The following is a 114,482-nucleotide window of genomic DNA, read 5'->3' on the forward strand; positions in this document are numbered from 1 at the left end:
TCGACCTGCTCCCCTCCCTGACAAGGGAGGGGTTGGGGGTGGGTCGGCCGGTTGTGAAGCGCGTACGTTCACTCTCGGGCCAACCCACCCCCGGCCCCTCCCTTGTCAGGGAGGGGAGATGCCAAGGCTCACTGTCCGACCGAATCTCGATTGGTCCCAGGCGTACTTCGTCCGGTACGACCTGACGCCTGATTTCTTTGCACCGAACCGTCGCCCCGGCGAAGGCCGGGGCCTCAAGCGGCTCCTGCCGCGCATCCGCCGCGGGAATACGTCCGTCCCCCGCTTCGCCACGCCTCGCCCGGCGCGCCGTTCGGCCAAACCAAAGGCCACGCCACGGGCAAAGCCCGTGTCGTCGGACGGCGCTGCCAGCGCCGCCGGCCGCGCGCGCCTCGTACGGCGCGGTGCTGCTGCGCTGCACCTTGCCCGGCGCGCGCTACGCCTTGCTCAGCGCCTCGACCCCTCGCTCCAGCCCGCGCAGCTCCGCCAGCCCGCGCAACCGCCCGATCGCGGTATAGCCCGGATTGCTCCCCGACTTGCCGAGATCGTCGAGCATTTGGTGCCCATGGTCCGGCCGCATCGGGATCGACCGGCCTTCCGCCACCGACAGCCGGTGAACCGCCTGCACCACCGCGACCATGTCGACCTGTCCGTCGAGATGCTCCGCCTCGTGGAACGCGCCCGGCGCGTCCGCCGCGACGTTGCGCAGATGGAGGAAGCCGATCCGCGACCCGAACCGCTCGACCATCGCCGGCAAGTCGTTGTCGGGGCGCACGCCGAGCGATCCGGTACACAGACAGAGGCCATTCGACACATTGGGCACGGCGGCGAAGAGGCGATCGAGATCGGCGGCGGTGCTCACCACCCGCGGCAGGCCGAACAGCGGCATCGGCGGATCGTCGGGATGCACCACCAGTTGCACGCCAAGCGCATCGGCATGCGGACACACGTCGCGCAGGAACGCCAGATGATGCTCGGCCAGCCGCTCGGCATCGATCCCGGCATAGGCCGACAGCGCCTGCGCGAAATCGGCGGTGGTGAACCCTTCCTCGCTGCCCGGCAGCCCGGCGATGATCGTGCGCTCCAGCGCCGTCCGCTCGCCCTCGTCCATGCCCGCGAACCGCGCCGCCGCGCGCTCCAGCGTCGCCGCGTCATACGCCGCCTCCGCGCCGGCGCGCCGGAGCATATGCACGTCATAGGCCGCGACCGCATCCAGCTCGAAGCGCAGCGCCTTCGCCCCCGTCGGCAGTTCCCAGCCGAGGTCGGTCCGCGTCCAGTCGAGCACCGGCATGAAATTATAGGTGATGACGCGGATGCCGCATTCGGCAAGATTGGTCAGGCTCTCGCGATACGCCGCGACATGCGCGTCGCGTTCGGGGCCGGCGGTCTTGATCGCCTCCGACACCGGCAGGCTCTCGACGACGTCCCACGTCATCCCCGCCGCCTCGATCAGCGCCTGACGTTCGCGGATCGCCTCGACCGGCCAGACCTCGCCGTTGGGGATCGCGTGCAGCGCGCTCACCACGCCGCTGCACCCCGCCTGTCGAATGTCCCGAAGCGACACGGGATCGGACGGACCGAACCACCGCATCGTCTGTCGCATGCGCATCACCCACTCCTGTCATACCAATCTGGTTATTGGCCTGACCTAAGCGATGTGGCCGGGGTCGTCGAGCCGGAATTGACATCGTCGATCGTTCGGTTAGCCCCGTGGCATGAACGACGCGGGCAACTACCGACTCTATGTGAAAGTCTCGGCCGACATCGCACGGCAGATCACCGAGGGCGACTATGCCATCGGCGCGCGCCTGCCGCCCGAACGGGTGCTGGCGCAGACCTATGGCGTGTCGCGCCCGACGGTGCGCGAGGCGATCATCGCGCTGGAAGTCGACGGGATGGTCGAGGTACGGATGGGATCGGGCGTCTATGTCGTCGCCTCGGTGCCGCGCGGCGGCATCGCCGCCTATCCCGACATGGGCCCGTTCGAGGTGCTGGAGGCGCGGCGCGCGGTGGAGGGCGAGGTGGCGACGATCGCCGCCGGCCGCATCACCCCCGACGCGCTCGCCGAACTGGATGGGTTGCTGGCCGAAATGGCGGCGGCCGAGGATTATCAGGTGAGCGAACGCGCCGACCGCGATTTTCACCTCGCGATCGCACGGGCGACCGGCAACAGCGGCTTCGTCGCGGTGATCGACATGCTGTGGCAGGCGCGCAACCGCTCGCCGCAATATCTGCTGATGAGCGAAAAGGCGCATGCCGCCGGCGTCTTTCCGCGCCACGACGAGCATGTCGCCATTCTCGACGCGCTGCGTTCGGGAGACGGCGCACGCGCCGGCCAGGCGATGCGCGGCCACATCACCCGCGTCCTCGAATCGTTCATGCACGCGACCGAAATCAACGAGGTCGAACGCATGCGCCAACGCTTCGCCCGCGAACGCGAACGCTTCCTCTCGACGCGCTAGGCTTTTTCGTCCCCCGCCAACGCCCGGCGCAGCGCCTGCACCTCGGCGGTCAGCGCGGCGATGCCGCCTTCGTCCAGCCCGGTCCGCGCGAACACCGTCTGCGCCAGACAATGGCTGTCGCCCCGCATCGCCCGGCCGGCATCCGTCAGCCGGACCAGCACCTGCCGCTCGTCCTGCGCCGCGCGTTCGCGCGTCACCAGCCCGGCGGCAGCCAGCCGCTTGACCAGCGGCGTGACCGTGCTCGACTCGAGCGCCAGCCGCTCGGCGATCGCGCCGATCGTCCGCCCGTCCACTTCCCACAGCGCATGGAGCACGAGATATTGTGGATAGGTGATGCCCAGCCGGTCGAGCAGCGGCTTGTACACCCGGGTCATCGCCATCGACGCGCCATAAAGCGCGAAGCAAAGCTGCCGGTCGAGCGGGATCGAAGCGTCCATTACCGTACCCTACACCCTTGACGAAGCGTCCCCAAGCTTCGCACTGGACATTATGCCGCACCGATATATATCGCGATATAGATTATAGCGAAAGGAACCAGCATGAGCGTCGATGTCAAATACCGCACCACCGCCACCGCCACCGGCGGCCGCGAAGGCACCGCCGCCAGCGAGGACGGCCGGTTCACCGCCAAGCTGTCGACGCCGCGCGAACTGGGCGGCGCGGGTGGCGACGGCACCAACCCCGAACAATTGTTCGCGGCGGGCTATTCGGCCTGTTTCATCGGCGCGCTGAAGGTCGCCGGACAGCAGTTGAAGCTGAAGGTGCCCGACGATACGCAGGTGACGGCGACGGTCGGCATCGGTCCGCAGGCGGCGGGTGGCTTCGGCATCACCGCCGATCTTCGGGTGGCGCTCCCCGGCCTCGACCCCGCCGATGCGCAGCGGCTGGTCGATACCGCGCACACCATCTGCCCCTATTCGAACGCGACGCGCGGCAATGTCGATGTCGGACTGACCCTCGCCTGATACGGAAGCGGACGGAGCGGTTGCGCGTGGTTGGACGCGCGCGACCGCTCCCCATATCGGTCCCATCGTTCTCCCACGGAGTCCCCATGACCGACTATCGCAAGACCGACGCGGCGATCGCCCGCCTGACCCCCGAACAATTCTACGTGACGCAGCAGAGCGGCACCGAACGCCCCGGCACCGGCGAATATCTGAACGAGAAGCGCGCCGGCATCTATGTCGACATCGTCTCGGGCGAGCCGCTGTTCGCGTCGGCCGACAAGTTCGATTCGCATTGCGGTTGGCCGAGCTTCACCAAGCCGATCGAGCCGGCCAACGTCGCCGAACTGCGCGACGTGACCCACGGCATGGTCCGCACCGAAGTCCGCTCGGCGGGCGGCGATAGCCATCTCGGCCATGTCTTCCCCGACGGTCCGCGCGACCGGGGGGGCCTGCGCTACTGCATCAACTCGGCGGCACTGCGCTTCGTGCCGCGCGACGCGATGGAGGCCGAGGGCTATGGCGCCTATCTCGATCAGGTCGAATAGCGCCGATCACCGCCGCCGGGCGAACTGCGCCCCGGCGGCGGTCAGCAATCCGAAGATCAGGTGATTGGCACCGTGCAGGCCGATCGTGCTCCTGCCCGCGCGCCATTCGGGTTGCTTGACGCCGAGCAGCGGCCCGACGATCCAGTGCATCGCGCCATAGAATGCCAGCCCGAACCCGACGCCCGACGGGATGACCGCCACATCGTCGCGCGTGATCGCGACATAGGTCGCGGCGGTAGCGGCCGACAGCAACAAATGCCCGCCCTGCACCACCGCCTGCTCGCCGGCCGAGGGCAGCCGGTCGGCCGGCGGTGTCTCCAGTCCCAGCTTCTCCGCCGCCTTGCGCTCCAACACCGCCAGTTCGGACGGCTTGCCGCTCCTGCGCTCGCCCGCGATCAGCAACGCGGTGATGCCGAGGCCCGCCAGCACGCCGCCTGCGACCGCGCCCGCCATCCGACTGCTATCCATCGCCCATATCCTCGCCTCTGTCCTGCCGGTACAACCGGCACCGCCGGTGATGGTTGCCGCCGGCCCCATGCGAACATATATTGAACAGATGGCGCAACTCGACACTCGCGAGAAACTGGCGATCCTGGCGGATGCCGCCAAATATGATGCGTCGTGCGCATCGTCCGGCACCGCCAAACGCAACTCGCGCGACGGCAAGGGGCTGGGCTCGACCGAAGGCATGGGCATCTGCCACGCCTATGCCCCCGACGGCCGCTGCATCTCGCTGCTCAAGATCCTGCTGACCAATAGCTGCATCTTCGACTGCCATTACTGCATCAACCGCAAATCCTCGAACGTCCGCCGCGCGCGCTTCACCGCGCAGGAGGTCGTCGCGCTGACGCTCAGCTTCTATCGCCGTAATTATATCGAGGGGCTGTTCCTCTCCTCGGGGATCATCGGGTCGTCGAACTACACGATGGAACAGATGGTCGAGGTCGCGCGGTCGCTGCGCGAGGATCACGACTTTCGCGGCTATATCCACCTCAAGACGATCCCCGACGCTGATCCCGAACTGGTGCGCCTCGCCGGGGTCCATGCCGATCGCGTGTCGATCAACGTCGAACTGCCGACCGTCGGCGGCCTCAAGCGCCTCGCGCCCGAGAAATCTAGCGAACGGATCGAAGGCGCGATGAAGGACGTCGCCCATGCTATCACCGACGGTCAGGATGCGCGCAAACGCTACAAGTCGGCCCCCAAATTCGCTCCCGCCGGGCAATCGACGCAGATGATCGTCGGCGCCGATGCCGCGACCGACCGCGACATCGTGACCAAGGCATCGACGCTGTACGACCGTTATGCCCTGCGCCGCGTCTATTATTCGGCGTTCAGCCCGATCCCGCAGGCGTCCGCCGTGCTGCCGTTGCAACGCCCGCCGCTGATGCGCGAACACCGGCTGTACCAGTCCGACTGGCTGATGCGCTTCTACGACTATTCGCCGCAGGACGTCCGCGCCGCCGCCGACGACGCGACCGGCATGCTGCCGCTCGACATCGATCCCAAGCTCGCCTGGGCGCTGAAATTCCGCGACCGCTTCCCGGTCGACGTCAACCGCGCGCCACGCGAGATGCTGCTGCGCGTGCCGGGGCTGGGGATGAAGGCGGTGGGCTCGATCCTGTCGGCGCGGCGCTGGCGGCAACTGACGCTGGCCGATGTCGGCCGGCTGACCGTCTCAGTCACGAAGCTGCGCCCGTTCATCATCGCCAGCGACTGGCGCCCGGTGGTCCTGTCCGACCGCGCCGAACTGCGCCCGGTCGTGGCACCGAAACGCGAGCAACTGGAGCTGTTCGCGGCCTGACCACCTCGTCATTCCGGCGCAGGCCGGAATCCATGGATACAAGCCTTGTCGATGGAGGTGCACCGCTCCGTATCCATGGACCCCGGCCTGCGCCGGGGTGACGAACGGCAAGAACCAGACCACCCCTTCCCCTGCAAATCCCTCGCAAGAGAAACCTCCGCCCGCCCCCGCCGTTGCCCTGTCTTCCCTCCCCGACAAGGACCCCGCCATGGCCGACGCCCGCATCTACGCCGATCTGAAGGCCGATCACGATCGCCACCGCGACCTGCTCCGGCGGATCGATTCCGCTTCCGCCACCGACCGCGCCGACCTGTTCGAATCGTTCCGCATCGAAGTGACCGCCCATGCCGCCGCCGAGGAGGAAGCGCTCTACGCGACGATGCTCGCCAACCCCGACCTGCGCGACGAAGCGCGCCATTCGGTGTCCGAGCACAAGGAGATCGACGATTATCTGGGCGAGATCGCGAAACTCGATCCGGCGAGCAACGAATGGAACGAGCGCTTCGCCGAGATGCGCCATCGCTACGAACACCATATCGACGAGGAGGAGGAAGAGATGTTCCCCGCCGCGGCGCAAGAATTGAGCGATGCCGAGGAAGCCCGCATCGCCCGGGTGTTCGAGGATCGCAAGCCGATCGAGGCGGAACTGGCCAAGGCGGGCGAAGCGGGCGACGACCGCGACTGATGCGAGTCGCGGCGCTCGCCAGCGCGGATGATTTCGACGGGTGGCGCGACGCCGCCCGTCGCCTGATCGCCGAACGGGTGCCGCCGCACGACGTCGTCTGGCAGGTCGGCGACCTCCCCACCGACCTGTTCGGTGACGAGGCGATCACCGCCGACCCCGCCCCGTTCCGCGTGCCACGCGCCTTCGTCGATCTGGCAAGGACCGCGATCCTCCACGCCGCGCCCGAACGTTTCGCGCTGCTCTATGCGATGCTGGTTCGCCTCGTCGCCGAACCCCGGCTGATCGACGACCGCGCCGACCCCGCGATGCGCCGTCTGGAGGAGATGGCCAAGGCGGTCCGCCGCGACATCCACAAGATGCGCGCCTTCCTGCGCTTCCGCGAAATCGCCGACGATACCGGCCCGCGCTTCGTCGCATGGTTCGAACCCGAGCATCATATCGTCCGCCGCAATGCGCGCTTCTTCGTCGACCGTTTCGCGGTGATGCACTGGTCGATCCTGACGCCCGAACTGTCGCTGCACTGGGACGGCAAGGCGCTCGCCGAAGGGCCGGGCGCGACCAGGGCCGACGCGCCCGACGGCGATCCGGTCGAGGAGGTGTGGAAGACCTATTACGCATCGATCTTCAATCCCGCCCGGCTGAAGAAGGGCGCGATGCTCAAGGAGATGCCGCGCAAATACTGGAAGAACATGCCCGAAACCGCGCTCGTCCCGGCGCTGATCGCGGGCGCACAGGCACGGGAGGCCGCGATGATCGAGACTGCCCGCACCGCGCCGCAGGGCAACGTGCTGCCCGCATGGGAAGCCTTGCGCGACGAAGCCACCGCCTGCACCCGCTGCCCGTTATGGAAACCCGCAACGCAGACGGTGTTCGGCGAAGGCCCGGTCGATGCGGAGCTGATGATCGTCGGCGAACAGCCGGGCGATCAGGAGGACCTTGCCGGCCACCCCTTCGTCGGCCCTGCCGGGCAGTTGTTCGACCGGGCGATGGCGGCGGCGGGGCTCGACCGCTCGCGCGTCTACCTCACCAATGCGGTCAAGCATTTCAAGTTCGAGCAACGCGGCAAACGCCGCATCCACGCCAAGCCCGGCGTGGGCGAGATCGACGCCTGCCGCTGGTGGATCGAACAGGAGCGCGCGATCGTCCGCCCGAAGATGACGATCGCGATGGGCGCGACCGCCGCCCGCTCGCTCACCGGCAAGGCGGTGACGATCGGCCGCGAACGCAGCCGGCCGCTCACGCTCCCCGACGGCGGCACCGGCTGGATCACCGTCCACCCGAGCTACCTGCTGCGCCTGCCCGATCCGGCCGCCGCCGACATCGAATTCGGCAAATTCGTCGAGGATCTGCGGAACGCGGCGGCGTTCGGGGCCTGATCGAGCGACGCAGGACCGGATCGAACCCACGCGACAAACTGCGACAGTTTCCCGCTGGACGAACCGTCGCGATCGACATATCGTTTATCGATGCTCCGTCGATCCGTCCTGCTTGGTCCGGCATTGCTGGCAACCGCCTGTACCACCGGCCCCGCCTATCGCGCGCCGGTCGATGCCACGCTGGGCGTGCCCCCCGCCTTTTCGGTGCCGACCGCCGCTGCCCCGCGCACCGACCTGACGCGCTGGTGGCAGCGGTTCGACGATCCGCTGCTGGTGCGACTGGTCGACTCGGCCGCCGCCACCAACCTCGAGGTGGCGCAGGCCGTCGCCCGGCTGGCGCAGGCGCGCGAGCAACTGGCGGTCAGCCGGTCGTCGCTGTTCCCGCAACTCTCCGCCTCGGGCAGCTATTCGCGGCTGGAGGTGCTGCGCGGCGGCGGCGGCACTACCACCCTGCCCGACGGTACCATCGTCCAGCGCAACATCGGCGCGTCGAACAGTTTTTCGGTCGGCGCCGACGCCAGCTACCAGACCGATCTGTTCGGCGGCATCCGCAGCGGCATCGCCGCCTCGCGCGCCCAACTCGAAGCAACGCGCTACGACTATGCGACCGTCCTGCTGTCGGTGCAGTCGGAGATCGCGCGCAATTACCTGACCGCGCGGCTGGCGCAGGCGCAGCTCGCCAACGCCCGCGCCTCGATCGCACTGCAGGACGACAATCTGGAGATCGCCGGCTTCCGGGTGCAGGCCGGACTCGTCTCCTCGCTCGACGTCGAACAGGCGCGCACCGCCCGCGCGCAGACCGCCGCACAGTTGCCGACGATCGAGGCGAGCTATGCCGCCGCCGTTGCAAGGCTCGGCGTGCTGACTGGACAGGCCCCCGGCGCGCTGCGGGCGCAACTGGGTCAGCCCGCCGCGATTCCCGTGGGCGACGCGCGGATCGGCACCGGCATCCCCGCCGACACGCTGCGGCTGCGCCCCGACGTGCTGGCCGCCGAGCGCAACCTCGCCGCCGCCGTCGCGCAGATCGGCGTGGCGACCGCGCAACTCTATCCCGCACTCAACCTCGGCGGATCGATCGACACCAACGCCACCTCGTTCGGCGCGCTGACCGACATCATCAACGGCCGCCTGTTCAGCTCGATCGCGCAGACGATCTTCGACGGCGGGCGGCTGCGCGCGCAAGTCCGCGGGCAACGCGCCGCCGCCGATGCCGCCTTCGCCGCGTATAAACAGACGGTGCTGACCGCGCTGGAGGATGTCGAGAACGCGATCGTGTCGCTCGACACCGCCACGCGCCGTGAGCGCGAGTTCACCGTCGCCGCCGACGCCGCGCGCAACTTCGCGCTGTTGTCACGGCTGCAATATCGCTCCGGCCTCACCGATTTCACCACGCTCAACCAAGCGGAAGCCTCGCTGCTGTCGGCGCAGAACGGCGTGGTGCAGGCGCGCGCCGACCGGGCGAGCGCGCTCGTCCAGTTGATGACGGCGCTCGGTGGCGGATGGAGCGACGCCGCCATCCCCGATCCCGCAGCACTTCCCACCCCCGACCGCGCCCAATATACCGAGGACCGCTGATGGCCGAGCCGACGCAACCCGATCTCGACCAGTTCCTGCGCGTGAAGCCGCAGCCCCGCTGGCGCAAATGGCTGAAATGGGCGTTGATCGCGCTGGGCGTCGTGCTGCTCGGCCTCGCGGTACGTAGCTGCGTCAAGGGCGGCGATGCCCCGCAATATGTGTCGCAGGCGGTCGAACAGGCCCCGCTCACCGTCACCGTCTCCGCGACCGGCAAGCTCGCCCCGACCAACCAGGTCGAGGTCGGATCGCAATTGTCGGGCCTCGTCACGCAGGTGGTGGCCGACGTCAACGACCGGGTCATCAAGGGCCAGCCGCTGGCGCTGATCGATCCCGAACAGTTGGACGATGCGATCCGCCAGGGGCAGGCACAGGTCAACGCCAACCGCGCGCAGGTCGCGACCGCCGAAGCGACGCTCAACGAGGCGCGCGCCCAGTTGCAACGGCTGGAGGACGTCCGCCGCCTGTCGGGCGGGCGCGTCCCCTCGGCCACCGAACTCCAGACGCAGCAGGCCGCCGTCCAGCGCGCGGTCGCCGGCGTGCGGCAGGCGCAGGCGAACGTCGAGGCCTCGCGCGCCCAGCTCAACTCCAGCCAGACGCAGCGCTACCGTGCGATCATCCGCTCGCCGGTCAACGGCGTGGTGCTGGCGCGGCAGGTCGAACCGGGGCAGACCGTCGCCGCGTCATTCAACACGCCGACGCTGTTCGTCATTGCCGAGGATCTTCGCGGCATGAAGCTGGAGGTCGCGATCGACGAGGCCGATGTCGGGCAGGTCCAGAGCGGCCAGCGTGCCGACTTCACCGTCGACGCCTTTCCCGGCGAAACCTTCCCGGCGCGGATCACCCGGGTCGATCTCGGCTCCAACCTCTCGGCGCAGACCGCGTCGTCGACCACCAGCACGGCGACCACCACCGGACAGGTCGTGTCCTATGCCGCCACCCTCTCGGTCGCGAACCCGGACCTGAAACTGCGCCCCGGCATGACCGCCACCGCCGAGATCGTGACGCTGGAGCGCCCGCGCGCCCTCCTAATCCCCAACGCCGCGCTGCGCTTCCGCCCGAGTGACGCCGACGCTTCGGCGAGCGGTGGCGGCCTCGCGAGCGCGTTCGGTCCGCCGCGCCGTCGTCGCGGCGGTGGCGCGGGCAAGGCGGCGACGATCGGTCGCGGCTCGCAACAGACCGTCTATATCGTCGGGCAGGACGGCAAGCCGCAACCGGTCCAGATCACCACCGGCAACAGCAACGGCGCGATGACCGAAGTCACCGGCGGCGGCCTCAAGCCCGGCATGAAGGTTATCACCGCGCAACTCGCCGACGAGAACAGCAAGGCCGGCAGCGCCAAGGGTGGCGCGTCGAAGGGCGGCGGGGCTCCGCGTGGCTGACGTGCCCCTCATCCAGCTTCGCGGCGTCACCAAAAGCTACGGCGCGGGCGCGACACAGTTTCAGGCGCTCAAAGGAGTCGACCTCGACATCGCGGCGGGGGATTTCGTCGCGGTGATGGGGCCATCGGGGTCGGGCAAGTCGACCACGATGAACATCCTCGGCTGTCTCGACGTGCCGACCGGCGGCACTTTCCTGTTCCGCGGCCACCATGTCGAACGGCTCGACCGCGACCAGCGCGCGCTGCTCAGGCGCAACTATCTCGGCTTCGTGTTTCAGGGGTTCAACCTGCTCAGCCGCACCACCGCGCTGGAGAATGTCGAACTGCCTTTGCTCTATCGCGGCGATGCCAAGGCGGAGCGGCGGCGCGCGTCGATGGCCGCGCTCGAAAAGGTCGGGCTGGATCGCTGGTGGGACCATACCCCCGCCGAACTGTCGGGCGGCCAGCAGCAGCGGGTCGCGATCGCCCGCGCGATCGTCACCAACCCCGACGTGCTGCTCGCCGACGAGCCGACCGGCAACCTCGATTCCGAACGCTCGGTCGAAATCATGCACCTGCTGACCGACCTCAACCGCACCAGCGGCATCACCGTCCTGATGGTGACGCACGAAAGCGAGATGGCCGCGTTCGCGCGCACCGTGGTCCATTTCAAGGACGGACTGGTCGAGCGGATCGAGGCGCAGCATGCCCAGGGCGAGGCAGTGGAGGCGTAGGGTCTGTCCTGCGGAGATTGAAGCGTCGTGACGGAGCCGATTTTGATCCGGGGCAAGAAGCGAGGAGCGGAGCGATGCCATGGCATCGTGACCGACGAGCGACGCCGCTCCGGATCAAAATCGGCCCGCCGCAAGGCGGTTGCCCTGTCGTGCCCGCCGGCTGCGTCGCAGGACTTGCAGGTAGCGCCGCTACCTGCTGCGGCCCGCTCCTTGCCGGACGAACACGACAGGGCAATCACGACACTTCAATCTCCGCAGGACAGACCCTAGATGCTCGGCACCACCTTCCTCCTCGCGATCCGCTCGATCCTGCGCCACAAGCTGCGCTCGTTCCTGACCACGCTCGGCATCATCATCGGCGTGGCGGCGGTCGTCACCATCTCGACGCTGGGACAGGCGACGACCAGCGCGGTGCAGTCGAATATCGCCAGCCTGGGCAGCAACATCCTGCAGGTCCGCCCGGGGCAGGGCTTCGGGCGCGGCGGCGGCGGCCCGCGCCCGTCCGACTTCAAGCCCGAGGACGTCGACGCGATCCGCGACCAGATCGCCGGCGTCACCGCCGTCGCCCCGCAGGCGCAATCGACTGCCACCGCGATCTATAACGGCGCCAACTGGTCGACGACGATCAACGGCACCACCAACGCCTATTTCACCGTCCAGCCGTGGCCGTTGGTATCGGGCCGCACCTTCACGCCGGCCGAGGAAGCGGCGGGCAAATCGGTCTGCATCATCGGCAACACCGTCAAGACCAACCTGTTCGCCGGCGGCGAGGCGGTGGGATCGCGCTTCCGCATCGGCTCGATCAGTTGCGATGTCGTCGGCACGCTGTCGACGCGCGGCCAGAGCGGGTTCGGCGGAGATCAGGACGATGTCGTCATCATGCCGATCAAGACGGTGCAGCGCCGCTTCACCGGCAACCGCGACATCCGCCTGATGCTGGTCGGCGTCAACCCGACCTACGACGGCGCGGCGGTGCAGGCGTCGCTGACGCAATTGCTGCGCGAACGCCGCAACATCGCCGGCGGCAAGGAAGACGATTTCAACATCTTCGACACCGCGCAGATCACCGCGACGATCACCAGCACGACGACCTTGCTCACCACCATCGTCTCGGCGGTGGCCGCGATCAGCCTGCTCGTCGGCGGCATCGGCATCATGAACATCATGCTGGTATCGGTGACGGAACGCACGCGCGAGATCGGCATCCGCCTCGCGATCGGCGCGGTCGCCTCCGAAGTGCTGCTCCAGTTTCTGGTCGAGGCGGTGGCGCTGTCGTGTCTGGGCGGCCTGATCGGCCTGCTGATCGCGCAGGGTGCGGTGGCGGCGCTGTCGCTGGCCAGCGACCTGCCGTTCCTGTTCCTGCCGCAAGTGAACCTGATGGCGTTCGGCGTCTCGGCGCTGATCGGCGTCGTGTTCGGCTATTTCCCCGCCCGCCGCGCCGCCAGCCTCAACCCGATCGATGCGCTCCGGCACGAATAGCCGCGTTTGACCTCCTCTGCCCCAAACCGTCGCCCCAGCGAAGGCTGGGGCCTCAAGCGGCTCTTGCCCCGCACGACAACCACGAGATCCCAGCCTACGCTGGGATGACGTCAGCCGATCACCGAAACGGCCACACCCCGTCATCGGGCAACCGCAGCAACGCCACCGCCACCGGCAACGACACGATCCCCAGCGCGGCGAAGCTGGCGGGAACCCCCATCCCCGCCCCCAGCATCGTCGTGACGAGCGCGACCAGTGCCACCGTCACCACCGCGTTGACGATGTTATTGGCGGCGATCACCTGCGACCGTTTGTCCGGCGGGCTGCGCGTCTGGAGGATCGCATAGAGCGGCACGACGAAGATGCCGCCGAACAGCGCGATCCCCGCCAGATCGGCCATCAACCGCCAGCTATCGGGCGTCGCCACGAACTCCCGCACCCCGGCCCCCGGCGTCACCACCGAGAAATGCGTGCAACTCCACCACAAATCGATCTGGAGCAGCGCCAGCGCGAGCCCGGCGGCGGGCACGTAGCGCGCCGAAACCTTGCCCTTGAGCAACCGGTTGACCAGCAATGATCCGATCGCGACGAACAGGCTGAAGATCGCGAGGAACAGCGTCACCACCCCGGCGGTCGCCCCCAGCGTCCCCGACACCAACGGCGGAAACTGCGACAGGATTACCGCGCCGATCGCGAAGAACCAGCTTATCCCGGTGATTGCCAGCCAGATACCGCGCGGCCCATGCGCCGCCTTCAGTACGCCCCACAGGCTGCGCAGCGGATTGCGATCGATCTTGACCGTGCCCATCGGCGGCGCATCGGGTATCCGCCGCGCCATCACGAACCCCGCGATCGCGAGCACCGTCGCGACGATCCCGGCATGCAACGGCGCGATCAGGCTGCCGAGCAACTGCCCGCTCAGGATCGCGACGAACGTCCCCGCCTCGACCAGTCCCGTGCCGCCCATCAGTTCGTGGGGGCGCAGATGCTGCGGCAGGATCGAATATTTGACCGGCCCGAACACCGTCGAATGCAGCCCCATGCCGAACAGGCAGACGAGCAGCACCGGCAGCGACGGCAGCAGGAACCCGGCCAGCGCCAGCACCATGATGCCGACCTCGATCCCCTTGACCCACCGGATCAGCCGCGCCTTGTCCCACGCATCGGCCATCTGCCCGGCAAGCCCGGAAAACAGGAAATAGGGCAGGATGAACACGCCGGTCGCGATCGTCGCCAGCGCCGCCGCCTTGTCGGGCTGGTCGCGGTACAGCGTGAAATTGGCGAGGAACAGCAACGCGAACTTCAGCAGATTGTCGTTCATCGCGTTCAGGAACTGGACGGCGAACAACGGGCCATAGCGACGCTTGGCGAGCAGCGAGAAATCGGGCGCGGACATCGGGTTCCCCTTCGCCTGCCCCCATCGGCCAAAGTCGTGGCCGCGCCTAGCATGGATCGTTGCCCCCGCCCGCCTTTTCGCTCCCTCCCCTCCCTGACAAGGGAGGGGCCGGGGGTGGGTAGGCTTGAGGCAGGTGCCGGCGTTCCCTCGCAGGCCAACCCACCCCCAACCCCTCCCTGTCAGGGAGGGGAGTTATGCACCCCCTAATTTGACCGCGTCGGATCGGTCAGCGCGTCGGCCATCTCGCGCGATCCCTCCAGCCTTGCCATCGGCAGCGACCCCGTCTGGCGCTCGATCATCCGGTGGACCCTTGGCGGCGCCTCGCCCTGATGGAGCGCCCGCAACGCCTCGCTGTTGGCGTCGTCGGCCTGTGTGCGCCGCTGGTTGTGGCGGATGTAGTCGAGCCAGGTCGACACATGATAGCGCTCGATCCACAATTCGGGATCGTTGAGGTCGCGCAGCAGCGCCCAGTGATGCGCACCGTCGCGCCGGCGGATGCGCCGCCGCTCGGCCATCACTCCCAGGAACGCGACGATGTCGCCCGCCCGGATGCGATAGTCGATCGTCACCACCACCGGCCCGGATCGCGGCTCGACCGGCACCTGCGTATCGGGCGTCTCCCACCCGCGCGGATCAAGGTTCGCCGTCTCGATGTCGGGCAGCGGCAGGCGCAGGCCCAGAACCACGCTCAGCATCTGCACGCCCCCCGCCGCCGCCAGCGCGAGCGTGACGCCGTGCGTGTCGGCGACCGATCCGAACAGCCAGCTTCCCGCCGCCATCCCGCCGAATGCCGCCATCTGATACAGTGACAGCGCGCGTGCCACGACCCAGCGCGGGGCGGCCATCTGCACCGTCACGTTGAACGTGCTGAGCGCCGCGACCCAGCCCGCGCCCGCCACCACCAGTGCCGCGAGCGTCAGCGGCAGGATGGTGCTGAACCCCGCCACCACCGCGCCCGTCGCCAGCGCGCTCGCCGCCGCGCGCACGATCCGCTCGGTCGACCAGCGCCGCCGCAGCCGCACGCTGCCCAGCGCCCCGCCGACCGCCCCCACCCCGAACGCGCCCAATAGCGCGCCATAGGTCAGCGGCCCGCCGGTCACGAGGTCGCGCGCGATCAGCGGCATCATCGCCGGCACCGCGCTCGCCGCCAGCCCGAACAGCGCGGCGCGGATCAGCACGGTACGGATGCTCGGCGACATGCGGACATAGCGCACCCCCGCCGCCATCGCGAGGCCAAGCCGCTCGCGCGGCAACAGGCGCGGAGCGCGTGTCGGCCGCCACCGCGCCAGCACCACGATCAGCCCGATATAGCTCAACGCATTGGTCAGGAACGCCGCCGCCGCCCCCGCCGCCGCGACGATCGCGCCGCCGATCGCTGGCCCCAAGCTGCGGGCGATGTTGAACCCCATCGAATTGAGCGCGACCGCGCTCGGCAGGACGCTGCGCGGCACCATGTCGCCGACCGACGCCTGCCACGCCGGGCCGTTGATCGCGGTGCCGCAGCCGATCAGGAAGGTGAACGCGAGCAACAACCACGGGGTCAGCACCCCCTGCCACGCACAGACCGCCAGCAGTACCGAAACAGCGAGCATGAACCCCTGCGCCGCCAGCATCACCCGCCGCCGGTCGAGATTGTCGGCCACCGCCCCCGCCCACAGCGAAAAGAACATGATCGGCAGCGTCGTCGACGCCTGCACCAGCGCGATCATCTGCGGCGACGACGCCAGCGAGGTCATCATCCACGACGCGCCGACCGACTGGATCAGCCCGCCGAAGTTCGACGCCATCGACGCGATCCAGATCGCGCGGAAGATCGGGATCGACAACGGTCGGGTCGGCGTCGCGGTCGCGATCGTTACGGGAGCGGCGGTCATGCCGGGTGAATGCCGCAGCACGCGAAATAGTGCCATCGCGGACACATGAAAACCACGCCCCTTGCGCAGCGTGCCGATCCGGCGTCAGGCAGCGACGATGCCCCCGCCCTTCACCCTTGATGCCGACGGCGCGACGCTGAGCGTGCGCGTCACGCCAAAGGCATCGCGCAGCGTACTGGCGGGCGTGGTGCCGCTGGGCAACGGCAGCACCGCGCTGACGCTGCGCATCGCCGCCCCGCCGGTCGACGGCGCGGCCAACGCCGAAGTGGTGCGCTTGCTCGCCAAAGAACTGGGGATCGCGAAGGGCAAGGTAACGATCGTCAAAGGCGACACCGCGCGGGTGAAGCAGGTGCGGATCACCGGCGACCCGGCCGTTCTGGCAGCCGCGCTACAGGCGCTGGCGGCAGGCTGACGACTTCTCCCCTCCCTGACAAGGGAGGGGTCGGGGGTGGGTTGGCCGCTTGTTGAGCGCACAGCTATCCTCGCGGTCCGTCCCACCCCCAACCCCTCCCTTGTCAGGGAGGGGAGCAAAGGTAACGCCCCCCTACGCCCGAATATCGCGCCGGAACGTCTCGGGCAGGAACAGCACGCCCAGCACCAGCGTCACCGCCGCCAGCACCACCGGATACCACAGGCCGTAGTAAATATCCCCGGTCGCCGCGACCATCGCGAACGCCGTCGTCGGCAGGAAGCCGCCGAACCAGCCGTTGCCGATATGATAGGGCAGCGACATCGACGAATAGCGGATGCGGCTGGGGAACAGCTCGACCAGCAGTGCGGCGATCGGGCCATAGACCATGGTGACGAGGATCACCATGAACCACAGGATCGCGACGACCTTGACCGTGTCGATCCGCGCCGGATCGGCCTTCGCCGGATAACCGGCGGCGACCAGCGCGGCGGCGATCTCGCCCTGATAGGCGGTGATCGCGGCGGCCCGCGCCGCGCCGTCCACCGTCGCCGGATCGGGCGCGGTCAGCGCGGCATTGCCCACCTGCACGCTGGCGATCGTGCCCGCCGGCGCCTCGACATTGGTATAGCTGATGCCGTTCTTCGCCAGATAGGATTTGGCGATGTCGCAGCTTTTGGCATCGAACTTGTTGCTGCCCACGGGATCGAACTGGAACGAGCAGTCGGCGTCATGCGCGATCACCCGCACCGGCGCGCTCGCCTGCGCGGCGGCGAGCGCCGGATTGGCCGCCTGCGTCAGCGCGCCGAACAGCGGGAAATAGGTCAGCGCCGCCAGCCCGCAGCCGGCCATGATGATCCACTTGCGCCCGATCTTGTCCGACAGCCAGCCGAAGAACACGAAGAACGGCGTGCCCAGCGCCAGCGATACCGCCAGCAGCACGTTCACCGTCGCCCCGTCGACCTTCATCATCTTTTCGAGGAAGAACAGGACATAGAATTGCCCGGTGTACCACACCACCGCCTGGCCCATCGCCGCCCCGAACAGCGCGATCAGCACGACCTTCAGGTTCGGCCAGCGCAGGAACGCTTCCGTGAGCGGCGCCTTCGACGTCTTGCCCTCTTCCTTCATCTTCAGGAACACCGGGCTTTCCGACAATTGCAGCCGGATCCACATCGACACGCCCAGCAGCAGGATCGACACGAGGAACGGCAACCGCCAGCCGAAGCCGGCGAAGCTCTCCTCGCCCAGCGCGTTGCGAAAGCCGATCACGACGAGCAGCGCGGCGAACAGCCCCATCGTCGCCGTCGTCTGGATGAAGCTGGTGTAGAGCCCCCGCTTCCCGTCGGGCGCATGTTCCGCGACATAGGTGGCCGCCCCACCATATTCGCCGCCCAGCGCCAGCCCCTGAAGGATGCGCAGCAATACGAGGATGATCGGCGCGGCGACGCCGATCGTCTGGTACGACGGCAACAGCCCGACCGCGAAGGTCGACAGGCCCATGATCCCCATGGTGACGAGGAAGGTGTTCTTGCGCCCGACCAGATCGCCGATCCGCCCGAACACCAGCGCGCCGAACGGCCGCACCGCGAAGCCGGCGGCGAACGCGCCCAGCGCAAGGATGAACCCGGTCGTCTCGTTGACGCCCGAAAAGAACTGTTTCGAGATATAGGTCGCGAGCAGCCCGTAGAGATAGAAATCATACCACTCGAACACCGTGCCGAGCGACGAGGCCGCGATCACCAGCTTCTCGTTCTGACCCTTGGGGTGCGCCCCGGCCGTCGTCGTGTCCGCCATGACGGCATCCTCTCCTATGTCCCGGTCGCTGTCGGCCGGGGTGTTTACCTCCCCTCCCTGACAAGGGAGGGGCTGGGGTGGGTAGGCCCGTTATCGCGCGCTTACCTGACCTCGCGGGCCGACCCACCCCCGCCCCCTTTCTTGTCAGGGAGGGGAGAAGCGGAAAACCGGCCCGATGCAGGGGCGCGATCGTTCGCCGCACCTCCTTGCCGCGCCAGTGTCACGCCTGCGCCGCACATCGCCTAGTAAGACCTTGGTCGTACGCCCGCACGGCTTGACGCACGCCCGCACGAGCGCAGATCAGGGAATACAGGAGAGAGATATGACCCAGACGATCCATGCCGCCCCAAAGGACGACGCGGCCAAGCTGGACAAGGCCGAGTATGACGCGCGCACCGCCGCCTCGGTCGCCGATCCCGAAGCCTATTGGCAGGACGGCGGCACCTGCATCGACTGGTCGCGGCCCTATACGCAGGTCAAGGACACCTCGTTCGACGAGGCCGATTTCCGCATCCGCTGGTTCGCCGACGGGCAGACCAACGTGTCGGCCAACTGCCTCGACCGCCATCTCGCCGAGCGTGGCGATCAGGTCGCCATCCTCTGGGAAGGCGACGCGCCGGGCGAGACGCAGCGCATCACCTACCGCGAACTCCACCAACAGGTGTGCTGCTTCGCCAACGTCCTGAAGGACAAGGGCGTGAAGAAGGGCGACCGCGTCACCCTGTACCTGCCGATGGTCCCCGAAGCGGCGGCGGCGATGCTCGCCTGCACCCGCATCGGCGCGATCCATTCGATCGTGTTCGGCGGCTTCTCCCCCGACAGCCTCGCCAACCGCATCGTCGATTGTGACAGCAAGCTGGTCATCACCGCCGACGAAGGCTGTCGCGGCGGCAAGCGTATCCCGCTGAAGGCCAATGTCGACAAGGCGCTGGCCCATGCGCCCGCCGTCGAAACCGTGATCGTCATCCGCCGCAGCGGCGGCACCGTCGCGATGCAGGACGGCCGCGACTTCTGGCTCCACGACCTGCTCCCGCAAGCCTCGCCCGACTGCCCGCCCGAACCGATGGATGCCGAGGACCCGCTGTTCATCCTCTACACCTCCGGCTCGACCGGCAAGCCCAAGGGCGTGCTGCACACCACCGGCGGCTATCTGGTATGGGCGCACACCACCTTCCGCGACGTGTTCGATTACCGCGAGGGCGAGGTGTTCTGGTGTACCGCCGACATCGGCTGGGTCACGGGGCACAGCTATGTCGTCTATGGTCCGCTCAGCAATGGCGCGACGACCGTGATGTTCGACGGCGTGCCCAATTATCCCGACCATGGCCGCTTCTGGGAAACGATCGACCGGCTCGGCGTCAACATCTTCTACACTGCCCCCACCGCGATCCGCGCGCTGATGCGCGAGGGCGACAAATGGGTGACGAAGGCGAGCCGCCAGTCGCTGCGCATCCTCGGATCGGTCGGCGAACCGATCAACCCGGAGGCGTGGGACTGGTATCACCGCGTCGTCGGCGACCGCCGCTGTCCGATCGTCGATACCTGGTGGCAGACCGAAACCGGCGGCATCCTCATCTCGCCGCTGCCCTATGCCACCGACCTCAAACCCGGCAGCGCGACCAAGCCGCTGCCCGGCGTGCAGCCGGTCATCGTCGATGCCGAAGGCAAGGTGCTCGACGGCGCGACCGAGGGCAATCTGTGCATCGCCGATAGCTGGCCGGGGCAGATGCGGACGGTGTGGGGCGATCACGATCGCTTCTTCCAGACCTATTTCACGACCTATCCCGGAAAATATTTCACCGGCGACGGGGTGCGGCGCGACGCGGACGGCTATTACTGGATCACCGGCCGGGTCGACGACGTCATCAACGTCAGCGGCCACCGCATGGGCACCGCCGAGGTCGAAAGCGCGCTGGTATCCCACGCCAAGGTCGCCGAGGCCGCCGTCGTCGGCATGCCGCACGACATCAAGGGGCAGGGCATCTACGCCTATGTGACGCTGAATGCGGGCGAGGAACCGTCCGACGCGCTGCGTACCGAACTCCGCAACTGGGTCCGGCAGGAGATCGGCCCCGTCGCCACCCCCGATGCCCTCCAATTCGCGCCCGGTCTGCCCAAGACCCGCTCGGGCAAGATCATGCGCCGCATCCTGCGCAAGATCGCCGAGAACGACACCGCGAACCTCGGCGACACCTCGACCCTCGCCGACCCGTCGGTCGTCGACACGCTGGTCGCCGAGCGTATCCGCCCGGCGTGAGGAGGACGGCGTCACCCTCCGGCGCAACCGTACCGCCGCACGGACGAGAGGCAAGGACAGGCCGACCCTTCACTACGCCCCTCCCTGAAAGGGAGGGGTCGGGGGTGGGTTGGCCGGTTGTCGAACGCCGGTGTTTCCTCGCTGGCCGACCCACCCCCAGCCCCTCCCTTTCAGGGAGGGGCGTAGTCGAGCCATCGTTCTGCATGACCCCGGCCCTCCGCTCGCACGGGTGCAAGGCCATCCGGCGTCCACGGACTACCCGATGACCACCATCCTCGTCGCCGACGACCATCCGCTGTTCCGCCAGGCGTTGGGCGTCGCGATCATGGCGGTGGCTCCGGCGGCACATATCGTCGAGGCCGGCTCGCTCGACCGCGCGGTACAGGCGGTGGAACAGGCGCAGGACCTCGCGCTGATCCTGCTCGACCTGAACATGCCCGGCGCCATCGGCTACAGCGGCGTGGCGCTGCTCCATGCCGAGGCGCCCGCCGTCCCGATCCTCGTCATATCGGGCGCCGACCGCGCGGCGGCCTTTGCGCAGGTCGCCCGCTTCGGCGCGATCGGCTTCGTCGGCAAGGATGCGGGCTTGAGCGAGATCGAGGCGGCGATCGCCGCCGCGTTGGCGGGCGACCGCATGGCCACCGACGCGCCCGACGACAACGACATCGCCACCCGCGTCGCCTCGCTCACCCCCACGCAACTGCGCGTCCTGCTCGGCGTGCTGGCCGGGCGGCTGAACAAACAGATCGCCCACGACCTCGGCATGGCCGAAGCCACGGTCAAGGCGCACATGACCGCCGTACTGCGCAAGCTCGACGTCGGCAACCGGACACAGGCGGCGCTGGCCGCCCGCGCGCTGGGGGTCGAGGTAACGGGATAGCCTTCGATTACCGCGCCGGCAGCGCGGCGCGCAACCGCTGCGCCATCGCCTCCATCTCCGCACGGCTGGCCCGCACCCGTGGCACGCGCGGCGTATCGGGGATCACATGGACATGCAGGTGGCAGACATGCTGGTTGCTCGCATTGTTCTGCTGCAACGAAAAGCCGCTGTTGCCCAGCGCGCGGCGTTGCGCGGTCGCCACCCGGCGGACCATGGCCATCACCGCCACCAGATCACGGTCCCGCAGATCGTACAGGTTGCGCACCGGCCGTTTCGGGATGACCAGCGTGTGGCCGGGGCGCTCCCACTCCAGCGGGATGATCGCCATCACCCGCGCATCCTGCGCGACGATCGACGCCGGCAACTCGCCCCGCACGATCCGGGCAAAGACATTGCCGCCGTCATACGGCGCATCGAGCGGACAGGGCAGCGCGTCGCCGGCGGGCACGCCGCGCGTCCCGCCCGACGACACGCTCGCCATGCCCAGCGCCGGCACCAGCAGCCACGCCCCGATCGATCGCCTTGCGAACCGCCTCATCGCGCCGACGCCGGCGGCAGGCGCGCCTCCTGCGACGCGATGATCTGCCAGCGCCCCTGCCGCCGCAGCCATGTATCGGTCCCGAACGACTGCGCCTCGCGGTTCGTCGCCGGGTCGTGCCATTGTTCTGCCCACACCACGATCGCGACCGTGCCATGCTGATGGACGTCGGCGCGCAGCAACCGGCTCCGCGTCATCCGTGGCGCGTTGCGCAGCGCGGCGATCGCCTCCCGCTTGGTCCATCGCTCGCCGTTGGCCAGCGACCAGACCGCATCCCCGGCGAACAGCCGCTCGACGATGCGCACGTCGCCGGACACCAGCATCGATGCCAGTTCGGCCTCCCCCCGCCACAACGTCCGGCAGACCGCCGCTTCGCCGTGGCAGGCTCCCGGCGGAGCCTCCGCCCGCGCCGTTGCGGAAAGCGCGGCGATCCCCGCGACGATCGTGGCGCCGAATATCCGTCCTGCCCTCGCCCGTCGCATCCTCGCCCCCTTGGCTCCCACACAGGGGTGTGATGCTACCATCGGCGCGGCGGGAACGGGAAGCAAAACCGCTGTCCTACTGCCCCGGCGGCGGCCATAGTCACACCGGCTCTTTCCCACCGTCGACCACCCGCGAACCTCGCCAGATACAGGAACGAGCCAGTCGCGAACCGATCGCAACAAACCCGTCGTTAGTGTAAACTTTGTAAACTTTGGCCGGGTCGTGACGGCCCCGCCATGGGCAGCCCGGCGCGCTTCGTCATTCCGGCGAAGGCTGGAATCCATACACACTGACGACGCGCCTCCTGACCGGAAGTCGTTCCGATCACCCCCAGGCCCGCCACGGGCAAAGCCCGTGTCGTCGGACGGCGCTGGCAGCGCCGCCGGCCGGCCGCGCCTTGGACGGCTCGGCGTAGCTGCGCTACGCCTTGCCCGGCGCGGCTACCCACGCATCGAACACCTCCCCCGACAATGGCTTGAGCAACACCGCCACCCCCATGTCCCGCGCCGCCTCCGCCAGCGTCCGGCTGGCATCCGCCGTCACCAGCGCCGCGCGCAGCCCCGGCACCCGCTCCCGAAGCTGCCCGATCAGCGTCAGCCCGTCGATCGTCCCGCCCAGATCATGGTCGACGAACGCCACCGCCACGCCCTCCACCTGGGCCAGCGCCTCGTCCGCCCCCGCCGCGATCCGCACCCCATGCCCCCGGCTGGCCGCCAGCGCCGCCATCCCGCGCCGCACCCCGGCGTCGTCGTCGACGATCAGGCAGCGCAGCGGCCGCACCGCCTGCGGCACCGCGCGCACCGGTGCCGTCACCACCGGCCCCTGCCCGATCGCCAGCGACACCGCGAACCGGCTGCCCCGCCCGACCCGGCTGTCGAGGTCCACCGCCGCCCCCAGCAGCGTCGCGGTCCGCGCGACGATGGCGAGGCCCAGCCCCAGCCCGGCATCCTCGGCCGTCGCCAGCCGCTCGAACTCGCGGAACACCCGGCCCCGCGCGTCCTCGGGGATACCCGGCCCGCTGTCGACCACCTCGATCCGCGCCAGCCCCCCGCGCCGCCGCACCCCGATCACCACACCCCCCCGGGCCGTATAGCGCACCGCATTGCCCAGCAGGTTCTGCACGATCGATCGCAGCAGCACCCGGTCGGTCCCGACCACCGCATCGCCCGCCCCCAGCCGCAACCGCAGTCCCTTGGCCCGCGCCTGATCGGCAAAACTGTCGACCAGTTCGGCGAGCAGGTCACGCACCGCAAACCGCGTCGCCACCGGCACGATCCCCCCGGCGTCCAGCCTGGAAATATCGAGCAACGCGCGCAAAAGCTGGTCCGCCGCCGCGATCGACTGGTCGATCCGCGTCACCAATGGTTGCTGGCGATCGTCCGCCCCGCGCGCCAGCGCGGCGGTGAACAGCCGTGCGGCATGTAGCGGCTGCAACAGGTCGTGGCTCGCAGCGGCCAGAAACCGGGTCTTGTCGGCGGTCGCCCGCGCCAGCGCGGCATTGGCGTGCGTCAGCGCGACGGTCCGTTCGGCGACCCTCCGTTCCAGCTCGGCACGCGCCGTCTCCACCGCGCGCAACGCCTGCGCCTCGGCGGTGATGTCGGAAAAACACATCACATAGCCGCCGCCCGGCATCGGTCCGCCGACCGTTTTCAGCACCCGCCCGTCGCTGCGCACCCGCTCGAAACTGTGCCGCCGCCCGCGCCGCATATGCGCCAACCGCCGCGCGACATGATCGTCGACCTCGCCGGGACCGCAATCGCCGCGCAGCGCATTGAACGCGATCGCATCGGCCACCGGCGCGCCCACCCGGATCATGCCCGCCGGAAAGCCGAACAGGTCGATATAGCGTTGATTCCACGCGACAAGGTTCAGCGCGGCATCGACCACGCTGACCCCCGGATCGATATGCTCCAGCGTCGCCGCCAGCAGCCCTTGCGAGAATTGCAGGCTCTGCCCGCTGGCATCCAGCATCCGCGCGACCTCGGCCACGTCCAGCCCCTCGCCCGACAGCGCTGAGGCCACCAGCCGCCGGGCCGACGATACGCCGACCACCTGCGCCACCAGCCGTTCGGCCCGCCGTGCGGCGCGGGCGTCGACATGGGTGCCCTCGCCCAGTTCGCTCGCCGCCCGCTCTTCGCCCACGAAGCGCGCGACCAGCCGGACCAGTTCGGGCAGGTCGCGCACCGGCGCCACCCGCGCGTCGCGCACGATCGCCAGCCGCGGTGCACGGCTGCGCGCCACGGCCCAATGCACCAGCGCGTTGATCGCCAGCGCGGCCAGCGCGCCCATCGTCAGCGGCCCCGCCCCGCCCACCGATGGCAGCACGACGATCGGGTGGCCGATCAGCACCGGCACGAACAGCAACAGCCCCCACGCCGCCAGTCCGCTCGCCAGCCCGGCCATCGCCGCCTTGGGATCTCGCCCGCCATGCGCCACCGCCAGCAGCAGCGCCGGAGCGAACTGCGCCATCGCGGCAAAGGCGACGATACCGCTCGCCGCCAGCCCCTGCCCGGCGGGCGTCAGCAGCGCATAGCCCAGCGCCACCGCCATCATGCCGAGGATCACGCCGCGCCGCACCCACAGCAGCACCCGACCGACCTGCGCCGATCGCCCGAGGCGCGGATGGCGCAACAGCAGCGGCGCGATCAGGTCGTTCGACACCATCGTCGCCAGCGCCACCGTCTCGACGACGACCATGCCCGTCGCCGCCGAAAACCCGCCGACGAACCCCAGCAGCGCCAGCCCCGGCGCGCCGCCCGACAGCGGTAGCCCGATGACCAGCAGGTCGGGCCGCACCCCCGCCGGATCGGTCAGTCCGGCGAGCGTCACTGGCACCACCAGCACCGCGAACAACGCCAGATAGCCGACGAACGGCCAGCGCGCCCGCACCGGATCGGCGGGACTCGCGGCGGCGATCACGCTCACATGAAACTGGCGCGGCAGGCACAGCACGGCGGCGGCGGCCAGCATCGTCACCACCGCGAAGTCGAGCGCGGCAGGCGGCTGTGCAAAGCCCTGTCGCAACCGCGCGATGCCCGCCGCGCGCATGCCGGAATCGGCATTTGTCACCAGCAGCACCGCGAACAGCGCGACGGCGGCGAACGCGGCCAGCTTCACCAGCGATTCGACCGACACCGCCGCCAGCAATGCGCCGTCCGCCCGCCCGCGCCCGTCGACCCGCGTACCGAACCCGATCGCGAATCCGGCCAAGACAAGCGAAGTCGCGATCATCGGCCGCGTCGCATCGGCCATCCCCGCCAGCGCGGCATAGGTCGTGCCGACCGAGCGCAACTGGAGCGCGACATAGGGAATCGTGCCGAGCAGCGCGATCAGCGTCACCAGCGCCGCCACCCCCCGGCTGCGCGAGAAGCGCGCGCCGATGAAGTCGGCGATCGAGGTCGCGCCATCGGCCTGCACCGCCGCAACCAGCCGGGCGAGCAGCCGGGGCGCGAACGCAAAGACGAGGATCGGCCCCAGATAGATCGGCAGATAGGCCCAGCCATCGGCCACCGCGCTGCCGACCGCGCCATAAAAGGTCCAGCTACTGCAATAGACCGCAAGGCCCAGCGTATAGACGATCCGCCGTTCGCGCGGACCCGGTCGCCGCGCCCGCGCGGCCCACGCCACCGCGAACAACACGGCGGCATAACCGATCGCGACCACGAACAGCACGATCCCGTTCAAGCGCTATGTCCCCTGCCGCATCGCGCCCTCTTACGCCGGAACGCGCGAGCGCTCTACCCCGGCGATACCGCCGATCCGGCGAGCAGCCCGCCGTCGAGATGCACTTCGCTGCCGGTCATGTACGCCGCCTCGTCCGACGCCAGCATCGCCACGACGGCGGCGACCTCCTCGACGCTGCCGAAGCGCTTGAGCGGCGTGTCGGCGACCAGCGCCGCCATCCGAGCCGCGCGGTCCGGCCCGTCGCCCAGCATCGCTTCCCACATCGGCGTCAGGATCGCGGCGGGGTGGACCGAATTGCAGCGGATACGCCACCCCTGCTGCGCGCAATACAGCGCCACGCTCTTGCTATGGTTGCGCACCGCCGCCTTCGACGCGGCATAGGCCGCCGCGCCGGGAATACCGACCAGTCCCGATCGTGACGAGATATTGACGATCGACCCCGCGCCCGCCGCCTTCATCGCCCCGATCGCATAGCGGCAGCCGAGGAACGTCCCGTCGAGGTTGACCGCATGAACCGCGCGCCAGTCGGTAAGGCTGGCATGTTCGGGATCGTGCGGCACCATGCCCTGCTCGAACCCCGTCACCCCGGCATTGTTGACCACGACATCGGCCACCGGCACCGCTTCGGCCAGCCGCGCCCAATCGCCTTCCTCGCGCACGTCGAGCGCCACGAAGCGCACGCCAATCGCCTCGGCCACCGCCTGTCCGGCTGCGGCATCGATGTCGGTCAGCACGACCCGCGCGCCTTCGCCATGGAAGCGTTCGACGATCGCCCGGCCGATACCGCGCGCACCGCCGGTCACGACACAAATCCTGTCGGTCAGTCGCCGCATCGCCGTGCTCCGGGTTCGGACGGTCCTTGCGTGGTGGGCGCTGACGGGCTCGAACCGCCGACCCTCTCGGTGTAAACGAGATGCTCTACCAACTGAGCTAAGCGCCCCTTAGCGGGGAACCGGCGGAATACCGTGGTTTCCGCCAGTTGCAAGCCCCCTTGTTGGAGTCCGCTCCACTGACGTGGAGGCGGTGCCGGCCCACTCCCCCGCCCGGCCACCCACAGCGTATCCTGAGTGAGTGGCCGGGCGGGGGAGCGGGCCGGCACCGCAAAACGCGCGTCAGCGCGTTTCAGACAGATGCCTACGCCCAGCCCAGTCCAGCGCTCGCCACCGCCCCGGCATAGCCGTTCATCCCCGCCACCGCCCGCGCGGTCAGGACGATGAACGCGCGCCTGCGGTCGGCCGGATCGTCGCGCCGCTCGACAAGGCCGGCATCGACCAGCATCCCGATCCAGCGCAGCGCGGTCGTCGGCGGCACCGCGGCGGCGATGCACAGGCTCGACACCGATACCTGCGTGCGCTCCAGCCATGCGGCGAACAGGTCGAGCAGCATATCCCACGCCGGATCGGCGAACAGCTCGGCCGGCAGATACTGCCCGCGCAGCCGCCGCGCGCGGATCGCGCCGCGCACCTCGGCGGCGGTCACGGTTCCCATCACCCCGGCGGGCGGCGGCGCGGCATAGTCCTTCGACCGGTCGCGCACGCTCCCGCCGGCATCGCCCTCGCCACGCGCCAGCCGCGCCAGCACCTCGGCGATCCGCGCGACCTCCTCGTTCAGCCGCCGCAGCCGCTCGCTGTCGGGGTCGCGCTCGCGCACCCCCGCCGCCGCCGCCCGGCCCAGCGCGATCGCCGCCACCCGGTCGGACAAGCCGGCATCGCACAGCAGATCGGCCGGACCGCCGAGCAGATGCAGCGTCACCGTGTCGATCTGCTCCGCGCCGAACGCCACGATCATCCGCGCCCGGTCGCGCACCGCCCGCTCGCGCAGGACCGGCAGGACGGTATCGAGCAGGTCGGCGCCAGCCCCGGCGGTTTCGATCAGGTGGAGGTCGGCATGGGCGATTCCGTCCAGCGCCGCCGCGACGACGTCGTCGCCGGTGATAGTCGCCACCACCTGCACCCCGCCATGCGCCGCAGCGCGCACCGCCATGTCGCCACCCGCGCGATCAAAGGCGATAACGATCGCCCGTCGCACGTCCGTCGCCCCGCTCGAAAACCCGTCGAACCCCAGCCCCACCCGTCATTCCCCTTGGTTGAATCGCGCCGCTATGGCGGTGGATCGGGGCAAAGGCCAGCCGGCAGCGGACGGTCTATTCGATCGACTTGACGATCTCCTCGACCATCTTCTTGGCGTCGGCGAGCAGCATCATGGTATTGTCACGGTAGAACAGTTCGTTATCCACCCCGGCATAGCCGACGCCGCCCATCGACCGCTTGATGAACAGCACCGTCTTCGCCTTTTCGACGTCGAGCACCGGCATGCCGTAGATCGGCGAGGTCTTGTCGGTCTTGGCCGCCGGATTGGTCACGTCGTTGGCGCCGATGACGAAGGCGACGTCGGTTTGCGCGAATTCGGCGTTGATGTCCTCCAGCTCGAAAACATCGTCATACGGCACGTTCGCTTCGGCGAGCAGCACGTTCATATGCCCCGGCATCCGACCCGCGACCGGATGGATCGCATATTTCACGCGGACACCATGTTCCTTCAGCTTGTCGCCCATTTCCCTGAGGGCATGCTGCGCCTGCGCGACCGCCATGCCGTATCCGGGCACGATGATGACCTGTTCGGCCTGGCTCATCAGGAACGCGGCATCCTCGGCCGATCCCCGCTTCCACGGCCGGTCGATCGCCGCACCACTCCCTGCGCCGCCACTGTCGGTCGCGCCGAAGCCGCCGGCAATCACGCTCAGGAAGCTGCGGTTCATCGCACGGCACATGATGTAGCTCAGGATCGCGCCCGACGATCCGACCAGCGCGCCGGTAACGATCATCGCGGTATTGCCAAGGGTAAAGCCCATCGCCGCCGCCGCCCAGCCCGAATAGCTGTTGAGCATGCTGACGACGACCGGCATGTCCGCCCCGCCGATCGGTATAATGAGCAGGAAGCCGATCGCGAACGACGCCACCAGAATGGTCCAGAACGGCCACGTATCCTGGCCATGCGCGAATACCGCGACGCATAGCAGGATTCCGACCAGCACTCCCAGGTTGATGCCATGGCGACCGGGCAGCAGGATCGGTTTGCCCCCCATGTTGCCGTTCAGTTTCAGGAACGCGATGACCGACCCGGAAAAGGTGATCGCCCCGATCGCGACGCCCAGCGCCATCTCGACCTTGGCGACGGGGTTGATGACCGCGAACGGCTGTCCGATCATCGGCACGACCAGCGAGGAAATGCCGAACGCGCCCGGATTGAGATAGGCGGCGATCCCGACCAGCACGGCGGCCAGCCCCACCAGCGAGTGGAACGCGGCAACGAGCTGCGGCATGGCCGTCATCGCGATCCGCCTGGCGGTGACGAGGCCGATGACGGCGCCGAGGCCGATGGCGCCGAGAATCTCGACGACGGTGATCCAGTCGATGTCGAAACGGCCTACCGAACATTCCTCGGATATGCAGATGGCGGTGCCCGGCACGTGCGTCACCAGCGTCGTGACCACCGCGATCCCCATGCCGATCATGCCGAGGCGATTGCCCCGCCGGCTGGTGGCGGGCGACGACAGTCCGCGCAGCGCCAGGATGAAGCACACCCCCGCTACCAGATAGGCGAGCGCGACCCATGGATTGACCGGTGCAGCCTCGTGCATCCCCTCAGCCCTTCTTCTTGTACATGGCAAGCATGCGTTCGGTGACGGCGAACCCGCCGAAGATGTTGATGCTGGCCAGTACCACGCCAAGCAGCCCGAGCCATTTGGCCTCCGGCACCCCGGCGGCGGCCGCCGCCACCAGCGCGCCGACGATGATGACCGAGGAGATGGCGTTCGTCACCGCCATCAGCGGGGTGTGCAGCGCGGGCGTCACCGACCACACGACATAATAGCCGACGAAACAGGCCAGCACGAAGATCGACAGGATTGAGAGAAAGTCCATGGGTCCGTGTCCTCTGGCTGGGGTCAGGTCGACAGGCGCGGGTTCACCACCTGTCCGCCGCGCGTCAGCACGATCGCCTGGGTCACTTCGTCGTCGGGGGGCAGCACCGGGCGGCCCGCCTCCTTGTCCCAATAGGCGGCGAGGAAGTTGTAGAGGTTGCGCGCGAACAACGCCGAGGCATCGGCCGCCAGCCGGCTGGGCACGTTGCGGTGGCCGACGATGGTGACGCCGTGGCGCACCACGCTCTCCCCCGCCACGCTGCCCTCGACATTGCCACCCTGCTCGACCGCCAGATCGACGATCACGCTGCCGGCGCGCATGCTGGCGACCTGTGCATCGGTGATGAGACGCGGCGCGGGGCGGCCGGGGATCAGCGCGGTGGTGATGACGATGTCCTGCTTGGCGATATGGCCCGACACCAGCTCGGCCTGTGCTTCCCTGTATTCGGCGCTCATTTCGCCGGCATAGCCGCCCGCGCCCTCACCCTCGATCCCCGCCACCTTCTCGACGAAGATCGGTTTCGCGCCCAGCGACTGGATTTGCTCCCGGGTCGCCGATCGAACGTCGGTGGCGCTGACCTGCGCACCGAGCCGCCGCGCGGTCGCGATCGCCTGCAGCCCCGCCACGCCCACGCCCATCACGAATACCCGCGCGGCGCTGATCGTGCCCGCCGCGGTCATCATCATCGGGAACGCACGACCATAGGCGGCAGCGGCGTCGAGTACCGCCTTGTATCCGGCCAGGTTCGCCTGCGACGACAATATGTCCATCGACTGGGCGCGGGTGATGCGCGGCATCCACTCCATCGCCAGCGCCTCGACGCCGAGCGCAGCATAGCCGTCGACCCGCGTCCGCTCGCCGATGGGGTTGAGCGCGCCGACCAGCCATGCGCCGGGCTTCACGCCGCCAATGCTGTCGGCCGCGGGACCCTGTACCCCCAGGACGATCTCGGCATCGGCGACCACCGCCGCCCGGTCGGCAACCGTCGCGCCAGCGGTGGCATAGGCAGCGTCATCGATCGACGCCCCGGCCCCCGCCCCCGCCTCCACGGCGAGCGACGCGCCGAGCTGGATCAGCTTGCGGACGGTTTCGGGAGTGGCGGCGACGCGGCGTTCGTCAGGAGCCTGTTCGGCAAGAACGGCGATCCGCATCTCAGGATGCGATCAGCCAGACAACCAGCGCGGCCAGCAGCGCGCAAAAAATGGTCCCCCAGGTGAACCAGCGCAGAAAGCTGGTGTAGGTGCCCGGATGTGCGGGCGGTCGGCCGTTGGTCGCCATGGTCGGCTCTCCTGTGCGTCCGCTTGTCGGACGGCTCTTTGGACGCACCGTACCGTGCCCGTCGCCCGTCGCCAAGCCCCGCAGGCCATCCGTGCCATTAAGGGCGTTTTTACACGATGCCGCCTAGAACTGCCCCGGTACGGGACGATGGACAACGGGGATGGGCGATGATGCGAGGCGGACAGCGAGTGCTGATGGTCATCGACGACGAACCGGCGCAGCGCCGGCTGGTCGCCGCCATCGCCGCCAGGCGTAGCTGGCGCACGGTGTTCGCCGCCGATGCCGAGGCGGCGATCGCGATGCTCGCCACGCCGGATGGCGCGGCGCTGGACGCGGTGCTGCTCGACCATTGGTCGCCCGATGCCGATGCCGGCGCGCTGATCGGCGAACTGCACCGCCATCGCCCCGCGCTCCCCATCCTGATGCTCACCGCCAACGGATCGGTCGCGGGTGCGGTCGCGGCGATGCGCAGCGGGGCGAGCGATTTCCTCGTCAAGCCGATCGCTGCCGAACGGCTGCTCGCCGCGCTCGACGTGGCGGCCGGCGGCGAGGCGAGCGGCGAACTTCGCCCGCTCACCGAAAAACTCTCTGCCCCGCTCGCCTTCGACGAGATCGTCGGCTCCGCACCCCGCTTCCGCGCCGCGCTCGCCATCGCCGCCAAGGCGGCACGCGCCCGCGTGCCGGTGCTGATCGAGGGTGAGAGCGGCGTCGGCAAGGAAGTGGTCGCCGACGCGATTCACGCCGCCAGCCCACGCGCGCGCAAGCCCATCGTCCGGGTCAATTGCGGCGCGATCCCCACCAACCTCGTCGAAAGCGAACTGTTCGGTCACGAAAAGGGCGCGTTCACCGGCGCGTTCGAACGCAAGACCGGTCGGTTTCAGGAGGCGGACGGCGGCACGCTGTTCCTCGACGAGGTCGGCGAAATGCCGTTCGAGGCGCAGGTGAAGCTGCTGCGCGTGCTGCAATCGGGCGAGGTCCATTCGGTCGGCGCACGTCACCCGCGCGAGGTCGACGTGCGCGTCATCGCCGCGACCAACAAGACGCTCAGCGTGGAGGTGGAGGCCGGGCGTTTCCGCGAGGACCTGTATTACCGGCTGAACGTGGTGCAGGTGACGATCCCCCCCTTGCGCGACCGCAGCGGCGACATTCCCGCGCTCGCCCGCCACCTGATGGCGCGGATCGCGCAGCAGCCGGGCCTGCGCCAACTGGGCATCACCGACGATGCCATCGCGCTGCTCTCGACCTATGCATGGCCGGGCAACGTCCGCCAACTACAGAATGCGCTGTTCCGCGCGGCGGTGCTGTGCGACGGCGATGCGCTGACCCGTGCCGATTTCCCGCAGATCGCGCAGATCGCCGACGGCGGCGAGGCACGGCCCGGCATCGCCCCGCCGCGCCACGGCGATGCCGGCGGCGTCACGCTGTTCCGCCCCGACGGCAATCTGCGCGCATTGGACGAGATCGAGGCCGACGTCATCCGCCTCGCCATCGGCCATTATCGCGGCCGCATGACCGAAGTCGCCCGCCGCCTCGGCATCGGCCGCTCCACCCTCTATCGAAAGCTCGGCGAACTAGGCATCGACCAGAACGCGGCATAAACCCCTCTCACCTTCAGGGGAGAGAGAGGGAGGCGCGAAGCGCCGGAAGGGAGCGTGGCAGTACGCTACGCCTCCCGCCACGCTCCCGACTCCAACCCGTCCAACGACCATTCCCCCACCCGCCAGCGCACCAGCCGCAGCGTGGGCAACCCGACCGCCGCCGTCATCCGCCGCACCTGCCGGTTGCGGCCCTCGCGGATCGTGATCGACAGCCAGTGATCGGGCACCGACTTGCGGAAGCGCACCGGCGGCACCCGCTCCCACAACACCGGCGGATCGATCGCGGCGACCTCTGCGGCAAGCGTCGGCCCATCGTTCAGCACCACCCCCTGCCGCAACCGTGCCATCGCAGCCTCGTCGACCGCGCCCTCCACCTGCACCCAATAGGTCTTGGCCAGCTTGAAGCGGGGATCGGCGATCCGCGCCTGCAACCGGCCGTCGTCGGTCAGCAGCAGCAACCCCTCGCTGTCGCGGTCGAGCCGTCCGGCGGGATAGACGCCGGGCAGCGCGACATGATCGCTCAGCGTCGCGCGCGCGGTCGGACTGCCGCGATCGGTGAACTGCGACAATACGCCGTAAGGTTTGTTGAACAGGATCAAGCGGGCCATGCCGCCCGTCTGGCGCAACGCCCCGCCGCTTGTCGAGGGGCGCGCCGCCCGGTCGGCGCATCCTCCGGCGACCGGCTTTCCAAGAAAATACTTCACTCCGCCGGGAACCCGTTTTGAAGGGCCGCGAATAGGTGATAATAATCATACCTTGAACTCCACCCCGATGCCGGTCATCGGAAGAGAGGCAAGACAATGTTGATAGCAATCAGCGCATTGGCACTATTGGCGGCGGCCACCATCTATTCGGTTCTCCATACCGCCGGACAGATCGAACACATCGAAACGAAGGATACCCTGCCGCTGCCGTGAGTCGCAGCACGGATCGTTCCGTCGATCCGGTTGCGTCGGGTCATGGCCTTCCCCCTCAACCCGACGCTGCTGCCAAGGATCGATACATGCTTTCGGTGTTAGCTGCTTGACGGGCAACGGGTTCAGAATGGGCAGAATTCAGCCGCAGATTTTTCTGTTGTTCATCCTTGCCGGTTGCTCGTCCTTGCCTGGCGACGCAACATCCGACCGGATCGATGCTGCGCAACGTGCTGCAAAATTTGGATCAACTGCCGATTGGAAAATTTCCGACGCAAACTGGTCGAAGAATACCAGAGCCATGCGGGATCGTGCGTATCGATTCTGCATCGAACGATACGAAGCAAACACCAAATGCTTCGATGAGCAGGACTATTCGTTGATAGCGGCCAATCACTCGGAGACGAACGCGCGCCGCGCCATTGTCAAAGAATCCGGCTACCTTCCCTTTGACAGCATTCGGTCCCGTCCAGAAGCGTTTGACGAAGCCCGGCGGTATTGCTTCTCAATCTATCAGGATGCAGGTGCAGCGGACGCACGAATGCTGGGTCCCTGCCTTTCAAATGCAACCGGCAGCGATTTTTTCAGCATCATACCGGTTTCATAGGCGATCGACGCAAGCGACAGAAATCGCCCCAGCTTTCGCGAGAACGACCATCCGCAACATCGTCATCCTCACCGGCGCGGGCATCTCCGCCGAATCGGGCATCGCTACGTTCCGGGGGCCGGGCGGGCTATGGGAAGGGCACCGGGTCGAGGACGTCTGCACCCCGCAGGCACTGCGCGCCGATCCCGATCTCGTCCACCGCTTCTACGACCTGCGCCGGGCGGCGCTTGGCGGCGTCTACCCCAACCCGGCGCATAACGCGCTCGCCTGGCTCGATACCGCATGGCCGGGCGAGCTGGTGATCGTCACCCAGAATGTCGACGACCTGCACGAACGCGCCGGCGCGAAGCGGCTGCTCCACATGCACGGCGAGTTGAAGTCGCAACTGTGCCCGCGCTGCGGCGACCGGCGACCGCGCGATGGCGATCTGTCACCCGGCAGCATCTGTCCCGCCTGCGCCGCACCCCGGCTGCGCCCCGACATCGTGTTCTTCGGCGAGATGCCCTACCAGATGGAGCGGATCGAGGACGCGATCGCAGGTTGCGACCTGTTCGTCTCGATCGGCACGTCGGGCGCGGTCTATCCCGCCGCCGGGTTCGTCGAGCTTGCCAACCATGTCGGCGCGGCGACGCTGGAACTGAACCTCGATCGCTCGGCCGGGTCCGACCGGTTCGACGAAAGCCGCCTCGGCCCGGCCAGCGTACTGGTGCCGGCGTGGGTCGACGAACTCCTCAGCGCTCACTCCACCCAGTCAAGCCCGATGTCGCGGTAGAGCATCCGGTCCTCTTCCCAATTGGGCTTCACCTTGACGTGGAGATAGAGGTGGACGCGCACGCCGAGCAGTTCCTGCAACTCCTTACGCGCGGTCGCGCCGATCTCCTTGATCCGCTGCCCGCCCTTACCCAGCACGATCGCGCGCTGCGTCTCGCGCGCGACATAGATCTGCTGGTGGATCTCGACCGATCCGTCCTCGCGCTCCAGATAGCGTTCGGTGTCGATCGCGCTGGCGTAGGGCAATTCCTCGTGAAGCTGGTGATAGAGTTGCTCGCGCGTCACCTCGGCCGCCAGCATCCGGTCGGTGGCGTCGCTCACCTGATCCTCGGGGAAATGCCACGGCCCCTCGGGCATCCGCTTGGCCAGCGCCGCCTTCATCTCGGGCAAGCCGTCGCCGGTCGTCGCGCTGACGAAGAAGGTTTCCTCGAACGCCGCCATCTCGTGCAGCCGCGCGGCATGGTCGAGCAGGCGCGGCTTGTCGGCGATGTCGACCTTGTTGAGAATCAGCAGCTTCGGCTCCTTGCGGTCGGCCAGCGGCTCGACGATCGCGCGGACCTTGGGGCCGATCCCGCCCCGGCCGTCGACCACTACCGCGACCGCATCCGCGCCGTGGGTGCCTTCCCACGCCGCCGACACCATCGCCCGGTCGAGCCGGCGCTTCGGCTCGAAGATGCCCGGCGTGTCGACCAGCAGCAACTGCGTGGCACCCTCGATCGCAATGCCCATCAACCGGGTGCGCGTCGTCTGCGCCTTGGGGCTGGTGATCGCCACCTTCTGCCCGACCAGCGCATTGACCAGCGTCGACTTGCCGGCATTGGGGGCGCCGAGGACCGCGACGAGGCCGCACGACTGGGGAACAGGATTCAAAGGGGATGACTCGCTTCGTTGAAAAGGGGCAGGCCGCTTCCATACCCTGCCCGCCCGCCGGACGCAAAGCGCGCACGGTCCGACTTGGCGCTTGATCGCCGGGGAAAGCATGGCTATCCATTAGTCAGACAAGTAAAACAGGAGAGGGGAGCTTCATGCCCAAGGCCCGACCGACACTGGCGCGCAGCCTGCGCCGCCATGCCCGCCACTGGCTCGTGGGCACCGCCTGCGCGCTGATCGCGACGACCGCCTCGGCGCAGACCGCCGCCCCCACCCCGCAACCGGACGAGCCGGCCAAGGTCACGATCCGCGGCGATCAGGGCGGCCCGACCTACGACAAGCGCATCTTCACCCAGTTCGCCGAGCATCTCGGCAACGGCATCTATGGCGGACTGTGGGTCGGCAACGACCGCACCATCCCCAACACGCGCGGCTTTCGTAACGATGTGGTGGCGGCGTTGAAGCGCCTCGGCGTGCCGGTCATCCGCTGGCCCGGCGGCTGTTTCGCCGACGAATATCACTGGCGCGAAGGGATCGGCCCGAAAGCCAAGCGCCCGGTCAAGATCAACACCCATTGGGGCGGCGTGACCGAGGACAATGCGGTCGGCACGCACGAGTTCATGGACCTGACCGAACAGGTCGGGGCCGAGGCCTATATCTCGGGCAACGTCGGCAACGGCTCCCCGCGCGAAATGGCCGAGTGGGTCGAATATATGACGCAGGAGGCCGGCACGCTCGCCGACGAACGCGCGAAGAACGGCCGCAAGCAACCGTGGAAAGTCCCCTATTTCGGCATCGGCAACGAGCTGTGGGGCTGCGGCGGCAACATGCGCCCCGAATATGCGGCGGACGAGACGCGCCGCTTCGCCACCTTCATCAAGTCGCCGCGCGGCAGCCGCATCCTCAAGATCGCCTCGGGTGCCAACGTCGACGACTATAACTGGACCGAAGTGATGATGCGGCAGGCGATCGGCCAGATCGATGCCGTCTCGCTCCATTACTATACCGTCCCCGGCGGCTGGGCGCCCAAGGCCTCGCCGACCGAGTTCGGCGAGGCGGGTTGGGCGGAAACGCTGAGCCTGACCTACAAGATGGACGAGCTCATCACCAAGCATTCGGCGATCATGGACAAATATGATCCGCAGAAGCGCGTGTGGCTGGCCGTCGACGAATGGGGGACGTGGTACGGGCAGGACCCGGGCACGCATCCGGGCTTCCTGCGCCAGCAGAACACGATGCGCGACGCGCTGGTCGCCGCGATCAACCTCGACATTTTCGCCAAGCACGCCGACCGGGTAAAGATGACCGCCATCGCCCAGATGGTGAACGTGCTCCAGGCGATGATCCTGACCGACGGGCCGAAGATGGTCCTGACGCCGACCTATCACGTGTTCGAGATGTACAAGCCGTTCATCGACGGCACGGTGCTGCCGATCACGGTCGCCAGCCCCTATTATTCGCGCGACCAGTGGTCGATCCCGGCGGTGTCGGCCTCGGCGGTACGCGGCAAGGACGGGGTGATCCATGTCGCGATGTCGAACGCCGATCCCAACCGGCCGACCACGGTGCAGGCGGCGCTGACCGGCATCGCCGGCACCAATGTCACCGGCCGGGTGCTGACCGCGCCGACGATCACCGCGCACAACAGCTTCGACGCGCCGAACGTGGTGACGCCGGCCGCCTTCACCGGCGCGCAGGTGCAGAACGGCACGCTCACCGTCACGCTGCCGGCCAGATCGGTGGTGATGCTCGACCTGCGCTGATCGAGCGTCATCGCGATGGCGACGCCGTCGACCCACAGCGGGTCGGCGGCGTCGTTCGTTTCGGGGGTTGGCGTGGCCGCCGCCACGGCCTAGCCTTTGGCAATGGCCACCAAACCTCCCCTGCCCGGCGCCGCGCCGGACCGCGCCGCCCGGCTGAAAGCCATCATCGGCGGATCGACCGGCAATCTGGTCGAATGGTTCGACTGGTATGTCTATGCCGCGTTCGCGCTGTATTTCGCGCCGCACTTCTTTCCCGACGGCGATCGTACCGCGCAGTTGCTGAGCACCGCCGCCGTCTTCGCGGTCGGCTTCGTCATGCGGCCGATCGGCGCGTGGATCATGGGCATCTATGCCGATCGCCACGGCCGCAAATCGGGCCTGTCGGTGTCGGTCACGCTGATGTGCGCCGGCTCGCTCATCATCGCGCTGACGCCGGGGTACGAGACGATCGGCGTCGCCGCCCCGGTGCTGCTGGTGATCGCGCGATTGATGCAGGGGTTGTCGGTCGGCGGCGAATATGGCGCCAGCGCCACCTATCTCTCCGAAATGGCGGGCAAGGACCGGCGCGGGTTCTTCTCGTCGTTCCAGTATGTCACGCTGATCTCGGGCCAGTTGCTCGCCATCCTCGTCCTGCTGATCCTGCAATCGACGCTGTCGGAAGGCGCGCTCGACGCATGGGGCTGGCGCATTCCGTTCGGCATCGGCGCGGTGCTGGCGGTGGTGGTGTTCTACATCCGGCGGGGGTTGGCGGAGAGCCACAGCTTCACCGCCGCCAAGGCGGCGGGCGCGCCCAAATCGGGCTTCTGGCTGCTGGTGACGCAGCATCCCAAGGAAACGGCGGTGGTGATGCTGCTAACCGCCGGGGGCACGCTCGCCTTCTATGCCTATTCGATCTACATGCAGAAGTTCCTCGTCAACACCTCGGGCTTCAGCCGCGAGGTCGCGAGCCAGATCAACGCCGTCACGCTGTTCGTCTTCATGCTGCTGCAACCGGTGGCGGGGGCGCTGAGCGACCGGATCGGGCGCAAGCCGCTGATGATCGCGTTCGGGGTGGCGGGCGTGCTGTTCACCTATCCGATCTTCTCGACGCTGGAGCACACGCGCGATCCGGTGATTGCCGGGTTGCTGGTGATGGCGGCGCTCGTCATCGTGACTGGCTATACCTCGATCAACGCGGTGGTGAAGGCGGAGCTGTTCCCGGCCCATATCCGCGCGCTGGGCGTGGCGCTGCCCTATGCGCTGGCCAACACCATCTTCGGCGGCACCGCCGAATATGTCGCGCTGCGCTTCAAGGACGCGAAGTTCGAACAGGGCTTCTACTGGTATGTGACGGCGATGATCGCGATCTCGCTGATCGTGTACCTGCGGATGCGCGATACACGGACCAACAGCCAAATCATGGAAGACTGATCGGGGCGGAGAAACGACCCTCGACCCCACATCGTCATCCCCGCGCAGGCGGGGATCCATAGACGCTACCGTACGGAATCGGGTCGAACCGTTGGCGTGTATAGATTCCCGCCTGCGCGGGAATGACGACAGGTGGGCTGCACAGCCGATCCGCGACCCGTCACCGCAGACGGCTACCCGGCGATCTCCGCCAGCACCTCTTGCACCCGCGCCAGCCGGTCGGCCGCATCCTCGATCCGTTCCGCCAATATCCAGCGGCCGTTCTTCCCGGCCAGCCCGGCCGCCTCCGGCATCGCCGCCTTGCCGTGCGGGGTGAGCGCGATCGCCGCTGGCCCGGCATCGATCCTGGCGATGCCGGCGGCACAGGCCAGCAACTGCACCCGCTTCAGATCGATCAGCCGTTGCGCCTCGAGCGGCAACGCCCCGAACCGGTCGGCCAGTTCCTCCTCATACGCATCGAGCGCGCCTTCCTCGCCGACCCGCGCCAGCCGGCCATAGAGGGTAAGGCGCACCTCGGCCTCGGGAATCCATGTTTCGGGCAGGCACCCGGCCAGCCCCAGATGCACCTCGGGCACCCAGCGATCGACCGTCTCGCCCCGCACCGCGCGCAGCGCGCGGGTCAGCAAAAACTGGTACAGGTCGATGCCGATCAGCTTCATGTGCCCGGCCTGCGCCTCACCGACCAGATCGCCCGCCCCGCGCAGGTCGAGGTCGCGCGCGCTGATCGCGAAGCCCGCGCCCAGCCGGTCGAACGCCTGCAGCGTGCGCAGCCGCTGCATCGTCGCCTCGCCCACCTGCCGGTCGGGTTCGGTGGTCAGCAGCACCTGCCCCCGCCGCCCGCCGCGCCCCACCCGCCCGCGCAACTGGTGCAACTGCGACAGGCCGAACCGGTCGGCATGGTGGACGATCATCGTGTTGGCGCGCGGCACGTCCAGCCCCGCCTCGATGATGTTGGTCGCCAGCAGCACGTCGCCATCGCCCTGCGCGAAGCCGACCATCGCCTCATCGATCTCGGCCGCCGCCATCCTGCCGTGCGCGACAACGACACCCAGTTCGGGCGCCAGCCGCCGCAGCCGCTCCTCCAGCGCGGCAATATCCTCGATCCGCGGCACCACGACAAAGCTCTGCCCGCCGCGCGAGCGTTCGCGTAGCAAGGCGGTGCGCACCGTCGTATCGTCGAACACGCCCAGCGTCGTACGGATCGGCTGCCGCCGCGCGGGCGGCGTCGCGATGACCGACAATTGCTGCAACCCGATCATCGCCGATTGCAGCGTGCGCGGGATCGGCGTCGCCGACAACGTCATGACATGATCGCTCAAGGCCCGCAGCTTCGCCTTGTCGCCCGCGCCAAACCGCTGCTCCTCGTCGATCACGGTCAGCGCAAGATCGGCATAGGCCACGCCTTTGCCGGCCAGCGCCTGCGTGCCGATCACGACCCCGATCGATCCGTCGGCCAGCCCCGCCTTGACCCGCTTCTTCTCGGCCGCGCTCGACAGCCGCGAGAGGCCAGCGACCGCAATGCCGGTGCCGGCGAAGCGGCGAGTGAAGCTGTCGAGATGCTGGCGCACCAGCACCGTCGTCGGCGCGGCGATCGCCACCTGCCGCCCGGCCAGCGCGACGATCGCGGCGGCGCGCAACGCCACCTCGGTCTTGCCATAGCCGACGTCGCCGATGACCAGCCGGTCCATCGGCCGTCCGCTCGCCAGATCGGCGCGGACCGCCGCGATGGCGCGCGCCTGATCGGGCGTTTCGGTAAAGGCGAAACCGGCGACGAAGCGTTCGTACGCCGCGACATCGGCCTCGATCGGCGGCACCTGCCGCGCATCACGCTCGGCGGCGATCGCGGCCAGCTCGCGCGCGCTCTCGGCGATGGCGGCATCGATCGCGCCACGCCGCTTCTGCCAGCTCGTCCCGTCGAGCGCATCGAGCGCCACGCCGTCGCCTTCCGCGCCATAGCGCCAGATGCGGTCGGCCTCCACCACCGGCACCAGCCGCCGGGCCTCGCGCGCATAGTCCAGCACGATCGCGTCGCCGCCTTCCTCGCCCGGCAATGCTTCCAGTCCGGTGATGCGACCGATGCCGAAATCCTCATGCACCACCACGTCGCCGATGCGCAGTTCGCCGCCTTCCGCGAACAGCGCCCCGTTCGATACCGCCAGCTCGTCGCCACGCGCGCGTCCGCCGAGCAGGTCGCCGCCCGCCACCACGGTTACGCCACCGGCGACGAAGCCACGATCGACCGGCGCGGTCAGCAGCATCGCGCTGCCCGGTGCCGCCTCCACCGCCTCGGCCCACGATCCGATCGTGACCGGGTCGGTCCGGCCGAGCGTCGCCAGCCGGGGGGCAAGGAAGCGCAGGTCGCGCGGACTGCCCGCCAGCACCAGCCGGCCATCCGCCAGTACTCCGCGCGCGAACCTGCCGAACGCACGCGCCGGGGCGTTGCCGGTGACGAAGCGCGGCGGGCAATCGCCGGCGGGCGGCAGCTCGATCCGCTCGCGTGCCGCGACCGCTGTGTCCCAATCTTCGCCATCTACCAGCGTCGCATCGTCGCGCCGCCGCCTGTGGGTGGCATCGCGGGCAAGGTCGAGAAACCGCTGGCGACGCTCGCCCACCTGCGCGTCGGAGACGATCGCGGCATCGGGAAGGTGATCGGTCAGCGGCACGCCGTCCGCGACGACCGGCTCGGCGGCACGGCCGATGACGATGGCATCCAGATCGGCATCGCTGCGCTGTGTCACCGGATCGTAGCGGCGGATGGCGACGATCCGATCGTCCTCGATCGTGATGCGCACCGGCCCCGCCGCATCGGCTGGGAACAGGTCGATCACCCCGCCGCGCACCGCGACCTCGCCCGGCTCGTCGACCCGGTCGTCGATGACATAGCCCAGCTCCACCGCGCGATCGGCGAAACCGCCCATGTCGATCGCATCGCCCGCCCGCAGCACCGGCGGCGCGGCATCGAACGCCGCCGGCGGCGCGACGCGCAGCGCGGTCGCCTCGGGCGTGGTGATGCACGCCACGCTCCGCCCCCCGGCGCTCGCCACCCGCAACCGCCGCAGCGCCGCGACCCGCGCCCCGGCATTGGCTGGCGACGCAGGCGCATCGTCACCGGGCAGCGCGTCGCTCGCCGGCAGATGCACGACCTCGCCCTCGGGCACGAACGCCGCCAGCAGCGCCGCGACCCGTGCCGCGCGCCCCTCGTCGGCGGCGACGAACAGCAACGACCGCGTCGCCAGCACCTCCGCCAGCGCGGCGCTCACCACCTCGGGCGACGGAACGGCGGTACGGACGGCGGCATCGATCGGCGCTTGCAGCATGGCGGAGGTCCCGGCGCTGCCCCGGAAGGGGGCATCTCACCCCCGTCAACGAAGCGCCTCCGCCCGACGTTCCGCCATCCCAAGGGGGCGCAATCTATATCGAAAAACGACGATTGCTCGCTACCCCGGCGCATCGCCTGCTGCTAGATTGCGGCCGTCGCCGGTGGAGGCGACACCAACGGGGGACGTTATGAAATCCAGGATCTTGCCGTACATCGGCGCCGCGCTGGCGCTCTTGTCCGGCCCCGCCCTTGCCCAGACCGCGCCTGCGCCCGCACCGGCAGCCGCGACCGCCGCACCGGCGACGAAGGATGCCGATCCCGCGCTGTGGGTGGTCAAGGACAAGGACACCACCATCTATCTGTTCGGGACGATCCACGTCCTGAAGCCCGGCCTGTCGTGGTTCGACGAAGCGGTGAAGACCGCGTTCGACAAGTCGAACGAGGTCGTGCTCGAAATCCCGATGCCGACGCCTGAACAGGCGCAGGCGGCGGTGATGAAGTCGGCGGTCAACATGACCGGCCCGAAGCTGAGCGAGAAGCTCCCCGCCGCCGAACGTCCGGCCTATGCCAAGGCGGTCGCCGATGCCGGCCTTCCCGAAGGCGCGCTCGAACCGCTCGATCCGTGGTTCGCCGCTTCCACGCTCATGCTCGTCACGCTCCAGAAGCAGGGCTATGATCCGGCAAGCGGCGCCGAGCAGACGATCTCGGCCGCGGCCAAGGCGGCGGGCAAGCCGGTGACGGGCCTGGAGACGCTCGAACAACAGTTCGGCTTCTTCGATTCGCTGTCGGACGCGGCGCAGGTGACGTTCCTGACCGAGACGGTGAAGGAACTGCCCAAGGCCGGGCAGATGATCGACACCATGGTCGCCGACTGGGCGAAGGGTGATCCGGTGGCGCTGGCGGCGACGATGAACGCCGAGATGGTCGACACCCCCGAATTGAAGCGCGTCCTGCTGACCGATCGCAACGCGCGCTGGGCCAAGTGGATCGAGGACCGCATGGCCCGTCCGGGCACGGTGTTCATCGCGGTCGGTGCCGGCCATCTGGCGGGCGACGGCAGCGTGCAGGACGCGCTCAAGCGCTACAAGCTGCGCGCGACGCGGGTAAAATACTGAACGGACCGATCCGGATACACCGTCGCCCCGGAACGAGTCCGGGGTGACGGTACGGAGAGGATGGTCGATCGGGCCGGAAATCCCGTTCCTCACCACGAGGACGCCGGTTCCAGGGCCGGCGATCGGCCGTTGGAACCCATAAAAAAGGCCGGTGGAATTTCCACCGGCCTCGTCAGGTACGATACGGTCCGGCGGTCCGGAAGGGGAGCCGCCGCGCCGGAAATCAGGCGGTGCAGCTCTGCGCGGGCTTGCCGGGCTGCGTCAGGGTGATCGACTTCGGCGTGCCGGTCAGCTTGTAGCCACCCTCGGCGACCAGCGGCTCGCCCGTGGCAGGGGCCTTCAGCCGCGTCGGGACCGCATTCTGGTCGGCGCGGAAGTTCGCCTGCGTGTCGCCTTCGAAGAAGTCGACATAGGCGAGGCTGTTGTCCTTGCAGCGGAAGGTGACGCTTGCCTTCACCGGCGGCGGCAGTTCCGCCTTCGGCCGGTTGGCGAGCTGCGACGCCAGCGGATCGGGCGCGCGCGTGTCGAGTTCATCGGGCTGCTGCTGGCCACAGGCCGACAGGGCGAACGCCGCGGTGGCCGCGACGAGGAGAAGGGGGTGCTTCATAGGGGTAAAGCCGTTCGCAAAGCCTTGTCGCTTCGTCAAGCACCCATGCCGCAAACGCAATAAAGCCCTGCGGCGACGCAATAATCGGGCAGCGCCTCGCCGCTATGCCGCAGCGTCGGCGAGGGTGAACGTCAGGCGGATCACGCTTTGCCACGACTCGCCGGGGTTCAGCCGCGCGCTCGGGAAATCGCTCCGGTTGGGACTGTCGGGAAACGCCTGCGGTTCGAGGCAGACGGCATCGCCCTGCCGGTACAGCCGCCCGTTCTTGCCGCCTTTCGTCCCGTCGAGGAAATTGCCGGTATAGAGTTGCAGGCCGGGTGCGGTGACGCTCATCGTCATCACCCGCCCCGATGCCGGACACGCCAGCACGGCGGCCGGACGCAGCGCGCCCGCGATGCCGTCGACGATGAAATTATGGTCGTAACCGCGCCCGATGACGATCTGGTCGTCGCGTCCGTCGCGCAGCCCCTCGCCGATCCGGCGCAGCACGCGAAAATCGAACGGCGTGTCCGCCACCGCGCGCCGCTCGCCCGTGGGAATCGAGGTCGCATCGACCGGCAGATACTGGTCGGCATGGAGCATCAACCGCTGCGCCATCGCCTCGCCGATGCCCGACAGGTCGAAGAACGCATGGTTGGTCAGGTTGACGACGGTCGGCGCATCGCACGTCGCGCGATAGGTGATCGTCAGCCCGTCCTCGTCCAGCATATAGGTCGCGCTGGCGTGCAGCGTGCCCGGATAACCGGCATCGCCATCGGGGCTGTAGAGTTCGAGGCGAACCCATGCCGTATCCTCGTCCGCCGCGACCTTCGCGACATGCCACAGCCGCTGGTCGAACCCGTCCGATCCGCCGTGGAGGTGGTTGGGGCCGTTGTTGATCTCCAGCGGATACTCGACGCCGTCGAGCGTGAAACGCCCCCCGGCGATGCGATTGGCATAGCGCCCCACCGTCACCCCGTACCAGCCCGGCCGGTCGCGATACGACTGCACGTCGTCATAGCCGAGCAGCACGTCGGCCGCCTCGCCACCCCGATCGGGAACGTGCAGCGCATGCAGCGTCGCCCCGAACGGCAGGATGCGGGCGAACAGCGCGCCCGCCGCCAGTTCGATCGCCTCGGCTGGCGCGCCATCCAGCGTTCCGAAGGAAACCCGTGTCGCCGTCGCCATCGCCTGCTCTCCCGCCTGTCCGACGCTGCTGTGCACCCATCACCGCCGCAGCGGAAGCCGGCTCGTTGCCGTCATTCGTCGGTGCGCAGCTTCACCTTGTTCGGCAATGTCTTGCCCTTGGTCCGGCGCGAGGGGAGCTGCACCGGGTTCTTCTTCTTCCAGTCGCCCCAGCGCTTCGGCCCCTCGGGCGTGTCGATGATCGTGTCGTCGTCCATGGCATGTTTCCGAACATGAGAAAGGCGACGGATCAACGACCCGCCGCCCCCTTATTTCCAGTCAGGTCCGATCGACATTCCGTTCGCTGACGCGGGACGACTGCTCCATCCCTTGTCGTCACTCCCGCGCAGGCGGGAGCCCATATGCACCAGCGTTGCGAATCCAGCCTAAACGTCAGCGGTTATGGATTCCCGCCTGCGCGGGAATGACGAACATCAACGAGTATCACCGAATATCGATCGGTCCCGGCAAGCCATCAACCGACCGTCCACGCCCCGTCGATCCGGGCGAGCGCGCCATTCTGGTTCCCCTCGCGCAGCGCGTCAGGCAGCAGCGCCTCGGGGAAATCCTGGTACGACACCGGCCGCAGGAAGCGGTGGATGGCGAGCGTGCCGACCGAGGTCGTCCGCCCGTCCGACGTCGCCGGGAACGGCCCGCCATGGACCATCGCATGACCCACTTCCACGCCGGTCGGCCAGCCGTTGCACAGGATGCGGCCGACGGTGCGCTCCAGCACCGGGATCAGCTTGCGGGCATCGTCGTAATCGGCCTCGTCGATCTGGAGCGTCGCGGTAAGCTGTCCCTCCAGCTTGCCCAGCACCTCGGCCAGTTCGGCGGCATCGGCGCACTTCACCACGACCGACGACATGCCGAACACTTCATGCGCATGCGCCGGATCGGCGAGGAAATCCTCGCCCGACACCGCGAAGATCGCCGCGCGACCGCGCGTCGGGCCTTCGGGCTCGGCCCCTTCGCCGACGATCGTCACCGCCGGGCTGGACGCCAGCTTGGCGCGGCCTTCCTCATACGCCTTGTGGATGCCGTCGCTCAGCATCACCTGCGCCGGGGTGCCGAGCAGCGCTTCGCCCGCCACGTCGAGGAACGCATCAAGTTCCGGCCCGGCGATGCCGAGGACGAGGCCGGGGTTGGTGCAGAACTGCCCCGCGCCCATGCTGAGCGACCCGACATATTGCTTGGCCAGCGCCTCGCCGCGGTTCTTGAGCGCGGCGGGCATCAGCACGACCGGGTTGATCGACGACATTTCGGCATAGACCGGGATCGGCTGCGGCCGGTCCTGCGCGACCTTCATCAGCGCGGTGCCGCCGGCGCGCGATCCGGTGAAACCCACCGCCTGCACACGCGAATCGGCGACCAGCGCGGTGCCGATCACCTGACCCGATCCCGACACCATCGAGAACACGCCATCGGGCATGCCGGTCTTTTCCGCCGCCTTGATGATCGCCGACGCGACCAGCTCGGCCGTGCCGGGATGCGCCTGGTGCGCCTTCACGATCACCGGGCAGCCCGCCGCCAGCGCCGACGCGGTGTCGCCACCGGCGGTCGAGAAGGCGAGCGGGAAGTTCGACGCGCCGAACACCACCACCGGGCCGACGGGCACGGTGCGCAGCCGCAGGTCGGGCTTGGCCACCGGCGCGCGGGCCGGATCGGCATGATCGATGCGGAGCTGCTGCCACGCGCCGTCGCGCACTTCCTTGGCGAACAGGCGAAGCTGGCCGCAGGTGCGCCCGCGCTCGCCGGTCAGGCGTGCGGTCGGCAGACCGGTTTCGCGCGAACCGCGCTCGATCAGTTCGTCGCCCAGCGCCTCGATTTCATCGGCGATCGCGTCGAGGAAAGCGGCGCGCTGCTCGATCGGCAACGCGGCATAGAGCGGCGCGGCGGCGGCGGCACGGTCGCACGCCTCGATCGCGTCTTCCTTGGTACCCTTCGAAAAGCCTTCGCCGAACAGCGCGCCGGTGGCGGGGTCATAGGCCTGGAACAAATCGTCGCGGGCAACGCGCTTCGCGCCCAGAAACAGTTCGCCGGTGATCGTCATGATGGTCCTCTCGCTCGGTCCTTGGACGCCAAATAGGGATTGTTAGCGCTACCGTAAATGGCTCATCACATTACTCGGACAATCTATGCCCCGAGTAGCGCGCCGGGTCGACCCCTGCGGGCGGCAGGCCGTGCCCCAGCAGCGCCGCACACAGCCGCGCGGCGGCGGGCGCGGTCTGGATGCCGAACCCGCCCTGGCCTGCGCACCAGAAGAAACCGGGCATCGCGCGGTCGAAGCCGTACACCGGCAACCGGTCGGGCGCAAAGCTGCGCAGTCCCGCCCAGCGCCGCTCGACCGCTTCGACCCGCCAGTCGACCGCTTCCTCGAACCGGGCGATCGCGGTGGCGACGTCGATCTCCTCGGGCGCGACGTCATGCGGGGTGTCGGGCGTCTCGTCATGCGGCGACAGCCACAGCCGCCCGCCAGGCTCGGGCTTGAAATAAAACCCGCCGGCGGCGTCGATCACCAGCGGGAGGTCGGCAGGCGCGCCCGGATCGACCCGCAACTGCACCACGGTCCGGCGATACGGCCGGATGCCGAGCGGCGCCACGCCGGCGAGGATCGCGACGCCATCGGCCCAAGCCCCGGCGGCGTTGACCATCACGTCGGCCGCCAGCGTCGCCCCGTCGGCCAGCGTCAGCATCCACGCCCCGCCCCGCCGCCCGGCGGCGACCAGCCCCGAGTCGCAACGCAGCACCACGCCGGCCCGCCGCGCCTTCGCCAGATAGGCCGCATGGAGCGCCGCGACATCGATGTCGGCGCAGCCCGGCGACCACAGCGCGTCCCATGTCCCGCGCAGCCCCGGCACCTGCACGCCCGGATCGCGCCGTTCGATCGGCACCCCGCTGCCGGCGAACCCGGCGGCAAGCGTGTCGAGCACGGCGGGATCGCGCGCGATCAGCAATTCGCCGCGCGTACGCAGGAACGACCGTTCGGCGAAGTCGGCGGGCGGCGCATGGAGCAGCGGCCCCGACGCCGTCGTCAGCGGCTGGACCAGCGGCCCGCCATAGGTTTCCGACCAGAACGCCGCCGACCGCCCGGTCGCGTGATAGCCCGGCTGCGATTCGGCCTCCAGCAAGACGACGTCCGCCGCCTCGCCCAGTTCGGCGGCAAGGCTCGCCCCGGCCATGCCTGCGCCGACGATCGCGATTCGCTGGCGGGTCATGCGTGGGTCGTCCGCCGCGCCGGTGCCCGCGCGTCGAGGAAGCCGTCGATCGCCGCGATCGCTTGAGCGCGCACCGGATCCGCCTCGCGCAAGATCTCGTGCGCCGATTCGGGGCCAAAGCGCAGCAGGTCGCAATCGGGCAGCGTCGCCGCGACCTTGAGCGCGGCGGCGGGATCGACCAGCGCGTCGGCTTCGGCGACCAGCATCTGCACCGGCACCCGCAGCGTCGTCAGCGCCGGATCGGCGCGCAACTGCCGGGTCGAGCGGAACGCATCGATCACCCAGCCCCAGCTCGGCGGCCCGGTGCGGTGCGCGGCGTTCGCTCCCTGCCACCAGACCTCGTCGGCATAGCGCGCCGGGTCATGCGTCAGCAGCGACTCGCGCGATTTGAGGGTGTGCGGCCGTTCGTTGCCCTTCCACGCGGCGCGGGTGCGCCGGCCGAACGCGGCGATCAACCGCGCCATCCCCTCGCCGAAGCGCGGCCCCACCGGCGCGCGCAGTCCCAGCATCGGCGCGACCAGCACGGCGGCGGCGGGATCGATCCGCCCCTCCACCAGCGCGCGCAACATCAGGTGCCCGCCCATCGAATGGCCGATCACGACGCGCGGCCCCCCGGCGGGCAGGCTGGTCCAGAAGGCGGCGAGATCGTCGAGATACGCCTCGAACCGGTCGATATGGCCGCAGTCGCCCGCCGGGGTGCAGCGCCCCGACCCCCCCTGCCCGCGCCAGTCGAACGACGCGATGTGCCAGCCGCGCACGTGCCAATGGGCGAAGGCTTCGAGATATTTCTCGAACACGTCGCCGCGCCCGCCCTGGAACAACATCACCCCGCGCGGCGCGATATTGGCGGGGGCGGGCCAGTCGAACCGGCGGTGCGCCCAGCCGTCGGCCGCCTGCCATTGGGTAATGGTGGCGGCGGAAGGGATCGCGCGGCGGTACAGGGCATGGGCGGCCATGGGCCCGGTTACGGTTTCGCAACCCCTAAAGTCTAGGGGGTTGGACCATGACGCCCATCCTTATCCCCTGTCTGGCGGTGGCGCTCGTGCTGCTGCTCCTGTTCGCGGGGATCGAGGACGCGCGCACCCGCGAAATCGCGAACGCGAAGAATCTGGCGATCGCGCTGCTGGCTCCCCTGTGGTGGTGGGCGCTCGGCCTCACGCCATGGGACATGGGGTTGCAGGCGCTCGTCGCGCTGATCGTGTTCGCGCTGTTCGTCGGCGCGTTCGCGCTGGGGCAGATGGGCGGGGGCGACGTCAAGATGATCGGCGCGCTGGCGCTGTGGCTGCCGCCGGGCGCGGTGCTGTCGATGCTGCTGGTCATGTCGATCGTCGGCGGGGCGATCACGCTGGTGTTCGTCATCGATCGCCGCCGGCGGCGAAGCGAGGCGGTGCCCGAAATCCCCTACGGCGTCGCCATCGCCATCGCCGGCATGCTGATCCTCGCGAACCCGATCTTAACCACTCTGGGATGATGCTTAACGCCATTCCGCCGGCCAGAGAATCGAAAGGCCATCGACGTCATGGACGCACGTAAACTGATCCTGTTGGTAGGAGCGCTGGTGATCGCAGGGATCACCGCGTTCATGGCACGATCGCTGATGATGGGCGCCCCCGCCCCGGTCGCCGCCGCCAATTCGGTCGAGGCCCCGGTCGACGGCCCGCGCGTGCTGGTGGCGACGAAGGCGCTGCCGGTCGGCACGATCATCGACGCCGCCTCGCTCCGGTTCCAGCCATGGCCCAAGGAACTGGTCGAGAACGCCTATTACCTCGAATCGGCGGCCGATGCGCGCAACCTCGCCGGCACCGTCGTCCGCTTCGCCATTCCGGCGGGACAGCCGATCACGCAAGGCTCGCTGGTGAAGCCCGGCGACCGCGGCTTCCTTGCCGCAGCACTTGGGCCCGGCATGCGCGCGGTGACGGTGCCGGTGTCGGCGCAGAGCGCGGTCGCGGGTTTCGTCTTTCCAGGCGACCGCGTCGACCTCGTCCTGACGCAGACGGTAACGGGCGGCGGCGACGGCGCGCCGCTCAAGGCATCGGAGACGTTCCTGCGCAACCTGCGCGTGCTGGCGACCGACCAGCGGACCGACAAGAACACCGACGACCAGGGCAAGACCGTCGTCTCGGGCTATTCGACCGTCACCGTCGAGGCGACGCCGCGCATCGCCGAAAAGATCGCGGTGGCGCAGACCGTCGGCACGCTGTCGCTGTCGCTGCGCTCGATCGCCGACACCGGTGCCGACCTTGAGGAAGCGATCGCCAGCGGCGACGTGACGCTGCCCGCGAACGGCGATCCCAAGGCGGAGAAGGCCGCGCTCGAACGCATCGCCGCGCGGCCGATCGACGGTTCGTCGACCTTCTCGACCGGGGCGGACGTGTCGCGGTTCCAGCGCAGCACCGTGCCCGGCCGGACCCCCGGCGGCATGGGGGGCATGGGCGGCCCCGACGGCATGTCCGCGCCGCCCATGGCCGCGCCGTCGTCGCCGCCCGCCGGCGGCACCCCCGGCTATGCCCCGCCCGCGCCGCGCGGACCGGTGGTGCGGATCACTCGCGGCAACACCGTGACCGACGTGCCGGTCGGGGGGAACAACTGATGCGCCCTGATTTCATCCGCCGTACGCTTGGGGGCGGGCTCATGCTCGCGCTGGTCGCGACCTCGATGCCCGCACTCGCCGCGCCGTCGCCCGCCCGACAGACCCGCGCCGCGCGCGTCGGCACGATGCCCGCCGGATCGATCCGCCCCTCAAGCGAGGTGCAGCTCTCGATCGGACAGGGCGAGCTGGTCACGCTACCCGGCACCGTCGTCGACGTATGGGTATCGAACCCTACGGTCGCTGACGTCTATGTCGGCAACCCGCGCCAGATCCATCTGTTCGGCAAGGCCGACGGCGAGGCGACGATCTTCGCGACCAACGCCGCCGGACAGATCGTCTATGCCACCAACGTCCGCGTCGGCCAGAACATCACCGGCATCGACCGGATGCTGCGCGCGGCGATCCCCGATGCCGACGTCAGGGTGACGACGGTCGGGCAGATCGCGGTCATCAATGGCACCGTCGCCTCGCCCGCCGACAGCGCGCAGGTCGAACGGCTGGTCGCCTCGCTGCTCAATCCCGGCGTGGCGGTCGGCGATCCGGCGGCGCTGCTCAAGATCGCCGTCGTCAACCGGTTGAAGATGGCGACCCCGCTGCAGGTCAACCTCCAGGTCCGCATCGCCGAGGTCAGCCGCAGCTTCGTCAAGAATATCGGCGTCAACCTGACTTCCGCCGACGCGACCGGAGGCTTCAAGTTCGGCGTGGGGCAAGGCCGCGCCTTCTTCCCCCAGTTCGTCCCCGGCGGTCCGCTAGGCCAGTCGACCGAACTCACTGCGGGCATTACCGCGGTCACAAAAGCCAGTATCGGCACGTCGCTGTTTGGCGCGGGTAAATTGCTCGGCCTCGACGTGCTTGGCGCGCTCGACCTCGGCGAACGGGTGGGTCAGGTGACGACGCTCGCCAACCCCAATCTCACCGCGCTGTCGGGCGAAACCGGATCGTTCCTCGCCGGCGGCGAGATTCCGATCCCCGTCAGCCAGGGGCTGGGCGCGGTGTCGGTCGAATACAAGCAATATGGCGTCAGCCTCGCCTATACCCCGACGGTGCTGGCCGACGGCCGCATCTCGATGCGCGTCCGCCCCGAAGTGTCGCAACTGACCGCCGCCGGATCGGTCCAGATCAACGGCACCACCATCCCCGCACTCTCGACCCGGCGGGTCGAAACCACGGTCGAACTGGGCTCGGGCCAGAGCATGATGATCGGCGGGCTGCTTCAGAACAACCACGACAATTCGATCGAAAAGGCACCGGGTCTGGGCGATCTGCCGATTCTCGGCTCGCTGTTCCGCTCGAACGGGTTCACCCGCAACGAAACCGAACTGGTGATCGTCATCACCCCCTATCTGGTCAAACCGGTCGACAGCCAGACGCAGATCGCGCTGCCGACCGACAGCTACAAGACGCCGAACGATGTCGAGCGCGTGCTGCTCGGCCAGATGCAGGGCGGCGGCACCCCCGCCCCGCGTCCGGTGCCGACGATGGTCACGCCGCTGCCCGCGCGTCCCGCGACCGGCGCGGCGGCCCCCGTGCCCGCCGATCCCGCCCCCCGCCGCCGCGACCGGGCGACTCCCGCCGTCGCCCCCGGCTTCAGCAATCAGTGAGGGATATTCCGATGCTCTCTATCCGTACCCTCGCCCTCGCCCTTTCCGGCACCGCGCTGCTGGCGGGATGCAGCGGCACACCCAACCGCGGCGTCGAATCGGTCCACCAGCCGGTCGTCTCGCGCGCTGCCTATGCGATGGACCTCGCCGCCGGTCCCGCCGGCCTCGCGACCGGCGAACGCGCCCGCCTCGCTGGCTGGCTCGACACGATGCGGCTGCGCTACGGTGACGAGGTCGGCGTCGATGCCGGCGGGTCGGCCGACCCGGCGGTCCGCGCCGACGTCGCCGCCGAAGCCGCGCGCCACGGGCTGCTGCTCGCCGACATGGTCCCGCCGGTCGCAGGCGCGATCGAACCCGGCACGGTGCGCGTCGTCGTCTCGCGGATGACCGCCGCCGTTCCCGGCTGCCCCGACACGTCGCGGCTCAGCCAGCCCAATTATGGCGCGCACACCTCGTCCGACTTCGGCTGCGCGGTGAACACCAACCTCGCGGCGATGGTCGCCGCGCCGGGCGATCTGGTGCGCGGGCAGCGCGACATGGGCACCACCGACACCATCACCGGCACCAAGGCGATCGGCGCGCTGCGCCGCGCCGCGCCCAGCGGCAACGGCGGCGGACAGATCACCAACAGCGTCGGCAGCGCGACCGGGGGGAGCGGCAAGTAATGAACGCCCCCTTCTCCCTCGCCAAGACGAGCGTGCGCGATCCCTTCGTCGGCTTCGTGTGCGACGATTATTCCACCGACGTGCTGCGCGGCCTTGCCACCGAACACGGCTGGCCGACCGAAAAGGTCCAGCGCGGGGGCCTGCGCGCCGCCGTCCAGTCGCTGTCGGTCGCCGCCAGCCCCCATGTCCTGTTCGTCGACCTGTCCGAATCGGGCGATCCGCTGAACGACATCAACGGTCTGGCCGAGGTCTGCGAACCGGGCACCGTCGTCATCGCCTGCGGTCAGGTGAACGACGTGCGGCTCTACCGCGACCTGATCGGCAGCGGCATCCACGATTATCTGCTCAAGCCACTCAACCCCGACATGGTGCGCGACGCGATCACCCAGGCGCAGGCGCTGCTCAACGCGCCCAAGCCGGTCGAGACGAGCGTCGAGCGGCCGCACTGCGCCATCGCCGTCGTCGGCACGCGCGGCGGCGCGGGGGCGACGACGATCGCCGCCTCGCTCGCATGGCTGCTGAGCGACCGCGAGAAGCGCACCACCGCCCTGCTCGACCTCGACGTGCATTTCGGCACCGGCGCGCTGGCGCTCGACCTCGAACCCGGGCGCGGCCTGACCGACGCAATCGAAAATCCCAGCCGCATCGACGGGCTGTTCATCGAACGCGCGATGGTGCGCGCCGGCGAACGCCTCTCGGTCCTCTCGGCCGAGGCACCGATCAACCAGCCGGTACTGACCGACGGTGCCGCCTATTACCAGTTGCAGGAAGAGATGCGCGCCGCGTTCGAATGTACGCTGATCGACATGCCGCGCGGCATGCTGGTCGCGCATCCGCACCTGTTATCCGACGTGCAGAGCGCGGTGATCGTCACCGAACTGACGCTGGCGGCGGCGCGCGACGCGATCCGCATCCTGTCGTGGTTCCGCAGCAACGCGCCGCAGACGACGCTGCTGGTCGTCGCCAACCGCGTTCAGCCCGCCGCGCTGCTGGAGATCAGCCGCAAGGATTTCGAAGGATCGATCGAACGCAAGATCGACTTCCTCGTCCCCTTCGACGGCAAGCTCGCCGCGCAATCCGCCAAGCTCGGCAAACCGCTCGCCGAGGCGGGCAAAGGCAGCAAGACCGTCGCCCCATTGCTCTCGCTTGCCCAGCGACTGTGCCGGATGGCGGAGGACGACATCGACACGACGACGGCCAAGGCACGCGGCAAGGCCGGCGGCACCTCGCTGCTCGGCAAGCTCGCCGGGCTGCGCGCGCGCCTGCCCGCCAAGGGCAAGGCAAAGGCGGGGGCGAACGCATAGCCATGGAGATGCTGCCGCTCCTGCTGACGATGGCCGGCGCGTCACTCACGCTCGTGCTGATCGCGGTCGCCTTCGCCGGTCCGTCGACCCGGCGGGCGACCAGCCGCCGCCTGCTGGCGGTGCGCGAACGGCACAGCGGATCGGCCAGCACCGTCGCGATGGACGCGCAGCTTCGCCGGATCGGCAACAACCGCACCAGCAAGGCGGATCGCACCGCCCAGCGCATCCTGCCCAACGTCGAACAATTGAAGCTGCGCCTGGTCCAGACCGGCAAGGGCTGGACGATCGGCCAGTATCTGATGGCGTCGTGCGGCCTGTTCGCGGTGACGGCCCTGCTGCTGCTTATCAAGGGCATGCCGTTCCTGCTGGCGCTGCTGTTCGGCCTGTTCGTGGGCGCCGGGCTGCCGCATTTCGTCGTCGGCAAGCTCATCCAGCGGCGCGTCGCCAAATTCACCGCCAAATTCCCCGATGCGATCGAATTGCTGGTGCGCGGCCTGCGCTCAGGGCTACCGATCACCGAGACGATGGGCATCGTCGGCAACGAGGTCGACGGCCCGGTCGGCGAGGAATTCCGCGCGATCAACGACCGGATGAAGATCGGCCGCACGCTCGATGCAGCACTTCAGGAAACCGGCGACCGGCTCGGCACGCCCGAATTCCAGTTCTTCATCATCACCATCGCCATCCAGCGCGAAACGGGCGGCAACCTCGCCGAAACGCTCGCCAACCTTGCCGACGTGCTGCGCAAACGCTCGCAGATGAAGCTGAAGATCCGGGCGATGTCGTCCGAATCCAAGGCATCGGCCTATATCATCGGCTCGCTGCCGTTCATCGTGTTCGGGATGATCTGGTTCATCAACGGCAGCTACATGCAGACCTTCTTCATCGACCCCCGGCTGATCGTCACCGGCCTTGGCGGGATGGTATGGATGGGCATCGGTGCCTTCATCATGGCCAAGATGATTAACTTCGAGATCTGATGCGATGCTGAGCAACCCCAACGGTCCGACCCTGCTCGGCATCGACGTCCTGATGGTCGCGACGATCCTGTCGGGCGTCGCCGCGATGGCGGTGCTGCTGGCGATCTATGCCGCGACCTCGGTGCGCGATCCGATGCAGCGCCGGGTAAAGGCGCTCAACGACCGGCGCGAACAGTTGAAGGCCGGCATCACCGCCTCCACGAGCAAGCGCCGCGCGAAACTGGTCCAGAAGAACGAGGCGACCGACCGCATCCGTGCCTTCCTGACCTCGCTGAAGGTGTTGCAGGACGAACAGCTCAAGACCGCGCAGATCAAGCTGCTCCAGGCCGGCATCCGGTCGAAGGACTGGGCGGTCGCGGTGATCTTCGGCCGGCTGATGCTGCCGATCGCCTTCGGTCTGCCGATCCTCTACCTCGTCTATGGCACCGACGTTTTTTCCGATTACAGCCCGCTTCAGGCATATGGCATCGTCGCGGGCACCTTCATCCTCAGCTACAAGGCGCCCGACCTCTATCTCAAGAACCGCATCACCAAACGATCGGACGCGATCCGCAAGGGTCTGCCCGACGCGCTCGACCTGCTGGTGATCTGCGCCGAGGCCGGCCTGACCGTCGACGCCGCCTTCCACCGCGTCGCGCGCGAACTCGGCCGCGCCTATCCCGAACTGGGCGAGGAATTCACGCTGACCGCGATCGAGCTGGGCTTCCTGACCGAACGACGCCAGGCGTTCGAGAACCTCGCGACCCGCATCAATCTTGACGCGGTGAAGGGCGTGGTGACGACGATGATCCAGACCGAGAAATACGGCACCCCGCTCGCCAGCGCGCTGCGCGTCCTCTCCGCCGAATTCCGTAACGAACGCATGATGCGCGCCGAGGAAAAGGCCGCCCGCCTCCCCGCGATCATGACGGTGCCGCTGATCCTGTTCATCCTGCCCACGCTGTTCATCGTCATTCTCGGCCCGGCGGCATGCAGCATCAGCGATGCGTTCAAGTAAGGTTTGCCTGACGGCGGTACTGTCCGCCGCGAGGTGGATCAAACGACAACGGAACGCTACTCCACTAAAGCCGTTCTAGACCCGTAACCAAACGGGGACTTGTGCGATGCTCTTCCAGACGCCGACCCAATTCGCGGTACTCGCGCTGCTGCTGCTGGCCGGCTGGCTGCTGGGCCTTGCCTCCTCCTCGGGCGGCAAGAAGTGGAAACAGCGTTTCCGCGACGAAGAAGCCGCGCACAAGGCGTACCGCGCCGAAGTCGCCGCCGACCTCAAGACCCGCGAGACGAAACTGCGCGAGGTGGAGGCCGAACGCGACCGGCTGACCAGGGAACGCGGCACCGCGACCGCTGCGACCGCCACGGCGGCGGCGAGTGCCTCGCACGGCACCGGCAGCGGCTTCTTCGGCTGGGGCCGCGACAATCTATCGCGCATCCGCGGCATCGATCCCGATCTGGAAACCGCGCTGGGCCAGCGCGGCATCAAGACCTACAAGGCGATCGAGAACCTGACCGAAGCGGACGAGCGCGCGCTGGAGGATGACCTGCGTCTGCGCCCCGGCACGATCGACACCGAACGCTGGCGCGAACAGGCGTCGATGCTCCGCGAAGGTCATGACGACGATCACCGCAGCCGCTGGGGATAAGCACTCCCTGGCTGCGCGGCACCAGCCCGTTCCACCGTCAGACAGGCCGAACCTCAACGCCGTCCGCGATAGGCCGGAAGCGCCAGCCGGAACCGGATCGCCGCCCCGCGCAACATGAATCCCGCAGCGGCGGCGGGAAGTGCGGCGACGAACGGCGGCAGGCCGATCGCGACCAGCACGACATGCAGCCCCGCCGCCAGTGCCGCCGCCGTCACATACAGTTCGGGCCGGATCAGGATCGACGGCACCCCCGCCAGCACGTCGCGCAGGATGCCGCCGACACAGGCGGTCAGCACCCCCATCACCGCCGCCTGAAACGGCGGCACGCCGAAGCTCGCCGCCTTGGCCGCGCCGAACACCGCATAGGCCGCCAGCCCCGCCGCATCGAGCCATTCGAGCGCGCGCTCGCGCCACCAGTCCTCGGGGGTGATCCACACCAATGTCGCCACCGCGACGCAGATCGCGGCATAGGGCGCGCCATGCACCCAGAACACCGGCGCGCCGATCAGCAGGTCGCGCACCGTGCCGCCACCCACCCCGGTGACGAGCGCGAAGAACGCGGCGGTGACGAACGTCTGCGCGGTCCGCGTCGCCGCCAGCGCGCCCGACGCGGCGAACACCGCGATACCGACCAGATCGAGCGCGCCGAGCATCTGCCCCAGCGCTTGCGGAGAAGGGACCATCGTCCGCGCGTATCGTACCGCGCGCGGGTTGACGAGGCGGAACCGCCATGGCCTCACGCGAATTGCCCCTGATGCCGATCCCGAGCCGAGACCCCATGCGACGCCTTACCCCAGCCGCGACCCTTGCCACCATCGCCCTCGCCGCGCTCGCCGGCATCGTCGACGCGCTGGCGTTCCAGATTCTGGGCGGCTTCTTCGCCTCGTTCATGTCGGGCAACTCGACCCGCCTCGGCCTCGGGCTGGCGCAGGGCTGGAACGGCGCCGCCGCCACCGCCGCCGCGCTGATCCTCGCCTTCGTCTGCGGGGCGATGCTCGGCACGATCGCCGGGGCCGCCGCCACCGAACGGCTGGGCGCGCAGCGCCGCGGCGAGGCGGTGATGGGCCTCGTGACCGTCCTCCTCGCAATCGCCGCCGCGCTCACCGCCTTCGTCCCGCTCCCCCTCGCGCTGCTGCCGCTGGCGATCGCGATGGGCGCACAGAACGGCGTGGTGGCCGAGGACGGCGAGGTCCGCGTCGCGCTCACCTACATGACCGGCACCCTCGTCCGCATCGGCCAGCGCCTCGCCCGCCGCCTGCTGGGCGAAGCCGCCGCGCCGGGCCTGCGCGCCGAACTGCTGCTGTGGCTCGGCTTCGTCGCCGGGGTCACGATCGGCGCGGTCGGCTGGCACTGGCTCGGCCTCGCCATGCTGTGGGTCGCCGCCGCCATCGCCGCGCTGCTGACCATGGCGGTGGCGCGGACCGGATTGCGCTGATTCTCCCCTCCCTGACAAGGGAGGGGCCGGGGGTGGGTAGGCTTGTGGCAGGCGCTATCGTTCCCTCGCGAACCGACCCACCCCCAACCCCTCCCTGTCAGGGAGGGGAGCAACCTTTTACTCCGGCAGCAACGCCCGCACCTCGCCCACGAAGCGCACCACCGAAATCGGCTTGGTCACATAGGCATTGGCCCCGGCGGCACGCACCCGTTCCTCGTCGTCGCGCCCCGAATAGGCCGTCACCGCCATGATCGGCACGCCGCGCAACCGCGCGTCGGCCTTCAGCAGCCCGATCAGCTCCAGCCCGGTCATATGCGGCAACTGGATGTCGGTGATGATGAGATCGGGCAGGAACCCCCGCGCCTTCGCCACCGCCTCGCGCCCGTCGCGCACCGGCTCCACCACGAAGCCGTGCGCGCGCAGCAGGTCGCAGAACAGCTTCAGGTTGAGTTCGTTGTCCTCGACAACGAGTACCCTTTTTGCCACGCGCTTCGTTTCCCGCCAGAGTGCAAGGAGGCTGTCTAGGCGATGCGCGGACGAGAGACAAATCACGACGCGGCCACCACCGCCTTGGGCGCGCTCGCATGGGTGATGTCGGAGGCCCCGCGCGCCGAACGCTTCCTGTCGCTGACCGGCATCGACCCGGCCGACCTGCGCGCCCGCGCCGGCGACCCCATCTTGCTGGTCCAGCTTCTCGCCCATCTCGAAGCGTATGAGCCCGACCTGATCGCCTGCGCCGACGCGCTGGGCCTCACGCCCGCCGACCTCGTCGCCGCGCGCACCCGACTGGAGAATCCATGAAACCCCTGCTCATTACCGACTGTGACGAGGTGCTGCTGCACATGGTCCGCCATTTCGGCACCTGGCTCGGCGAAGCGCACGCCATCGATTTCCGCATGCAGGGCGGCAGCTTCGCCGATTCGATGACCCGCGCCGACGGCACCGTCCTCGCGCCCGAAGAAATGTGGGAAAAGCTCGACGGCTTCTTTCCCGCCGAAATGGGCCGGCAGACGCTGGTGCCGCACGCCCGCGAGGCGCTCGCCCGGCTGGCAGAGCAAGCAGACATCGTCGTGCTGACCAACTTGCAGGACCATTGCCGCACCCACCGCGTCGATCAGCTCGCCACCCACGGCATCGTCCACCGCGTCGAATGCAATCAGGGGGGCAAGGGACCACCGGTCGCGCGGCTCGTCGCCGAATATGGGCCGAGCGTCACCGTGTTCGTCGACGATCTGCCCGTCCACCACGAATCGGTCGCTGAGACCGCGCCCGAGGTTCACCGGCTGCACATGGTGTCCGAACCCGATCTGGCGGTCCACATCCCGCCCGCGCCGCACTCCAACGCCCGCATCGACGACTGGGTCGAGGCGGAGCGCTGGATCGCGGCACGCTTCGCCGCCGGCCTGCCCGCCACGGCTTGACTGTCACGCCCCGCCACACAAGGAACGTCCCATGGCATATGACATCCCTGCGAAACTGGCCGAACGCGGCCTCTCCCTTCCCGTCGCCGCCGCTCCGGTCGCGGCCTATGTCCCGGCGGTCGAGGCCGGCGGCCTGCTCCACCTCTCGGGCCAGTTGCCCTTCGACGACGGCGAGCTGATGACCGGCCGCGCCGGCGACGACCGCGATCTGGCCTATGCCACCCGCGCCGCCGAACGCTGCGCGCTGATGGTGCTGGCACAGGCCGAAAAGGCGCTGGGCAGCCTCGACCGGGTCGAGCGCGTCGTGAAGCTCGGCGTGTTCGTCAATTCGGCGGCGACCTTCACCGATCAGCCCAAGGTCGCGAACGGCGCGTCCGAACTGATGGTCGCGCTGTTCGGCGACGCCGGCACCCACGCGCGCAGCGCGGTCGGCGTGCCCGTCCTCCCGCTCGGCGCAGTGGTGGAGATCGACGCAATCCTCGCCGTTCGCGGTTAACCCCATCGTCCTTCCCGCGCAGGCGGGAATCCATATACGCCGTCGTCGCGACAGATTCGCTACGTCGGCGGCAATGGGTCCCCGCCTTCGCGGGGATAACCATCAGGGCGGATCGACATGCACTGCAGCATCGTCACCCCGGACTTGTTCCGGGGCCCACGGCGCAGCGATCGATGCCGCTCGATGCACTGTCGACAGCGCACGCGGCCGGGTGGACCCCGGAACAAGTCCGGGGTGACAGACAAGGCAGCATTGTCGATCAAGCGCTGTACCGGAATGGCTGAATGTCGTTTCCGCCCTGGACGAGAGCGATTCCGTCCCTCCAATGCCCGCTGTTGCCGTCACGCAACAGCGAGCGTCGTTGCATCGGCCCGCCACGCAATAATCATTGTGCGGCGCGGCGGATACCGACATATTCGCGCCATCGACGGCCAGACCGCACGGACCAGCAAGGTCCACCCCATCGCGGCGACCGTCAACGCAGGAGAATCACCCCGTAACCGCAGAAAGGGTTTACGATGCGATTCTCGACCTTCCTCCCGGCCACCATTCTGGCAGCCACCGCCGCAGTTCCCGCCATGGCGCAGGAAACCGCGCCGCCCGAACCGATCACCGTCAGCGGCAGCGCGTCGGTCGCGTCCGACTATCGCTTTCGCGGCGTGTCGCAGAGCGACAAGAACGTCGCGGTGCAGGGCGGCATCACCATCGCCCATGAAAGCGGCCTGTACATCGGCACTTGGGGTTCGAACCTCGCCGGCTGGGGCACGTTCGGCGGCGCGAACCTCGAACTCGATCTGATCGCGGGCTACAAGCACACCTTCGACACCGCGACCGTCGATGCCGGCGTCACCTGGTACACCTATCCGGGCGGCGCGGACGAAACCGACGTGGTCGAATTCTACGGCAAGCTCTCGGGCACCGCCGGCCCCGCCACGCTCACCGCCGGCGTGTTCTATGCGCCCAAGCAGACCTCGCTCGGCCTGTTCACCCGTTCGCTCACCCCGCTGATCGCGGGCGACGGCAGCCGCCAGGACAATATCTATCTCTCGGGCGATGCCGCCGCGGGCGTGCCGAACACGCCGGTGACGCTGAAGGCGCACATCGGCTATTCGGACGGCAACCCCGGCCTCGGGCCGAACGGCACTAGCCTTGCCCCCACCGGCAAATATTGGGACTGGTCGCTCGGCGCCGACTTCACCTACAAGAACCTGACGCTGGGCGTCGCCTATGTCGACACCGACATTTCGGATCGCGAAGCGCTCTATCTGACGCCGAACTTCAGCAAGACCACCAACGGCAGCCCGATCGCGGCGAGCACCGGCGTTGTCTCGCTGACCGCCGCCTTCTGATCCCTTCCCCCGGTCGCGCACCACGCACCGGGGGACGTTTCCGGCTGTCCTACACCAGTCGCCATCGGGCAGGATCGCACTATGCGTTCCTGCCCGATGTCTTTCCGTGCCAACCACACCGTCCGGCCATCAGGAACGTTCGGAACGCGCGCCCTGCCTCCGCGCGAAGCGCCCTCCACGCCCCGCCCGACAACGCACCAACGCCAAGGCGGAAACGCAACCGCGCCGCGCCCACACCCTCTCCGCGCCTCCGCGCCTCCGCGCGAACCAAACCTTCTTCTGCCCCGAACCACCGAAAAAATAAGAATCACTCGCAACAAACACGCCGCAAGTGTAAACTTTGTCAACTTTGGGGGGAATTACGGAAGGTGAAGCGCCACGCCCGCGCCACCATTCCGGCGAAGGCCGCAATCCATACACGCCGACGATGCGGCTCCTGTCCGATCGCCGACGACCGAAGCCCGCCACGGGCAAAGCCCGCGTCGTCGGACGGCGCTGCAAGCGCCGCCGGCCGGACGCGCCTAGTGCCGATCGACATTCAGCTATTCCGGAGCAGTTCGTAGTCGAAAACACCACCCTCCCTTGTCACCCCGGACTTGTTCCGGGGTCCACCTGGCCGCAAACGCTGTCGCAAGTGCTTCGAGCGGCATCGATCGCTGCACGGTGGACCCCGGAACAAGTCCGGGGTGACGGAAATGGTCTTCGCTGGCGTCACGGCCGACTGAATGTCGATCCGCCTTAGTGCGGCGTGGTGCTGCTTCGCTGCACCTTGCCCGGCGCGTCAGGCTCGAACGACTCCAACCTCGCTGAACGGCCTCGGCTCCTTCGGCGGCACCGAAGCCTCGTTCAACCGGCATTGCCAGAAGCCGACGTCGATCCACCGCCCCTGCTTGAAGCCGATCTCACGGTACACCCCCGCCCGGCGGAATCCGACCGCCTCGTGCAGCGTGATCGACGCATCGTTGGGCAGCGACAGCACGCCGATCGCCTGGGTGAAGCCCTGTGCCCGCAGCGTATCGATCAGCGCCTCGTACAACAGCCGCCCGGTGCCCTTCTGCTGCGAGGCACCGGCCAGATAGATCGAGGTTTCGACGACATAGCGATACGCCGGCCGCTCGCGGAACTTCGACGCATAGGCATAGCCCAGCACCGCATCGCCGTCCGCCGCGCCGGTGGTCGCGACCAGCCACGGGTACAGCCCGTCGCTCGCCGCCATCCGGTGGCGGATCGCCCGCGCGTCGGGCGCGTCGGTTTCGAACGACACGGTCCCGCCCAGCACATAGGGCGCATAGATCGCGGCGATCGCCGCCGCGTCGTCGCTGCGCGCGCCCCGGATCGCGATCACAGCCCCAGCCTCGCGACGATCAGGTCGAGCAGCGACCGGTCGCTCACCGAGGCATCGACTGGTCCCAAGCCCGCGCATTCGAGGCAACGTGCCTGCACCCCGACGCGGCCCGACAGCATCGCGCGGGCATCGCCCAGCGCCTGCGCCACCACCGCACGCTGGTCGCGCGCCGCCATGCCCAGCAGGTCGGTCGCCGCCTGCCCGCCATCGCCCTGATCGCGCTGCTGATCGGCATAGCTCTTGAGGATCGTCTCCCACGCACCCGGCTGCTTGTCGAGGTACACCGCCCGCGCCTTCGCCGGATCGATCTTGGCGCGCTTCGCCGCCTCGGCCACCGCATCGCCCAGCGTCCCGAACCGATCGACCAGCCCGAGCTGGCGCGCGGTCCCGCCGTCCCAGACGCGCCCCTGCCCGATCTGGTCGACGCGCGGCTGCGGCAGCTTGCGCGATTGCGCGACAAGCCCGGTGAAGCGGCGATAAATGTCCTCGACATTGCCCTGCATGATCGCGTCGAACGCCGGCGTGGTGCCGCGCGTCACGTCGGGCTGGCCGCTCAGCGGCGTGGTCGCGACGCCATCGGCGCTGACCCCGATCTTGGCGAGCGTGTTCTCGAACGTCGGGATCACCCCGAACACCCCGATCGAGCCGGTGATCGTGTTCGGCTCGGCGAAGATCACATCCCCCGGCGTCGACACCCAATATCCGCCCGATGCGGCAAGCCCGCCCATCGACACCACGACCGGCAGCCCCTTGGCCTTCGCCTGGAGGATCGCCTGCCGGATGCGCTCCGACGCCAGCACCGATCCGCCCGGAGAATCGACCCGGACGACCAGCGCCTTCAGGTTCTTGGTGGCAAGGCCGTCGAGCAGCAGCTTGGCGATGGTGTCGCCGCCCGCCGTACCGGCCTTCGCCTCACCGTCGACGATGGTGCCCGCGACGGTGATGACCCCCACCGCATCGCCCCCGGTCGGCAGCGGGTTGGCCGCCAGCCAGTTGGCGTATTTGATCGTGCGGAAGCTGCCGAGCGGCTTGTTCGCCTCGGCCCCGGCGATTGCCGCCACCCGCTGCCCGAAGGCGATGCGATCGCCCAGCTTGTCGACCAGCCCACCGCGCAGGTTCGCCTGCGCCACGTCGCCGCCCGCCGCCTGCACCGTCTCGGCCGGGCGGGTCAGGAACGCATCCAACTGCGCCTTGGGCCGCGCCTTCTGCACCGCCGAGCGCCACTGGTCGAAGATCGCGCCATACAGCGCTTGGTTGGCGGCACGCGCCGGCTCCGACTGGTCGGCGCGGGTGAACGGCTCCACCGCCGACTTGAACTGGCCGACGCGGTAGACGTGGGCGTTGACCCCCAGCTTGTCGATCAGCCCCTTGTAATAGAGCTGCGATCCGCCCGGTCCGCGAAACATCGTGCCGCCGAACGGGTTCTGCCAGATCTCGCTGGCGTTGGCGGCGATGCGATACGCGCCATCGGTATAGAGCGTGGCATAGGCCAGCACCGGCTTGCCGCCGGCGCGCACCCGCGCGACCGCGTCGCCCACTTCGGCGAGCGTCGCAGGATAGCCCCCGGCGAAGCGGTCCATGTCGAGCACCACCGCCTTGACCCGATTGTCGCCCTTCGCCGCATCCAGCGCGCGGACCACGTCGCGCAGCCGCAGCTCCTGCGCCACGCCCTGTCCCGACAGCGCGGCAAACGGATCGGCCTCGGCGGGCTGTTCGACGATCGATCCCGACAGGTCGAGCACCAGCGCCCCGTCGGTCACGCGGGTATTGGGCCGCGCCGACAGCGCGGCGAACAATCCCCCGAAGAACAGCAGCATGAGCAGCAGCACCAGCGCGTCCTTGATGCCGACCAGCAATTTCCATGCGCCACGTACCAGCTTCACGCGCGTTCCTTCCGGGGAGTTTATCGTGGATCGATAATTAGCGGCGGATGGCGGCGAGTAAAGTGGAGATGGCTTCACGGCGGGCCGGCACGGTGTTCCATCGCGGGCGCAGGAAGGATGTTCCTGCCCGCCCCGACGTTCTACATGGCGCGCCATGACCGATGCCGCCGCCCCCGCCGCTCCGCCCACGTCCCGCGCGGAACTGGCGGCGACGCTGCGGCTCGCCGCGCCGCTGGTCGGGGCGAACCTGCTGCAAATGGCGGTCTATGCGGTCGACGTGGTGTTCGTCGCCCGGTTGGGCACGGTCGAACTCGCCGCCGCGACGCTCGGCGTCTATGCCTACAGCGTCATCCTGTTCGCGCTGTCGGGCCTCGTCGGCGCGGTCGCGCCGATCATCGCCGCCGAACGCGGCGCCCGTGCCCATGCGGTGCGCGAGGTGCGGCGATCGTTCCGCATGGCGCTGTGGATCGCGGTGCTGGGCAGCGTGCCGTTCATGGTGCTGCTGGCGCATGGCGATGCGCTGCTGCTGGCCACCGGGCAGGACGCGACCGTCGCCGCGCGCGCCGATGCGTTCCTCGACATATTGCTGTGGGCATTGATCCCCGCGCTGGTCGGCACGGTGATGCGGATCACCGCCTCCGCGCTCGGCCGCCCCGGCTGGGCAATGGTCATCACCGCGCTCGGCCTTGCCGTATCGATCCTCGCCAACTGGCTGCTGGTGTTCGGCAACGCCGGCTTCCCTGCGCTTGGGCTGGAGGGATCGGCGATCGCCAGCCTCGTCACCGCCACCGCGATGATGTTCGCCTATGCGGTCGTGCTGGTCGCCGACCGGCGGCTGCGCCGCTTCCGCCTGTTCGGCCGCTGGTGGCGGATCAAGGCGGGCCGGCTGCGCGAGATCGCGGTCCTCGGCCTACCGATCGCGGCGACGATGACGTTCGAGGGCGCGCTGTTCGCCGCCGCCGGTTTCCTGATGGGCCGCATCGGCGTGACCGAAGTGGCGGCGCACGCCATCGCGCTCCAGATCGCGGCGTTTCTGTTCCAGGTGCCGTTCGGCATCGCGCAGGCGGCGACGATCCGCGTCGGCCTCGCCTATGGCGCGGGCGACCGGACATGGATCGCGCGGGCGGGCTGGTCGGCGCTGATCGTCGGCACCGGCTTCATGGGGTTCACCGCGCTGCTGCTCTGGGCGTTTCCGCGCGCCTTCCTGTCGGTGTATGTCGATGTCGACGCGCCGGCCAATGCCGCGATAATCGCGCTGGCGCTGCCCTATCTCGCCATCGCCGCGCTGTTCCAACTGGCCGATGGCGCGCAGGCGGTGGCGGCGGGCGTGCTGCGTGGGGTGCAGGATACGCGGGTGCCGATGGTGATCGCGCTGATCGGCTATTGGCTGGTCGGCTTCGCGACGTCGGTGGCGCTAGGCTTCTGGACGCCGCTCGCCGGGATCGGCGTGTGGATCGGCCTTGCCCTCGGGCTGTTCGTGGTCGCCGTGCTGCTGGTCCACCGCTGGCACCGCCGCGAGGCGCTGGGACTGGTTCGGACCGTCTGACGCGGCTGTTTGAAAACGCACGATCGCGCGTTCTGCGGTGCCGGCCCGCTTTATCTGATACAGCGCACGTACCGACCGCAAAATTGTTCCGGCGGCGGTTGACGGCGGGTGGGTGGCTCCACATATCCGGGGCGCTGGCACTCCCCCCGGGTGAGTGCCAAGACCTGTTCAACGTATAAGGGAACCGCGCATGAACTTCCGTCCGCTGCACGACCGCGTGCTCGTCCGTCGCGTCGAGGCCGAGGAAAAGACGCTCGGCGGGATCATCATCCCCGACACTGCCAAGGAAAAGCCGCAGGAAGGCGAAGTCGTCGCCGCCGGCACCGGTGCCCGCACCGAAGCAGGCACGATCACCCCGCTCGACGTCAAGGCCGGCGACCGCATCCTGTTCGGCAAGTGGTCGGGCACCGAGGTCAAGGTCAACGGCGAAGACCTGCTTATCATGAAGGAATCGGATATCCTCGGCATCGTTGGCTGAGCGGTTCTTCCTTCTTCTAAGATCAACCTAATCTGAAAGGGTAGCCACCATGGCAGCCAAGGACGTAAAATTCGGTCGCGACGCGCGTGAACGTATCCTGCGCGGCGTCGACATCCTCGCCGACGCGGTGAAGGTGACTTTGGGGCCGAAGGGCCGCAACGTCGTCATCGACAAGTCGTTCGGCGCGCCCCGCATCACCAAGGACGGTGTGTCGGTCGCCAAGGAAATCGAACTGAAGGACAAGTTCGAGAACATGGGCGCGCAGATGGTGCGCGAAGTGGCCTCGAAGACCAACGACATCGCGGGCGACGGCACCACCACCGCCACCGTGCTGGCGCAGGCGATCGTCCGCGAAGGCATGAAGTCGGTCGCGGCCGGCATGAACCCGATGGACCTGAAGCGCGGCATCGACATCGCCGTCATCAAGGTGGTCGAGGACATCAAGTCGCGCTCCAAGCCGGTGTCGGGCACCAACGAGATCGCCCAGGTCGGCATCATCTCGGCCAACGGCGACCGTGAAGTCGGCGAGAAGATCGCCGAAGCCATGGAGAAGGTCGGCAAGGAAGGCGTCATCACCGTCGAGGAAGCCAAGGGCCTCGAATTCGAGCTGGACGTCGTCGAGGGCATGCAGTTCGACCGCGGCTATCTGTCGCCGTACTTCATCACCAACCCGGAAAAGATGCAGGTCGAGCTTTCCGACCCGTACATCCTGATCCACGAGAAGAAGCTGTCGTCGCTCCAGGCGATGCTGCCGATCCTCGAAGCGGTGGTGCAGTCGGGCCGTCCGCTGCTCATCATCGCCGAGGACATCGAAGGTGAGGCACTCGCCACGCTGGTGGTCAACAAGCTGCGCGGCGGCCTGAAGGTCGCAGCGGTCAAGGCTCCGGGCTTCGGCGATCGTCGCAAGGCGATGCTGGAAGACATCGCGATCCTGACCAAGGGCGAAGTCATCAGCGAAGACCTCGGCATCAAGCTGGAGTCGGTGACGCTGGGCATGCTCGGCACCGCCAAGCGCGTGACGATCGACAAGGACAACACCATCATCGTCGATGGTGCCGGCGATGCGGACTCGATCAAGGGCCGCACCGACGCGATCCGTCAGCAGATCGAAGTCACCTCGTCGGACTATGACCGTGAGAAGCTGCAGGAGCGGCTGGCAAAGCTCGCCGGTGGCGTCGCGGTCATCAAGGTCGGCGGCGCGACCGAGGTCGAAGTCAAGGAGCGCAAGGACCGCGTCGACGATGCGCTGCACGCAACCCGCGCAGCCGTCGAAGAGGGCATCGTCCCCGGTGGCGGCACGGCGCTGCTGTACGCGACCAAGGCGCTCGAAGGCGTCACCGGCGTCAACGACGACCAGACGCGCGGCGTCGACATCGTCCGCAAGTCGCTGACCTCGCTGGTGCGTCAGATCGCGCAGAATGCCGGCCATGACGGTGCGGTCGTGTCGGGCAAGCTGCTCGACCAGACCGATACCTCGTTCGGCTTCAATGCCTCGACCGACACGTACGAGAACCTCGTCGCGGCCGGCGTGATCGACCCGACCAAGGTCGTGCGCACCGCGCTCCAGAACGCTGCCTCGGTCGCCGGCCTGCTCATCACCACCGAAGCGACCGTTTCGGAACTGCCCGACGACGGCAAGGCCTCGGCCATGCCCGCCGGCGGCGGCATGGGCGGCATGGGCGGCATGGACTTCTGATTTTGGACGGGTGCAGCAATGGCTGCACCCGACACAAAATCGGAACGGCCGGCGGGTCGGCGGCAACGCCACCGACCCGACCGACGGGCACCGGCTTCGCCGGTGCCAGATCCAGACGCAGAAAAGGCCGGGAGGGGGATACCCTTCCCGGCCTTTTCGCGTTCAACGAACTTCGTCTATCCCAGCCGAAACACCTGCTCCACGACCCCATCCGCTCTGGCTACCGTCTCGACCCACGCGAACCCGGCGTGGCGCAGCACGGCGATCGAGCGAAGGTTGCTCGCTACCACCGAAGCGGAGACCGGCCTCTCCCTAGCCATGTCGAGGAACGCCACGACGGCACGACTGGCAACGCCCTGCCCCCAGTACCGGCGCCCGATCCAATAGGCGATCTCGCGCTGCCCTTCACGAATGAAGGTGGAGACATAGCCCGCCGTGACGCCATCGACAGCGACGGTTCGGACCTCGCAGTCGTTCCGGTTGAGAATCTGCTGCCAGTGCGCATCGAACGCCGGTCGCGGCCGGGACACGAACCCTGCCATCGCCGCAGCCATTGGATCACATTGATGTTCGTAAAAGACCGGCAGATCGTCGACAGTAACGATGCGAAGCCGGACCTCGGTCGGCATGACTATTTGGCCGGCTTCCACAACTGCGTCTGGCAGAAGAACGCGATGCAGCCCTGCACCTTCAGCGACCCGTCGGCATTCTTCGACACGATCGATTTGTAGCTCTTGCCATTGCGCGGGTCGTAGATCCGCCCGCGCCAATCGCTGCCGGCATCGGCAAAGCCCGACAGGATCGGTATGCCTAGGATCGGGCGCGACCGCAGCGCGGGATCGCCGTTGTTGACGTCGGTCATCGGCGCGCCGGGCGTCGCCTTGATGATGCGGACCAGTCGCCCGCACACCTTGTCGCCGCAGCGCGCGACTTCGATCACGCCTGCGCCGTCTTCGGTCAGATAGCGACCCGCGATCGGCGTCGCGGCGACGGCCGGGGTCGCGACCGCTACCGCGGCGAACACCAGCGCGTGCCGCATCACTTGAAATTGTCCGCGTAGGCTTGCAGCTTCAGCGTACGCTCGGGCGCGGGTATGACATGATACTCGATCCCCTCGCGCCGGGCATAATCGGTAGCGGCATCGAGCGAGGGGAATTTAAGCTTCACCTGATCGCGCGTATCGCCCGATCCTGCCCAGCCGGTCAGCGGATCGGCCTGCTTTGGTTCGGCCGGCTCGAACTCGAGCATCCAGGTGTGCGTCTTGGCACGCCCCGACTGCATCGCGTTCTTGGGGATCTGGTAGATACGGGCGCTGGGCATCGACGAAACCTTCGTGCAGGACAGGATTTATCCCTGCATAGCAAAGCCGGCGCGCCATGCCAGCAGGAGTCGCGACTTGCCGCGACGCTAAATGCGTAGAGCATGGCAGGAATATCATGCCGGATCGGGCGTGGCGTTCGGCACGAACGGCCGTATGATCCGATTTCAGCCGTTTCTCTCGTCTATTGCTCTTGCGACTGGTTATCATTAAAGATTGGTTTTTCCTTGTCTCTTCAATCAAAACCGCTTATTGCCCCGCGCGTCGCGGCAGGACCGCGCGTTTGACTGCACGGAGAGAACCTTGGCTCGCAAGAAGATCGCGCTGATCGGCGCCGGCAACATCGGCGGCACGCTCGCCCATCTCGCAGCGTTGAAGAACCTTGGCGACATCGTCCTGTTCGACGTGGCTGAGGGCATTCCGCAAGGCAAGGCACTCGACCTGTCGCAGTGCGGACCCGTCGAAGGGTTCGACGCGAAGATCATCGGCAGCAACGACTATGCCGACATCGCGGGCGCGGACGTCATCATCGTCACCGCCGGTGTCGCGCGCAAGCCGGGCATGAGCCGCGACGACCTGCTCGGCATCAACCTGAAGGTCATGAAGGCCGTCGGCGAGGGCATCAAGAACAATGCCCCCGACGCTTTCGTCATCTGCATCACCAACCCGCTCGACGCGATGGTGTGGGCGCTGCGCGAATTCAGCGGGCTGCCGCACCACATGGTCGTCGGCATGGCCGGCGTGCTCGACAGCGCGCGCTTCAGCCACTTCCTGGCGGACGAGTTCGAGGTGTCGGTCAAGGACGTGACCAGCTTCGTGCTGGGTGGGCACGGCGACACGATGGTCCCGGTCATCTCCTATTCGACCGTGTCGGGCATCCCCGTTCCCGACCTCATCAAGATGGGCCGCTCGACGCAGGAGAAGATCGACGCGATCGTCAAGCGCACCCGCGGCGGCGGCGGCGAGATCGTCGCGTTGCTCAAGACCGGCTCGGCCTATTACGCGCCCGCGACCAGCGGCATCGCGATGGCCGAAGCCTATCTGTACGACCAGAAGCGCGTGCTGCCCGCCGCCGCCTATGTCGACGGCCAGTACGGCGTGAACGACCTGTATGTCGGCGTGCCGGTGGTGATCGGTGCCGGCGGCGTCGAGCAGATCGTCGAGATCGCGCTGGACGACGAAGCAAAGGCGAACCTCACCGTGTCGGTCGACGCGGTCAAGGAACTGCTGGTCGCCTGCAAGGGCATCGACGAGACGCTGGCGTAAGCAGCCTCCCCGCTCTGGCGGGGACCAGGGACAGGCGCGACGGAAGCGGAGTAATTTTCGCCTCCGTCGCGGACCACGCCGGAAGGGCGGTCTGATCCGGCACCCCTACAGCACCGATGCCGAACGATCCGTTCGCCGGGCTGAACCGAATTTTCGCTCCGGCCACGGAGCAGCAAGGGAAACGAAGATGAGCATCCTCGTCAACAAGAACACCAAGGTCATCACCCAGGGGATGACCGGCGAAACCGGCAGCTTCCATACCAAGGCGGCGCTGGAATATGGCACGCAGATGGTCGGCGGCGTGACGCCGGGCAAGGGCGGCAGCGAGCATCTCGGCCTCCCCGTCTACAACACCGTCGCCGAAGCCAAGTCGAAGACCGGTGCCGATGCGTCAGTCATCTACGTTCCGCCGCCCTTCGCCGCCGATTCGATCCTCGAGGCGATCGATGCCGAAATCCCGCTGATCGTCGCGATCACCGAAGGCATTCCGGTGCTCGACATGGTCCGCGTCAAGCGCGCGCTGTCGGGCAGCAAGTCGCGCCTCATCGGCCCGAACTGCCCCGGCGTGCTGACGCCGGGCGAATGCAAGATCGGCATCATGCCCGGCAGCATCTTCAAGCAGGGTAGCGTCGGTGTCGTCTCGCGCTCCGGCACGCTCACCTATGAAGCGGTGTTCCAGACCTCGAACGCCGGCCTCGGCCAGACCACGGCGGTCGGCATCGGCGGCGATCCGGTCAACGGCACCAACTTCATCGACGTGCTGGAGCTGTTCCTCGCCGACGAGGCCACCCAGTCGATCATCATGATCGGCGAGATCGGCGGCGATGCCGAGGAACAGGCCGCACAGTTCCTGATCGACGAGGCCAAGCGCGGCCGCAGCAAGCCGATGGCCGGCTTCATCGCGGGCCGCACCGCGCCTCCGGGGCGTCGCATGGGTCATGCCGGCGCGATCGTGTCGGGCGGCAAGGGCGATGCGGAAAGCAAGATCGCGGCGATGGAAGCGGCCGGCATCAAGGTCGCGGCATCGCCCAGCGAGCTGGGTTCGACGCTGCTCGAAGTGCTGAACGGTTGAACTGACACGCCCCGCGCCACGACGCGCGCGGGGCACCGCCCGGTTCGACCGGGCAACAGCGGACGGGAAACGACCATGGGCTACGAAGGCCAGGATTTCGACATCGCCGCCGGCGTCAGCCCGGCATTCGTGGAAACGCTCTATGGTCGCTACCGCGAGGACCCCTCGTCGGTCGATGCTGGCTGGCGTCAGTGGTTCGACGGGCTGGAGGGCGCGACGCAGCACCCGAGCTGGCAGAGCAAGCGCTGGCCGCTGACCGACACCGACCAGCTCACCGCCGCGCTCGACCCGACGCAGATGGAACCGGCCCCCAAGCCGGCCAAGGGCGGCGGCAAGCCGGCTCCGGCGGCGGCTCCGCCCGCGCCCAAGGTCGATGTGGCCAAGGCCGCCGGCGACGCGATCCGCGCGCAGCTCCTGATCCGCACCTACCGGGTGCGCGGGCATCTTGCCGCCAATCTCGATCCGCTGGGCCTCGCCCGCCGCGATCTGCCCGAGGATCTGCGCACCGAATATCACGGCTTTTCGGATGCCGAGATCGACACGCCGGTGTATCTCGGCGGCACGCTGGGGCTGGAATGGGCCACGGTGCGCGAGATCGTCGACATCCTGCGCGCCAATTACTGCGGCAACGTCGGCCTCGAGTATATGCACATCGCGGACGTGGAGGAGCGCAAGTTCCTGCAGGACCGGATGGAGGGCCGCGACAAGGCGATCCAGTTCACCGCCGACGGCAAGAAGGCGATTCTCAGCAAGGTCATTGAGGCCGAGCAGTGGGAGAAGTTCCTCGGCCGCAAATACGTCGGCACGAAGCGCTTCGGCCTCGACGGCGGTGAATCGATGATCCCCGCGCTCGAAGCGGTCATCAAATACGGCGGCCAGATGGGCGTGCGCGAGATCGTGTACGGCATGGCGCACCGTGGTCGCCTGAACGTGCTGACCAACGTGATGGCCAAGCCGTTCCGCGTGCTGTTCCACGAATTCGCCGGCGGCAGCGCCAACCCGGACGACATCGGCGGGTCGGGCGACGTGAAATATCACCTCGGCACCTCGACCGACCGCACCTTCGACGACGTGTCGGTGCATATGTCGCTGGTCGCCAACCCCAGCCATCTCGAAGCGGTCAACCCGGTCGTGCTCGGCAAGGTCCGCGCGCAGCAAACCTTCCGCAGCGACCTCGAAACGCATGAGCAGGTGCTGCCCGTCCTGATCCACGGCGACGCCGCGTTCGCGGGTCAGGGGATCGTGTGGGAATGCCTCGGCTTCTCCGGCATCCGTGGCTACAACACCGGTGGCTGCGTCCACTTCATCATCAACAATCAGGTCGGTTTCACCACCAGTCCGCAGTTCGCGCGCAGCTCGCCCTATCCGTCGGACGTGGCGAAGGGCGTGCAGGCACCGATCTTCCATGTAAACGGCGACGATCCCGAAGCCGTGACCTTCGCGACCAAGATGGCGATCGAGTTCCGCCAGAAGTTCCACCGCGACGTGGTGGTCGACATGTGGTGCTATCGCCGCTTCGGCCATAACGAAGGCGACGAGCCGTCGTTCACCCAGCCGCTGATGTACGCCAAGATCAAGGGCCATCCGGGCGTCAGCGACATCTACGGCAAGCGATTGCAGGACGAAGGCGTGATCGACGCCGGGTTCGTCAGCGCCAAGACCGGCGAGTTCACCCAGCATCTCGAAAGCGAGTTCGACGCGGCCAAGAGCTACAAGCCGAACCGTGCCGACTGGTTCGCCGGGCGCTGGTCGGGGCTGCACGCGCCGATGGACGCCGAGGGCGCGCGCCGCTCGGTCGAAACCGGCATCAGCCCGAAGTTGTTCGAATCGCTCGGCCGCACGCTGACCAGCGTTCCGGACGACCTTCAGGTCCACAAGACGCTCACCCGCGTGCTCGACGCCAAGCGGGCGATGTTCACCAGCGGCGAGGGCTTCGACTGGGCGACCGGTGAAGCGCTGGCGTTCGGATCGCTGCTGTCGGAAGGGTTCGGTGTCCGCCTGTCGGGGCAGGATTCGGGTCGCGGCACCTTCTCGCAGCGGCATGCGGTGTGGGTCGACCAGACCGACGAGCACAAGTTCGTGCCGCTCAAGACCATTGAGCATGGCAGCTTCGAGGTGCTGGACAGCCCGCTCAGCGAATATGGCGTGCTCGGTTTCGAATACGGCTATGCGCTGGCCGACCCCAAGGCGCTGGTGATCTGGGAAGCGCAGTTCGGCGATTTCGCCAACGGTGCGCAGATCATGATCGATCAGTTCATCGCGGCGGGCGAAGCGAAGTGGCTGCGCGCCAACGGCCTCGTCATGATGCTGCCGCACGGCTACGAAGGTCAGGGGCCGGAGCATAGCTCGGCACGGCTGGAGCGGTTCCTGCAACTGTGCGCGGGCGACAATATGCAGGTGGCCAACGTCACCTCGCCGGCGAACCTGTTCCACCTGCTGCGCCGGCAGATGCACCGCAACTTCCGCAAACCGCTGGTCATCATGACGCCCAAGTCGCTGCTGCGGCACAAGATGGCGACGTCGAGCGCTGCCGAGTTCCTCGGCGACAGCCATTTCAAGCGGCTGCTGTCCGACCCATCGGCCCCGGCCGATCAGGACACGACGCGGCTGGTGCTGTGTTCGGGCAAGGTCGCGTTCGACCTGATCGAGGCACGCGACGCGGCGGGCGACACCGCCACGCAGATCGTGCGCGTGGAACAGATTTATCCGTTCCCGACCGATGCGCTGGTCGAGCGGCTGAAGCGCCTGCCTAACCTGACCGACGTGGTCTGGGCGCAGGAGGAGCCGAAAAATAACGGTTCGTGGTTCCTCGTCGAACCGGCGATCGAGGAAGCGCTGGCCGAGGCGAACGCGCCGGTGGCGCGTGCCCGCTATGCCGGTCGCACGGCGGCGGCATCGCCCGCCACCGGGCTGATGAAGCGCCACCAGGCCGAACAGGGCGCGCTGGTCGCCGATGCGCTCGGCCACAATGTCCGCGACGAAATCCGCCGTACCCGTCAGGCCGAGGGCGAACGCGCCACCGGCAAGGCCGCATCCTAACCGTGTTATTACCCCCGACACGGGGGAGATGAGGAAAATCCGATGGCAACCGAAGTTCTGGTCCCCACGCTGGGCGAATCGATCACCGAAGCGACGCTGGGCGAATGGTTGAAGCAGCCGGGCGAAGCGGTCGCGGCCGACGAGCCGATCGCCAGCCTCGAAACCGACAAGGTGTCGGTCGAAGTGCCCGCGCCGGTCGCGGGCGTGATGGGCGCGCATGCGGTGCAGCCGGGCGACACCGTGTCGGTCGGCGCGATGATCGCCACGATCGACGCCGGTGGCGCCGGTAGCGCACCCGCGCCCAAGGCGGATGCGCCGAAGCAGGAAGCGGCCCCCGCTCCTGCCGCTCCGGCGCAGCAGGCACCGGCAGCGGCCGATGCCAATGTCGATGCCGCCGCACTGTCGCCGTCGGTCCGCCGCGCGATTCTCGAACACGGCGTCGATCCGGCCAAGGTCAAGGGCACCGGTCGCGACGGTCGCATCACCAAGGAAGACGTGGTCGCCGCCGCCGGTGACAAGTCGGCCGCCGCCGCCCCGGCGGCCGCTCCGGCCGCGGCGGCCCCCGCCGCCAGCGCCGCACCGGCGCGCAAGGAAGAGCGCGTCAAGATGACGCGCCTGCGCCAGACGATCGCCCGCCGCCTCAAGGAAGCGCAGGATACCGCCGCGCTGCTCACCACCTTCAACGACGTCGACATGACCGCGGTGATCGAGGCGCGCGCGAAGTACAAGGACCTGTTCGAGAAGAAGCACGGCGTGCGGCTCGGCTTCATGGGCTTCTTCGTGAAGGCCGCGACGATGGCGCTGAAGGACATTCCGTCGGTCAACGCCAGCATCGAGGGCGACGAGATCGTCTATCGCGACTATGCCGACATCTCGGTCGCCGTGTCGGCGCCGGGCGGCCTTGTCGTCCCCGTCATCCGCGATGCCGACAAGCTGTCGGTCGCGGGCGTCGAGAAGACGATCGGCGACTTCGGCAAGCGCGCCAAGGACGGCACGCTCAAGATGGACGAGATGAAGGGCGGCACCTTCACCATCTCGAACGGCGGCGTGTTCGGCTCGCTGATGTCGACCCCGATCATCAATCCGCCGCAGTCGGCGGTGCTGGGCCTCCACCGCATCGAGGAACGCCCGGTCGTCCGTGACGGTCAGGTCGTGGTGCGCCCGATGATGTATCTGGCACTCAGCTACGACCACCGCCTGATCGATGGTCGTGAGGCGGTGACGTTCCTCGTCGCGCTCAAGAACGCGATCGAGGATCCGACGCGCCTGCTGATCGACCTGTAAGAAGGATCGGGCACCGATGGGCATGGTGATCTATCTGCGGCGGGCCGGCGATGCCGACCTCGACCGGTTGGTCGCCGACCCGTCGGTGTTCGAGACGTTCGTGTTCGACGAGGGGGTCGAGAACCTCGACCTCGTCGATTTCGACATGGGCTGGCATGCACTGCATTACCTGCTGACCGGATCGGCCGACGATGTCGGCCATCCGCTCGGGATCATCATCGCCGCCTTGCCCGAACTGGGCGCGGACGAGAATGGCGAGGGCGGGATCGGGTTGATCGCGCCCGAGCGGATGAAGGCGTTCGCCGATGCGCTCGACGCCCAGGACGATGCGACGATCGCCCGCCGGTTCGACCAAAAGGCGATGATGAAAGCCGATGTGTATCTCGCCGACACGTTCGTCGGCGGCGATGCGATCGACTATATACTGCAAGGGCTTCCGGCCCTTCGCCAATTCGCGGCACACTGCCGCCGTACCGGCGACGGCGCGATCCGCGTGATCGCCCACAACGACTAGGACGGGATAGAGACCAATGGCTGACTACGACTTCGACGTCCTCGTGATCGGTGCCGGACCCGGCGGCTATGTCGCGGCGATCCGCGCGGCGCAACTGGGCCTCAAGGTGGCGTGCGCCGAGGGCCGCGCGACGCTGGGCGGGACCTGCCTCAACGTCGGGTGCATCCCGTCGAAGGCGCTGCTCCACGCCTCCGAGCTGTACGAGGAAGCGACCGGCGGGCATCTCGCCAAGTTCGGCGTCAACATCGCCGGCGCGACGCTCGACCTCGATCAGATGCACGCTGAAAAGGCCAAGGCGGTCGGCGAGCTGACCGGCGGCATCGAATATCTGTTCAAGAAGAACAAGGTCGAATGGCTGAAAGGCTATGCCGCGTTCGAGAACGACAACACGGTCAGGGTCGGCGACCGCACCGTCACCGCGCGCGACATCGTGATCGCCACCGGATCGTCGGTGATGCCGCTGCCGGGCGTCGAGGTGGACAATGACGCGGCGATCATCGTCGATTCGACCGGCGCGCTGGCGCTGCCCAAGGTGCCCGAGCATCTGGTGGTGATCGGCGGCGGCGTGATCGGCCTCGAGCTCGGCAGCGTGTGGCGTCGCCTCGGCGCCAAGGTCACGGTGGTCGAATATGCCGACCAGATCCTGCCCGGCTTCGACGGCGAGGTCCGCAAGGAATCGGCCAAGCTGTTCAAGAAGCAGGGCTTCGACCTCAAGACCTCGACCAAGGTCACGGCCGCGTCGGTCGATGGCGGCACCGCGACGCTGACCGTCGAACCCGCCGCCGGCGGCGAGGCGACGACGATCAGCGCGGACGCGGTGCTGGTGTCGATCGGCCGCCGTGCGAACATTGAGGGCCTCGCGCTCGACAAGGCGGGCCTGAGCGTCAACCAGCGCGGGCAGGTGGACATCGACGAGGAGTTCCGCACCAAGGTCGACGGCATCTGGGCGATCGGTGACGTGGTGCATGGTCCGATGCTGGCGCACAAGGCCGAGGACGAGGGCGTCGCCGTCGCCGAGTTCATCGCCGGGCAGACCGGCATCGTGAACCATGACGTGATTCCGAGCGTGGTCTACACCATGCCCGAGATCGCCGGCGTCGGGCTGACCGAGGAAGCGGCCAAGGACAAGGGCGAGATTAAGGTCGGCAAATTCCCCTTCGCCGCCAACAGCCGCGCCAAGACCAATCGCGACACCGATGGCTTCGTGAAGGTCATCGCCGATGCCAAGACCGACCGCGTCATCGGCGTATGGATCGTCTCGTCGCTGGCCGGCACGATGATCGCGCAGGCGGCGCAGGCGATGGAATTCGGTGCGACCAGCGAGGACATCGCCTACACCTGTCACGCGCACCCGACGCATGCCGAGGCGCTCAAGGAAGCGGCGATGGCGGTGCGGGGCAAGGCGATTCACATCTGATCGGTCGCGTACGGACACGGCTTCATGGAGGCGGGACACGGCAGCGTGTCCCGCCCCTTTTGCGTTGGTGGCTGGCCGTCACACCCCGACGATGGCATGCTCGGCCCTGACAGGGATAGGAGAGCAGGATGCGGGTCGGCCTTGGTTGTCTGATCGCGTTATCGGCTATCGGTAGCGGCTGCGCGGCCGGATCGTCGCCATCCAGCATCGGAACGGCAATCTATGTTCCGCCGGTGCGGCTGGGAGGAACGGGCAGCGTCATGTTCCTGCCGGCTCCGCAGCCGGCCATCGCGAGTGCCGACGAAGCGATCATCCGCGCGGCGTTGAAGCATGTTGCCGCTCCCGGCCAATGCGTCACGCCGATGCTTGCTCTTCCTCCGTTCGGTGAGCTGGGCGATATGGCGCGACAGGCGGCCGCACCGATCGCCCGGATACCGGCCGCAGCCGATCCGGTCCGGTCACGATCAGGATCGTGGTACGATATGGCGGGCAGACCCATCGATCCGCGGACGGCGGCGCGGATCGATCATGGAATCGCCATGATCGTTGCGGCGATACCGGGCGAGAGCGCCAGCACCCCGCTTCTCATCCTGCCGGCGTGGCTGGGACATGGTCAGTCGATCGGCAACGACACCTGCGATCAGATCCGGCTGTCACGGCCAGCCCGGTACGGAACGCTTGCGTTCGTCTCTGTCGACCTTCGCCGGGATCGCCGCGACAGTCAGGGAGGGTTGCTGGCGTTCGACGGCACTGGCGGACGATGGCGTGTCATCGCGCAACAAACCCTCTGGATCAACTGACACGAAACGACCCGCACCGCGCGAGCGGTACGGGCCGTTGCCGACAGTCGTGTCGCTCGCGCCTCAGGCGGCGGGCGGCACGACCTCTTCCTTCACGCGGGTGATCCGGCGGCGGCGGGGCCGTTCGGCACCGTCATCAGGCGTCGAGAGTGCTGGCGGCAGGCGATCCGCGTCGATCGATGGCGCGGCTTCGGCCGGAACCGCGTCGAGCGGGGCGGCTTCGGCACGCACGCGCGGGGTGCGGCGACGGACCGGCTTGGCCTCGTCCGGTTGGGTGGCGACGACGGGTTCGGGTACGACGTTTTCCTGCGTGCCGACCTCGCCCTCTACCGCGCGGACTTCACCCGCACCGGGGATGCTGCGCGGCGTATCGCGGCGGATGCGTTCGCGCTGCGGACGCTCCTCACGGGCCGGGCGATCGTCGCGTGCGGCACGCTCTTCGCGCGGCGCACGGTCTTCGCGAGGTGCGCGATCGTCGCGCTGGACGCGCGGCTGGCGCTCTTCGCGCTGGCCGCGATCGTCGCGGTTGCCACGGTCATCGCGCTGGCCCCGTTCCTCACGATTGCCGCGATCGTCACGCTGGCCGCGTTCTTCGCGATTGCCGCGATCGTCGCGCTGGCGATCGTCGCGGCTGCTGCGTTCCTGCTGGCCGCCGTCGGCGTTATCGCCGTCGAACTCGAAATCATCGTCCTCGCCGCCGTCGAAGTCGTCGCGCACGCGGCGCTGTTCCTCGACCCGCGACCGGCCCGCTTCGAGCACGCGGAAATAGTGATCGGCGAACTGGAGATAATATTCGGTGTTCACCCGGTCGCCGGCGCGTTGCGCATCGGCGGCAAGGTTCTTGTATTTCTCGAGCAGTTGCGCGGCATTGCCACGCGCGCGATTGTCGATACGATTGCCGGTTTCACGCGAATTGCCGCCGCCGCTTCCCGGCTGGCGCTGGCCACCGCGACCGCGACGGCGGCCGGCCTGACGATTGTTCATCAAGGGTTGGTTGTCCTGTCCTTACCTGTCCGTCGATCTCGCGATCCCGGGTGCGAGCAAATCCGCGAGGCGATGCGCAAAGGCACCGTCCGCCTGCCATGGCCGCGGGACGGCGGCGCACATGACGATGGAAGGAGCCCTGCCCGCTATCAACGACGTGGTCGATGGTGCCTGCCCCGCCACCGGTCTTAGCGGGTGCAACCGGCTTCTCCAAGCGGAAAGATGGGGCGCGCCGCCGTTCGGTTCAACCGGCAAGGATGCAGCGCGGCCGGCCGCCCAGATCGCGGACCAGCGTCGCCGACAGCCCGGCGGCGCGGACCAGCGTGGCGACCGCCTCGCCTTGGGTATGGCCGATCTCGATCGCAGCGATGCCCCCTTTGTCTAAAAGGCGGGGAAGATCGGGCACGATGCGCCGGTAGTCGTCGAGCCCGTCGTGACCGGCGAACAGCGCTTCGCCCGGTTCGTGACCGACGACCTCGTGCGGGAGCGATTCGCCAGTGCCGATATAGGGCGGGTTGGCGAGGATCAGGTCGTAGAGACCGTCGATGCCGGCGGTCCAGTCGCCCTGCCGCCATTGCGCCCGATCGGCCATGCCCAGCGCCGCCCCGTTGCGTCGGGCATAGTCGAGCGCGGCCGGCGAGGCATCGACGCCGAGGCCGGTGGCGCCGGGCCATTCGGCGAGCGCCGCCAGCAGCAGCGTGCCGGGACCGGTGCCTAGGTCGAGGATGCGTTGCGGTGTGCGGGTGGCGAAGTGGCCGAGCGCGGCGTCGATCAGCGTCTCGCTGTCGGCGCGGGGGACCAGCACGCCGGGGCCGACCATCAGCTCGATCGTCCAGAACGCGCGGCTGCCGGTGATATAGGCGACCGGTTCATGGGTCAGGCGGCGATCGACCAAGTCCTCGAACCCCTCGGGAATGGGGTCGTCCAGCCTCGTCAGCAGCATCGCCTCGCGCGTGCAGCCGAGCGCGTGGGCGGCGAGGAGTTCAGCGTCGAGACGGGGGGAGTCAGAGACTTCGGCGATGCGCGCCGTCGCTTGGGTCAGCGCCTGGCGGAGCGTGGTCATGGAATCACGCGAAGGCGCGAAGGCGCAAAGAAGAAAGAGATTGTTCGCGCAGAGGCGCAGAGGCGCGGAGGGGTTGCGCGTCGGGTGACGTTCCGCGCCGTCAGGTGCCGTCTCTTCTGGTCAACCCGGGGGTAGAGACGGATCGCTGCGCGATCGGCGGGCACACCCCCTCCGCGCCTCTGCGCCTCGGCGCGAATACCCTTCTTCTTCGCGGCCTTCGCGCCTTCGCGCGATTCCAAATCACCCATCCAGCGTCGCCAGCCGCTCCGCCTCGTCCTGCGCGATCAGTGCGCCGAGCAATTCCTCCATCTCGCCTTCCAGAATTTCGGGCAAACGGTGGAGCGTCAGGTTGATGCGGTGGTCGGTCACGCGCCCCTGCGGGAAATTATAGGTGCGGATGCGCTCCGACCGGTCGCCCGATCCGACCATCGAGCGGCGCGTGCCGGCGCGCTCGTCGGCCAGCCGCGCGCGTTCGGCTTCGTAGAGGCGGGTGCGCAGGACTTTCAGCGCCTTGGCCTTGTTCTTGTGCTGCGATTTTTCGTCCTGCTGGATCACGACGAGGCCGGTGGGCAGATGGGTGATGCGCACCGCCGAATCGGTGGTGTTGACCGACTGGCCGCCCGGCCCCGACGAGCGATAGACGTCGATGCGCAGGTCGCGCGCCTCGTCGATCTGGACGTCGACTTCCTCGGCTTCGGGGAGCACCGCGACGGTCGCGGCGCTGGTGTGGATGCGGCCGCCGCTTTCGGTCGCGGGCACGCGCTGGACACGGTGGACGCCGCTTTCGAACTTCAGGCGCGCGAACACGCCCGCGCCGGTGACACTGGCGACGACTTCCTTATAGCCGCCCGCGTCGGATACCGAGGCCGAGATCAGCTCGATCCGCCAGCCGCGATTGTCGGCATAACGCTGGTACATGCGGAACAGGTCGCCGGCGAACAGCGCGGCTTCGTCGCCACCAGTACCGGCGCGGATTTCGAGCATCGCCGCGCGTTCGTCGGCCGCGTCGCGCGGCAGCAGCGCCAGCGCCAGCGCACGTTCGGCCGATTCGAGCTGCCCGCGATTGGCGTGCAGCTCCTCGATCGCCATCGCGCGCATGTCGTCGTCGGCGTCCTGCGTCATGTGCGTCAGGCTATCGCTCTCGGCGCGCAGCCGGCGGACCTCGCCCGCCGCCTGTGCGACGGGTTCGAGTTCGGCATATTCCTTCGACACCGCGACGAAACGGTCGCCGGGCAGGTCGCCGGTCGCCATCTGCGCGGCGAGTTCGTCACGGCGCGCCTCGATCTGGGCGATGCGTTCGGGGGCGATGGTCATTAACGAATTCGTTCCAGAGAGATCACACGTTCGCCGTATGGCTCAGACAAGCTGAACCGTTTGCGCAGCGCTCGCTTCGTCCGCAGCCGGATCGGTCGCGCTCCCGCTTCCATGTCGGTGATGCGAACAGCTCCGATGGTGCTTCCCGTGAAATCGGCAGCCACTGTCAACACGCGACCTGTTCCACGCTTCCTTGCTCGTTCGAACTGCTTTTTCTGGCTACCCGAGAAATACATTTCACAAGTGATACCGTTGCTCCGAAGCAGACCCATGACTTCAAGCGCAAGATTCCCTGAATGTTCGCCGTCAGCGATAACCGTCAGTTCAGGCCCTGAGACGGCAGGCTCCTCCAGCAACATCGCCAGTCGCTCGATCCCCGCCGCCCAGCCCACGCCGGGCGTCGCAGGACCACCGAGCGATTCGATCAGCCCATCATAGCGTCCGCCCGCCAGCACGGTCCCCTGCGCGCCCAGCCGGTCGGTCACGAATTCGAACGCGGTGTGGCGGTAATAGTCGAGGCCGCGCACCAGCCGGTCGTTGCGGGTCCACTGCACCCCCGCCGCGTCGAGCCCGCCGGTGACGGCGGCGAAGAAGTCCGCTGCCTCCGCCGTCAGGAACGAATCGATCCCCGGCGCCGAATCGGCGATCGGCCGGTCGCGCGGGTCCTTCGAATCGAGGATGCGCATCGGATTCTTGTCGAGGCGTTTCAGGCTGTCTTCGGACAGGTCGGCGCGGTGCCCCTCGAAATGCTCGACCAGTGCGGCGCGCCATGCGTCGCGCGTCTCGGCATCGCCCAGCGTGTTGAGCTGCAACGTCACGCCATCGGCGATACCCAGTTCCTTGAGCAACTGGTCGGCCATCGCCAGCAGCTCGACATCGGCCATCGGCTCGGCCGCGCCGATCACCTCGGCGTCGATCTGGTGGAACTGGCGATAGCGGCCCTTTTGCGGGCGTTCGTAGCGGAACACGGGGCCGTGCGTCGCGAGCTTCAACGGCGCATATTGCTGCCAGCCTTCGGTCAGATAGGCGCGGGCGATGCCGGCGGTGAATTCGGGGCGCAGCGTCAGCGAATCGCCGCCACGATCCTCGAACGAATACATCTCCTTCGACACGACGTCGGTCGTCTCGCCCAGCGAGCGGGCGAAGACGGCGGTCGATTCGAACACCGGCACCTCGACCCGCGCAAAGCAATAGAGGCGGCGCACGCGCTCGAAGGTTTGGGCGACATGGGTGAAGCGCCGCTCGAAATCGCCGAAAATGTCCTGGGTGCCCCGGACGGGGCGCGGGGTGGTGATCTTTGCCATTATGTCGCGCGATTTATGGTGTCCGCCGCGCGAACGCCAGTGTTTCCACGCGGCGCTGCGCGCGACCGGTTGACCCCGGCGATATGGGTGTGGCAGGGGCAGGTTTCGCGCGGGCGGGTATAGTACAATGGTAGTACAGCAGCCTTCCAAGCTGAATACACGGGTTCGATTCCCGTTACCCGCTCCAGCGCCCTCCCCTATCGTGGTCCGAACAGGATCACCGCGCAGCCGGTGAGGCACAGCCCCGCGCCGATCCCATCGAACCGGTCGGGCACCAGCCCCTCGACCCACCAGCCCCACAGCACCGCGCCGAGCACATAGACGCCGCCATAGGCCGCATAGGCGCGCCCCGCCCCGCCGGTGTCGCTCTGCGCCAGCACCCATGCGAAGCCGGCGAGCGCCGCCATGCCGGGTAGCAGCCACCAGACCGACCGGTCGAGCCGCCACCAGCTCCAGAAAGCGAAGCAGCCGCCGATTTCGAGCAGCGCGGCGATGACAAAGAGAATGGGGGTCGGGATCGTCTTGCTTCCCGCGAAGCACCGCCGCGCTAAATGCGCGGGCGGTGGTGGACAGGGCTGGATTCGAACCAGCGTACGGGAAACCCGGGCAGATTTACAGTCTGCTGCCTTTAACCACTCGGCCACCTGTCCAGCCGCCACCTGAACGGGCCAGCCGTTCAAGCGAGCGCGCCCATTGCCGTCCCGGCGCGGCGCTGTCAACGGCTTGCGCCATATTCATGGGCAACTTAGCGTCGCGACCATCCATTTTTCATGAGGGAACCCCGAGTTTGCGCCCCATCCTGCTCGCAACCTGCCTGATCGCCGCCCCCCTCGCCGCCCAAAGCGTCGACCGCGATGCCGTGAACCGCATCCTCGACGAAGGCACCACCCGGACTCAGGTGATGCCGATCGCCGAGCACCTGACCGATCGCATCGGCCCGCGCCTGCCCAATTCGCCGCAGATGCGCGAGGCGGAGCGCTGGACGCAGGCTAAGTTCCGCGAATGGGGCCTGACCACCACCGCCGAGGGATTCGAGTTCGGGCGCGGCTGGACGATCGAGCGGTCGAGCGTGCGGATGGTTACGCCGCGCGTGATCGCGCTGACCGCGATCCCGATCGCGTGGACGCCGGGCACCGACGGCCCGGTGGCGGCACCGGTGATCGTCGCGCCGATCGCCGAGGAAAAGGACTTCGCCGACTGGCGCGGCAAGTTGCGCGGCAAGGTGGTGATGGTGTCGCGGCCGGGCACCGGGTCGGAACCGACCGAGCCCGCCTTCCGCCGCCTGACCGGCGAGGATCTGGCCAAGGCCGATAGCTGGCGCGAGCCGGAATATGATCCGGCCGACACCGACCGGCGCGCCAAACGGCTCGACTTCGCGCAGAAGCTCGATGCGTTTCTGAAGGCCGAAGGGGCGGTGGCGATGGCAACCATGTCGTCGCGCGACGGCAAGCTGCTGCATGGCTCGGGCTATCTCTTCACCCGCGCGGTCGCCCCCGCCGTGCCGGCGGTCGAGATCGCGGCGGAGGATTACCGCCGGCTCGCGCGCCTTGCGGTCAGCGGCCCCGCGCCGACGATCGAGATCGACAGCAAGGTCCGCTTCGACGACAGCGATCCCACCGCCTACAACATCATCGCCGATCTGCCGGGTAGCGACGCACAGGCCGGGTACGTCATGGCCGGCGCGCATTTCGATAGCTGGGTCGCGGGCGACGGCGCGGTCGACAATGCGGCGGGCACCGCCGTGGTGATGGAGGCGGCGCGTATCCTCTCGGCCCTGAAGGTCCGGCCGAAGCGCACGATCCGCTTCGCGCTGTGGAATGCCGAGGAGCAGGGTCTGCTCGGCAGCCTTGCTTATGTCGAGCGGCATATCGCCACGCGGCCCGAACCGGCGGGCGGCCGGGACGGCGGCCTCGCGCGCTTCTACGGCTGGACCAGCCGCTTCCCGATCACGAAGAAGCCCGGCTATGACGCGATGACCGCCTACTTCAATATCGACAACGGCTCCGGCAAGATTCGCGGGATCAACGCCGAGAACAATGTCGCCGCCGTGCCGAGCTTACGAGATTGGCTCAGCCCGTTCGCGTCGATGGGGGCGACGACCGTCGCCAACCGCCGCACCGGCTCCACCGATCATTATTTCTTCCAGTCGGTCGGCCTGCAGGGGTATCAGTTCATTCAGGACCCGCTCGACTATGGCAGCCGCTTGCACCATACGAGCATCGATACCTTCGATCACATCAAGGGGCCGGACATGCGGCAGAACGCGATCATCCTCGCGTCGCTGCTGCTAAGCGCCGCCAATGCCGAGCGGCCGCTGCCGCGCCCGCCGCTCCCCACCCAACCGGTCGCCACCGACCCTTACGCAATTCCTGAGAAAGACTGACATGGCCCGCAAAGGACACCGCCCGAGCAAGGCATCGCCGCAACGCCCGCGTTTCTGGGGCCGCCACGCCGCCTTCGCCGCGCTGGACAATCCCGAACGCACCATCCGCAAGATCTGGTGTACGCACGAGATGGGCGCGAGCCTGGTGCTGCCCGAGGGCGTGCCGGTGGTCTATGCCGAGGTCGCCGATCTGGCGCGGCTCGTCCCCGCCGATGCGCCGCATCAGGGCATCGTGGTCGAGGCCGATCCGCTGGAGGACATCTGGCTCGCCGACCTGATCGAACAGGGGCGCGACGACGACCGGCCGATCCTGTTGCTCGATCAGGTGACGGACCCGCACAATGTCGGCGCGATCCTGCGGTCGGCCGCCGCGTTCGACTGCCTCGGCATCGTTACGCAGGACCGGCATGCCCCGCCCGAATCGGGGACGGTCGCCCGCTCCGCGTCGGGCGCGCTGGAGAGCGTGCCATGGGTGCGGGTGGTGAACCTGTCGCGCGCGCTGGTCGAACTGGGCGAGGCGGGATATTGGCGCGTCGGGCTGACCGGCCATACCGAGACGCTGCTGAGCGACGCGCTGGGGCCGAAGCGCATCGCGCTGGTCGTCGGGGCCGAGGGCGAGGGGATGCGGCAGAATACCGAGGCACACTGCGACATCCTCGCCAAGCTGCCGATCTCGGACCGGGTCGAGAGCCTGAACGTGTCGAACGCGGCGGCGATCGCGTTGTATGCGGTGGCGACGCACGGGGGGTGATCGCGCGGCAGGCCTGACAGATACGTCATCCCAGCGAAGGCTGGGATCTCTTGCAGATGAGACGCGACAAGCGCCGCTTGAGGCCCCAGCCTGCGCTGGGGCGACGTTTGGGGCGTCAGTCCTCCGGGGCGATTTGAACTTTCAGCCCGTCGAGCGCATCCTCGAACGGAATCTGGCAGGCCAATCGCGAGGTCGCGGCCCGGTCGTCGACCGAATCGAGCAGATCGTCCTCGTCGCGGGTCATCGGCGGCAGGCGGTCGAGGAACGCCGGGTCGACATGGACGTGGCAGGTGGCGCACGAACAGCACCCGCCGCAGATCGCCAGCATCTCGTCGAAGCCGTGGTCCTTGATGACTTCCATCACCGACAGGCCAGCCTCTCCGTCCACGGTTCGTTCTTCCCCTGCGCGGGTGACGACGGTAAGCCTCGGCATCGTTTCATCTCCTGATCGCACGCCCCATGCCGGGCGCTCCGATCGATTGCAAGGAAGCCGCCATGGGCCTTTCCGCCGAACAGTTGCGGACCTCGCTGGATGCCATGGCCGCGATCGAGCCGGCGTTCGCAAAGGCGCTGGCCTATGCCGGCTATCCCGAGCCGCGCATCCGCGAGCGGGGCTATGCGACGCTGCTGCGCACGATCGTCGGCCAGCAGGTCAGCTACAAGGCGGCCGATTCGGTGTGGGCGAAGCTTTCGGCGATGCTGGGCGACCCGACCGATCCGGCGCGAATCGTCGCGGCGAGCGACGAGGACCTGCGCGCCGCCGGGCTGTCGCGGCAAAAGGCGGGCTATGCCCGCAGTCTGGCCGACGAGGTCATCAGCGGGCGGCTCGACCTCGCCCATCTGCCGGAGGACGACGAGGAGGCGATCGCCGCGCTGGTGCGGGTGAAGGGGATCGGGCGGTGGTCGGCCGAAATCTACCTGTTGTTCGCCGAGGGGCGGACCGATGTGTGGCCGGCGGGCGACCTTGCGGTGCAGGTGGAGATCGGGCGGATCATGGGCCTGCCCGAGCGGCCGAGCGAGAAGGATATTCGTGCTCTGGCCGAGGCGTGGCGGCCGCATCGCAGTGCGGTGACGGTGTTTGCGTGGCATCATTATATGTTCGATCCGGCGACGGGGGACGCGAAGAACAGCGCGATCTGACGCGCCGACCGAGACGTAGCGAAGCTACGTCGAGCGGCCCAAGGCGCGTCCGGCCGGCGGCGCGTAAAGCGCCGTCCGACGACGCGGGCTTTGCCCGTGGCGGGACCTGTTGCAGCGCTCGATTCCCCCCAAAGTTGACAAAGTTTACACTCGTGACGTGTTTGTTGCGAACTGTTCTCAACCCGATGCGGACAGGATAAGAAGATTTGGTTCGCGCGGAGGCGCGGAGGGGTCACGCGCTCTGATGGGTTGCGCGCGCCCGCGGCCTGGCGTTCGGTTCGGATGCGGTTGTCAAAGAGCCGCGCACAGCATGGCGGGTCGGCAACGTGTAGGACACCGGCAATGTCAAACCGCCCGACGGAGCGGTCAGGACGGGCGACGCGCAGGCGACGATCGCCACCCGGATGCTGTCCGATCGCTTGCCTTCGCCGTCGCAACCGGTGAAGGAGAGGCGACCGGGGGGTGACGATGACCAACGACCGTGAACATGCCAAGCTCGAACGACTAACCTTCTTTTCAGATGCCGTGTTCGCCATTGCGATGACGCTGCTGGTGATCGAGGTACGGCTGCCCGAACTGCACGTCGTCAGCGACCACTCGCTCGCGCAGGCGCTGCTGCACCTGCTGCCGAACTATATCGGCTTCATCATCAGCTTCCTTGTCATCGGCCGGTTCTGGACCGGGCATCACCGGTTGATGGGGATGATCGATACCGCCGACCCGGCGCTGGTCCGCGCCAATCTGCTGCTGTTGATGGCAATCGCGTTCATGCCGTTTCCGACCGCCATCCTCAGCGATTATTCGCTGCTGCGCGTCGCGATCGGCTTCTACACCGCCTATCTGCTGGTCGTCGGGCTGGTGAATATCTGGGTCATTCGAACCGCGTTGCGGCACCAGTCACAGGGAAACCCCGCCGTGGCCGAGGACGCCCGCCTGCTCCGAAGGTCGATGTGGTCGCCGCTGGTGATCGCCGCAACGGGATTTGCGGCAGGCATGGTATCGCCGGGGATCGGCCTTGTCGCCATGGTCGTCGTGACGCCATTCGTACTGCTACTGGTGAACCGGATCGGCAATCGACCTGCCGGACCGGCGCCGGCGGAACAGGCGTGACCGAGATTTCCGCCACCAGGCGTGGCTACCGCCCGGCCCACCACGCGGCATAGGGCGTATTCTCCACCTTGTGGCGGTTCCAGTCGGGGGCGCCGTCGTTCCACCATGGCTCGCCGCGTTCGCCCAGCGCCACCTTGGCCGCCTGTACTGCGTCGCGGGCCTGCCGCACCGCCGCTTCGTCGCCTGCGCGCTGGCCCGCGCCGACCGCGCGGCGGGCGTTCATCAGGGCTTTCACCAGTTCGGCGCGGCGGTCGTCGGTAAGGTTGGGGCGGGCGGCGCGCCACAGCACGCCCTTTACGACGATGTAGCGGTCGTCTGGCGTGCGTGGCGGTGCGGTCACGCCGGTTCGAGGAGGCGGAGTGCCTGCGCGCGGGCTTCGTCGGTGATCTCGGCGCCCGAGAGCATGCGCGCGATCTCTTCGCGGCGTTCGTCGGTGGAGAGGGGGCGGACGCCGGTGCGGGTGACGGTGCCGTCGTGGCGCTTGGCGATCAGCAGGTGGCGGTTGCCGCGCGCCGCGACCTGCGGGCTGTGCGTCACCACCAGCAACTGCTTGGCGGTGGCGAGGCGGGCGAGGCGCTCGCCGATCGCCGAGGCGACCGCGCCGCCGACCCCGCGATCGATCTCGTCGAAGATCATCGTCGCCGCCCCGCCCTCTTCGGCGAGCGCGACCTTCAAGGCGAGGATAAAGCGCGAGAGTTCGCCGCCCGACGCGATCTTGGCGAGCGGGGCGAAGGGCGCGCCGGGGTTGGTCGCGATCTCGAACTCCACCCGGTCACGGCCCGCCGCCGACCATTGGCCCTCGTCGAGCGAAACGACGACGCTGCGGAACTTCGCCGATCCCAGTTTGAGCGGGTCGAGCTCGCCCGCCACCGCCTTGTCGAGTCGTTTCGCGGCGGCGACGCGGGCATTGCCGACGCGGTCGGCGCGCTTCACATAGGTTTCGCGCGCCTGCGCGACCTTTGCCTCCAGCGCGCCGATCCCGGCCTCGCCTGATTCGAGCAGTGCGAGGCGTGCGGCGAGATCGCCGGCGAGGACGGCCAGATCGTCGGGCTGGACGCGGTGCTTGCGCGCGGCACCGCGCAGCGCGAACAGCCGGGCCTCGTCCTCCTCCAGTGCGCCGGCGTCATAAGCAAGCGCGTCGCTAGCTTCGCGCAGCGCCGTGGCGGCGGCATCCGCCTCGATCAGCGCGCGGTCGACGGCGGCGAGCGATTCGCCGAGTGCCGGATGCGCGTCGGCGATGCGTTCGAGGCCGCGCGCCGCTTGCCGGAGGACCGAGAGCGCGCCCTGTGCGCCCTCCAGCCGGTCGTCGACCTGGGTGAGATCGCCCGCGACCTTTTCGGCGCGCTGCATGTCGCGGCGGCGCTCGGCCAGCGTCGCCTCCTCGCCCGATTCGGGGGCCAGCGCGGTGAGTTCGGCGACGGCGTGTTCGAGCCAGTCGCGGTCGCGCTGCGCCACCTCGATCTCGGCGCGGGCGGCGGCGAGCGCGGCGTCGGCGGCGCGCCAGTCGCGATAGGCCTGCACGACGGGGGCGGTGTCGATCCGGCCGAAACCGTCGAGCAGCGCGCGGTGGCCACGCGGGTTGAGCAGGCCGCGATCGTCGTGCTGGCCATGGATCTCGACCAGATGGGGGGCAAGATCGCGGAGCAGCCCGGCCGAGGCCGGCTGGTCGTTGACGAAGGCACGGCTGCCGCCATCGGCCTTGACGATGCGGCGGATGATGAGCGGCTCGCCGGGTTCGAGGTCGAGGCCGTTGTCGTCGAACAGTTTGGCAACCGGGCCGCCGGGTGCGGGGACGGCGAAGGTGGCGGTGACGGCGGCCTGTTTCGCGCCGTGGCGGACGAGCGCGGTATCGCCGCGCCCGCCGAGTGCCAAGCCGAGCGCGTCGAGCAGGATCGACTTGCCCGCCCCGGTTTCGCCGGTCAGCACGCCAAGGCCGTGCGCGAAATCGAGGTCGAGTGCCTCGATCAGCACCACGTCGCGGATGGAAAGGGCAATCAGCATCGCGCCGCCACCCTTACGCCAAGAACAGTCCAAGAACAAATGGCTTTGTGGGCGGTGGTGAAGCGGTGTGGCCCCGAGCCATCGCGCAGCGCGCGCCGGGCGGGGTCGGCAGATAGTACCACATTACTGGCGGGGGGGGTGGTCGTTTCCGGGCTCGCGGGCCGCCTGCCGATCGTCACCCCGGACTTGTTCCGGGGTCCACCACGCCGCAGACGGTGTCACTTGCGCCTCAAATCGCACCGATCGCCGCACCGTAGACCCCGGAACAAGTCCGGGGTGACGGCAGGGGGTATCGCAGTCGATCGGCCCAAAAACTACCGGGCGGTAGCGTGTGACATGGGCCGCCCGGGATGCCCCGTCCTCCCCCAAGCCGTCGTCAGTTGCCGCCGGTGGGTCCGTTCGGCGAAGGGGTGCTGGCCGGCGGGGTGGCAGGCGGGGCGGTGGTGCCGACCGGCGGGGCGATCGTCGCATCGGGGGCATCGCCCGGTTCGACCGTCACCGTGCCCTTCAAGGGCGGGGGCGGCGGGGCGGCGCGGATCGGAATCGGCTTGGGCGGCGGCGGGGTCTTGTCGCCGATCAGGTCATAGGCGCGCTGATACCAGTCGGTGCCGGGATAGTTGGCGCCGAGCACGGCGGCCGACTTCTTGGCTTCGCCGGGGACGCCCAGCGCGAGATAGGTTTCGGTGAGGCGCATCAGCGCCTCGGGCGCGTGGGTCGTCGTTTGATACTGGTCGACCACCGAGCGGAAGCGGACCTGCGCGGCGAGCCACTGGCCACGCTGCTGATAGAAGCGGCCGATCTCCATTTCCTTGCCCGCCAAGTGATCGCGCACGAGGTCGAGCTTGAGCCGGGCATCGGCGGCGTAGGGCGTGGAGGGATAGCGGCGCGAGAGTTCGCCGAGCGAATCCATCGCCTGCATCGTGATCTTCTGATCGCGGGTCACGTCGCTGATCTGTTCGTAATAGCTCAGCGCGATGAGATAATAGGCATAGGGCGCGTCGCGGTTGCCGGGGTGGACCGACAGGAAGCGCTGCGCGCCGGCGATCGCCTTGGTATAATCGGCGTCGAGATAATAGCTGAACGCGCCCATCAACTGCGCGCGGCGTGCCCAGACCGAATAGGGGTGCTGACGCTCGACCTCGTCGAACAGCGCGGCGGCGACCTTGTACTGCCGCCGGTCGAGCCGGCTCTTGGCGGCGGTGTAGAGCGTGCCCACGTCGCGCGCGACATAGGGAAGGTCGCGGCCGGCGCCGGCCCCGCCCCGGGCACAGCCCGACAGGCCGGCACCGGCGATGGCGACGAGGACGAGCGCGGAGGCGCGGAACGGAACGATACGCATGGGCTAGGCTTCTACTGCGCAAGGGGTAGCGCGAACAGTCCCTTTCGCGCATGGGGCACAGCGACCCATAGCCCCCCTGAAAAGGACGAAATCCGTGCCCGTCACCAAGCTGGAAATGCACCGCGTCGAAAAGCCCTGGGGGCGTCACAAGCTGGGCTTCGGCTTCGCGGATCAGCCCGAAGGGGCCGATCCGGTCGGCGAGATCTGGTACAAGACGCCGGGCGACGACACGCCCGACCTGCTGGTCAAATATCTGTTCACGTCCGAAAAACTGTCGGTGCAGGTCCACCCCGACGACGATCAGGCGCATGCCCGCGGCCTGCCGCGCGGCAAGGACGAATGCTGGACGCTGCTGGCCGCCGAACCTGATTCGACGATCGCGCTGGGCACGCTCGAACCGATGACCGCCGAACAGTTGAAGGACGCGGCGCTCGACGGGTCGATCGAGCACAAGCTCGACTGGAAGCCGGTGAAGCCGGGCGATTTCTTCTACGCCAAGTCGGGCACGGTCCATGCGATCGGCGCGGGGATCACGCTGATCGAAATCCAGCAGAATTCCGAGACGACCTATCGCCTGTACGATTACGGCCGGCCGCGCGAGCTGCATCTGGACGACGGGGTCGCGGTGTCCGACGCGCGGCCGTTCGTCGCCCCGGACGCGCCGGGCAAGATCGCGGCGGATCGCACCATTCTGGTCGACGGGCCGAAGTTCGTGCTGGAGCGGTGGAGCGGCGGCGATCGCACCGTGACCGTGCCGGCGGGGACCAAGGGCTGGTTCGTGCCGGTGACGGGGTCGGGCGAGGCCGACGGCGTGGCGTGGGCGGCGGGCGACTGCCTGATCTTCGAGGGCGAAGTATCGGTAAGGATTGGCGAAGATGCCGATCTGCTGTTCGCCTATCCGGGCGAACATTACGCCTGACTTCAAAATGAACGGGGTGTAGTTTTCCGTTCACGCAACCTGTCCGGGGGACGCGCCGTTCTTGCTGCCATCATCCATTGTGTTGGAGCGAGAACGATGCGTACCCCGATCCTTGCCGCGCTGGTCGCGGCCGTGACCCTGCCGGTGCTGGGCGCTGCCCCGGCGATGGCGCAGACGCCGCGTCAGGAATATCGCGAAGACCTGCGCGATGCGCGACGCGATTATCGCCGTGACGTCCGCCGGGCGGATTCGCCGCGCGACGTGCGCGAGGCACGCCGCGAGTATCGCGACGACGTGCGCGATGCCCGCCGCGACCTGCGCGACGACCGACGCGATGGGCAGCGCGACTGGCGCCAGTATCGCAACTATAACTACAACCGGTTCGAGGGCGGGCAGAACCGCTATTTCGCCGACCGCTATTACCGCGACGGCCGCTATTATCAGCCGCGTTCGCTGTCGCGCAACGACCGGGTCTATCGCGGGCAGAACGGCCGCTATTACTGTCGGCGCAGCGACGGGACGACCGGCCTCATCATCGGCGGTCTGGGCGGCGGCGTCCTCGGCAACGTGATCGCGGGTGGTGATTCGCGGCTGCTCGGTACGCTGCTGGGCGGTGCGGGCGGGGCGTTGCTCGGCCGGTCGGTCGATCGCCAGCAGGTGGTCTGCCGTTAAAGGCTTTCCGGGGCGGTCTTGCGCCGCCCCGGCAATCCGCCGACGACATAGACCGCGAGGCCCGCCCAGATCAGCGCGAAACAGGCCATGCGGACCGGGGTCAGCACCTCGCCGAACACGGTGATCGCCAAGGCGAACTGGATCGAGGGGGCGAGGAACTGCAACATGCCCATCGTCGCGAGGCGCAGGCGGCGCGCGGCGGCGGCGAAGAGCAGCAGCGGCGCGGTCGTCACCGCGCCTGCCAGCACCAGCAGCCCGGCCATGCCCCGGCTCGATTCGAACGCGAGCGGCTCGCCGTGACCGAGCCACAGCAGATAGCCGAGCGCGACGGGGGCGAGCAGCGTCGTCTCCACCATCAGCCCTTCGAGCGCGCCGACCGACACCGTCTTGCGGATCAGGCCATAGAGCGCGAAGCTGACCGCGAGGCTGAGGCTGATGCCGAGTGCCGCCAGCGACGATCCGGCGGCGAACAGCGCGACGCCAGCCCCGGCCAGCGCGATCGCCACCGCCTGTACCCGGTTCATCCGTTCGCCGAGCAGCAGGACACCGAGAAGGACGTTGAGCAGCGGATTGAGGAAATAGGCGAGGCTGGCCGCCAGCACCTGTCCGTGCAGCACCGCCCAGACATAGACCAGCCAGTTGATCGCGATGAAGCCGGCGCTGGCGATGAGGTTGAGCAGCGCGCGGCGGTCGGCGAAGGCGTGGCGGAGGGCGGCACCGCGCCGGGTGGCGACGACCAGCGCCGCGACCAGCAGCGCCGACCACAGCACGCGCTGCGCGACGATCTCGCCCGCGTCGATCGGTCCCAGCAGCTTGAAATACAGGGGCAGCAGGCCCCACAGCACATAGGCCCCGACGCCGAACGCCAGCCCGCGCCGGTCCGCGCCTTCGGTCATCCGCTCAGATCAGACCGCCGGTCAGGAACAGGCGCAGACCGCTGACGAGCAGGATCACGAGGTTGAGATTGCGTCCCGAAGTGCGCGACGACAGCAGCCCGACGACGAAGCCGACCAGCGCGATCGGAAACACGATCCAGTTGAGCAGCGAGATGACCGGAAGCAGCGCGGGAATGGCGAAGACCAGCGCGATGAGGCCGATGACGATCGAGACGATGTTCAACATGTCCCGGACATGGTCACTTTCGCGCCCGAGAGCAATGGCGCGGGCGTGTTTTCCCGGCCATGACGACCCGGTCGACGCGATCTTAATCCTTCGGGATCAAGGTGCCGCGTCCTGTCCGGGAGCTTGCCGTCGATGATCCGCCCTGCCCTGTTCGTTCCGGCCCTGCTGCTGCTTGCAGGGTGCGGGGGTGCGAAAGACGCGAACCCCAATCTCGACACGCTCGACGCCGAGCTGACGCAGGCGAACGCGGCCGACCCGGCGGTGACGGCGGCGCTTCAGGACCAGATCATGGTCGATCCGACGCTGGCGGCGCAGGCCAATGGCGATGCGGTGCGGCCGCCCGACCGGCCCTATGCCGCGCCGATCCCCGCGCCCACCGTCGCGGCGGGCAGCAGCGCGTCGAACGAAACGCTGCAATCGGCGCCGGCGGCGGGCGATTGCCCGTCGTGCAAGGGCGGGCGCGAGGCGCTGACGCTGGGCGAACTGGCGGCCGTGCAGCAGGGTGGTAGCAAGCAATGCGCGGCCAAGGTCGGCTATTCGGCCGGATGGGCGACGCGGCTGCCCGCCGCCTTCGCGCTGCATCCAGACGCGCGGGTGACGGAGGCGGCGGGGACCGATGCCGATGGTTGCCGGCTGCGCATCGTCAGCTTCGTGATCGCGCAGCCGATCGGGCGGGTGGTCGACTGGTATTACACCCGCGCCAAGGGGGGCGGCTATTCGACCGAGCATCAGGCCGAGGGCGAGCAGCATGTGCTGGGCGGCACGCGCGGGCCGGCGGCCTATGCGGTGTTCCTGTCGCCCGAGGGGCGCGGCACGTCGGTCGATCTGGTCGTCGACGGCGGCTGATCTTTACGTCGGCCGCTCGCCTCCCCATGTCGTTTCGCAGGGGGAACTTATGCTGACGACGACTGCCGCCTTCGCCATTGGTCTGCTGGTGTTGCTGCGCTGGCCGGGGCTGCCGATCGCCGGGTGGCTGGCGGCGTTGCTGGTCGTGCCGGTCGCGCGGTTCCTGAACGGGTTGACGATCGGCCACTGGCTGCTGGCGCTGATGCTGTCGGCCGGGGTCGGGGCGGTGGCGTGGATGGGCGGCGACATGATTATCGTGTCGGCGCTGGCCAGCCCGGAAATCCTCGCCTTCCTCACGATGGTCGATACCGCCGCGCTGATCGAGGCTACGCTGGCGGCGGTGGCGCTGGCGGGGGCGGCACGGGGGCTGTCGCTGCGCCATTGGGTCGGCCGGCGGTTCGGCGTGCGCCGGCTCCGCGCGCGGCGGACGCGGCGGGTGGCGCGCAAGGCCGCCGCCAATGACGATGACCCGGCGGGGGCGGACGGGGTTGGATCCAGCGACCTCGCAACGAAGGTCATCCCGGCGAAGGCCGGGATCTCGTGGGGCGAGTGCGCGACGAGAGCCGCTTGAGGCTCCAGCCTTCGCTGGGGCGACGTTCCCGGTTAGGCGGATGAAGTCCTAGGGCCGATCGACATTCAGCCAGACGATGGCGCTTGGCGGCTCCCCTCCCTGACAAGGGAGGGGTTTGGGGGTGGGTGGGCCGGTTGTGGAGCGCTACCGTTTCCTCTCGGGCCGACCCACCCCCAGCCCAGTTTCGGGTGAACAGTGCCCCGCACTGTTCAGGTCATGCCGGGGGCATGACCGACCCGAAACTCTTGTCAGGGAGGGGAGCAGATTGGGAAGCCATTTCGTTGAATGTCGATCGGCCCTAGAGTGGATCGACCTTCGGCCGATGCCATGCCTTTTGTCGTTCTCGCGCAGGCGGGAACCCATAGACGCAGCGGGCCTGGCTCGATCACCGGCGTCGGCGTGTATGGATCCCCGCCTGCGCGGGGATAACGCAGGGATTTGAGAGTATATTCCCCTGCCAGAGCCGAATTTCGATCCCGCCTAACGCGGTTGCGGCGTGACCGGCACCGGGCCGCTTGCCCCCGCCTCAAGCAACTGGTCACCGCCCAAGGTGCGGTAGAGCGTCACCCGGTTCTGCGCCGTGACCAGTTGCGTCGCGACCAGCCGGCGTTGCGCGGTGTAATAGGACCGCTGCGCGTCGAGGCTGGTGAGGAAGGTGTCGATCCCGCCGCGATAGCGTGCTTCGGTTAGGCGGAAGGTGTCCTGCGCCGCCGCCACGTTGACCCGGTCGGCGCGGGTCTGTTCGGCGATCGTGCCTTGGCGGGCGAGCGCGTCGGAGACTTCCTGAAACGCGGTCTGGATGGTGCGTTCGTAGGTAGCGAGGAGCGCGTCGCGCTGCGCGGTGCTGAATTCGACACCGGCGCGGGCCGCCCCTGCCCGGAAGATCGGGTAGCTGAGCGAGGGTGCCGCCGAATAGCTGAACGCGCCGCCAGTGAAGAGCGTGCGCAGCGCGTCGCTGGCGAAGCCGACGAGGCCGGTCAGCGACAGGCGCGGGAACAGCGCGGCGCGCGCAGCACCAATGTCGGCATTGGCGGCAAGCAGTTCGTACTCGGCCTGCACCACGTCGGGGCGGCGCAGCAATATCCCCGAATCGATGCCGGCGGGCAGATCGGCGATGGTCGGCAGGACGGCATCGATCGACGGCGGGAGCAGCGCGGGATCGACCGGGGTGCCGAGCAGCAGTTGCAGCGCGTTGACATCCTGCGCCAGTTGCGTGCGCTGTTCGGCGAGGTCGCTCTGCGCGGTGGCGAGAATCTGTTCGGCCTGACGCAGATCGGTGCGCGGGGCGACGCCGCCCTGCAACCGGGCGCGGGTGAGCGTGACGCTGCGCGTGGCGCTGGCTGCCGTCGCCTCGGCGATGGTCATCAGGCTGCGGTCGGCGCCATAGGATGCCCATGCCTCGGCGATGTCGCCGACGAGGGTCAGGCGGGTGGCACGGGCGCCGGCTTCGGTCGCGAAATAGCGGTTCTGTTCGGCCTGCGTCAGCGAACGGATGCGGCCGAACAGGTCGAGTTCGAACGCGGTGGCGCCAAGGTCGAGCGCGAAGCTGCTGGGCGAACCGCCGCCGTTGACGACGGTGCCGGTGCCGGTGCCCGACGTGGTCGTGGCCCCCGCGCCGGTGCCGCGATAGCTGTAACGCGCCGAGGCATCGACCTGCGGGAACAGGTCGGCGCGCTGGATGCGATATTGCGCGCGGGCAGCGCGGATGTTGGCGGCGGCGATGCGAAGATCGCGGTTGTTGACCAGCGCCTGTTCCACCAGCGTCTGCAGGCGGCGATCGGTGAACACCTGCTGGAAGTTCAGCGCGGGCAGGCTCGCCTCGCGCTGGCGCAGATAGGCGTCGCCGACCGGCCATGACGGCGGCACGACGGCGGTCGGCCGTTCATAGGCCGGGGTCATCGAACAGCCGGCGAGGCATGCCGCAATCAACGGCAGGGCGGGGCGCTTCATGCCGTGGCCTCCTTGCGCCCGAACCCGCGCAAACCGCGCCGCACCAGCACGAAGAACAGCGGGATGTAGAAGATGGCGAAGATGGTCGCGGTCAGCATGCCGCCGATGACGGCGGTGCCGATCGCGATGCGGCTGTTGGCCCCCGCCCCGGTCGACAGCGCCAGCGGCAGCACGCCGAAGATGAAGGCGAGGCTGGTCATCAGGATCGGGCGCAGGCGGATGCGCGCCGCCTGCATTGCCGCGTCGAACACGCTCGCGCCCTTGCGTTCGGCCTGTTCGGCGAATTCGATCATCAGGATCGCGTTCTTGGCGGCCAGCCCCATCGTCGTCAGCAATCCGATCTGGAGATACACGTCGTTCTCGAGGCCCCGGAGCGTGACGAAGGCGATCGCGCCGATCAGCCCGAGCGGGATGACGAGCAGCACCGCGACCGGGATCGACCAGCTTTCGTACAACGCCGCCAGACACAGGAACACGACGAGGATCGACAGGCCATAGAGCAGCGGTGCCTGTCCCGACGACAGCCGTTCCTGAAACGACAGGCCCGACCAGGCGACGCTGGTGCCCGGAATCTGCCCGGCGAGTTCGGCAATGCGCTCCATCGCCTCGCCCGAGCTGACGCCCGACGCGGCCTGTCCCTGGAATTCGAACGAGGGCAGCCCCTGAAAGCGCGACAGCGTGGTCGGCGCGACGGTCCAGCCGGTGCGCGAGAAGGAGGAGAAGGGCACCATCTGCCCGTCGCTGCCGCGCACGAACCATTGCGACAGGTCGGCGGGTTCGGAGCGATAGGGCGCGTCGCCCTGCACGAACACGCGCTTCACCCGGCCGCGATCGATGAAGTCGTTGACGTAGCGCCCGCCCCATGCGGTCGACAGCGTGTTGTTGACGTCGCCCTGGGTCAGCCCGAGCGTGGAGAGGCGCTGCTGGTCGATGTCGACGTTCAGCGTCGCGATGTCGGGCAATTCGGACAGGCGCACGCCGGTCAGCATCGGATCGGCGCTGGCGGCGGCGAGCAGCCTGTCGCGCGCCTCGGCGAATTGCGCCGCGCTCATGCCGCCGGCGTTCTGGAGCTGCATGGTGAAGCCGTTCGCCTGCCCCAACCCGCGTACGGCGGGGGGCAGCAGCGCGAAGACCTGCGCATCGCGGAAGCCGCGAAAGGCGGACGACGCGCGATCGACGATCGCGTCGGCGCCATTGTCCTTGCCCTTGCGCTGCGACCAGTCGGTGAAGTTGATGAACCCCTGCCCCGTATTCTGCCCCGACGCGCCGCCGCCACCACCGCCGGCCACGACCAGCAGGGTGCGGACGTTGTTCTTTTCATAGGTCAGGAAATATTTCTCGACCTCGCGCTGCACCGCTTCGGTGCGGCCGCGGGTGGAGCCTGCGGGCAACTGGAACCGGATCGACGCCGCGCCCTGATCCTCGGTCGGCAGGAAGCTGGTCGGCAGGCGGAAGAACAGCAGCGCGAGGATGGCGAGCACCCCGGCATAGATCAGCAGATAGAGCCATTTGCGGTCGATAACGTGGATCACGCCGCGTTCGTATTTGTCGATGCCCTTGTCGAAGCGCGAATTGAAGCCATTGCGCAACCGTTCGCCGACATGCGCGACGCGCGGCAGCTTGCGTTCGAGCCAGCCGCCCTCAAAGCTGCCGTCCTCGCCACGCTTCTTCTGTTTCAGCAGCGTCGCGGTGAGCGCGGGTGAGAGGATGAGCGCGACAAACACCGACAGCACCATCGCCGCGACGATCGTGACCGAGAATTGCCGGTAGATCACGCCGGTCGAGCCGCCGAAGAACGCCATCGGCAGGAACACCGCCGACAGCACGATCCCGATCGCGACCAGCGCGACCTGGATTTCCTGCATCGACTGGATCGTCGCGTCGCGCGGGGTGAGGTCGGGGTTCTCCTCCATCAGCCGCTCGACGTTCTCGACCACGACGATCGCGTCGTCGACCAGCAGGCCGATGGCGAGGACGAGGCCGAACAGCGTGAGCGTGTTGATCGAGAAGCCAGCGAGATAGAAGACCGCGAAGGTGCCGAGCAGCACCACCGGCACCGCGATCGTCGGAATGAGCGTCGCGCGCCAGCTTTGCAGGAACACAAACATGACGATGACGACGAGGATCACCGCCTCGACCAGCGTCTTGACCACTTCCTCGATCGACAGTTCGATGAAGGCGGTGGTGTCGTTGGCATAGGCGAAGGTCAAGCCGGTGGGGAATTTGGCCGATTGGCGCTCGACCTCGGCCTTGACCAGTTCCGCCGTCTCCAGCGCGTCGGCACCCGGCGCGAGGCTGATGGCGAGGCCTGCGCCGGGGTGGGCGTTGACCCGGCTCAAGGCCGCGTAATTCTCCTGCCCCAGCTCGATCCGGCCGACGTCGGACAGGCGCACGGTCGCGCCATCGGGCAGGGTCTTGAGGATGATCGCCCGGAACTGCGCCGGGGTCTGGAGGCGCGACTGGGCGGTGACGGTGGCGTTCAACTGCTGTTCGGGGCCGGAGGGCTGGCCGCCCAGCTCGCCCGCCGCCACTTCGGTATTCTGGTTCTGGATCGCGGTGATGACGTCGCCGGGCATCAGCGCATAGGAGGCGAGCCGCGACGGATCGAGCCAGATGCGCATCGCATATTGCGACCCGAACACGTTGGTTTCCCCCACCCCGTTGATCCGCGCGAGCGGTTCGACGAGGTTCGCCTCCATGAAATCCGACACGTCGCCGTTGGTGCGTTGATCGGTTTCGTCGAAGATGCCGACGATCATCAGGAAGTCGGGATTCGATTTGGTGACGCGGATGCCCTGTTGCTGCACCTGCTGCGGCAGGCGGCTGAGCGCCTGCTGCACCTGATTCTGGACCTGCACCTGCGCGATGTCGGGGTCGACGCCCTTGTCGAAGGTGGCGCTGATCGTCACCTGTCCGCGCGACGAGCTTTGCGAACTGAAATAGAGCAGGCCGTCGATGCCGGTGAGCTGTTGTTCGATGATCTGCGTCACCGAATTCTGGATCGTATCGGCGTTTGCGCCGGGATAGGTCGCGCGGATGTTGACCTGCGGTGGGGCGACGTCGGGATATTGCGCGATCGGCAGCGACAGGATCGCGCCGATCCCCGCCAGCATCGTGATGATCGCGATCACCCATGCGAAGATCGGGCGGTCGATGAAGATGCGTGACATCGGTTATCCGGCCTTTGCGGGGGCGGCGCTGTTACCGCCCTGATCGCCCTGCGGCGGCGCGATGCGTTGTGCGGCGCTGGCCGGGACCGGTTTAATCTTCGCATTGGGGCGCAGGTTCGCGGTGCCCTGCACGATCACCTTGTCGCCGGGGTTGAGGCCGCCGGTCACGACCCAATATTCGCCCTGCGTCCGTTCGGCCTGCACGACCTTTTGCACCGCCGTGTCGTTCGGGCCGACGACGAACACCGTCGCCTGCCCCTTGGGATCGCGTTTCAGCCCCTGTTGCGGCACGAGGATCGCGCGCTGGTTGATCGCGGGCGCGAACTGTGCGCGCACGAACATGCCGGGCAGCAGGATGCCGTTCGGATTGGGGAAGCGCGCGCGCAGCGTGACGGTGCCGGTCTGCGCGTTCACCATCACCTCGGCGAACTGGACGGTGCCGGTGGCGCCATAGGTGCTGCCGTCCTCCAGTTGCAGGCGGACCGCCGCCGATCCGGGAACGACCCCACCGCCGGCGAGCGAACGACGCAGCGCCAGCAGGTCGGCGCTCGATTGCTGGATGTCGACGAAGATCGGATCGAGCCGCTGGATCACCGCCAGCGGATCGGCCTGTCCGGTGGTGACAAGCGCGCCCTGCGTGAAATAGCTGCGGCCGATGCGGCCGGTGATCGGGGCGGGCACGCGGGTGAACGACAGGTTCACCCGCGCCGTTTCTAACTGCGCGCGACCCTGTTCGACCGCCGCCGCCGCCTGCCGCGCCTGGGCGGCGGCGTCGGTATAGTCCTGGCGGCTGACCGCCTCGATCTCCGCCAGCGGGCGGTATCGCTCGGCGCGGATGCGACTCGCCTCGGCATTGGCGCGGGCGCTGTTGAGGTTGGCGAGCGCCTCGTTTGTCTGCGCGCGATAAAGGCGTGGGTCGATCTCGTAGAGCGTCTGCCCGGCGCGGACCAGCGCGCCTTCGGTGAAGAAGCGGCGGCGGATGATGCCGGCGACCTGCGGGCGGACTTCGGATTGCTGATAGGCAACGACGCGCGCGGCAAGGTCGGTGGTCTGCGCGACGCTGGTCGGGCGGACGACGACGAAGCCGACCGTCGTCGGGCCCTTGTTGCCCTTGCCCTTGCTGTCGGCGGACTCGTCCTTCGCGCCACAGGCAGCGAGCGACAGGAGCAGGACCAGCCCGGCGACGGGCGGGCGAACGCGCGGGCACGCGGGCAGTCGGATCAAGGCGGGCACCTTCAGGAGAACAGGTCGGCGCGGACGCGCCGGGCGGCGAGCCGGCCGGTCGTCCGAAAGTTGCATTGGCCTCCTGTCTTACGCCCGATCGGTTCCCGCGCAATGCGGGAGTTGTCGCAAATTGTCGCGCGGGGCGTACCGTTCTTGGGACCGTCCATCGTCATTCCCGCGAAGGCGGGAATCCATAGCCGCTAACGCCGGCGGCTCTATCAGCGGCGTCAGCGTATATGGATTCCCGCCTGCGCGGGAATGACGATCAGGGCCGTGTCAGCGCTTCAACGGCACCGTGACCGGCTGGCCGGTGTAGGTGATGGTCGTCGCCGGGTTCATCGCGAAGCTCGGCGCAACGGCCTTGCCTGGGGTGTGGAAGCGGACCGATACCTGCCGGGTCGTCGCCATGCCGGGGAAGCTGCCGGCGCGCGCGCCGATCGTCAGGGTCCGGGCGGCCTCGTTCCACGTCACCGGGATGCGCGCCGACTGGCCCTGCTGATAGCCGTCGGTCTTGCCATCGTCGTCGTACAGTTCGAACGCGGCGTCCTTGCCGGTGAAGACGTGGAGGACGAGCGGGCCGTTCGGCTGCTCGCCGGTATATTGCACGTCGGGGCCGGTCGGCACGATCGATCCGGCGCGGACGTAGAGCGGCATCCGCGCCAGCGGTGCGGCGGCGGTGACGCTCTGTCCGCCACGCGCGAACGCGCCGGTGGCGAAGTCGTACCAGTCGGCCCCGGCGGGGAGATACACCTGCCGGCTGCGCGCCTTGAACTGCGTCACGGGGGCGACGAGGAACGCCGGGCCGAACATATATTCGTCGTCGACATTCCATCCGCGCCGGTCGGCGGGGAAGTCCATCGCAAGGCCGCGCATCATCGTGCCGTCCTTGGCATAGCTGTCGGCGGCCAGCGTGTAGACATAGGGCAGCAGGCGGTAGCGCAGCTTGGTATAGTCGACGAGCGCGGCGTAGAGCGCGGGATCGCTCTTGCCGAGTTCATAGATCTCGCGCTTGGGCGTCTCGCCATGGCTGCGGAACAACGGGCTGAACGCGCCGAACTGGAACCAGCGCAGGTTCAGCTCCTTCCATTCGGCGAGATGCTGCGGATCGGCCTTGCTATAGCGATCCTCGACCGCGAAGCCGCCGATGTCGTGGGTCCAGTTGGGCACCCCGGTCATCGACAAATTGGTGCCCGCCGAAATCTGGTCGCGCAGATCGTCCCAGCGTGCCGCCACGTCACCCGACCACAGCGCCGACGAAGTGCGCTGCTGTCCGCCGAAGCCCGAGCGGGTCAGGATGAACGGCCGCCGTCCGGCCTGTGCGGTACGCAGGCCGTTCGCTACGCCTTCGGCATGGACCAGCGGGAAGCTGTTGAAGAAGCTGGCCGCCGGCCCCTGCGCGGTCGGACCCATCCGGTCGATGCGCTGTTCGATCGACAGGTTGGAGTGGATGTCGGGCTCGGTCGCGTCCATCCACCATGCGTCGAAGCCCTTGGCGACAAGCTTCTCGCGCATCTGCCGGAAATAGATCGCGCGCGCTTCGGGGGCATAGGGATCGTAGTCGGTGTTCCGATACCCCTTGCCGACCCAGTCGACCTCGTTCGCGTCGAGGTTGCCGCGATAGAGATAGCCCTTGGCCGCCAGTTCCTTGGCATTGTCGGTGTTGGGATAGAATTTCGGCCAGACCGAGATCATGATCTGCGCGTTGTTCGCATGGACCTCGTTCACCATCGCCACCGGGTCGGGGAAGCGTGCCTTGTCGAAATCGTGGCTGCCCCACTGGTCTTCGGGCCAGTAGAACCAGTCGAGCACGATGTTGTCGAGCGGGATGCGCCGCTTGCGATATTCGCGCACGACGCCCAGCAGTTGCTCCTGCGTTTCGTAGCGCTGGCGGCTCTGCCAGAAGCCATAGGCCCATTTGGGCATCATGACGGCCTTGCCGGTGAGCGCGCGATAGCCGGCGACCACGCCGTCGAGGTTGGCGCCGCCGACATAGTAATAATCGACCGCGCGGCCGACGTCCGATGACCACCACAGCGAGTTGCGATCCGGCGCTTCCAGCGGATCATTGCCGTAGAGCGCGATATAGCCGGCGTTGGGTTCCCATTCGATCCGCACGTCGGCGGCCTTGCCGGCGGTGAGCGGCAGATCGAAATTGTGGAACCACGGGTTCCAGTTCTGCCGCCAGCGGTTCAGCACCTCTTTGCCGTCGACGAACACCTTCACATAGCTCGACGAATAGAGGCGGAATTTGTGGACGCCGGTCTTGTCCGGCAGGACCTGTCCGGTCCACACGACGCGCTGCGACTGCACCGCGTTGCCCGCCGTGTTCTGCCCCGTGGTGGCGGCCACGGTCTGCGCCTTGGCTTCCGCCGGGTAGTTCGCCTGATCCTTGATGAACTGATAGTTGATCGTGGGTTCGCTGCGCGTGACCTTGAGCGTGTCACCCAGATAATATTGCGCGGTCCAGCCGGGCTTGCCGCCGCTCGTCACTTTCAACCGGTCGCCGACCAGCGCATAGCCGCGCGGATCGCCGAAGCGGGTGATGCCGTTATTGTCCCACAGCACGCCGTAATTGCTGGTCGACAGGACGAACGGAATGCCGATGTCCATGTTGTGCTGGGCAAGCTCGACGTCCTGCCCACGATAGTCCATCTGCCGGTTCTGGTGCTGGCCCAGACCGAAGAAGCCTTCGGTCGTGCCGCGATTGAACTGCTGGCGGGTCGCCACGAACGGCTTGCCGTCGGCGGTGGTGGCCACGAAGGCGGCGCGCGGCGCCTCGGCCAGCGTTACCTTGCCGGTGGCGTCGCGGAAGCGGACCTTGCCGTCGGCCAAGTCGATCTCGGCCGATCCGCGCGCGGCGGTGACGGTGACGATGCCGTTCGCCTGCGCGACCTTGTAGCTGCCGGTGGGCTTCGCGACGACCATCAGGCTGTCGGGCAGGTCGGTGTCGGTGCCGGGAAAGGCGGTGACGCGGAACCGGTCATCGCCGTACACCAGCACGCGCACCCGCTTCGCGGGGCCGGCATCGGGGGTGACGACGACGCCGTTGGGCACCTGTTTGACGTCCGACGCGAACGCCGGAGCAGCGCACGCCGACGCCGCCAGCAGCGCGGCTTTCCACAAGGTCTTCATCCGCGAAACGTCCCCATCGTGATGCGCAGCATGGTCGGCTGCGTGAAGTTCAGGCCATAATCGGTCTGGTCGCCGTTCCACACCCGGATCGGGGTGAAGCGGCCGGTGTCGTCGATGCTGCCCTCCTCGACGCGCAGGATCGTGCCCTGCTCGCTGCCCTTCGGAGCGGCGAGCGACACCTTCAGGCGGGCGTCGCTGCCGACCGCGAGGAACTGGTCGGGCGCGATCTGAATGACGGCGAGGCCGCCGACCGGCTGGCCGGCGGTGGGCACCGGATCGCTCTTGAGCCATGGCGAGGTGCGATCGCCGAACTGCCATTCCTCATAGATCGCATCGACCTGCCAACGGCTCATCACCTGTCGCTGTTGCGCGGGCTCCAGCCCCTTGGTCGAGCCCCAGGTCGGGTTGGCATAGGCGAGCCGCGCCCAGCCGCGCGCCTGGGGGGCCATCAGCGCATATTTGGCGGCGAAGGCGTCGAGCGTCGCCTCGTCGAGCGCCTTGGCGCCCAATGGATAATTGGCATAGCCGGTATCGTCGAAGCCGAACGGCGCCCAGCCGATCGCGCCCTTGCCCAGTGCCGGCCACAGGAAACGCGCGAAATCGGCGGCGTTGCCCGTTTCCGGCACCATCAGCGCATTGTCGGGGCGTGCATAATGGTCGAGGAACTTCACATAGCCCTTGGGATCGCGGCCGTAGAGGTCGGGCGCCATCAGGTCGATATGCGGGGCGGCGACCTTCCACACGTCCATCACGCCCCAGTCGGGGCCGCCGCTGGCCCCGCCGCTGAGCGCGGGCGTGCCGAACGGGTCGCCGACCGCCGCGTTGACGTACATCGGCAGGTCCTTCTCGCGCTGGCCCGCCGCCGCGATCTGATCGATGTAGCGCGCGGTGTACCATGCGTTGAAGAAGGTGTCGGCGGCCTTGCCGAACGCCTGCGCCCATGTCCCCGATTTGCCGGTACGCTTCGCCAGATCGGCCGGGATAGCCTGCGCGAACAGCCGGTTGGCTTGCGCGGAGAAATCGCGGTTCTGTTGGTAGACGCCGACCTCGTTCTCGGGCTGGACCATGATGACGGTGTGCTGCGGGTCCTTTCCCCGCAGATAGCGCATCAGCGCGACGAACGCCTTGCGGTCGGCCGCCAGCGTATTGGCCCCGTGCGGCGACAGCGCGTAATGCGCCTTGCCGTCGGGGGTGCGCATCCGGGGGAAACGGGCGTTGTCGGTCTTGACCCATGCCGGCACATAGCCCGGCGAGGTGTTCTTCCACGTCCCGAACCACAGCAGCACCAGCCGCACGCCGGCCTGCCGCGCCTGTGGCAGCAGCGCGTCGAGATAGGAGAAGTCGAAGCGGCCTTCCGCCGGTTCGATCTGTTCCCATGCCACCGGGATTTCGACGGTATTGGCATGGAGCCGCCGCACCATCGGCCACAGCCGGGGCAGCATCGCGGGATAGTTGGTCGAGTTGTTCGCCTGAATGCCGAGCATCAGATAGGGCGCGCCGTCGACCATCAGCGCGTGGCGCCCGTCGCGGCTGGCCATCGTCGGCAGCGGCGCCGGTTGTGCCGCCGCCGTGCCGATGCACGCTGCGACGGCACAGGCCGCCGCCATGAATCGTTGCCGTTGCATCGCTCTCCCCCGACCGTATTGTCCTACGGTGTCAGACGAACCTTGGCCGAGTGCGCCGGCCAATACAAGTCACTTGTCGGAGGTTTGGGGCATGCCGCCGGTCCAGCGATGCGCGTCCATCGAGGCGCGCTTCATCTCGATCGAATAGCCCGGCAACGTCGGCGCGCGATACGCGCCGTTCTCGACGACGCACGGGTCGACGAAATGTTCGTGGAGGTGATCGACGAATTCGGCGGCGCGGCCGTCCTTCGTTCCGGCAAAGCAGAGGTAGTCGATCATCGAGAGATGCTGGACATATTCGCACAGGCCGACACCGCCGGCATGCGGCCAGACGGCAAGGTCGTATTTCGCGGCCATCAGCAGCACCGCCAGTACCTCGTTCACGCCGCCCAGCCGACAGGCGTCGATCTGCACCACGTCCAGCGCCTCGCGCATGATGAGCTGTTTGAACACGATGCGGTTCTGACACATCTCGCCGGTCGCGACCTGGATGGGGGCGACGCCGTGGCGAATGGCGCGGTGGCCCTCGACATCGTCGGGCGAGGTCGGCTCCTCGATGAAGCGGGGGCGCGCGAAGGCGAGCGCGTTGACCCAGTCGATCGCCTCGCCCACTTCCCACACCTGGTTCGCATCGATCATCAGGTCGCGGTCGGGGCCGATCGCCTCGCGCGCCAGCCCCACGCGGCGGCGATCGTCGGCGAGGTTCGCGCCGACCTTCAGCTTGATGTGGGTGAAGCCGTCGGCCACCGCTTCATGGCACAGCCGGACCAGCTTCTCGTCCGAATAGCCGAGCCAGCCGGCCGAGGTGGTGTAGGCGGGATAGCCCTCCGCCAGCAGGGTGGCGCGGCGCTCCGCCTTGCCCTCGGCGCGCGCGGTGAGCAGCGTCAGCGCCTCGTCGGGGGTGATGCAGTCGGTGATGTAGCGGAAGTCGATCAGGCCGACCAGTTCGGCCGGGGTCATGCCCGCGACATAGTCCCACAGCGGCAGGCCGGCGGCCTTGGCGAGCAGATCCCAGACCGCGTTGACGACCGCGCCGGTGGCGAGGTGGATGATGCCCTTTTCGGGGCCAACCCAGCGGAGCTGGCTGTCGCCGGTCATCCGTCGCCAGAAGCCCGCGCCGTCGGCGGCGATCGCTTCCAGGGATAGCCCCTCGACCAGCGGGGCGAGCGTGGCGATGGCGGCGCAGCACAGGTCGTTGCCGCGGCCGATGGTGAAGGTGAGGCCATGCCCCTCCAGCCCGGCCACATCGGTTTCGAGGATGCAGTAGGCCGCCGAATAATCCGGTTCCGGGTTCATCGCGTCCGACCCGTCGAGGAAGGCCGAGGTCGGGAAACGGATGTCGTGTACCGACATCCGGGTAATGATCGTCATGCGCCGCGCTCTCCCCTAGCCCCCAAGCGGAACGGGCTGGTCGGCACCGGTCGATCCACCCCCGAAATCTGCTGCCGACAGCGTTTACCGCCGTCGCATCATTTTCATATGTGAAGCTGGTTTTTTCGCAACTGTCAAATCGGGTGCGTCTGGTACGGTTCGTCGTCCACGATGTGGTCAAAGTTTACAAAGTTTACACTTGCGACGCCATGTTCCCCGGGCCGCCTTGCGCCGATCCGGGCGGGACACCCGGGCACGCAATCGCGGCGCGGGGCGGAGGTTGCAGGATGGACGGGTTGTAGGACAGCCCCCCTCCAGGTCCGATCGACCATCACGTGGAACACAGACAAGATTGCTCCCCTCCCTGACAAGGGAGGGGCTGGGGGTGGGTTGGCCCGTGAGGAAAAGGAGCCGTTCCACAACCGGCCGACCCACCCCCGGCCCCTCCCTTGTCAGGGAGGGGAGAAGTCAAGCGCCGCGCCGATCGCTGTTCCGTCCTACGGGTGATGATCGCCGTCGACGAGGCCGGCCGAGATGCGCGCCGCCGTCGCCTGTACCGCCGCCGCCGCCGCGTCGATGCCGTCAGGTTCGCCGAGCTTGGCGAGATAGGGCATGGTCAGTGCCGCCGCCGCCGCGCCGCCGCGCAGGATCGGGGCCGAAAGATCGGTGACGCCGGCCACGAAGCGGCTGGGCGTGCGTTCGACGGCGCGGACGCGCACCTCGTCGGCATGGACGCGGAAGGCGGCGAGCGTCGCGGCATCGGGAACGGGGTCGAGCAGCGCTTCCCAGCGTTCGCGCACGTCGCCGGGCTGAAACGCATAGAGCACCGCGCCCGACGCCGCCTGCAACAGCGGCCGGCGATAGCCGACGCGGACCGAGAAGCCGAGTTGCTCGCCCGATTCCATCCGCGCCACCACCACCATGTCGCCCATGGTGTGCATCGCGAGATGGCACGACTGGCCGGTATCCTGCGCCAGTTGCCGCATTTCGGGCAGCGCCACCTCGATCAGATAGCGGGTGCGCGGCTGGTTCATGCCGAGCGAGAACAGCCGGTCGCTCAGGCTATAGCCCTCCCCGCCCGGTTCGGTGGTCAGGTATCCGCGATATTCCAGCACCTGCACCATGCGGAACAGTTCGCCGTGCGAACGGCCGAGGCGCTGGACGATCTGCGTGAGGGTGAGCGGCGTCGCGACCCCGGCGAGCAGTTCGAGAATATCGAGCCCCTTTTCGAGCGCGGGCGCGCGATAGCGGCGATCGTCCTCGCCCTCCTCGATCGGTTCGGTCGTCATGGCGCCGACGGTGGCCGCAAACGCCGGCCCGCGCAAGGCCGGGGGATGCGACGAGGCGAGGTTGCCGCAGCGCACAATGTTGTTGATACGTTGTATCATCTTACGCTAGGCAGGCATGTCCCCCTGTTCCCCGGAGTATCGCCCCATGAATCGTTCCGCCCTGTGGCTGTCCAGCGTCGCGCTGATCCTGCCCGCCGCCGCGCAGGCCCAGACGGCCGCCGCGCAGGCCGCCGTGCCGCGGGGCGATGCCTATCATGACGAGGCCCCGGCCGAGATCGTCGTGACCGCGCCGTTCGCGCGCAACCAGGCCGACATCCTGTCGGGCACCAGCGTGCTGACCGGACAGGAACTGACCCGCGAACTCAGGCCCACGATCGGCGAGACGCTGGCGCGCCAGCCAGGCGTCTCGGCGACCAGCTTCGGCCCCAACGCCTCGCGCCCGGTGCTGCGCGGGCTTCAGGGCGAGCGGGTGCGCGTGCTGACCGACGGGATCGGCAGCTTCGACGTGTCGAACACCTCGGTCGACCATGCGGTGGCGATCAACCCGCTGACCGCCGACCGGATCGAGGTGCTGCGCGGGCCATCGGCGCTGCTGTTCGGATCGTCGGCGATCGGCGGCGTGGTGAACGTGATCGACAGCCGTATCCCGCGCCGCGTGCCGACCGAGCCGGTCCATGTCGAGGCGCTGGCCACCTATGGATCGGCGGCGAACGAGCGCAGCGGATCGGCGGCGCTCGACGTGCCGGTCGGCGACAAGGTCGTGCTCCATGTCGATGGCACCTATGGCAAGACCGACGACCTCGACACCGGCGGCTATATCCTGTCGCGCCCGCTTCGCGCGCAGGCGGCGGCGAGCGCCGACCCCGAAGTGCGCGAGCTGGCCGACCTCAAGGGCAAGCTGCCCAATTCGGCGTCGGAGATGTGGGAGGTCGCCGGCGGCGCGTCGGTCATCACCGATACCGGCAATCTGGGCTTTTCGGTCAGCCACCTCGACAATCGTTATGGGGTGCCGGTGCGCTATGCGATCGCCGGCGGCGAGGCGGAGGAAGTGACGCTGCACGTCCAGCAGACCCGCGCCGACCTGCGGGCCGAGGTGGAGACGGGCGGCAGCGTGCTGGAGAAGATCCGGCTGCGCGCCGGCTTCGCCGATTATCGCCATGACGAGATCGAGGACACCGGCGAGATCGGCACGACCTTCTACAACCAGGGGATGGAAGCGCGGCTGGAGCTGGTGCAGGCGGCGCGCGGCGGGTGGCGCGGCGCGGTGGGCGGACAGATGTTCATCCGCGACCTGAACATCGTCGGCGAGGAGAAATTCCTGCCGAGAAGCGAGACGCAGCAGTTCGGCGTGTTCACGCTCCAGTCGGTCGATCTGGGCGCGGTGCGCGCCGAGGCGGGCGGGCGCTATGAATATACCGTGGCGCGGGCCGCCGCCGATGCGACGCTGGGCAACGACAACATCCGGCGTGGCTTCGACAGCTTCTCGGGCTCGCTCGGGGCCAGCGTCGGGGTGGCGGGCAGCGTCCGCTTCGGCGTCAACGCCAGCCATACCGAGCGCGCGCCATCGGCCGAGGAGCTGTTCGCCAACGGCCCGCACGCCGGCACACAGGCGTTCGAGGTCGGCGATCCCGGCTTCGTCAAGGAGATCAGCGACGGGATCGAGGCGACGCTGAAGGGATCGGGCGACGGCTACAGCTTCGGCGTGTCGGCCTATCACAACTGGTTCCGCAACTTCATCTACGAGAACCCGACAGGCGACATCGAGGACGACCTGCCGGTGTTCCAGTATTCGCAGGCCGATGCCCGGCTGTGGGGGTTCGAGGCGGAAGCATCGGCACGTCTCGCGCGGTTCGGCGAGACGGCGATCGTCGTCGACGGGGTCGCCGACTATACCCGCGCGACGATCGTCGACACCGGACCCGCGCCGCGCATCCCGCCGCTGCGCCTGCTGGGTGGCGTCGAGGCGCAGGGACGGCTGGTGCAGGTGCGCGGCGAGGTGGAGCATGTGACCGCGCAGGACCGGGTCGCCGTGCTGGAAACCACGACGCCGGCCTATACGATGGTCAACGCCTCGGTCGCGCTGCGGCCGTTCGGCAAGGGCAATTCGACGAGCATCACCCTGTCGGCGAACAACCTGTTCGACGTGGAGGCGCGGCGCCACGCCAGCTTCCTGAAGGACTATGCGCCGCTGGCCGGACGCGACGTGCGGGTGACGGCGCGGTTGACGTTCTGAGGCGGCGCGTTCGTCCTCCCGCCGTCGTGGGAATGACGGCGGGAGCCCCGTTTCCTTCGTCATTCCCGCGCAGGCGGGAATCCATAGCCGCCGGCGCCTCGGCAGGATCGCTACGGTCGCGTGTATGGATTCCCGCCTTCGCGGGAATGACGAGAGCTTGGGTGATACTCCACCGTCCTTCCGGCGCAGGCCGGAATCCATGGATACGGGCGGCTTCGATGGAGCCGCGAGCGTCACCCCATCCATGGATTCCGGCTTTCGCCGGAATGACGGGGGGTGTGGGACAGAGGGCGTGATTCCTCAAGGCGTTGCCCCGGCTTCTCGCACATGCAACAACCGGCGCACCCTGCTTCCCCCACGGAGGTTCGATGCGTTCGTTGTTGCTTGCCGCCTGCCTGACCGCCGCCCTGCCCGCGCTGGCGCAAACCACGGCCGCGCCAACGCCGGTTTCGGTCGAGACGATGAAGGAAGCGACTCGCGTCCTGTCGTCGGACGCTTTCGAGGGGCGCGCGCCGGGGACGCCGGGCGAGGACAAGACGCTCGCCTATCTGGCGCAGCAGTTCGCCAAGGTCGGCCTCAAACCCGGCAACAAGGGAAGCTGGTTCCAGGACGTGCCGCTGGTGGAGATCACCAGCCGCAACGTGACCCCGCTGACCTTCACCGGGGCGGGCGGGCCGATCGCGCTGAAGTACGGCCCCGACATGGTCGTCGCGACCTATCAGGTGACGCCGAAATCGGTGGTCGCCAACAGCGACGTGGTGTTCGTCGGCTATGGCATCAACGCGCCTGAGAAGGGGTGGAACGACTATGCCGGCACCGACGTGCGCGGCAAGACGGTGCTGATCCTCGTCAACGATCCCGATTATGCGAGTCCCGGCCTGACCGGCGCGTTCGGCGGCAAGGCGATGACCTATTACGGGCGCTGGACCTACAAGTTCGAGGAAGCGGCGCGGCAGGGCGCGGCGGCGGCGATCATCGTCCACGACACGGCGCC

At 68.2% G+C, this 114,482-nt stretch carries 101 protein-coding genes and 3 tRNA genes (1 of these 104 cut by a window edge); 53 read left to right on the forward strand and 51 right to left on the reverse strand.

The genetic code is table 11. From position 1 onward, the window contains the following. Nucleotides 1-433: 433 nt before the first annotated feature. Nucleotides 434-1,606 carry a mannonate dehydratase gene (gene uxuA, locus LRA89_RS05755; RefSeq protein ID WP_230769374.1) on the reverse strand — a complete coding sequence of 391 codons (1,173 nt, stop codon included), beginning with the start codon at nt 1,604-1,606 and terminating at the stop codon, nt 434-436. Between the two features lie 106 nt (nt 1,607-1,712). Between uxuA and LRA89_RS05760 the strand changes: the two genes are divergently transcribed. Next, the gene (locus LRA89_RS05760) at nt 1,713-2,459 is read left to right on the forward strand and encodes a FadR/GntR family transcriptional regulator (RefSeq protein WP_230769375.1); all 747 of its coding nucleotides are present in this window, start codon (nt 1,713-1,715) and stop codon (nt 2,457-2,459) included. Here the strand turns inward: LRA89_RS05760 and LRA89_RS05765 are convergent. Further along, nucleotides 2,456-2,896, reverse strand: a complete 441-nt coding sequence (locus LRA89_RS05765; protein ID WP_230769376.1) for a MarR family winged helix-turn-helix transcriptional regulator — start codon at nt 2,894-2,896, stop codon at nt 2,456-2,458. The two genes, LRA89_RS05760 and LRA89_RS05765, sit on opposite strands and share 4 nt — an antisense overlap. Nucleotides 2,897-2,998: 102 nt before the next feature. Between LRA89_RS05765 and LRA89_RS05770 the strand changes: the two genes are divergently transcribed. Next, on the forward strand, nt 2,999-3,424 hold the full coding sequence (locus LRA89_RS05770) for an organic hydroperoxide resistance protein (protein ID WP_055761060.1): 426 nt from the start codon (nt 2,999-3,001) through the stop codon (nt 3,422-3,424). A gap of 86 nt (nt 3,425-3,510) precedes the next feature. Further along, a complete protein-coding gene (gene msrB / locus LRA89_RS05775; RefSeq protein ID WP_055761064.1) occupies nt 3,511-3,951 on the forward strand; it encodes a peptide-methionine (R)-S-oxide reductase MsrB in 441 nt (146 codons plus the stop codon). Nucleotides 3,952-3,957: 6 nt separating this feature from the next. On the opposite strand, the gene LRA89_RS05780 is transcribed toward msrB, so the two are convergent. Next, complete coding sequence (locus tag LRA89_RS05780) at nt 3,958-4,419, reverse strand: hypothetical protein (RefSeq protein WP_230769377.1); 462 nt, start codon at nt 4,417-4,419, stop codon at nt 3,958-3,960. 88 nt (nt 4,420-4,507) lie between these two features. Here LRA89_RS05780 and LRA89_RS05785 point away from each other — a divergent pair, with 88 nt between their 5' ends. From LRA89_RS05785 to LRA89_RS05815, 7 genes are all read left to right on the forward strand, one after another. Next, nucleotides 4,508-5,755, forward strand: coding sequence for a putative DNA modification/repair radical SAM protein (locus LRA89_RS05785; protein ID WP_055761070.1), 1,248 nt, complete (start codon nt 4,508-4,510; stop codon nt 5,753-5,755). Between the two features lie 208 nt (nt 5,756-5,963). Continuing rightward, nucleotides 5,964-6,440, forward strand: coding sequence for a hemerythrin domain-containing protein (locus LRA89_RS05790; protein WP_230769378.1), 477 nt, complete (start codon nt 5,964-5,966; stop codon nt 6,438-6,440). After that, nucleotides 6,440-7,816, forward strand: coding sequence for a UdgX family uracil-DNA binding protein (locus LRA89_RS05795; protein ID WP_230769379.1), 1,377 nt, complete (start codon nt 6,440-6,442; stop codon nt 7,814-7,816). Before LRA89_RS05790 ends, LRA89_RS05795 begins: the two co-directional genes overlap by 1 nt. 90 nt (nt 7,817-7,906) lie before the next feature. Further along, the gene (locus LRA89_RS05800) at nt 7,907-9,391 is read left to right on the forward strand and encodes an efflux transporter outer membrane subunit (RefSeq protein WP_230769380.1); all 1,485 of its coding nucleotides are present in this window, start codon (nt 7,907-7,909) and stop codon (nt 9,389-9,391) included. Then, nucleotides 9,391-10,770, forward strand: coding sequence for an efflux RND transporter periplasmic adaptor subunit (locus LRA89_RS05805; protein ID WP_230769381.1), 1,380 nt, complete (start codon nt 9,391-9,393; stop codon nt 10,768-10,770). Before LRA89_RS05800 ends, LRA89_RS05805 begins: the two co-directional genes overlap by 1 nt. Next, nucleotides 10,763-11,482 (forward strand): ABC transporter ATP-binding protein, encoded by a 720-nt coding sequence (locus LRA89_RS05810; protein ID WP_230769382.1) that lies wholly within the window; start codon nt 10,763-10,765, stop codon nt 11,480-11,482. Before LRA89_RS05805 ends, LRA89_RS05810 begins: the two co-directional genes overlap by 8 nt. A gap of 270 nt (nt 11,483-11,752) precedes the next feature. Then, nucleotides 11,753-12,961, forward strand: a complete 1,209-nt coding sequence (locus tag LRA89_RS05815; RefSeq protein WP_230769383.1) for an ABC transporter permease — start codon at nt 11,753-11,755, stop codon at nt 12,959-12,961. Between the two features lie 118 nt (nt 12,962-13,079). On the opposite strand, the gene LRA89_RS05820 is transcribed toward LRA89_RS05815, so the two are convergent. Both LRA89_RS05820 and LRA89_RS05825 read right to left on the reverse strand, forming a co-directional pair. Continuing rightward, a complete protein-coding gene (locus LRA89_RS05820) occupies nt 13,080-14,357 on the reverse strand; it encodes an MFS transporter (protein ID WP_230769384.1) in 1,278 nt (425 codons plus the stop codon). Between the two features lie 203 nt (nt 14,358-14,560). Then, on the reverse strand, nt 14,561-16,231 hold the full coding sequence (locus tag LRA89_RS05825; protein ID WP_230769483.1) for an MFS transporter: 1,671 nt from the start codon (nt 16,229-16,231) through the stop codon (nt 14,561-14,563). A gap of 97 nt (nt 16,232-16,328) precedes the next feature. Here LRA89_RS05825 and LRA89_RS05830 point away from each other — a divergent pair, with 97 nt between their 5' ends. Beyond that, nucleotides 16,329-16,643 carry a DUF167 domain-containing protein gene (locus LRA89_RS05830; RefSeq protein WP_230769385.1) on the forward strand — a complete coding sequence of 105 codons (315 nt, stop codon included), beginning with the start codon at nt 16,329-16,331 and terminating at the stop codon, nt 16,641-16,643. A 132-nt stretch (nt 16,644-16,775) separates the two neighbouring features. Here LRA89_RS05830 and LRA89_RS05835 read toward each other — a convergent pair whose 3' ends face one another. Continuing rightward, nucleotides 16,776-18,437 (reverse strand): MFS transporter, encoded by a 1,662-nt coding sequence (locus LRA89_RS05835; protein ID WP_230769386.1) that lies wholly within the window; start codon nt 18,435-18,437, stop codon nt 16,776-16,778. A gap of 322 nt (nt 18,438-18,759) precedes the next feature. Between LRA89_RS05835 and acs the strand changes: the two genes are divergently transcribed. Together acs and LRA89_RS05845 are read left to right on the forward strand one after the other, a co-directional pair. After that, nucleotides 18,760-20,694: an acetate--CoA ligase gene (gene acs, locus LRA89_RS05840; RefSeq protein ID WP_230769387.1), complete on the forward strand. Its 1,935-nt coding sequence runs from the start codon at nt 18,760-18,762 to the stop codon at nt 20,692-20,694. Between the two features lie 262 nt (nt 20,695-20,956). Continuing rightward, nucleotides 20,957-21,574: a response regulator transcription factor gene (locus LRA89_RS05845; protein WP_230769388.1), complete on the forward strand. Its 618-nt coding sequence runs from the start codon at nt 20,957-20,959 to the stop codon at nt 21,572-21,574. A 7-nt stretch (nt 21,575-21,581) separates the two neighbouring features. On the opposite strand, the gene LRA89_RS05850 is transcribed toward LRA89_RS05845, so the two are convergent. The 10 genes from LRA89_RS05850 to LRA89_RS05895 all read right to left on the reverse strand — a co-directional run bounded on the left by LRA89_RS05850 (nt 21,582) and on the right by LRA89_RS05895 (nt 31,480). Then, a complete protein-coding gene (locus LRA89_RS05850; RefSeq protein ID WP_230769389.1) occupies nt 21,582-22,112 on the reverse strand; it encodes an HIT family protein in 531 nt (176 codons plus the stop codon). Beyond that, nucleotides 22,109-22,594, reverse strand: a complete 486-nt coding sequence (locus LRA89_RS05855) for a nuclear transport factor 2 family protein (RefSeq protein WP_230769390.1) — start codon at nt 22,592-22,594, stop codon at nt 22,109-22,111. Before LRA89_RS05855 ends, LRA89_RS05850 begins: the two co-directional genes overlap by 4 nt. A gap of 421 nt (nt 22,595-23,015) precedes the next feature. Next, nucleotides 23,016-26,279, reverse strand: a complete 3,264-nt coding sequence (locus tag LRA89_RS20460; RefSeq protein ID WP_268934896.1) for a hybrid sensor histidine kinase/response regulator — start codon at nt 26,277-26,279, stop codon at nt 23,016-23,018. Nucleotides 26,280-26,332: 53 nt separating this feature from the next. Next, a complete protein-coding gene (locus LRA89_RS05865) occupies nt 26,333-27,112 on the reverse strand; it encodes an SDR family oxidoreductase (RefSeq protein ID WP_230769391.1) in 780 nt (259 codons plus the stop codon). A gap of 31 nt (nt 27,113-27,143) precedes the next feature. After that, nucleotides 27,144-27,219: transfer RNA gene (locus tag LRA89_RS05870), tRNA-Val, on the reverse strand. 194 nt (nt 27,220-27,413) lie between these two features. Then, nucleotides 27,414-28,349 carry a hypothetical protein gene (locus LRA89_RS05875; protein ID WP_230769392.1) on the reverse strand — a complete coding sequence of 312 codons (936 nt, stop codon included), beginning with the start codon at nt 28,347-28,349 and terminating at the stop codon, nt 27,414-27,416. Nucleotides 28,350-28,422: 73 nt separating this feature from the next. After that, entirely contained in the window at nt 28,423-29,919 is a 1,497-nt protein-coding gene (locus LRA89_RS05880) for an NAD(P)(+) transhydrogenase (Re/Si-specific) subunit beta (RefSeq protein ID WP_230769393.1), read from the reverse strand. Nucleotides 29,920-29,923: 4 nt separating this feature from the next. Next, nucleotides 29,924-30,202, reverse strand: coding sequence for an NAD(P) transhydrogenase subunit alpha (locus LRA89_RS05885; RefSeq protein ID WP_230769394.1), 279 nt, complete (start codon nt 30,200-30,202; stop codon nt 29,924-29,926). Between the two features lie 23 nt (nt 30,203-30,225). Next, complete coding sequence (locus LRA89_RS05890) at nt 30,226-31,353, reverse strand: Re/Si-specific NAD(P)(+) transhydrogenase subunit alpha (protein ID WP_230769395.1); 1,128 nt, start codon at nt 31,351-31,353, stop codon at nt 30,226-30,228. A 1-nt stretch (nt 31,354) separates the two neighbouring features. Further along, nucleotides 31,355-31,480 (reverse strand): aa3-type cytochrome c oxidase subunit IV, encoded by a 126-nt coding sequence (locus LRA89_RS05895; protein ID WP_230769396.1) that lies wholly within the window; start codon nt 31,478-31,480, stop codon nt 31,355-31,357. Between the two features lie 167 nt (nt 31,481-31,647). On the opposite strand from LRA89_RS05895, the gene LRA89_RS05900 reads away from it, so the two are divergent. Next, on the forward strand, nt 31,648-33,078 hold the full coding sequence (locus LRA89_RS05900) for a sigma-54-dependent transcriptional regulator (RefSeq protein ID WP_230769397.1): 1,431 nt from the start codon (nt 31,648-31,650) through the stop codon (nt 33,076-33,078). Nucleotides 33,079-33,143: 65 nt separating this feature from the next. Here the strand turns inward: LRA89_RS05900 and LRA89_RS05905 are convergent, their stop codons facing one another. After that, on the reverse strand, nt 33,144-33,686 hold the full coding sequence (locus LRA89_RS05905) for a pseudouridine synthase (protein ID WP_230769398.1): 543 nt from the start codon (nt 33,684-33,686) through the stop codon (nt 33,144-33,146). Nucleotides 33,687-34,122: 436 nt separating this feature from the next. On the opposite strand from LRA89_RS05905, the gene LRA89_RS05910 reads away from it, so the two are divergent. Both LRA89_RS05910 and LRA89_RS05915 read left to right on the forward strand, forming a co-directional pair. Next, nucleotides 34,123-34,599, forward strand: coding sequence for a hypothetical protein (locus tag LRA89_RS05910; protein WP_230769399.1), 477 nt, complete (start codon nt 34,123-34,125; stop codon nt 34,597-34,599). Continuing rightward, the gene (locus LRA89_RS05915) at nt 34,556-35,371 is read left to right on the forward strand and encodes an NAD-dependent deacylase (RefSeq protein ID WP_230769400.1); all 816 of its coding nucleotides are present in this window, start codon (nt 34,556-34,558) and stop codon (nt 35,369-35,371) included. The genes LRA89_RS05910 and LRA89_RS05915 overlap by 44 nt, the downstream gene beginning before the upstream one ends. Here the strand turns inward: LRA89_RS05915 and era are convergent. After that, a complete protein-coding gene (era, locus tag LRA89_RS05920) occupies nt 35,338-36,240 on the reverse strand; it encodes a GTPase Era (protein ID WP_230769401.1) in 903 nt (300 codons plus the stop codon). The genes LRA89_RS05915 and era overlap by 34 nt on opposite strands. A gap of 176 nt (nt 36,241-36,416) precedes the next feature. Here era and LRA89_RS05925 point away from each other — a divergent pair, with 176 nt between their 5' ends. Further along, nucleotides 36,417-38,003: an alpha-N-arabinofuranosidase gene (locus LRA89_RS05925; protein WP_443024941.1), complete on the forward strand. Its 1,587-nt coding sequence runs from the start codon at nt 36,417-36,419 to the stop codon at nt 38,001-38,003. Between the two features lie 102 nt (nt 38,004-38,105). Further along, nucleotides 38,106-39,413 carry an MFS transporter gene (locus LRA89_RS05930; protein WP_056495705.1) on the forward strand — a complete coding sequence of 436 codons (1,308 nt, stop codon included), beginning with the start codon at nt 38,106-38,108 and terminating at the stop codon, nt 39,411-39,413. 173 nt (nt 39,414-39,586) lie between these two features. Here LRA89_RS05930 and LRA89_RS05935 read toward each other — a convergent pair whose 3' ends face one another. Then, complete coding sequence (locus LRA89_RS05935; protein ID WP_230769403.1) at nt 39,587-42,730, reverse strand: helicase-related protein; 3,144 nt, start codon at nt 42,728-42,730, stop codon at nt 39,587-39,589. Nucleotides 42,731-42,920: 190 nt separating this feature from the next. Here LRA89_RS05935 and LRA89_RS05940 point away from each other — a divergent pair, with 190 nt between their 5' ends. Next, nucleotides 42,921-43,847, forward strand: coding sequence for a TraB/GumN family protein (locus LRA89_RS05940; protein ID WP_230769404.1), 927 nt, complete (start codon nt 42,921-42,923; stop codon nt 43,845-43,847). Nucleotides 43,848-44,070: 223 nt separating this feature from the next. Here LRA89_RS05940 and LRA89_RS05945 read toward each other — a convergent pair whose 3' ends face one another. From LRA89_RS05945 to LRA89_RS05970, 6 genes are all read right to left on the reverse strand, one after another. Continuing rightward, nucleotides 44,071-44,454, reverse strand: a complete 384-nt coding sequence (locus LRA89_RS05945; protein WP_055761145.1) for a hypothetical protein — start codon at nt 44,452-44,454, stop codon at nt 44,071-44,073. Between the two features lie 102 nt (nt 44,455-44,556). After that, entirely contained in the window at nt 44,557-45,657 is a 1,101-nt protein-coding gene (locus LRA89_RS05950) for an aldose epimerase family protein (protein WP_230769405.1), read from the reverse strand. 35 nt (nt 45,658-45,692) lie between these two features. Then, a complete protein-coding gene (locus LRA89_RS05955) occupies nt 45,693-45,836 on the reverse strand; it encodes a hypothetical protein (protein WP_200909814.1) in 144 nt (47 codons plus the stop codon). Nucleotides 45,837-46,093: 257 nt separating this feature from the next. Next, nucleotides 46,094-47,671, reverse strand: a complete 1,578-nt coding sequence (locus LRA89_RS05960; RefSeq protein ID WP_230769406.1) for an aldehyde dehydrogenase (NADP(+)) — start codon at nt 47,669-47,671, stop codon at nt 46,094-46,096. 70 nt (nt 47,672-47,741) lie between these two features. Continuing rightward, on the reverse strand, nt 47,742-48,836 hold the full coding sequence (locus LRA89_RS05965) for an NAD(P)/FAD-dependent oxidoreductase (protein ID WP_230769407.1): 1,095 nt from the start codon (nt 48,834-48,836) through the stop codon (nt 47,742-47,744). Further along, nucleotides 48,833-49,792 carry an alpha/beta fold hydrolase gene (locus LRA89_RS05970; protein ID WP_230769408.1) on the reverse strand — a complete coding sequence of 320 codons (960 nt, stop codon included), beginning with the start codon at nt 49,790-49,792 and terminating at the stop codon, nt 48,833-48,835. The genes LRA89_RS05965 and LRA89_RS05970 overlap by 4 nt, the downstream gene beginning before the upstream one ends. Before the next feature lie 47 nt (nt 49,793-49,839). On the opposite strand from LRA89_RS05970, the gene LRA89_RS05975 reads away from it, so the two are divergent. The 8 genes from LRA89_RS05975 (at nt 49,840) to LRA89_RS06010 (ending at nt 57,616) form a co-directional block, all read left to right on the forward strand. Continuing rightward, nucleotides 49,840-50,307, forward strand: coding sequence for an A24 family peptidase (locus LRA89_RS05975; RefSeq protein ID WP_230769409.1), 468 nt, complete (start codon nt 49,840-49,842; stop codon nt 50,305-50,307). 48 nt (nt 50,308-50,355) lie between these two features. Further along, nucleotides 50,356-51,426: a Flp pilus assembly protein CpaB gene (gene cpaB / locus LRA89_RS05980; protein ID WP_230769410.1), complete on the forward strand. Its 1,071-nt coding sequence runs from the start codon at nt 50,356-50,358 to the stop codon at nt 51,424-51,426. Beyond that, on the forward strand, nt 51,426-53,027 hold the full coding sequence (locus LRA89_RS05985) for a type II and III secretion system protein family protein (RefSeq protein WP_230769411.1): 1,602 nt from the start codon (nt 51,426-51,428) through the stop codon (nt 53,025-53,027). The genes cpaB and LRA89_RS05985 overlap by 1 nt, the downstream gene beginning before the upstream one ends. 11 nt (nt 53,028-53,038) lie before the next feature. After that, nucleotides 53,039-53,692, forward strand: coding sequence for a CpaD family pilus assembly protein (locus LRA89_RS05990; RefSeq protein ID WP_056495680.1), 654 nt, complete (start codon nt 53,039-53,041; stop codon nt 53,690-53,692). Further along, a complete protein-coding gene (locus tag LRA89_RS05995; protein ID WP_055761166.1) occupies nt 53,692-54,996 on the forward strand; it encodes a pilus assembly protein CpaE in 1,305 nt (434 codons plus the stop codon). Before LRA89_RS05990 ends, LRA89_RS05995 begins: the two co-directional genes overlap by 1 nt. Before the next feature lie 2 nt (nt 54,997-54,998). Further along, complete coding sequence (locus LRA89_RS06000) at nt 54,999-55,976, forward strand: type II secretion system F family protein (RefSeq protein WP_055761170.1); 978 nt, start codon at nt 54,999-55,001, stop codon at nt 55,974-55,976. Between the two features lie 4 nt (nt 55,977-55,980). Further along, nucleotides 55,981-56,973, forward strand: coding sequence for a type II secretion system F family protein (locus tag LRA89_RS06005; protein ID WP_230769412.1), 993 nt, complete (start codon nt 55,981-55,983; stop codon nt 56,971-56,973). A gap of 106 nt (nt 56,974-57,079) precedes the next feature. Beyond that, complete coding sequence (locus LRA89_RS06010) at nt 57,080-57,616, forward strand: hypothetical protein (protein ID WP_230769413.1); 537 nt, start codon at nt 57,080-57,082, stop codon at nt 57,614-57,616. A 53-nt stretch (nt 57,617-57,669) separates the two neighbouring features. Here LRA89_RS06010 and LRA89_RS06015 read toward each other — a convergent pair whose 3' ends face one another. Beyond that, nucleotides 57,670-58,299, reverse strand: a complete 630-nt coding sequence (locus LRA89_RS06015; protein WP_230769484.1) for a trimeric intracellular cation channel family protein — start codon at nt 58,297-58,299, stop codon at nt 57,670-57,672. A gap of 95 nt (nt 58,300-58,394) precedes the next feature. Between LRA89_RS06015 and LRA89_RS06020 the strand changes: the two genes are divergently transcribed. Further along, nucleotides 58,395-59,051 (forward strand): YoaK family protein, encoded by a 657-nt coding sequence (locus tag LRA89_RS06020; RefSeq protein WP_230769414.1) that lies wholly within the window; start codon nt 58,395-58,397, stop codon nt 59,049-59,051. 117 nt (nt 59,052-59,168) lie between these two features. Here the strand turns inward: LRA89_RS06020 and LRA89_RS06025 are convergent, their stop codons facing one another. Continuing rightward, on the reverse strand, nt 59,169-59,537 hold the full coding sequence (locus tag LRA89_RS06025; protein WP_230769415.1) for a response regulator: 369 nt from the start codon (nt 59,535-59,537) through the stop codon (nt 59,169-59,171). 42 nt (nt 59,538-59,579) lie between these two features. Here LRA89_RS06025 and LRA89_RS06030 point away from each other — a divergent pair, with 42 nt between their 5' ends. From LRA89_RS06030 to LRA89_RS06045, 4 genes are all read left to right on the forward strand, one after another. Next, nucleotides 59,580-59,852 carry a DUF3572 family protein gene (locus LRA89_RS06030; protein ID WP_230769416.1) on the forward strand — a complete coding sequence of 91 codons (273 nt, stop codon included), beginning with the start codon at nt 59,580-59,582 and terminating at the stop codon, nt 59,850-59,852. Beyond that, nucleotides 59,849-60,472 carry an HAD family hydrolase gene (locus LRA89_RS06035; protein ID WP_230769417.1) on the forward strand — a complete coding sequence of 208 codons (624 nt, stop codon included), beginning with the start codon at nt 59,849-59,851 and terminating at the stop codon, nt 60,470-60,472. Before LRA89_RS06030 ends, LRA89_RS06035 begins: the two co-directional genes overlap by 4 nt. Nucleotides 60,473-60,503: 31 nt before the next feature. Next, the gene (locus LRA89_RS06040; protein ID WP_055761193.1) at nt 60,504-60,968 is read left to right on the forward strand and encodes a RidA family protein; all 465 of its coding nucleotides are present in this window, start codon (nt 60,504-60,506) and stop codon (nt 60,966-60,968) included. A gap of 518 nt (nt 60,969-61,486) precedes the next feature. Continuing rightward, complete coding sequence (locus LRA89_RS06045) at nt 61,487-62,317, forward strand: TorF family putative porin (protein ID WP_230769418.1); 831 nt, start codon at nt 61,487-61,489, stop codon at nt 62,315-62,317. 781 nt (nt 62,318-63,098) lie between these two features. Here LRA89_RS06045 and LRA89_RS06050 read toward each other — a convergent pair. Both LRA89_RS06050 and sppA read right to left on the reverse strand, forming a co-directional pair. Further along, nucleotides 63,099-63,662 (reverse strand): GNAT family N-acetyltransferase, encoded by a 564-nt coding sequence (locus LRA89_RS06050; RefSeq protein ID WP_055761198.1) that lies wholly within the window; start codon nt 63,660-63,662, stop codon nt 63,099-63,101. Beyond that, the gene (sppA, locus tag LRA89_RS06055) at nt 63,659-65,545 is read right to left on the reverse strand and encodes a signal peptide peptidase SppA (protein WP_230769419.1); all 1,887 of its coding nucleotides are present in this window, start codon (nt 65,543-65,545) and stop codon (nt 63,659-63,661) included. The genes LRA89_RS06050 and sppA overlap by 4 nt, the downstream gene beginning before the upstream one ends. A gap of 154 nt (nt 65,546-65,699) precedes the next feature. Between sppA and LRA89_RS06060 the strand changes: the two genes are divergently transcribed. The 3 genes from LRA89_RS06060 to groL all read left to right on the forward strand — a co-directional run bounded on the left by LRA89_RS06060 (nt 65,700) and on the right by groL (nt 69,265). Then, entirely contained in the window at nt 65,700-67,091 is a 1,392-nt protein-coding gene (locus tag LRA89_RS06060; RefSeq protein WP_230769420.1) for an MATE family efflux transporter, read from the forward strand. A gap of 190 nt (nt 67,092-67,281) precedes the next feature. Continuing rightward, complete coding sequence (gene groES / locus LRA89_RS06065) at nt 67,282-67,569, forward strand: co-chaperone GroES (protein WP_055761206.1); 288 nt, start codon at nt 67,282-67,284, stop codon at nt 67,567-67,569. Between the two features lie 49 nt (nt 67,570-67,618). Beyond that, complete coding sequence (gene groL / locus LRA89_RS06070; protein WP_055761209.1) at nt 67,619-69,265, forward strand: chaperonin GroEL; 1,647 nt, start codon at nt 67,619-67,621, stop codon at nt 69,263-69,265. 176 nt (nt 69,266-69,441) lie between these two features. Here groL and LRA89_RS06075 read toward each other — a convergent pair whose 3' ends face one another. Genes LRA89_RS06075 through LRA89_RS06085 form a run of 3 tightly spaced genes read right to left on the reverse strand, consistent with a single transcriptional unit; the run spans nt 69,442 to nt 70,585 of the window. Next, nucleotides 69,442-69,894, reverse strand: a complete 453-nt coding sequence (locus LRA89_RS06075; RefSeq protein ID WP_056495637.1) for a GNAT family N-acetyltransferase — start codon at nt 69,892-69,894, stop codon at nt 69,442-69,444. Nucleotides 69,895-69,896: 2 nt separating this feature from the next. Further along, entirely contained in the window at nt 69,897-70,304 is a 408-nt protein-coding gene (locus tag LRA89_RS06080) for a DUF2147 domain-containing protein (RefSeq protein ID WP_056495635.1), read from the reverse strand. Further along, the gene (locus tag LRA89_RS06085; RefSeq protein WP_230769421.1) at nt 70,304-70,585 is read right to left on the reverse strand and encodes an ETC complex I subunit; all 282 of its coding nucleotides are present in this window, start codon (nt 70,583-70,585) and stop codon (nt 70,304-70,306) included. Before LRA89_RS06085 ends, LRA89_RS06080 begins: the two co-directional genes overlap by 1 nt. 301 nt (nt 70,586-70,886) lie before the next feature. Between LRA89_RS06085 and mdh the strand changes: the two genes are divergently transcribed. The 7 genes from mdh (at nt 70,887) to LRA89_RS06120 (ending at nt 79,975) form a co-directional block, all read left to right on the forward strand. Continuing rightward, nucleotides 70,887-71,849, forward strand: coding sequence for a malate dehydrogenase (gene mdh, locus LRA89_RS06090; protein ID WP_056495632.1), 963 nt, complete (start codon nt 70,887-70,889; stop codon nt 71,847-71,849). A gap of 187 nt (nt 71,850-72,036) precedes the next feature. Then, complete coding sequence (sucD, locus tag LRA89_RS06095; RefSeq protein ID WP_055761229.1) at nt 72,037-72,921, forward strand: succinate--CoA ligase subunit alpha; 885 nt, start codon at nt 72,037-72,039, stop codon at nt 72,919-72,921. Nucleotides 72,922-72,996: 75 nt separating this feature from the next. Continuing rightward, the gene (locus tag LRA89_RS06100; RefSeq protein ID WP_230769422.1) at nt 72,997-75,960 is read left to right on the forward strand and encodes a 2-oxoglutarate dehydrogenase E1 component; all 2,964 of its coding nucleotides are present in this window, start codon (nt 72,997-72,999) and stop codon (nt 75,958-75,960) included. Nucleotides 75,961-76,002: 42 nt separating this feature from the next. Then, nucleotides 76,003-77,244 carry a 2-oxoglutarate dehydrogenase complex dihydrolipoyllysine-residue succinyltransferase gene (odhB, locus tag LRA89_RS06105; RefSeq protein ID WP_230769423.1) on the forward strand — a complete coding sequence of 414 codons (1,242 nt, stop codon included), beginning with the start codon at nt 76,003-76,005 and terminating at the stop codon, nt 77,242-77,244. Between the two features lie 16 nt (nt 77,245-77,260). Then, nucleotides 77,261-77,758: a DUF1877 family protein gene (locus LRA89_RS06110; protein ID WP_056495624.1), complete on the forward strand. Its 498-nt coding sequence runs from the start codon at nt 77,261-77,263 to the stop codon at nt 77,756-77,758. A 16-nt stretch (nt 77,759-77,774) separates the two neighbouring features. After that, nucleotides 77,775-79,175, forward strand: a complete 1,401-nt coding sequence (gene lpdA, locus LRA89_RS06115; protein WP_230769424.1) for a dihydrolipoyl dehydrogenase — start codon at nt 77,775-77,777, stop codon at nt 79,173-79,175. Between the two features lie 128 nt (nt 79,176-79,303). Then, nucleotides 79,304-79,975 carry a hypothetical protein gene (locus tag LRA89_RS06120; RefSeq protein WP_230769425.1) on the forward strand — a complete coding sequence of 224 codons (672 nt, stop codon included), beginning with the start codon at nt 79,304-79,306 and terminating at the stop codon, nt 79,973-79,975. 63 nt (nt 79,976-80,038) lie between these two features. On the opposite strand, the gene LRA89_RS06125 is transcribed toward LRA89_RS06120, so the two are convergent. The 4 genes from LRA89_RS06125 to hisS all read right to left on the reverse strand — a co-directional run bounded on the left by LRA89_RS06125 (nt 80,039) and on the right by hisS (nt 84,640). Beyond that, complete coding sequence (locus LRA89_RS06125) at nt 80,039-80,959, reverse strand: DUF4167 domain-containing protein (protein WP_230769426.1); 921 nt, start codon at nt 80,957-80,959, stop codon at nt 80,039-80,041. Nucleotides 80,960-81,203: 244 nt separating this feature from the next. Beyond that, the gene (gene prmC, locus LRA89_RS06130) at nt 81,204-82,022 is read right to left on the reverse strand and encodes a peptide chain release factor N(5)-glutamine methyltransferase (RefSeq protein ID WP_230769427.1); all 819 of its coding nucleotides are present in this window, start codon (nt 82,020-82,022) and stop codon (nt 81,204-81,206) included. Between the two features lie 240 nt (nt 82,023-82,262). After that, nucleotides 82,263-83,336 carry a peptide chain release factor 1 gene (gene prfA, locus LRA89_RS06135; RefSeq protein WP_056495611.1) on the reverse strand — a complete coding sequence of 358 codons (1,074 nt, stop codon included), beginning with the start codon at nt 83,334-83,336 and terminating at the stop codon, nt 82,263-82,265. Beyond that, on the reverse strand, nt 83,336-84,640 hold the full coding sequence (hisS, locus tag LRA89_RS06140; RefSeq protein ID WP_230769428.1) for a histidine--tRNA ligase: 1,305 nt from the start codon (nt 84,638-84,640) through the stop codon (nt 83,336-83,338). Before hisS ends, prfA begins: the two co-directional genes overlap by 1 nt. A 113-nt stretch (nt 84,641-84,753) precedes the next feature. Here hisS and LRA89_RS06145 point away from each other — a divergent pair. After that, nucleotides 84,754-84,827, forward strand: a tRNA-Gly gene (locus LRA89_RS06145). Nucleotides 84,828-84,837: 10 nt separating this feature from the next. Here LRA89_RS06145 and LRA89_RS06150 read toward each other — a convergent pair. Both LRA89_RS06150 and LRA89_RS06155 read right to left on the reverse strand, forming a co-directional pair. Next, nucleotides 84,838-85,230, reverse strand: coding sequence for a YnfA family protein (locus LRA89_RS06150; protein WP_329958505.1), 393 nt, complete (start codon nt 85,228-85,230; stop codon nt 84,838-84,840). Then, a tRNA-Tyr gene (locus tag LRA89_RS06155) sits at nt 85,204-85,290 on the reverse strand. Before LRA89_RS06155 ends, LRA89_RS06150 begins: the two co-directional genes overlap by 27 nt. An 86-nt stretch (nt 85,291-85,376) precedes the next feature. Here LRA89_RS06155 and LRA89_RS06160 point away from each other — a divergent pair. Both LRA89_RS06160 and rlmB read left to right on the forward strand, forming a co-directional pair. Next, complete coding sequence (locus tag LRA89_RS06160; RefSeq protein WP_443024938.1) at nt 85,377-87,023, forward strand: M20/M25/M40 family metallo-hydrolase; 1,647 nt, start codon at nt 85,377-85,379, stop codon at nt 87,021-87,023. A 1-nt stretch (nt 87,024) separates the two neighbouring features. Further along, nucleotides 87,025-87,774 (forward strand): 23S rRNA (guanosine(2251)-2'-O)-methyltransferase RlmB, encoded by a 750-nt coding sequence (gene rlmB, locus LRA89_RS06165; protein WP_230769430.1) that lies wholly within the window; start codon nt 87,025-87,027, stop codon nt 87,772-87,774. Between the two features lie 115 nt (nt 87,775-87,889). On the opposite strand, the gene LRA89_RS06170 is transcribed toward rlmB, so the two are convergent. Beyond that, nucleotides 87,890-88,207 (reverse strand): 2Fe-2S iron-sulfur cluster-binding protein, encoded by a 318-nt coding sequence (locus LRA89_RS06170; RefSeq protein WP_230769431.1) that lies wholly within the window; start codon nt 88,205-88,207, stop codon nt 87,890-87,892. Nucleotides 88,208-88,269: 62 nt separating this feature from the next. On the opposite strand from LRA89_RS06170, the gene LRA89_RS06175 reads away from it, so the two are divergent. Together LRA89_RS06175 and LRA89_RS06180 are read left to right on the forward strand one after the other, a co-directional pair. After that, on the forward strand, nt 88,270-88,914 hold the full coding sequence (locus tag LRA89_RS06175) for a DNA-3-methyladenine glycosylase family protein (protein WP_230769432.1): 645 nt from the start codon (nt 88,270-88,272) through the stop codon (nt 88,912-88,914). Between the two features lie 468 nt (nt 88,915-89,382). Continuing rightward, the gene (locus LRA89_RS06180) at nt 89,383-90,024 is read left to right on the forward strand and encodes a TMEM175 family protein (protein ID WP_055761594.1); all 642 of its coding nucleotides are present in this window, start codon (nt 89,383-89,385) and stop codon (nt 90,022-90,024) included. Nucleotides 90,025-90,049: 25 nt separating this feature from the next. Here LRA89_RS06180 and LRA89_RS06185 read toward each other — a convergent pair whose 3' ends face one another. From LRA89_RS06185 to LRA89_RS06195, 3 genes are all read right to left on the reverse strand, one after another. Continuing rightward, nucleotides 90,050-90,364, reverse strand: a complete 315-nt coding sequence (locus LRA89_RS06185) for a hypothetical protein (RefSeq protein ID WP_230769433.1) — start codon at nt 90,362-90,364, stop codon at nt 90,050-90,052. Beyond that, nucleotides 90,361-92,025 carry a DNA repair protein RecN gene (gene recN, locus LRA89_RS06190; RefSeq protein WP_230769434.1) on the reverse strand — a complete coding sequence of 555 codons (1,665 nt, stop codon included), beginning with the start codon at nt 92,023-92,025 and terminating at the stop codon, nt 90,361-90,363. Before recN ends, LRA89_RS06185 begins: the two co-directional genes overlap by 4 nt. Nucleotides 92,026-92,401: 376 nt before the next feature. Beyond that, nucleotides 92,402-93,364, reverse strand: a complete 963-nt coding sequence (locus LRA89_RS06195; RefSeq protein ID WP_230769435.1) for an outer membrane protein assembly factor BamD — start codon at nt 93,362-93,364, stop codon at nt 92,402-92,404. Between the two features lie 94 nt (nt 93,365-93,458). On the opposite strand from LRA89_RS06195, the gene LRA89_RS06200 reads away from it, so the two are divergent. Further along, complete coding sequence (locus tag LRA89_RS06200) at nt 93,459-94,283, forward strand: class I mannose-6-phosphate isomerase (RefSeq protein WP_230769436.1); 825 nt, start codon at nt 93,459-93,461, stop codon at nt 94,281-94,283. Nucleotides 94,284-94,379: 96 nt separating this feature from the next. Then, complete coding sequence (locus LRA89_RS06205; protein ID WP_230769437.1) at nt 94,380-94,955, forward strand: glycine zipper 2TM domain-containing protein; 576 nt, start codon at nt 94,380-94,382, stop codon at nt 94,953-94,955. Here the strand turns inward: LRA89_RS06205 and rarD are convergent. Together rarD and LRA89_RS06215 are read right to left on the reverse strand one after the other, a co-directional pair. After that, nucleotides 94,952-95,851: an EamA family transporter RarD gene (gene rarD / locus LRA89_RS06210; protein WP_230769438.1), complete on the reverse strand. Its 900-nt coding sequence runs from the start codon at nt 95,849-95,851 to the stop codon at nt 94,952-94,954. The genes LRA89_RS06205 and rarD overlap by 4 nt on opposite strands. A gap of 4 nt (nt 95,852-95,855) precedes the next feature. Then, nucleotides 95,856-96,077: a hypothetical protein gene (locus LRA89_RS06215; protein ID WP_055761280.1), complete on the reverse strand. Its 222-nt coding sequence runs from the start codon at nt 96,075-96,077 to the stop codon at nt 95,856-95,858. A gap of 132 nt (nt 96,078-96,209) precedes the next feature. On the opposite strand from LRA89_RS06215, the gene LRA89_RS06220 reads away from it, so the two are divergent. Both LRA89_RS06220 and LRA89_RS06225 read left to right on the forward strand, forming a co-directional pair. Continuing rightward, complete coding sequence (locus tag LRA89_RS06220) at nt 96,210-96,923, forward strand: hypothetical protein (RefSeq protein ID WP_230769439.1); 714 nt, start codon at nt 96,210-96,212, stop codon at nt 96,921-96,923. A 49-nt stretch (nt 96,924-96,972) separates the two neighbouring features. Further along, nucleotides 96,973-97,494: a hypothetical protein gene (locus LRA89_RS06225; protein ID WP_230769440.1), complete on the forward strand. Its 522-nt coding sequence runs from the start codon at nt 96,973-96,975 to the stop codon at nt 97,492-97,494. Between the two features lie 480 nt (nt 97,495-97,974). On the opposite strand, the gene LRA89_RS06230 is transcribed toward LRA89_RS06225, so the two are convergent. From LRA89_RS06230 to LRA89_RS06260, 7 genes are all read right to left on the reverse strand, one after another. Continuing rightward, on the reverse strand, nt 97,975-99,444 hold the full coding sequence (locus LRA89_RS06230; protein WP_230769441.1) for an efflux transporter outer membrane subunit: 1,470 nt from the start codon (nt 99,442-99,444) through the stop codon (nt 97,975-97,977). After that, nucleotides 99,441-102,614 carry a multidrug efflux RND transporter permease subunit gene (locus LRA89_RS06235; RefSeq protein WP_230769442.1) on the reverse strand — a complete coding sequence of 1,058 codons (3,174 nt, stop codon included), beginning with the start codon at nt 102,612-102,614 and terminating at the stop codon, nt 99,441-99,443. The genes LRA89_RS06230 and LRA89_RS06235 overlap by 4 nt, the downstream gene beginning before the upstream one ends. Nucleotides 102,615-102,617: 3 nt before the next feature. Next, complete coding sequence (locus LRA89_RS06240) at nt 102,618-103,838, reverse strand: efflux RND transporter periplasmic adaptor subunit (protein ID WP_230769443.1); 1,221 nt, start codon at nt 103,836-103,838, stop codon at nt 102,618-102,620. A 276-nt stretch (nt 103,839-104,114) separates the two neighbouring features. After that, nucleotides 104,115-106,970 (reverse strand): glycoside hydrolase family 31 protein, encoded by a 2,856-nt coding sequence (locus LRA89_RS06245; protein WP_230769444.1) that lies wholly within the window; start codon nt 106,968-106,970, stop codon nt 104,115-104,117. After that, nucleotides 106,967-108,595, reverse strand: a complete 1,629-nt coding sequence (locus tag LRA89_RS06250; RefSeq protein WP_230769445.1) for a DUF5597 domain-containing protein — start codon at nt 108,593-108,595, stop codon at nt 106,967-106,969. The genes LRA89_RS06245 and LRA89_RS06250 overlap by 4 nt, the downstream gene beginning before the upstream one ends. A gap of 69 nt (nt 108,596-108,664) precedes the next feature. Beyond that, the gene (locus tag LRA89_RS06255) at nt 108,665-109,966 is read right to left on the reverse strand and encodes an L-fuconate dehydratase (RefSeq protein ID WP_230769446.1); all 1,302 of its coding nucleotides are present in this window, start codon (nt 109,964-109,966) and stop codon (nt 108,665-108,667) included. Nucleotides 109,967-110,463: 497 nt separating this feature from the next. Further along, entirely contained in the window at nt 110,464-111,255 is a 792-nt protein-coding gene (locus LRA89_RS06260; protein WP_230769447.1) for an IclR family transcriptional regulator, read from the reverse strand. A gap of 145 nt (nt 111,256-111,400) precedes the next feature. On the opposite strand from LRA89_RS06260, the gene LRA89_RS06265 reads away from it, so the two are divergent. Then, nucleotides 111,401-113,488: a TonB-dependent receptor gene (locus LRA89_RS06265; protein ID WP_230769448.1), complete on the forward strand. Its 2,088-nt coding sequence runs from the start codon at nt 111,401-111,403 to the stop codon at nt 113,486-113,488. A 368-nt stretch (nt 113,489-113,856) separates the two neighbouring features. Next, nucleotides 113,857-114,482 carry the start of a M28 family peptidase gene (locus LRA89_RS06270; protein ID WP_230769449.1) on the forward strand. Its footprint extends 1,018 nt past the window's final position, so only the first 626 of its 1,644 coding nucleotides appear in the window; the start codon lies at nt 113,857-113,859; its stop codon lies off the right edge, out of view.

Source organism: Sphingomonas sp. Leaf4 (assembly GCF_920939515.1).
GTDB lineage: Bacteria > Pseudomonadota > Alphaproteobacteria > Sphingomonadales > Sphingomonadaceae > Sphingomonas.

Coding starts and splice junctions, on each gene's coding strand:
- uxuA (WP_230769374.1), bottom strand. CDS start 1,606: ATGCGCATGCGACAGACGATGCGGTGGTTCGGTCCGTCCGATCCCGTG.
- LRA89_RS05760 (WP_230769375.1), top strand. CDS start 1,713: ATGAACGACGCGGGCAACTACCGACTCTATGTGAAAGTCTCGGCCGAC.
- LRA89_RS05765 (WP_230769376.1), bottom strand. CDS start 2,896: ATGGACGCTTCGATCCCGCTCGACCGGCAGCTTTGCTTCGCGCTTTAT.
- LRA89_RS05770 (WP_055761060.1), top strand. CDS start 2,999: ATGAGCGTCGATGTCAAATACCGCACCACCGCCACCGCCACCGGCGGC.
- msrB (WP_055761064.1), top strand. CDS start 3,511: ATGACCGACTATCGCAAGACCGACGCGGCGATCGCCCGCCTGACCCCC.
- LRA89_RS05780 (WP_230769377.1), bottom strand. CDS start 4,419: ATGGATAGCAGTCGGATGGCGGGCGCGGTCGCAGGCGGCGTGCTGGCG.
- LRA89_RS05785 (WP_055761070.1), top strand. CDS start 4,508: ATGGCGCAACTCGACACTCGCGAGAAACTGGCGATCCTGGCGGATGCC.
- LRA89_RS05790 (WP_230769378.1), top strand. CDS start 5,964: ATGGCCGACGCCCGCATCTACGCCGATCTGAAGGCCGATCACGATCGC.
- LRA89_RS05795 (WP_230769379.1), top strand. CDS start 6,440: ATGCGAGTCGCGGCGCTCGCCAGCGCGGATGATTTCGACGGGTGGCGC.
- LRA89_RS05800 (WP_230769380.1), top strand. CDS start 7,907: ATGCTCCGTCGATCCGTCCTGCTTGGTCCGGCATTGCTGGCAACCGCC.
- LRA89_RS05805 (WP_230769381.1), top strand. CDS start 9,391: ATGGCCGAGCCGACGCAACCCGATCTCGACCAGTTCCTGCGCGTGAAG.
- LRA89_RS05815 (WP_230769383.1), top strand. CDS start 11,753: ATGCTCGGCACCACCTTCCTCCTCGCGATCCGCTCGATCCTGCGCCAC.
- LRA89_RS05820 (WP_230769384.1), bottom strand. CDS start 14,357: ATGTCCGCGCCCGATTTCTCGCTGCTCGCCAAGCGTCGCTATGGCCCG.
- LRA89_RS05825 (WP_230769483.1), bottom strand. CDS start 16,231: ATGACCGCCGCTCCCGTAACGATCGCGACCGCGACGCCGACCCGACCG.
- LRA89_RS05830 (WP_230769385.1), top strand. CDS start 16,329: ATGCCCCCGCCCTTCACCCTTGATGCCGACGGCGCGACGCTGAGCGTG.
- LRA89_RS05835 (WP_230769386.1), bottom strand. CDS start 18,437: ATGGCGGACACGACGACGGCCGGGGCGCACCCCAAGGGTCAGAACGAG.
- acs (WP_230769387.1), top strand. CDS start 18,760: ATGACCCAGACGATCCATGCCGCCCCAAAGGACGACGCGGCCAAGCTG.
- LRA89_RS05845 (WP_230769388.1), top strand. CDS start 20,957: ATGACCACCATCCTCGTCGCCGACGACCATCCGCTGTTCCGCCAGGCG.
- LRA89_RS05850 (WP_230769389.1), bottom strand. CDS start 22,112: ATGAGGCGGTTCGCAAGGCGATCGATCGGGGCGTGGCTGCTGGTGCCG.
- LRA89_RS05855 (WP_230769390.1), bottom strand. CDS start 22,594: ATGCGACGGGCGAGGGCAGGACGGATATTCGGCGCCACGATCGTCGCG.
- LRA89_RS05865 (WP_230769391.1), bottom strand. CDS start 27,112: ATGCGGCGACTGACCGACAGGATTTGTGTCGTGACCGGCGGTGCGCGC.
- LRA89_RS05880 (WP_230769393.1), bottom strand. CDS start 29,919: ATGCACGAGGCTGCACCGGTCAATCCATGGGTCGCGCTCGCCTATCTG.
- LRA89_RS05885 (WP_230769394.1), bottom strand. CDS start 30,202: ATGGACTTTCTCTCAATCCTGTCGATCTTCGTGCTGGCCTGTTTCGTC.
- LRA89_RS05890 (WP_230769395.1), bottom strand. CDS start 31,353: ATGCGGATCGCCGTTCTTGCCGAACAGGCTCCTGACGAACGCCGCGTC.
- LRA89_RS05895 (WP_230769396.1), bottom strand. CDS start 31,480: ATGGCGACCAACGGCCGACCGCCCGCACATCCGGGCACCTACACCAGC.
- LRA89_RS05900 (WP_230769397.1), top strand. CDS start 31,648: ATGATGCGAGGCGGACAGCGAGTGCTGATGGTCATCGACGACGAACCG.
- LRA89_RS05905 (WP_230769398.1), bottom strand. CDS start 33,686: ATGGCCCGCTTGATCCTGTTCAACAAACCTTACGGCGTATTGTCGCAG.
- LRA89_RS05910 (WP_230769399.1), top strand. CDS start 34,123: ATGGGCAGAATTCAGCCGCAGATTTTTCTGTTGTTCATCCTTGCCGGT.
- LRA89_RS05915 (WP_230769400.1), top strand. CDS start 34,556: ATGCAACCGGCAGCGATTTTTTCAGCATCATACCGGTTTCATAGGCGA.
- LRA89_RS05930 (WP_056495705.1), top strand. CDS start 38,106: ATGGCCACCAAACCTCCCCTGCCCGGCGCCGCGCCGGACCGCGCCGCC.
- LRA89_RS05935 (WP_230769403.1), bottom strand. CDS start 42,730: ATGCTGCAAGCGCCGATCGATGCCGCCGTCCGTACCGCCGTTCCGTCG.
- LRA89_RS05940 (WP_230769404.1), top strand. CDS start 42,921: ATGAAATCCAGGATCTTGCCGTACATCGGCGCCGCGCTGGCGCTCTTG.
- LRA89_RS05945 (WP_055761145.1), bottom strand. CDS start 44,454: ATGAAGCACCCCCTTCTCCTCGTCGCGGCCACCGCGGCGTTCGCCCTG.
- LRA89_RS05955 (WP_200909814.1), bottom strand. CDS start 45,836: ATGGACGACGACACGATCATCGACACGCCCGAGGGGCCGAAGCGCTGG.
- LRA89_RS05960 (WP_230769406.1), bottom strand. CDS start 47,671: ATGACGATCACCGGCGAACTGTTTCTGGGCGCGAAGCGCGTTGCCCGC.
- LRA89_RS05965 (WP_230769407.1), bottom strand. CDS start 48,836: ATGACCCGCCAGCGAATCGCGATCGTCGGCGCAGGCATGGCCGGGGCG.
- LRA89_RS05970 (WP_230769408.1), bottom strand. CDS start 49,792: ATGGCCGCCCATGCCCTGTACCGCCGCGCGATCCCTTCCGCCGCCACC.
- LRA89_RS05975 (WP_230769409.1), top strand. CDS start 49,840: ATGACGCCCATCCTTATCCCCTGTCTGGCGGTGGCGCTCGTGCTGCTG.
- cpaB (WP_230769410.1), top strand. CDS start 50,356: ATGGACGCACGTAAACTGATCCTGTTGGTAGGAGCGCTGGTGATCGCA.
- LRA89_RS05985 (WP_230769411.1), top strand. CDS start 51,426: ATGCGCCCTGATTTCATCCGCCGTACGCTTGGGGGCGGGCTCATGCTC.
- LRA89_RS05990 (WP_056495680.1), top strand. CDS start 53,039: ATGCTCTCTATCCGTACCCTCGCCCTCGCCCTTTCCGGCACCGCGCTG.
- LRA89_RS05995 (WP_055761166.1), top strand. CDS start 53,692: ATGAACGCCCCCTTCTCCCTCGCCAAGACGAGCGTGCGCGATCCCTTC.
- LRA89_RS06000 (WP_055761170.1), top strand. CDS start 54,999: ATGGAGATGCTGCCGCTCCTGCTGACGATGGCCGGCGCGTCACTCACG.
- LRA89_RS06005 (WP_230769412.1), top strand. CDS start 55,981: ATGCTGAGCAACCCCAACGGTCCGACCCTGCTCGGCATCGACGTCCTG.
- LRA89_RS06010 (WP_230769413.1), top strand. CDS start 57,080: ATGCTCTTCCAGACGCCGACCCAATTCGCGGTACTCGCGCTGCTGCTG.
- LRA89_RS06015 (WP_230769484.1), bottom strand. CDS start 58,299: ATGGTCCCTTCTCCGCAAGCGCTGGGGCAGATGCTCGGCGCGCTCGAT.
- LRA89_RS06020 (WP_230769414.1), top strand. CDS start 58,395: ATGCGACGCCTTACCCCAGCCGCGACCCTTGCCACCATCGCCCTCGCC.
- LRA89_RS06030 (WP_230769416.1), top strand. CDS start 59,580: ATGCGCGGACGAGAGACAAATCACGACGCGGCCACCACCGCCTTGGGC.
- LRA89_RS06035 (WP_230769417.1), top strand. CDS start 59,849: ATGAAACCCCTGCTCATTACCGACTGTGACGAGGTGCTGCTGCACATG.
- LRA89_RS06040 (WP_055761193.1), top strand. CDS start 60,504: ATGGCATATGACATCCCTGCGAAACTGGCCGAACGCGGCCTCTCCCTT.
- LRA89_RS06045 (WP_230769418.1), top strand. CDS start 61,487: ATGCGATTCTCGACCTTCCTCCCGGCCACCATTCTGGCAGCCACCGCC.
- LRA89_RS06060 (WP_230769420.1), top strand. CDS start 65,700: ATGACCGATGCCGCCGCCCCCGCCGCTCCGCCCACGTCCCGCGCGGAA.
- groES (WP_055761206.1), top strand. CDS start 67,282: ATGAACTTCCGTCCGCTGCACGACCGCGTGCTCGTCCGTCGCGTCGAG.
- groL (WP_055761209.1), top strand. CDS start 67,619: ATGGCAGCCAAGGACGTAAAATTCGGTCGCGACGCGCGTGAACGTATC.
- LRA89_RS06075 (WP_056495637.1), bottom strand. CDS start 69,894: ATGCCGACCGAGGTCCGGCTTCGCATCGTTACTGTCGACGATCTGCCG.
- LRA89_RS06080 (WP_056495635.1), bottom strand. CDS start 70,304: ATGCGGCACGCGCTGGTGTTCGCCGCGGTAGCGGTCGCGACCCCGGCC.
- LRA89_RS06085 (WP_230769421.1), bottom strand. CDS start 70,585: ATGCCCAGCGCCCGTATCTACCAGATCCCCAAGAACGCGATGCAGTCG.
- sucD (WP_055761229.1), top strand. CDS start 72,037: ATGAGCATCCTCGTCAACAAGAACACCAAGGTCATCACCCAGGGGATG.
- LRA89_RS06100 (WP_230769422.1), top strand. CDS start 72,997: ATGGGCTACGAAGGCCAGGATTTCGACATCGCCGCCGGCGTCAGCCCG.
- odhB (WP_230769423.1), top strand. CDS start 76,003: ATGGCAACCGAAGTTCTGGTCCCCACGCTGGGCGAATCGATCACCGAA.
- LRA89_RS06110 (WP_056495624.1), top strand. CDS start 77,261: ATGGGCATGGTGATCTATCTGCGGCGGGCCGGCGATGCCGACCTCGAC.
- lpdA (WP_230769424.1), top strand. CDS start 77,775: ATGGCTGACTACGACTTCGACGTCCTCGTGATCGGTGCCGGACCCGGC.
- LRA89_RS06120 (WP_230769425.1), top strand. CDS start 79,304: ATGCGGGTCGGCCTTGGTTGTCTGATCGCGTTATCGGCTATCGGTAGC.
- LRA89_RS06125 (WP_230769426.1), bottom strand. CDS start 80,959: ATGAACAATCGTCAGGCCGGCCGCCGTCGCGGTCGCGGTGGCCAGCGC.
- prmC (WP_230769427.1), bottom strand. CDS start 82,022: ATGACCACGCTCCGCCAGGCGCTGACCCAAGCGACGGCGCGCATCGCC.
- prfA (WP_056495611.1), bottom strand. CDS start 83,336: ATGACCATCGCCCCCGAACGCATCGCCCAGATCGAGGCGCGCCGTGAC.
- hisS (WP_230769428.1), bottom strand. CDS start 84,640: ATGGCAAAGATCACCACCCCGCGCCCCGTCCGGGGCACCCAGGACATT.
- LRA89_RS06160 (WP_443024938.1), top strand. CDS start 85,377: ATGGGCAACTTAGCGTCGCGACCATCCATTTTTCATGAGGGAACCCCG.
- rlmB (WP_230769430.1), top strand. CDS start 87,025: ATGGCCCGCAAAGGACACCGCCCGAGCAAGGCATCGCCGCAACGCCCG.
- LRA89_RS06170 (WP_230769431.1), bottom strand. CDS start 88,207: ATGCCGAGGCTTACCGTCGTCACCCGCGCAGGGGAAGAACGAACCGTG.
- LRA89_RS06175 (WP_230769432.1), top strand. CDS start 88,270: ATGGGCCTTTCCGCCGAACAGTTGCGGACCTCGCTGGATGCCATGGCC.
- LRA89_RS06180 (WP_055761594.1), top strand. CDS start 89,383: ATGACCAACGACCGTGAACATGCCAAGCTCGAACGACTAACCTTCTTT.
- recN (WP_230769434.1), bottom strand. CDS start 92,025: ATGCTGATTGCCCTTTCCATCCGCGACGTGGTGCTGATCGAGGCACTC.
- LRA89_RS06195 (WP_230769435.1), bottom strand. CDS start 93,364: ATGCGTATCGTTCCGTTCCGCGCCTCCGCGCTCGTCCTCGTCGCCATC.
- LRA89_RS06205 (WP_230769437.1), top strand. CDS start 94,380: ATGCGTACCCCGATCCTTGCCGCGCTGGTCGCGGCCGTGACCCTGCCG.
- rarD (WP_230769438.1), bottom strand. CDS start 95,851: ATGACCGAAGGCGCGGACCGGCGCGGGCTGGCGTTCGGCGTCGGGGCC.
- LRA89_RS06215 (WP_055761280.1), bottom strand. CDS start 96,077: ATGTTGAACATCGTCTCGATCGTCATCGGCCTCATCGCGCTGGTCTTC.
- LRA89_RS06220 (WP_230769439.1), top strand. CDS start 96,210: ATGATCCGCCCTGCCCTGTTCGTTCCGGCCCTGCTGCTGCTTGCAGGG.
- LRA89_RS06225 (WP_230769440.1), top strand. CDS start 96,973: ATGCTGACGACGACTGCCGCCTTCGCCATTGGTCTGCTGGTGTTGCTG.
- LRA89_RS06230 (WP_230769441.1), bottom strand. CDS start 99,444: ATGAAGCGCCCCGCCCTGCCGTTGATTGCGGCATGCCTCGCCGGCTGT.
- LRA89_RS06235 (WP_230769442.1), bottom strand. CDS start 102,614: ATGTCACGCATCTTCATCGACCGCCCGATCTTCGCATGGGTGATCGCG.
- LRA89_RS06245 (WP_230769444.1), bottom strand. CDS start 106,970: ATGAAGACCTTGTGGAAAGCCGCGCTGCTGGCGGCGTCGGCGTGCGCT.
- LRA89_RS06250 (WP_230769445.1), bottom strand. CDS start 108,595: ATGCAACGGCAACGATTCATGGCGGCGGCCTGTGCCGTCGCAGCGTGC.
- LRA89_RS06255 (WP_230769446.1), bottom strand. CDS start 109,966: ATGACGATCATTACCCGGATGTCGGTACACGACATCCGTTTCCCGACC.
- LRA89_RS06260 (WP_230769447.1), bottom strand. CDS start 111,255: ATGACGACCGAACCGATCGAGGAGGGCGAGGACGATCGCCGCTATCGC.
- LRA89_RS06265 (WP_230769448.1), top strand. CDS start 111,401: ATGAATCGTTCCGCCCTGTGGCTGTCCAGCGTCGCGCTGATCCTGCCC.